The organism is Actinomyces sp. oral taxon 170 str. F0386 (assembly GCF_000195595.1).
Taxonomy (GTDB): domain Bacteria; phylum Actinomycetota; class Actinomycetes; order Actinomycetales; family Actinomycetaceae; genus Actinomyces.
The window spans coordinates 170,458-265,922 of sequence record NZ_GL882511.1 but is presented as its reverse complement, the minus strand read 5'-3'; the positions used below and the strand labels follow the sequence as shown (position 1 = coordinate 265,922).

Genomic DNA, 95,465 nt, shown 5'->3' with positions numbered 1-95,465 from the left:
GTCCGGCCCGCTCCCCATCGGGGGAGCGGGCCGGACGCCCTGGAAGCCGCTCGTCGCAGACGTTCCCGAGGAGATCGGCTAGAACTCGACGTCCTCGCTGCTGGAGAAGCCGGTGCGGAAGTCGTCGGAGAAGTCCGCACGCAGGTCCCCGCCGAAGTGGAAGTCGTCCAGGGCGACGGACTCGCCGAAGACGTTGTCCCCCAGGTCCACCCGGGAGAAGACCTCGGCCTTGACCTCCTCGGTGGGCTCGACCTCGATGTCCGAGTAGCGGGCCAGGCCCGTACCGGCGGGGATGAGCTTACCGAGGATGACGTTCTCCTTAAGGCCCAGCAGCGGGTCGGACTTGCCGTTCATGGCGGCCTCGGTGAGCACGCGCGTGGTCTCCTGGAAGGAGGCGGCACTCAGCCAGGAGTCCGTAGCCAGCGAGGCCTTGGTGATTCCCATGAGCTCGGTACGGCCGGTGGCGGTCTTGCCGCCCTCGGCCATGACCCGGCGGTTCTCGGCGCGGTAGTGCATGACGTCCACCAGGTCTCCCTGGAGGAGGTGGGTGTCCCCGGAGTCCAGCACGGTCACGCGGCGCAGCATCTGGCGCACGATGACCTCGATGTGCTTGGAGTGGATGTCCACGCCCTGGGAGCGGTAGACCTCCTGGACCTCCTCAACCAGGTGGCGCTGGGTGGCGGCCACCGAGCGCAGGCGCAGGACCTTCTTGGGGTCGACCGGCCCCTCGGTGAGGGCCTGGCCGGGCTCGACGTGGTCCCCGTCGGCCACCAGCAGGCGCTGACGGCGCGAGACCGGGACGATGACGTCCTCCTCGCCGTCGTCGCGGGTGATGACCAGGCGCTTGCCATCGGCGTCATCCTCGATCTTGAGGGTGCCGGCGGCCTCGGCCACGGCGGCCTCGCCCTTGGGGGTGCGGGCCTCGAAGAGCTCCTGCACACGGGGCAGACCCTGGGTGATGTCGGCGGCGCCGGCCGCACCACCGGTGTGGAAGGTACGCATGGTCAGCTGCGTGCCGGGCTCACCGATGGACTGGGCGGCGATGATGCCGACGGCCTCACCGATGTCGACACGCTTACCGGTGGCCAGCGAGCGGCCGTAGCAGGCGGCGCAGGTACCGACGTTGGAGTCGCAGGTGAGCACGGAGCGGACCGTGATCTCCTCGATGCCCGCGTCGATGGCGGCCTGGATCTCGGCGTCGCCGAGGTCGGCGCCGGCCTCGATGATGAGGTTGCCCTCGGCGTCGATGGCGTCGCGCGCCAGGGTGGTGCCGAACACGGTGGTGCCCAGGATCTCCGAGGGCTCCTTGATGAGCTCGTCGCCGGCCTCGATCCAGGAGAAGATCCGCTTGGTCAGGCCCTTGCGGGTGCCGCAGTCCTCCTCGCGGACGATGACGTCCTGGGAGACGTCGACCAGACGACGCGTGAGGTAGCCGGAGTCGGCGGTGCGCAGCGCCGTGTCCGCCAGGCCCTTACGGGCGCCGTGGGTGGCGATGAAGTACTCCAGGACGCTCAGGCCCTCGCGGTAGTTCGACTTGATGGGGCGCTCGATGAGGCGCTGCTTGGGGTCGGCCACCAGGCCGCGCATACCGGCGAGCTGGCGGATCTGGTCCCAGTTGCCTCGGGCCCCGGAGACCACCATCTGGTAGACGGTGTTGCGCTGCGGGAAGTTCTCGCGCATCGCCTCGGCGACCTCGGCGGTGGCCTTGGTCCAGATGTCGATGAGCGAGGCGTAGCGGTCGTCCTCGGTGAGGGCACCGAGCTCGAACTGCTCCTCGATCTCGGCGGCCTCGTTCTCGTAGCGCACGAGGATCTCCTGCTTGGCCTCCGGGGAGACGACGTCGGCGAAGGCGACGGTGATACCGGACCAGGTGGACCAGTAGAACCCGTTGGCCTTGAGGGCGTCCAGGGACGCGGCCACCTCCACACGGGAGTAGTTCTCCGCCAGGGCATTGACGATGTTGCCCAGCTGCTTCTTGTCCACGACGTAGTTGACGTAGGGGAAGCTCTCAGGCAGCGAGGTGTTGAACAGGGCCCGGCCCAGCGAGGTGCGCAGGGTGATCGGGTCGCCCTCGCTCCAGTCCTCGGGGGGCTGCCAGCCCTCGGGCGCGGCGATGCCCTCCTCGAAGCGGATGTCGCAGGCGGCGTTGACGTGGAGCTTGCCGAAGTCGTAGGCCATGACGGCCTCCGCGAAGGAGGAGAAGGCCGGGACGATCTCGTTGCCCTCGGCGTCGCGCTCGACCTCGACCGCCGGGTCGGGGTCGGAGGTGAGGTAGTAGGTGCCGATGATCATGTCCTGGCTGGGCATGGTCACGGGGCGCCCGTCGGAGGGCTTGAGGATGTTGTTCGAGGACAGCATGAGGATGCGGGCCTCTGCCTGCGCCTCGGCGCCCAGCGGCAAGTGGACGGCCATCTGGTCGCCGTCGAAGTCGGCGTTGAAGGCGCCGCACACGAGGGGGTGCAGCTGGATGGCCTTGCCCTCGATGAGCTGGGGCTCGAAGGCCTGGATGCCCAGACGGTGCAGGGTGGGGGCGCGGTTGAGCAGCACGGGGTGCTCGCGGATGACCTCGGCCAGGACGTCCCAGACCTTGGGGTTGGCGCGCTCGACCATGCGCTTGGCGGCCTTGACGTTCTGGGCCTCCTTGAGCTCGACGAGCCGCTTCATGACGAAGGGCTTGAACAGCTCCAGGGCCATCTGGCTGGGCAGACCGCACTGGTGGAGCTTGAGCTGGGGGCCGACGACGATGACGCTGCGGCCCGAGTAGTCCACGCGCTTGCCCAGGAGGTTCTGGCGGAAGCGGCCCTGCTTGCCCTTGAGCATGTCGGACAGGGACTTCAGCGGCCGGTTGCCCACGCCGGTGACCGGGCGACCGCGGCGGCCGTTGTCGAACAGGGCGTCGACGGCGTCCTGAAGCATGCGCTTCTCGTTGTTGACGATGATCGTCGGGGCGCCCAGGTCCATGAGCCGCTTGAGACGGTTGTTGCGGTTGATGACCCGGCGGTAGAGGTCGTTGAGGTCACTGGTGGCGAAGCGGCCACCGTCGAGCTGGACCATGGGGCGCAGGTCCGGCGGGATGACCGGGATGTTGTCCAGGACCATGGACTCCGGGGCGGTGCCGGTCATGCGGAAGGCGTTGACGACCTTGAGGCGCTTGATGGCGCGGGTCTTGCGCTGACCAGTGCCGTTCTCGACGATCTCGGCCAGGGCTGCGGCCTCACCCTCCAGGTCGAAGCTGCGCAGGCGGGCCTGGATGGCCTCGGCGCCCATGGCGCCCTTGAAGTAGATGCCGTAGTCGGCGACCATGTCGCGGTAGAGGACCTCGTCACCCTCCAGGTCACCGACCTTGAGGCTCACGAAGCGGTCCCAAACCTTGTCCATGTGCTCCAGGGCGCGCTGGTTGCGACGGCGCATGGCCGTGATCTCGCGCTCGGCGGTCTTGCGGAGCTTGTCGCGCTGGGAGGCCTCGGCGCCCTCGGCCTCGAGCTGGGCGAGGTCCTCCTCGAGGCGCTGCTGACGGGCCTCGACCTCGGCCTGGCCGGACTCCTCGAGGTGCTTCTTCTTGACCTCGAGCTCGTTGCGCAGCGAGGGCAGGTCGTCGTGACGGCCCTCCTCATCGACCTCGGTGACCATGTAGGCCGCGAAGTAGATGACCTTCTCCAGGTCCTTGGGCGCGAGGTTGAGCAGGTAGCCCAGGCGCGAGGGGACGCCCTTGAAGTACCAGATGTGGGTGACCGGAGCGGCGAGCTTGATGTGGGCCATGCGCTCGCGACGCACCTTGGAGCGAGTGACCTCGACCCCGCAGCGCTCGCAGACGATGCCCTTGTAGCGCACGCGCTTGTACTTACCGCAGGCGCACTCCCAGTCCCGGGTGGGGCCGAAGATCTTCTCGCAGAACAGACCGTCCTTCTCGGGCTTGAGGGTGCGGTAGTTGATGGTCTCGGGCTTCTTGACCTCGCCGTGGGACCACGAGCGAATGTCCTCCGCGGTGGCGAGGCCGAGCTGGATCCTGTCGAACACGTTGGCGTCGAGCACAGTTCCTACTTCCGATGGTGAATCTCATCAGGTGGTGGTCTGGGGGCGTTCCGTCGTCGTTGTTCCATGACTCCGACGGCGCCTGCGAGCCTGGTGGGAGGGCGGGCGGCGGACGGGCCGCCCGCCCTCAACCGGGGCTCGGTGAAGTTGTCACGAAGTCGTCACCGGGGTGGCCACTCAGATCTCGTCCACCGTGGAGGCGGTGGCCCCGCCCGGGCGCCGGCCCAGGTCGAAACCGAGCTCCTCGGCGGCGCGCGAGCCGTCGTCGTCGGTGTCGTCCAGGGCGATGGCGCTGCCCTCGGCGTCGAGCGCCTCGACGTTCAGGCACAGCGACTGCATCTCCTTCATGAGCACCTTGAAGGACTCGGGGATGCCGGGCTCGGGGATGTCCTCGCCCTTGACGATCGCCTCGTAGACCTTGACGCGACCGTTGACGTCGTCGGACTTGACGGTGAGAAGCTCCTGGAGGGCGTGGGCGGCGCCGTACGCCTCCATGGCCCACACCTCCATCTCACCGAAGCGCTGACCACCGAACTGGGCCTTACCACCCAGCGGCTGCTGGGTGATCATGGAGTACGGGCCCGTGGAGCGGGCGTGGATCTTGTCGTCCACGAGGTGGTGGAGCTTGAGGATGTACATGTAGCCCACCGAGATGGGGTACGGGAAGGGCTCGCCGGAGCGGCCGTCGAAGAGGCGCGCCTTGCCGTTGGGCTCCACCAGCTGCAGGCCGTCGGAGGTCGGCAGCGTGGAGTCCAGCAGCCCCATGAGCTCGTTGTCGCGTACGCCGTCGAAGACGGGCGTGGCCACGGGCGTGCGGGGCTCGGCCTTGATGCCGTTCTCGGGCAGGTTGGCGGTCCAGGCCTCGCCGGCCTCGTGGGCGGCGGTGGCGTCCCAGCCGCGGGAGGCGACCCAGCCCAGGTGCAGCTCGAGGACCTGCCCGACGTTCATACGGCTGGGCACGCCCAGAGGGTTGAGGATGACATCGACCGGGGTGCCGTCGGCCAGGAAGGGCATGTCCTCCACGGGCAGGATCTTGGAGATGACGCCCTTGTTGCCGTGACGGCCGGAGAGCTTGTCACCCACGGTGATCTTGCGGCGCTGGGCGATGTAGACGCGCACCATGCGGTTGACGCCCGCGGGCAGCTCGGCGTCGTCGGAGGCGGCGTCGATCTCGCGCACGCCGGTGACGATGCCGTACTCGCCGTGAGGCACGCGCAGGGAGGTGTCGCGGACCTCGCGGGCCTTCTCGCCGAAGATGGCGCGCAGAAGGCGCTCCTCGCTGGTCAGCTCGGTCTCGCCCTTGGGGGTCACCTTGCCCACGAGGATGTCGCCGCTGCGGACCTCGGCGCCGATGCGGATGATGCCGCGCTCGTCGAGGTTGGCCAGGGTCTCCTCGCTGACGTTGGGGATGTCCCGGGTGATCTCCTCGGCGCCCAGCTTGGTGTCGCGGGCGTCGACCTCGTGCTCCTCGATGTGGATCGAGGTGAGCATGTCCTCGGCGACCACGCGCTGGGAGACGATGATGGCGTCCTCGTAGTTGAGGCCCTCCCAGGTCATGAAGGCGACCAGGAGGTTCTGGCCCAGGGCCAGGTCGCCCTCGTTGGTGGCGGGACCGTCGGCCAGGACCGAGCCGACCTCGACGCGCTCGCCCTCGGTGGCCACGACCCGCTGGTTGTAGCAGTTGCCTTGGTTGGAGCGGCGGAACTTGGCGACCTTGTAGACATTCTCGGTGCCGTCGTCGTTCGCCACGCGCACGAAGTCCGCGCAGACCTCGGTGACGACTCCGGCCTTGTCGGCCACGAGGACGTCGCCGGCGTCGACGGCTGTGCGCCGCTCCATGCCCGTACCCACCAGCGGGGCGTCGGGGCGGATGAGCGGCACGGCCTGGCGCTGCATGTTGGCGCCCATGAGGGCGCGGTTGGCGTCGTCGTGCTCGAGGAAGGGGATGAGGGAGGTACCCACCGACACCATCTGGCGGGGGGAGACGTCCATGAGGTCCACCTGCGAGGAGGGCACGAGGGCCGGCTCACCGCCGGTGACGCGGCACAGGACGTGGTCCTCGGCGAAGTGGCCGTCCTCGGTGAGGGTGACGTTGGCCTGGGCGATGACGTGGCGGTCCTCGTCGTCGGCCGTCAGGTAGTGGGTCTCGTCGGTGACCTGGCCGTCGACGACGACGCGGTAGGGGGTCTCGACGAAGCCGAAGGGGTTGATGCGCCCGAAGGTGGCCAGCGAGCCGATGAGGCCGATGTTGGGGCCCTCAGGGGACTCGATGGGGCACATGCGCCCGTAGTGCGAGGTGTGGACGTCGCGGACCTCCATGGAGGCGCGCTCACGGGACAGACCGCCGGGGCCCAGGGCGCTCAGACGGCGCTTGTGGGTCAGGCCCGCCAGCGGGTTGTTCTGGTCCATGAACTGGCTCAGCTGGGAGGTGCCGAAGAACTCCTTGATCGCGGCCGTCACGGGCCGGATGTTGATGAGCGTGTTCGGCGTGATGGCCTCGACGTCCTGGGTGGTCATGCGCTCGCGCACCTGACGCTCCATGCGGCTCATACCGGTGCGCACCTGCGCCTGGATGAGCTCGCCGACGGCGCGGATACGACGGTTGCCCAGGTGGTCGATGTCGTCGTACTCGACGGCGATCTCGGTGATCTCGCCGTCGCGCACGCCCTCGACGGTCTCGGCGCCGGCGTGCAGGGCCAGCAGGTAGCGCAGGGCCGCGACGATGTCCTCGATCCGCAGGGTGGACTCGGTCAGGTCCGAGGCCAGGCCCAGCTTCTTGTTGATCTTGTAGCGGCCGACCTTGGCCAGGTCGTAGCGCTTGGGGTTGAAGTAGAAGTTCTCCAGCAGGGTGCGCCCCGCCTCGACGCTCGGCGGCTCGCCGGGGCGGATCTTCTTGTAGATGTCCAGGAGCGCCTCGTCCTGGGTGGTGATCTTGCGGTCCTCGTCCAGGGCGGAGGTCAGGGCCGGGAAGTCGGCGAACTCCTTGCGGATCTCCGACTCGTCCATGCCCAGGGCCAGCAGGAAGACGGTGACGTCCTGCTTGCGCTTGCGGTCGATGCGCACGGCGACGCGGTCGGACTTGTCGATCTCGAACTCGAGCCAGGCGCCGCGCGAGGGGATGAACTTGACGTTGTAGACGTACTTGTCCGTGGCCTTCTCGGTGGTGCGCTCGAAGTACACGCCCGGTGAACGCACGAGCTGGGAGACGACGACGCGCTCGGAGCCGTTGACGATGAAGGTGCCCTTGTCCGTCATGAGCGGGAAGTCGCCCATGAAGACCGTCTGGGACTTGATCTCACCGGTGGAGAAGTTCTCGAAGTCCGCCACCACGTAGAGGGGGGCGGAGTAGGTGAGGTCCTTCTCCTGGCACTCCTCTGCCGTGTACTTCGGCTCCTCGAAGCGGTGGTCGTGGAAGGACAGGGCCATGGTCTCCCCGAAGTCCTCGATCGGGGAGATCTCGTCGAAGATCTCCTCCAGACCGGAGGTCTCGGGCAGGGAGCCCGGGTGCGCCCTGTTGGCGGCGGTCATCCGCTCGCGCCATCTCTCGTTGCCGACGAGCCAGTCGAAGCTCTCGGTCTGAAGGGCGAGCAGATTCGGAGCCTGCATGGGCTCGGCAATCTTGGCAAAGTTGATACGACGCGACGCGGTACGAGCGGCGATGTCAGCAGCAGTAGGTGCGGAGGTGCGCGAGGCAGCCAAAGGGGGATCCTTCCCTCAGATCGGGGATCACACAACGCACACCGCGGGCACCGGGTTGAGTAGAATCTTCGTTGCCGGGCTCACGCCCGCCAGGGTTCCGCCGGACCGGGGCCCGCACGGAGGGCAGATACTCCTCGCGCCAATACACACAATGCACGCAAAGCGCTAGCGTACACGGCCGACGTCAAGGACTCCACGCCGATTCCCACCTCGTCCTTGCGATTCCCACCACAGTCGCGCATACTGCCCCGCCCGCGCCCTCCGCGTGACCTGAATCCCTCGGCATGGTCAGCCCGCTGAGCGGCCGGCGGCCGGCTCGTGCCAGTTCGCCTCCCCTCCGTTCCTCCCAGACGCCCTGGCACGCAACCGGGTCCCGGCCACCTGGCGGTGGACGGGACCCGGTGATGCTGGGCCTCCCCAGCCGTCGGCGACACTCAGGCCGCGTCAGGCAGCGGGGAGAAGCTCACTTGAGGGTGACGGTGGCGCCGGCGCCCTCGAGCTGCTCCTTGGCCTTCTCGGCGGCCTCCTTGTTGGCGCCCTCGAGAACGGGCTTGGGAGCACCGTCGACGAGCTCCTTGGCCTCCTTCAGGCCGAGGGAGGTCAGGGCGCGCACCTCCTTGATGACCTGGATCTTCTTGTCGCCGGCGGCCTCGAGGATGACGTCGAACTCGTCCTTCTCCTCGGCGGCGGCCTCGCCACCGGCAGCGCCGGGGGCAGCGGCAACGGCCACGGCGGCCGGAGCGGCGGCGGTGACGTCGAAGGTCTCCTCGAAGGCCTTGACGAACTCGGACAGCTCGATGAGGGTGAGCTCCTTGAACTGCTCGATGAGCTCTTCGGTGGTCAGCTTCGCCATGATGGGCGTTCCTTCCTTATCAGGTTCCTGCGCGCGCAGGGTTGGTGGATGACGCGTGCGGCCTCAGGCCGCGGTCTCCTGCTTCTCGCGCAGGGCGTCGACGGTGCGCACGGCCTGGGAGGCCGGTGCGGCGAAGAGGTACGCAGCCTTGGACAGGGACGCCTTGACGGCGCCCGCGGTCTTGGCGAGCAGCACCTCGCGGGACTCGAGAGAGGCAAGCTTGTCAACGCCGTCGGCGGACAGCACGGCGCCGTCCATGACACCGCCCTTGATGACGAGCTGCTGGTTTTCCTTGGCGAAGTCACGCAGAGCCTTGGCGGCCTCGACCGGCTCACCGGTGACGAAGGTCAGGGCGGAGGGGCCCGTGAGGTCGTCGGCGAAGCCCTCGAGCCCGACCTGGCGGGCAGCGATCGCAGCAAGCGTGTTCTTCACCACGGTGTACTCGGCGCTACCGGCGAGGGAACGACGTAGCTCCTTGAGCTGGGCGACGCTCAGTCCCCGGTACTCAGTCAGCAGGACCGCGTCAGCCTGGCGGAACTTGTCCGCCAGAGCAGCAACGGCTGCTTCCTTGTCAGGCCGTGCCATGGGCCCTCCTTCCGTGGTATGCCGCAGGGCCCACCCACTGGAAAAGCCCCGCGCCGGTGGGCACGGGGCTCGCTTCCGGGCACGCCCGGAGGGGGTCACGTTCTCACCTGCGCCGGCTCCACCTCGAGTGGACTTGGTCCCGCCGGAGCGGGAGACCTGCGGTCTTTGGCAGAGAGCACCATACCCGGCAGCGGGCCCCACTGCGCAAGGCAGAGCCCCGTGGAACTGATCACTGAGGACGTTCCCCGTCACTGGAACCCGACGCCGGAGCACAGCGGCAGCAGGTCCGACGACGGAGCCCGGCGCGGCCCATCCCCCGGCACCTGCGCGCCGCCTCCTCCTCGGCCTCGAGCCGGTCAGCCCCCGAGAGTCTCGGCCAGCGCGTCTCGCTCTGTGACGTCGAACCAGAGCAGGTCGGCCTCGGCGGCCCGCTCGAAGGCGTCCTCGTCGCCGAGCCGGGCGGCGCGAACGTCGGTCTCCGCCGCCGCCTCGTCCACGAGCAGGGCGGCGACGTCCTCCCAGGGAATCTCCCCGGTCACCTCGACCGTGCCGGGCAGGACGTCCCCCTCAACGGCGAGCTCGCGCACGTACTCGGCATCGACGTCGGCGGCGATGACGATACGTCGGTCAGCCAGTCCCTCGGCCCCGGGCTCGGCCAGCAGGACGAGGGAGGCGTCGGCTGCGCACAGCGAGGCGGAGACCTCCAGCCCCTCCTCGTCCTCCTCCGGCAGGGCGCGGCCAAGGGCCGGGGTGGCGGCATGGGCCACAAGCGGCTCCTGAGAGGAGCCGAGAGCGGCGGCGCGCAGGTGGACGGCGGTGGCGGGAAGGTAGATGCGCATGGTTCTAGTCTGCCCCACCGCCCCACCTGACCGGCCAGGGGCACACCTCGCAACCGCACCCCGCGGCCGGCGAGCGCTCCTGCACCACTCAGGCGCCCGCACCGATCAGTGGCTGGACGTCAGTAACGGTGCCGCCCGGCTCCCGGTGACGCCGGAGGAGGGGCCCCACTCCCTCGACCACCATCTCTGCCAGGAGCTCGACTGACGTCCACGCCTTGCTCCGGTCCCCGAACCACTCCCGGATCCGCCGCTGCGCCCGTTCCCGGCCACGATGCCGTTCCCGGCACGTGCGCCGGACCCGGTGGTGGTGGCGCCGGTGGCGATGGCTGCATCCACGGTTGCCCCACCGGCTGGATCGACGGCGGCAGGGACTGATGCGAGCGCTGCGGGGCGCGGGTGGCGTCGTGAGGTGCCCGGGTGGCCGGCACCCGCTCTCCGGCCCCCTGACCCTCACCTCTGCCCCGACGTCGCGCACCTTTGCTGGATGCGACCTTGCGCCGCTTGCCGCTGGCTTCCTTCACCTTGCCCGTGGAGTCACGTCGTCCGTCCCGCCGACGGCGCCGCAGCAGCGACCGCCGCGACGATCGCGTCTTGCGGGCGGCAGCCGCCTGTGGATCGATCCGGTCGACCAGTGCACTGAGCGCCTTGCCCAACGCGCTGGCGGGCGCCCCCTCCAGGACGCTGCGCCCTTGGAGCAGGCAGGAGTCGGCCGCTGCCGGGTCGTCGGGAAGCAGCACGATGTCCTCCAGTCCGCCGAAACGCGCCAGGGCCTCGCGCAGGGCCTGCTGCGGGGCCGGGCCCGCCGCCGAGGACCGTACCCGGTTGACGACGACCTCGACCCGGCCCGCGGGTGTCACCGAGGATCCCACCTCGTCCAGGAGCTGGAGCAGACGACGCACCCCGACCGGGTCCGCCCCGCCCACGACCATGACGACGTCGGCGTGGGACACCAGGTCGGCGGTCACCGCCCCGCGCCCGGGCTCGAGGGTGAAATCGTCGATGCCGTCGTCGATGACGCCACCGGCGACGTCGACGACGGTCCAGGCAGCGGCCCGACGGCACTGCAGCCAGACCTCGGTCATGGAGGCCGGGGGCAGCTCCCGCCAGCGCCCGGCCCGCCCCAGGCCGCCCAACAGCTTCAGCCCACCGCTCACCGGCGCCAGGACCCGCTGAAAGCTCTCGGCGTCGAGGCGGCCGTGGGTGGCCAGGCGAGCGGCCCCGGCCAAGGCCGAGGAGTCCTCCGGCATTCCGAGGAGCTGGACCAGGCTCGGAGCCTCGACGTCGGCGTCCACGAGGATCGCCCCGCCGGAATCGGCCAGGCCGTGGGCGAGGGAGGCGGCCACGGTCGAGCGCCCGGGAGCGCCGTGGGGCCCCCATACCAGGACGATTCGCCCCTGCCCGGCACCACGCGCCTGGCGCGCACCATCCGGGGGCGGGGTCTCCGCGGTGCCCGAGGCGGCCGGGGCCGGCCCCATCCGCCGACCCCGGTCCGCGAGCGCTCCGGGATCGCCGCCGTGGTTACCCAGCTCGGGAGACCTCCCCTCGGCGTCCGAGTCCGGCGAATGGCGCCACAGCTCTTCGAGCCAGGCGGTCTCCCGGGCGGCGCTGCCCGGGTCCGGCGAGGCGGGCGTGGCGGCGCTGAGCCAGTCACTGCCTGAGGCCGCCGGCGACGCCGTGGGCGTCGGTCCCGCCCCGACGGCGGGCCCGGAGCCGGATGTGCCGGCATCGGCCGCTCCGCGGCGCACGAGGTCCTGCATCGCCGAGCAGATGCGGCTGGGGGCCGCATCGCGCCTGAGAACCGGCCAGCCCGCGCTGCGCCAACGCTCCTCCTCACGGGACTCCACCAGGAGCAGCCCGCTCAGGCCGGCGCGTGCGAGCCGGTCCAGGACGGTGCGGTCGATCTCATCGAAGCCGGTGTCCAGCAGGGCGAAGGACGCCAGTCCGGCCATGCCCGCTGAGAGCAGCTCGGGCAGGTCGGCGCACCTGCGTACGACGCACAGCCCGCTCCCCGCCTGGCTCAGCGCGCGCAGGATATCGGCGTCGTCACCGCTGAGAGCCAGGAGGATTCCGGCTCCCGGGGCGCTCACGAGGCCTTCTCCGCAGGCGCTTCCTGGCCGGTGGGAACCAGGACGAGCGATCCCTCCTGCCCGACGGCGCTGAGAACGTCGGCGAGGGAGGCCTCGGGAACCTTGACCTCCACCCCGGTACTCGGTCCGGAGATCAGCCCCTTGCTGGCCTCGCCGAGCGAGGCGATGACCAGACCTGTGGCCACACGGTGGGCCCCGCCGCCGCCTGCCGGCCCCTGACCGGTCTCATCGGCCTGCCCGGTCGCCGACGTCTGGGCAGCGGGTCTGCCGGCGTCCCCCTCCTTGGGCACAAGCCACAGATCGACGTAGTCGCCGACCTTCGTTGAGGCAGGCAGGTTGGAGGCGACATTGAGGACCACCGGCCGCAGCTCCTGCTCCCGGCCGCTGTCCACGGCCACGGTCGCCAGCAGCTCTCCCTTCCTCATGGATCGGGTGGCCACCGCTCCGTCGGGCAGGTGCCCGACCTCGACATAGGCGTCGGTGCCGAGATGGGCCTCGACCGTCGTGAGAACGCCGTCGGCGGTCAGGTCGGCCCCAGGAGTGACGTCCTGGGAGAGCACGTAGACACGAGTGGTGTCGGCGGCGGCGTCAACGGCCCATGCCCCCATGGCGACGGCCGCGGCAACCAGGACCACTCCCCCGGCCATTCGGGGATCCTTCCAGGCGGGGCGGCGCCATCGGCCACCACGGGGGCGTTCGGGAACTGCTCGGGAGTGCGCACGGCGAGATGACGTCACGGGAATCCTCCTTGATCGCCTGCAATCATCGTCAAGATAAAATGATACCTCAAGGTTATCCACAGGCCTCTTTGAGAATTGTGGAGGGAGACGAGCAGTGGGATCATCGTTCTATGAGCACACGATTCCTGACCATCGCCGACGTCTCTGAGCAGCTCCAGCTGTCAGCCCAGGCCGTGCGCGCCCTCATCCGCACCGGGGACCTTCCGGCCATCCAGGTCGGGGCCCGCAAGCTCTGGCGCATCGAGGACCAGGCCCTCGAGGACTACATCCAGCGCCAGCTCGCGTCGACCCGCGCCATGGTGGCCGCGGGCTGGGGCGAGGACGACGAGGCCTGAACCGCCCTTTCAGCCGCTCCTCCCTGTCCCCCTGTCCGAGCCCACAGCAGGCCCCCACGCATCGGCGGCCGTCAGCGGCTGCGCAGCACCTCGATCGCCGCAGTCATGACGCTGACGACGCCTGCGCCTCCCGTACCGGGCGCACGGCGCGCACGAATCCCGCCCTCAGGGTCGAAGGCGACGTCGACGTGATCCGCCCCCACCCGGATCAGTCTCCCCACCACCTCTCCGGCCCCCAGGACCAGGCGCACCCTCGCACCGCGCCGGGCGATCTCGCGCAGTAGCGCCCTCAGCGTGGGACGACGTCGATCATCCCTCGGAGCCGGACCGGCCAGCGCCGCGATCGTCGCCACCGCGGCCAGCGGGACGATCGCCTGCAGCTCCTCCCCCTCATCGACGAGGACATAGGTGGGCTCGACTCGGGCGATGACACCGTCGACAGGCAGTCCGCCGCGGGTTCGCAGATGAACCGGGCGCCCCACGGAGCCACGGAGCCGATCGACCACCTCGATCGAGGCGTGCTCGGCCTCAGCGAGCTCAGCGCTCTGCGCCACCAGGTCCGCACGGCGTTCGGCGTCGAAGCTGCTCTCCAGGTCGGAGAGCATGAGGTCCCAGTCCATACCCTCACCTCACCACAGTCGGGGCGCCAAGCAAAACTCCCCTCACCTCAGACCACGGCCCATTCACCATCCCCTCATCCACACAAGACAGCATGCTGTGAGACGCCGCATCATCTGACTTGACATCAATACATCGTCAGAGTAAACCTAAAACCATCAAACAACATCACTGGCGATGGAGGATGTCATGGGAGCACGTCTACGACTGGCCCTTCTGACGGGGATGTCCGGTGTTCTCCTGGCGGTGCTGGGGCTCACGGCCCGCCGCGCCGTCGAGAACCTCATGGAGGTTCCTGCGCCAACCTGGGGCATGAGCGAGCTGTCCGACGGCGTCATCGCCGGGACCTGCACCATCGGCGCTCTGGGGGCGCTGTGGCATCTCGTTTCCGCCGTACTCGCCCTCGCTGCGCTCCCCGGTCGCAGCTCCCTCCGGCAGGGCGACGCCTCAGGGCTGGCGGCCAGGATCCTTGACGGCTGGGGCGCCCCTGCGGTCCGGCGTATCGCGGCCTCCGCCCTGCTCGTCTCCCTGTCCTCGGCTCCGGCCCTGGCGGCCGAGGGGACCTCCGGCGAGGATGATCTGGGCTGGAGGCCCACAAGCTCGGCGCCCGCCTCGCCGTCCCCGACGTCGTCGCCTCAGGCCGGCCAGTCCTCGTCGGGCCCCGCTGCCGAGCCGGACGGCACGCACTCTCCCACCGAGAGCACAGCACCACTGCAGGCCCCGTCAGGCGGGTCAGCCGCCTCCACGTCACCGAACACGTCTGAGAACCACTCCTCCACCGCCTCGGACGCCCCGGCGCCGTCGCAGCGCACCTACACCGTGCTACCCGGAGAGAGCCTGTGGTCGGTCACCGCCCGCCTTCTGCCTGCCGGCTCCAGCCCCTCGGAGATCGCTCAGGCCTGGCCCGCCCTGTATCACGCCAACAAGGACGTTATCGGGCCCGACCCCTCGCTGATCCACCCTGGGGAGGAGCTGAGTGTTCCGACCTCACTGACAGCGCCGTCCACGACGACGGGAGGCCAGACACCGCCACGATGAACCGCCTCCCGCACCAGCACCACGGCCAGCTCTCTCCTGCACACCCGACAGTCATGCCCATCCATTCTCGGCCTCGTGCCGATCGGATACCCGTACACCCTCAGGAGCCCTCCATGACCACGACCCCCACCGCTGCCCGAGCCGCTCGTCCCGTGCGGTACAAGACCGGCTCTCAGCACTGCACCCACCCCACGCCGACCCACCCGTCCCCGACTCGCGCCGTCCCGCCGAAACCCTCAAAACCCGTCAACGGCTCAGGGGGCGTCGAGTCCCCCGACTCCCTGAAGCGGCAGCCTGGCACCGGCGCCGACGCCTCACGCACCGCCGCGATCGTCGTGGTGGCGGCCAGCGAGGTGCTCGCCGGACTGCGTCCTGTGGACCATCTGGCCCGGTGGACCAGCCACTCCCTGTTCGAGGCGCTCGGACGCCGAGCGGGTCTGGCCTCCCGGATCCTGGGGCATCAGCCGACGTCGAGGCGGCCACGCATCCGCAGCGTGCGCGCAGAGCTGACGATGTCCGGGGCCTGCGAGGCAACCGTTCTCCTCGAGGAGGGCAACCGGGTCCGGGCCGCAGCGGCCCGCCTGGAGAGACTGCGCGAGCGCTGGATCCTCACCGGCCTGGAGATCGCGTGATCCCGCCGGATTCTGGCGATCAACCAGATTCCGACGGGATCGACTCCAGTGGCTTCGGTTCGTGGCCGCCCCTCAGTGGCGGCGCTTCTTCCTGGAGCGACGGCGCTCGGCCCGGTTGCCGCCCGAGGCCGACGAGCTCGAGCCTGAGGACCGGCGCGACGAGGCGGCGGAACGCTCCTCGTCACCGGACTCACTCGGGCCGGAGTAGGTGACCCGCTGCTCCACGGAGGCCTGGCCCGTGTCCCCCAGGACCGTGCCCCGCCCCTGACCGCCGGCAGCACCCAGGCGGATGCCTGCCGCCGCGGTAGCATTGGCCTTGGCGACCGCCTGGGCGGCCTCCGCGGTGCCGTCCTCGGCGGCGCGCTGAGCGGCGGCGTCGAAGCGGGTGACGTTGGCGAAGATCTGCTCGACGGTCTCCTCGCGGATGCCCTCCATCATCGCCCGGAACATGCGGGCGCCCTCGTTGGCATACTCCACAAGGGGGTCGCGCTGGGCCATGGCCCGCAGCCCGATGCCCTCCTTGAGGTAGTCCATCTCGTAGAGGTGCTCCCTCCAGCGCTTGTCCACCACGGCCAGCAGGATGCGGCGCTCCAGGGTGCGCATGGGCTCCTCACCGAGCTGGGCGTGGGCCAGGGCGTTGGCGTCGATACGTGCCTCGGCGTCCTCGTAGGCGACGGCGACGTCCTCACTGAGCTCGTCGATGAGGCTCTCGGAGGTGAGCGCGTCCTTACCGCCCAGAGCCTCGACGACCTCGTCCTGGGTAAGACCCACCGGGTAGAGGCGTCCGAGCTCTGCCCACAAGGCGTCGAGGTCCCACTCGTCGGGGCGGCCCTCGGCCGTGCCGGCGTTGACGATGGAGCTCACGGCCTGGGCCCTGAAGGCCTCGATCTGCGGCTCGAGGTCCTCACCGTCCAGGACCCGGCGGCGCTCGGAGTACACCTTCTCGCGCTGCTCGGTCATGACGTCGTCGTACTTGAGGACGTTCTTGCGGATCTCGTAGTTACGGGACTCGACCTGGCGCTGGGCACCGGCGATGCCGCGGGTGACCATCTTGGACTCCAGCGGGACGTCGTCGGGGTAGGCGCCCGAGGACATGATGCGCTGGGCGAGCCCGGAGGCGAACATGCGCATGAGGTCGTCCTCCATGGACAGGTAGAAGCGGGACTCGCCCGGGTCCCCCTGACGGCCGGAGCGGCCGCGCAGCTGGTTGTCGATACGGCGCGACTCGTGGCGCTCGGTGCCCAGCACGTAGAGGCCGCCGAGCTCGACGACCTCGTCGTGCTCGGCCCGACAGGCATCCTTGGCGGCGGACAGGGCCTCGGGCCAGGCCTTCTCGTACTCCTCGGCGTTCTCCTCGGGGTCGAGACCGGCCTCCTTGAGAGCGGAGACCGCGATATGCTCGGCGTTGCCACCCAGCATGATGTCAGTACCTCGCCCGGCCATGTTGGTGGCCACGGTGACGGCGCCCTTGCGGCCGGCCATGGCGACGACGGCGGCCTCCCGGGCGTGCTGCTTGGCGTTGAGGACCTCGTGGGGGATGCCGCGCTCGCGCAGCCGCTCGGAGAGGATCTCCGACTTCTCCACGCTCGTGGTGCCCACCAGGACGGGCTGGCCGACCTCGTGGCGCTCGGCGATGTCGTCGACGACGGCGTCGAGCTTGGCCTCGACGGTGGTGTAGACGAGATCGGGCTGGTCCTCACGGATCATGGGCTTGTTGGTGGGGATCGGGACGACGCCGATCTTGTAGGTGCCGGCGAACTCGGCGGCCTCGGTCTCGGCGGTACCGGTCATGCCCGAGCGGGAACCCTCGGGGTAGAGGCGGAAGTAGTTCTGGAGGGTGATGGTGGCCAGCGTCTGGTTCTCGGCCTTGATCTCCACACGCTCCTTGGCCTCGATGGCCTGGTGCATGCCCTCGTTGTAGCGACGGCCGGGCAGGACGCGGCCGGTGTGCTCGTCGACGATGAGGACCTCGCCGTCGCGCACGATGTAGTCCTTGTCCCGGTGGAAGAGCTCCTTGGCCTTGATGGCGTTGTTGAGGAAGCCGATCAGGGGCGTGTTCTCCGACTCGTAGAGGTTGTCGACGCCGAGGTAGTCCTCCACCCGCTCGATGCCGGAGGACAGCACGCCCACGGTGCGCTTCTTCTCGTCGACCTCGTAGTCCTTGCCCTCGCGCAGGCGCTCGGAGATCGTGGCGAACTCCTTGTACCACTTGTTGACGTCCCCGGTGGCGGGTCCGGAGATGATGAGCGGGGTGCGGGCCTCATCGATGAGGATGGAGTCGACCTCGTCGACGATGACGAAGGCGTGCCCGCGCTGGACCAGGTCATCGGGGCGCTGGGCCATGTTGTCTCGCAGGTAGTCGAAGCCGAACTCGTTGTTGGTGCCGTAGGTGATGTCGCAGGCGTACTGCTCACGGCGCTCGGCGGGGGCCTGGCCCACGAGGATGCAGCCGGTGGTCAGTCCCAGGAAGCGGTGGACGCGCCCCATGAGGTCGGACTGGTACTCGGCGAGGTAGTCGTTGACGGTGACGACGTGGACGCCCTTGCCGGTCAGTGCCCGCAGGTAGGAGGGCATCGTGGCCACGAGGGTCTTGCCCTCACCGGTCTTCATCTCGGCGATGTTGCCGCGGTGGAGGGCAGCCCCTCCCATGATCTGGACGTGGTAGGGACGCATGCCCAGCACCCGATCGGCTGCCTCCACGACCGTGGCGAAGGCCTCGGGCAGGAGGCTGTCGAGCGTCTCACCGTCCTGGTAGCGCTCCTTGAGCTCGTCGGTCATGTCGCGCAGCTCGGCGTCGGAGAACTCGCTGAACTCCCCGGCAAGAGACTCGACCTGGTCGGCGATGGCATCAAGCTTCTTCAGGGTGCGGCCCTCGCCAATGCGAAGGATCCGGTCCACGATCGACACGCTGCATTCTCCCTTGGGACGTCTGTTGCGAAGAGCGACGATGAGACCGAGGCCGAACGAGCGGGATCAGCGTGGATGTGCCCGGTATCGGCTATCGGCACAGGTCTCACCGGCTACCTGCTTCCGTACTCTAGTGGACCCCGGTGGGCAACGGTCCTTCCAGTGCCGAGATTCTTCCCACCGAGGACACGGGACGGGCACGGAGCCACAGGCCATGATGACAGCCCCCGGCCCGTCCCGCTGTGGACCGCGGGCATCCTCGAAAGCGGCAGGACCGCAGCAGCCCGCACAGTGAAGGGCATGACGCACCGCGCACCCGCCCCTCAGCCCTCCGCCGCCCGCCGCCTGCTGGACGGACTGTCCACCGGGTTCTCACCGGGACTGTCCCTGGGCCTGCCGGTCAGCTGCGCGGGCTGTGGGCGCTGGGAGACGACGCTGTGCCCACAGTGCCGCGAGCTGCTCGAGAGCGAACCCTTCACCGTCGAGCACGCCGAGGCCGCGGGCGACCTCGCCATCCTGTCTCTGGCGACCTACACCGGGCCGATGCGCACCATGGTCCTGGGGTGGAAGAACGGCTCACGGGAGGACCTGACGGAGGTGATGGCGCATTCCGGTCGGCGTCTGGGGCGCTGGTGGGCGCGGGCGCACCCGCCACAGGAGATCTGGGCCTCTCCCTCCCCCGCCGCCCGGGCCCTGCTCGTGGTCCCCGCCCCCTCCGGTGCCGTACGTCGGCTGCGCGGCCGGCTGGTGGCGGCACACCTGGCCGACGTCGTCGCTCAGGGCATCGCTGAGCAGTGGGCTCCTGGGGGCCGCGCGCCACTCGTGCTGAGCACGGATCTGCTGCGTCGCCGGGGCGGCGGGGCCCATCAGGCAGGTCGCTCGGCACGTCAGCGGCGGGGTAATCGCGCCGTCGCCCCGCGTCTGCTGACTCCGGTCGCCGGGCTGCCGGTCCTGCTGATCGACGACGTCGTCACCACCGGAGCCACCCTGGGCGCCTGCGCCCGGGCGCTGGAGACAGCCGGCGGCCGGGTTCTGGGCGCCCTGACTCTGAGTGCCGCCCCGCCGCCGGCGCACGCGCGCGTCACGGTCCCGGCCAGGCCCGCGGCCGTCGCAATGGCCGCGGCAGCACGTGCCTCGATCATTGATACGGCTCCCTAGGACCTGTCCGCCTGCGGCGATCAGAGGTGTCCTCAGGGCGCGGCGCGCATGAAAGGGACGCGTGAACAGCCCCACATGGTGTACCTTATGTGGCACAACGCACAGGCGATTCCCGACGTCGACAAGGACAGTCGACCGGGTCCCCGCCTCGGTGCTCCAGGGCCCTTCACGAGGTGACAGGAGGTGATGACACCAGTCCCGATCCCGCCGTGAGAAGTGGCGGGTACTTGTCGCACACGGTCCTTCAGGACCGGCCCACGAGCCCAGAAAGAGGTTCCACCATGGATATCACCGTCGTCGGTCGCAATGCCGAGATCAGCTCTCGCCTGCGCGACTACGTCGAGGACAAGGCCGTCAAGGTAGAGCAGTTCGACCCCCGGGTCCAGCGCGTCGAGGTGGAGGTCACCCACGAGCGCAACCCGCGTCAGGCCGACACCGCCGAGAGAGTAGAGATCACCGTCGTCTCCAAGGGCCCCGTCATTCGGGCAGAGGCATCCTCCTCGGACCGCTTCGCCGCCTTTGATATCGCCATGGGAAAACTGACCGAGCGCCTTCGCCGGGCTCGGGACCGCAAGAAGGACCACCACCGCCGTCACGCCGTGGCCGCCCTGAACGAGGGGCTCCAGGCGGCACCCGTCCCGGACGAGCCCGTCGTTCCCGAGACCGGTGACGCGCCGATCGAGGACTCCCCCTCCGCCCCCACCGAGCCCGGTGTGGCGGTTGAGGCCCAGCTCGGCGACTCCCCGGTGATCGTGCGCCAGAAGCTGCACGAGGCCAGGCCGATGACCGTCGACGAGGCCCTCTACCAGATGGAGCTCGTGGGACACCCCTTCTACCTATTCATCGAGAAGTCCTCCAAGCAGCCGTGCGCCGTCTATCACCGCCACGGATGGACCTACGGCGTCATCCGCCTGGACGCACAGGTGCTCTAGCCCTGCATCGCGCCCGGCCCAACCGGCCCTGATTCCGGGTGTTCCACGGTTCCATGCGACTGGGGGCACCCGGAATCACGTGTGCGGGACCACTGCGGGACCGTGGGTCAGGGAAGCGGGAAGGAGGGATCGGTGACCTCCGAGGTGAGCACCCTCCACATCGCCCCACGGCGTTGCCAGGTCTTGCCACCGTCGCCGATGAGGAGGAGGGACTCCTCGGAGCGGTCGGAGATGACGGAATGAGCCTCCTTCACACCCACGAGCGTGTTGACCGCACCGCCGATCTGGACGAGGCGCACCTCGGGCACGCCACTCCCCTCGGCGCTGCTGTCGGCCAGGACGCACACGGCGTTAGGGGCGCACCAGGAGATGCCGCTCGTGCCCGCGCCACCGGCGCGAGGCATCTCCAGAGCGGGCCCCAGCCCCTTGGGGCGGCCGTCCTGCTCCCGGATGATGACGGCAACGGCAACCCGGCCGTCGGATCGCCGCACGGCGATCCGCTCGGACTCCACGGACAGGTCGAAGGCAGCGATGGCGGCCTCCTGCAGCCAGGATGACTCCAGGGAGGCGCGCTGCCCCGAGCCGTTGACGGCGGTGAGCTGCCCCTCGGCCAGCAGCCAGGCCCAGCCGTGCCGGTCTCCCAGCGGCGCGCCCAGTCCCCCGGCGCCCGCGGAGGGGTCCCCCACGGACAGGATGACGCTGGCGGAGTCCTGCCCCTGAGGCAGACGCAGCAGGCTGGAGGCCGACAGCGCGTAGACGGTCCCGTCCGCACCGAGGCTCGGGCTGCGGGCATCGCCGGTCCCCAGGGCCCGATCGGTCGCCAGGGTGACGCGGCTCGAACCCGTACCGCGCACGACGGCGCCCTCCGACATCCCCACGATGCCACCGACCTCCGGGGCCATCGGCGTCAGCTGGGCGGGCGCACCGAGATCGACGGTGCCTGCGAGCACCCGGACCCGGTCGATCCCACTGATCTGGACGAGACTCTGCTCGATCTGAGCCACCATGAGCCGGCGGGAGTCCTCCGAGGCGGGGTCGGAGTCGGCGCTCAGGTGAACGGTGGCGGTACCGGCCTCGACGACGACGCCCCGGCCGGCCGGCTCGGCGTTGCGCGGGATGAGGGTGAAGGCCCCGCCCGACAGCCAGGAGGAGGGCCCGGCCAGCAGCCCGGAGACGAGGGAGTCGGCCTGCGAGCTGCGCAGGTACCACCTCAGCTCGGAGACGAATCTGGTCCGGTCCTGCGACAGGAAGGCCAGGGAGCTGACCGCGAAGTTCTGCATGAGCCGGGAGAAGGGCAGCAGGATCCCGTGAGGCAGCCCGGTGATGCGCCACTGCCCGGTGGAGTTGGTCGCCAGGGAGAACTCACCGACATAGGTGGCCCCCTCCTGGGCGGGGGTGAAGACACCCAGGGAGTCCAGGACCCCCACCTGCCCGGAGGTCACCTTGAAGGAGCCGTCGGCCGCTACGGAGACCTGCGGCTCGGTCGACCCGTTGTAGGCACTCACCGTCTCCAGGGGCTTCCACTGCGCGGCGGTGCGTTCGGTGAGGAACTGCTTGGCAGTGGTGAAGTCGTCGGAGAATCCGGCGATGGCGGCGCGCAGGAATCCGTTGACGACGTCCTCGGCGGAGTCGCCCTCACCCGGCCCGGGAGCAGTCTCGATGAGCGCATTGGTGTCGGAGGCGGCCACCCCGGAGCGGGTGACGCCACTGGAGCTCGGCAGCGCCGTGCACCCGGCCAGCACGCCTGCGGCGGCCGAGAGCACTCCCAGCGCACCACGGCGCGTCAGTGATGGGGTCACAAGGCTCCCCCCGGGGTCCCGGCCCTCTGGGCCCCCGGCGTGCTCGCGGCCCTCGGCGAGCGCGTTGCGATGCATCGGCTGCTTCATCGGCGCCGGCCCTCCTCATCGGCCTCTTCGGGCGTGCGGGTGACCGGCTCCTGACCGGGCAGGACGACGACGACACGGCCGACGTCCTCGGTGACCGCGTCGTGGCTCTCCCCGGCCAGGGGGATGTCGCCCAGGACGACGCTCTGGCGCGCCCGGCGCGTGGCCGGGGCCGGCCCCAGAGGGCCGACCGGGGAGAAGGACGAGTCCTCGTCAACCGGGATACCGGCGCGGGCCACCGCAGGCGCGTCCTCGGGGACGAGCTCGAGGGGGCCGGGGCCACTCAGCCGGCCCGGGCCGCCGTCGGCCCCCTGAGCGCGGGGCAGGACCAGCAGAAAGGAGGCGCCGTCGGCCGGCCATCCCCAGGCCGACAAGCGGCCACCGTGCAGACGGGCGTCCTCCATGGCGATGGACAGGCCCAGACCGGTCCCTCCCAGGCTGCGCTTGCGCGAGGGGTCGGCGCGGTAGAAGCGGTCGAAGACCTTGGCGACGACGTCGGGGCTCATCCCGATGCCGTGGTCGCGCACCCGCACCGCCACCGCGTCGTCGTCCACTGCGACGGTGACGTCCAGCGGCTTGCCCTCACCGTGCTCGAGGGCGTTGACGACGAGGTTGCGGACGATGCGCTCGACACGGGTGACGTCGACCTCGGCGGTGGCCGGCTCCTCGGGAAGGTGGAGGCGCAGCTCGGTCCCGGTGGCGTCGAAGTGGAACTGGGTGGTCTCGATGACGGTGTCGACGACCTGGGCGAGGTCGACCTCCTCCAGACGGAGCTTGACGTTGCCGGAGTCGATGCGGGAGATGTCCAGCAGGTCGGTGAGCATGGTCTCGAACCGGTCCACCGAGCTGGACAGCACCTGGATGCTGCGCAGGGCGAAGGGGTCGGAGATCTCCTCGCGCGCGTCCTGGATCTGCTCGGTGGCCAGGCGGATCGAGGCCAGCGGGGTGCGCAGCTCGTGGGAGACGTCGGAGACGAAGAGGCGCTGCACCTTGGACAGGGACTCCAGGCGCTCGATCTGGTCCTCCAGCGAGGCCGCCATATGGTTGAAGGATCTGGCCAGGGTGGAGATCTCGTCCTCGCCCTCGATGCTCAGGCGCTCGGCCAGCAGCCCGGAGGCCAGGCGCTCGGCGGCCCGGGCGGTGTGCCGCACGGGGCTGAGCACCCAGCGGGTGAAGGCCCACACCACCACGATGAGGATGGCCAGGAAGCCCAGACCGCCGATGGTGATGTTGCGCGAGGCCAGGGAGACGATGCGCTGCTCGCTGGCCAGGCTGTAGACGAGGTAGAGGTCGTACTCCCCGGCCAGCGGCAGACTCACCCGCGTACCGACGATGAGACCCGGGTCCGTGCCGCCCTCGTCATTGGGGACGGCCACCGACTGCCAGTACTGCGAGCGGGCCCCGCCCTCGTCGAGGGCTCGGGACATCTCGTCGGTGATGAGGGAGCGCAGTCGGGTGTCGGTCTCCAGATCGTTGACGACCGTCGTCGAGGTCTCCTCCTTGTTGCGCAGCATGAGGACGCCCACTCCGCCTGAGGAGGAGATCGAGTTCTTGGCACCGTTGACCTGCTGCTCCGCGGTGGCGGAGACCTCGTCGACGGTGACGGCGGTGGTGGAGTCGAACTCGGCCTGGGCGACGCTGGCGCGCAACGCGGCGTCAGCGAGAATGACGTCGCGCTGGTCGGCGAACACCTCCGACCGGATCCGGTCGGTCACGAAGGTCAGCAGCAGCACGATGAGCAGCAGACCGATGACGGTGGCGGTGCACACCATGCGCACCTCAAGGCTGCGGCGCAGCAGCCCCGGCAGGGGCAGACGCCGGACGACCCGTTCCTCCGTGCCCATCGATGGCCCCATCGACGTGCCCCCTGAATTACGCATCGGGTTCATTGTAGGGCGCCCGATGCGCCGTCGCTCACGCGGATTCGCCGACCCTGTAGCCGACACCGCGCACCGTCACCACGATCGAGGGGCGCTCGGGGTCCTTCTCGATCTTGGCCCGCAGGCGCTGGACGTGGACATTGACCAGGCGGGTGTCGGCCGGGTGCTGGTAGCCCCAGACCTGACTGAGCAGCTCCTCGCGGGTGAAGACCTTCCACGGCGAGCGGGCCAGGGTCACCAGCAGCTCGAACTCCAGCGGAGTCAGGGCGATGACCGTCTCCCCGCGCTTGACCTGATGACCGGCGACGTCGATGTCGAGGTCCCCGGCACGCACGTGCTCGGCCGCACCCGGGTTGGTGCGACGCAGACGGGTGGAGACACGAGCCAGCAGCTCCTTGGACTTGAAGGGCTTGGTCACGTAGTCGTCCGCCCCGGCCTCGAGACCGGCGACGACGTCCTGGGTGTCGGTCCGCGCCGTCAGCATGATGATCGGCACGTCGGACTCGGAGCGGATGAGCCGGCAGATCTCGACGCCGTCGAGCCCCGGGAGCATGAGGTCGAGAAGGACGAGATCGGGGCTGACCTCATGGAAGGCGTCCAAGGCCTTGGCCCCGTCATGACAAAGGGTGGGCGTGTAGCTCTCCGACTCCAGCATGATGCCGATCATCTCGGCCAGGGATGCATCGTCGTCGACGACCAGAATGCGCGTGCTCATAGCCCGTATCTTGGCATGAGCCCCGGGACCCGAGGGACATCTGCAATGCCGAGATGACACCCACAGTTCCCTCAGCAATTTAAGAGTTTCCCTTCAGTTACGGGAAAAAATGGCGTCAGCGTGCGCCGGAGCTGGAATTATTGCGGCCAAACCGTGATCTTCACGGCGGCTCCTAAGCCCATCCTGAGCAGGTCTTGACGCCCGAGCGAGACGGGTGCGCAGCCGGGCGTGCGATTTCCTCCTCCAGGGGGAGGGCGCCACGACGTGATGACATGACAGCATGGGGCCATGAGTACCGAGCCCCACTCTGACGACGTCAACCCGAGCGGCGACCCGGACCGCGAGGCCTCCGCCCCCTCCGGTGGTGGTTTCGTCGGAGGCGACCAGGACGGATGGCAGGCCCCAGGCTCCGAGGCGTTCACAGGCGCCTCGTCCTACCCGCCACAGGGGGCGCCCGGCTACGGCAGCTATCAGACACCGCCGGTCGGTCAGCCGGGCTACGGGGCAGACGGCGGACAGGGGTATCAGGGCTACACGGACTCCGCCGGTTACGGCGCCGGCTACGCCTCCTACCCCGGCGCCGCCGGGTACCCGGGGTACGGCGGCAACCCATCGGCCCTGGCGCCCAAGCCGTCGATCATCCCCTTGCGCCCCCTGTCCATCGGGGAGATCCTCGGTGGCGCCTTCGAGTCCCTGCGCGCCAATCCCAAGGCAATGTTCGTGCCCTCGCTGGCCGTGATGACGATCGTCGGTCTCATCTCCGCGGCGGGATCCGTCTACTCCCTCAACCGGCTCGGCACCACCTCGCTCTACTCGTCCTCCGGACAGCCCAGCGACGCCGACGTGCAGAAGCAGCTGTCATCCTTGCTGGAGCTCTACGCCCAGTCCGCCATCAGCAGCATCTTGACCATGCTCGCCTCCTCGATCCTCACCGGCCTGCTCATCGTGACCGTCTCGCGCACCATTCTTGGCCGCAAGGCGTCCTTGGGCGATGTGTGGCAACGGACCAAGCCGCGCGTGTGGGCGCTCATCGGCCAGGCGGTCATCATTCAGCTCATCCTCAGTGCCGTCATGGCAGCGGCCATCGGGATCTGGGTCGCTGTTGTCTTCGCCCTCGGCGTCCCCGGCATGGTCGAGGGCTCCTCCCGCCAAGGGGCCGCGGCCACCGTCCTCCTGGCGTTCCTGGGCCTGTTCATCCTCATAGTGCTTGTCGGCCTAGGGGTGTTCGCCCTGTACTGCAAACTGTGCCTGGCACCGGCGGCCCTCATCCTGGAGAACGTCGGCGTCTTCGAGGGGATCTCCCGGTCGTGGACCCTGACCCGCGGCAACTTCTGGAGGATCGTGGGCATCCAGCTGCTGTCCGTCATCATTATCGTCTTCGCCACCGGTATAGCGACGACTCCCGTGAGCCTCCTGGCAGGAATACTGGCCGCCACAGTGCCGAGCGTCGAGACGCTCACCCTGGCCTTCTCGGTGCTGCTCGGCACTATCGTCACTGCTGCCACACTTCCCTTCGACTCCGCTGTCCGCGCCCTCATCTACACCGACCTGCGGATGCGCTCGGAGGGTCTGGACGTGGAGCTGCGACGCGCCGCCGGGGTGTGACCCGCCCGTGCTGCGCACCGTTCCCTCCGTCAGTCTCGCTCGGAGCCCTGGTTTCCTGCGCTACGGCGCCGCCGGGGCGGTCAGTGCGGTCTACGCCGCCAAGGCCCCGGCGACCCCCGACGCCGACGAGGCCCGGCGGGCCGCGAGCAAGGAGCTCTCCCGTCCGATCTACCATCAGGGACCTGGCCTGTGGCAGCGGATCCGGGACTGGATCCTGGACCACCTCGACACCGGCAGCATGGTCCCCGGGGTTCCCTCCTGGGTGTCGACGGCGATCGTCGTCACCGTCGTCGCCATCGTCGTCGCACTGCTGATCCTCCTTGTCACCAGGGTCTCCTCGGCACGCCGGGTGGCAACGCCGTCGCTGTCGGTGCTCACCGACGACCGCGACGCCGCCACCTTGACCCGGGCGGCCGATGAGGCCGCCGAGCGGTCCGACTTCGCCACCGCCGTCGTCGAACGTTTCCGGGCTATCATCCGATCCCTGGACGAGCGCGGGATCATCGATGAGTACCCAGGCATGACGGCCCTGGAGGCGGCCGCGCTCGCCCACCGGGCACTCGGAACACACCCGGTCGTGACTCCCCTGCATGAGGCCGCGCACCTGTTCGACGCCGTCCTCTATGGTCACGTGGTCTCCACCCGGTCCCAGGACCGGCAGATGCGTGAGCTCGCCGCCCAGGTGGTCACCATCACGCTCCCTGCCGGGCGCCCCCTCGCCGGAGCCACTGCAGCAGGCCCGGGGGCACCCGTATGAGCACACCCACGTCAACGTCATCACAACCCGCGCAGCCGCCCTCCCAGACCGATGTCGACGCCCCTGCCGACCAGGTGACCAATCCTCGCTGGTCCCAGCGTTGGCACCGGTGGCGCCCGATCGTCATCGTCCTGGCTCTCCTGCTCCTACCCGTTCTCATCACTCTGTGGATGACGCGCACCACCTCCAGCACCCTGCTGGCGATCGACAATCCCAAGGGCCCGGGGACGATGGCCGTGGCCGAGCTGCTGCGCCACGAGGGGATCTCCGTGAGCAAGGCCGGCAGCATCTCCGAGGCGCGCGTGGCGAGCAGGCGCGGGGCCACCATCGCCGTGGTCAACGCCCACCGTCTCAGCTCGGAGGACAAGCAGGCCCTGGCCCAGGCGGGTGGAGACATCGTCATCATCGGCGCCAGGGGCGGCAGCGACGCCCTGGCGGGACTGACGGACATGACCAGCAAGGGCACTGCGGCGCCCGCCTCCACCACTCTGGCACCGCAGTGCGCCGACGCCGATGCGCGCGCCGCCCAGGGACTGGCCGGCGCGCACGCCTCGGTGTCGCTGCAGGGCGACGACGACGCCGTCGGCTGCTTCCCAGTGGGTGATGACCGCTACGCCTATGCCACTGACCCCCTTCCCAGCGGAGCCACGCTACGGGTCCTGCCCGACCCCGGGCCGGTCACCAACGCGCACCTGGCTCAGGAGGGTCACGCGGCCATGGCCGTGCGTGCACTCGGTCACCACGACCATGTCCTGTGGCTGGACGGCCAGCACCTGGAGAACCCCACCGTGTGGAACTCCCCGTCCACACCTCCCTGGCTGCCGGTCCTTATCTTCCAGCTCATGGTGATCGCCGGCGTGCTGGCGATCGTCCAGGGCCGTCGCTTCGGCCGCATTGTGAGCGAGGACCTGCCCGCCGTCGTGCGCTCCACCGAGACCACGCTGGCGCGCGGCAGCCTCTACCGTCAGGGCTCTGACCGTCCTCGGGCGGCCGAGGCGCTGCGCTCGGGTACCGCGCTGCGTCTGGGGACAACGCTCGGACTGCCCCTCGGGACACCGCGCCGCGACATGGTGGACGCCGTTGCGCGGGCCTCCGGGATCGATCCCGCCACGGTGGACTCCCTTCTCTACGGTCCGCCGCCCACCAACGACAGGGCCCTGGCCGCCCTGGCCGTTCAGCTTGACCAACTCGAGAGCGAGGTTCACTCCGCATGAGCACGGACAGCACCGACCCCACCCGCGAGCCGAGCGCCGCGGGTGGCACAGGCACCGGCGCCCCCCACCCGTCTTCTCCCCCACCGGACCCGAGCACCCTGGAGACTCCCAGTGCCAAGGGCGGCGGCCAGCCCGATGCCGGCACCGACCCGCGCAGGCGGCTGGTGGCCGTGCGCAGCGAGGTCGGCAAGGCCGTCGTCGGCCAGGAGGCCGCAGTCACCGGACTGGTCATCGCCCTGCTCGCCGGCGGGCATGTTCTGCTCGAGGGAGTTCCCGGCGTGGCCAAGACCCTCCTGGTGCGCTCGCTGGCCACCGCGCTGGACGTGGAGACCAAACGGATCCAGTTCACCCCCGACCTCATGCCCGGTGACGTCACCGGGTCCCTCGTCTACGACTCCCGCAGCGCCCAGTTCTCCTTCAGAGCCGGACCGGTCTTTACCAATCTGCTGCTGGCCGACGAGATCAACCGCACCCCGCCCAAGACGCAGTCAGCGCTGCTGGAGGCCATGGAGGAGCGCCAGGTCTCCATCGACGGCGAGCCCCGGAGCCTGCCGGACCCGTTCATGGTGATCGCCACGCAGAACCCGGTGGAGTACGAGGGGACCTATCCGCTGCCAGAGGCTCAGCTGGACCGGTTCCTGCTCAAGCTGGTGCTGCCTCTTCCCGAACGGGCTCAGGAGATCGAGGTGCTCTCCCGCCACGCCTCGGGCTTCGACCCGCGCAACCTGCCGTCGGCCGGGCTACAGGCGGTGGCCGGCGCTGAGGACCTGGCTCTGGCCCGTGCCCAGGTGAGCACCGTCGGGGTGACCCCGGAGGTGCTGGCCTACGCCGTGGACCTGGTACGCGCCACCCGCTCCATGCCATCGGTGGCGCTGGGGGTCTCGCCCCGCGGAGCCACCGCGCTCCTGGCCGCATCGCGGGCCTGGGCATGGCTCGCCGGTCGGTCCTTCATCACGCCCGATGACGTCAAGGCCCTGGCCCTACCGACCCTGCGTCATCGCATCCAGCTGCGCGCCGAGGCCGAGATGGAGGGTGTCACCCCTCAGTCCGTCATCGAGTCCGTGCTGCGAACCGTGCCGGTGCCGCGCTGAGGCGTCGGCCGAGAGCGCACCGAACCGATCACCTGACCGACTCTCACGACAGGAGTGGCATGTTCCTGACGATGCGCGCCGTGTGGGCGCTCCTCCCGGGGATCGCCCTGGCCGTCATCGCGCCGCGCCCGGCAACCGTGCTGGCCTGGGCGGGCGTCGTGGTGGTGCTCATCGTGATCGACGTCGTCTGCGCGCCCTCGCCCCGCCGGCTGCGGGCCTCGCGCTCAGTGGGCCACGGGGTGCGGCTGGGCGAGTCGATCACCTCAACGCTGACACTCACCAACACCGGACGGCGCACGGTTCGGCTCCTGCTGCGCGACGCCTGGCCGCCCAGCGCGGGGGCCTCCAACGAGCGCGGTCGGATGACCATCCCGGCGGCTCAGCGTCGCCGGCACTCCACGGTGCTCACGCCTCGACGTCGGGGCGACCGCGAGGCGGGACCGCTGACCGTCAGGGTCGCCGGCCCTCTGGGCATCGCGGGACGACAGGCATCCCTGACTGTTCCGGCCACCGTCCGGGTCCTACCGGCCTTCCGGTCGCGTCGCCACCTGCACTCGCGCCTGGCTCGGCTGCGGGAGATGGACGGGCGCAGCGCGGTCATGGTGCGTGGCGAGGGAACCGAGTTCGACTCCCTGCGCGAGTACGTCGTCGGCGACGACGTACGATCCATCGACTGGCGCTCCACCGCCCGCCGCGGAGAGGTCCTGGTGCGCACCTGGCGCCCGGAGCGCGACCGGCGCGTCCTCATCGTCATCGACTCAGGTCGACTGTCCGCAGCCCGCCTGGGGGACGCCCCACGACTCGACGCCCAGATCGAGGCGGCCCTGCTGCTGGCCGCCCTGGCCTCGCGCGCCGGAGACCGAGTCGACGTCCTGGCCATAGACGATGCCGTCCGCACCCAGGTGCGGGGCAGTACCGGGCCGGTTCTCATGACGGAGCTGGCCGAGCACCTCACCGACGTCGAGCCGCGTCTGACCGAGCTCGACTGGACACTCCTGGCCTCCCGCGTGCGCACTGTACTCTCACAGCGGGCCCTGGTCGTCGTCGTCTCCGCCCTGGACGGCAGTGGTGGGGACGCGGCGATGATCCGGACGCTGACGACGCTGGCCCGCGACCACACGGTCGTCCTCGCCTCGGCGCTGGACCCCGAGCTGGAGGAGCTGCGGGCCTCGCGTGACAACGCCGACTCCGTCTACGTGGCGGCGTCGGCCGAGAAGGACCTGGTGGAGCTGGATGCCGTGCGCCGTCGCCTGCGCCGCAGCGGGGTCGAGGTCGTCGAGGCCCCGGACCAGGGCCTCGCCCCGGCGCTGGCCGACTGCTACCTGGATCTCAAGGCGGCGGGGCGGCTGTGAGACAACCCGTTGCGGCGCACCGGTCAGCCGGCCTCGGGCTGGACGTAGCCGGCCTCGCTCTCCTCGAGGTCTCCCGTGACCCCCGCGGCGACGGCGGAGCGCCCCAGGATGAGGGTGTAGGCCCACAGCAGCGCCAGTGCGCCGGCCCCGATGGTGATCTTGACCGGCCAGGGAATGGGGGCCGGTGTCACGAAGGCCTCGATGATGCCGGCGGCGGCCAAGGCCACGGTCAGACCCACGGCCACCGTGATGAGGGAACGGCCCTCCGTTGCCAACGCCGCCGAACGGCTGCGGGGACCGGGGACCAGCATGGTCCAGAACAGTTTGAGGCCGGCAGCGCCCGCGACGAAGATGCAGGTCAGCTCCAGCAGCCCGTGAGGCGAGATGAGCGAAAAGAACACCCCGAGCATGTCATGGTCGGCCATGATCGCCCCGGTCTGCCCCAGGGCGACAGCGTTGGCGTAGAGCATGCAGAGCGGCAGGATCCCGGTGATCCCACTGGCCACGCAGATCGCCGCGATCCGGGCGTTGTTGGTCCACACCTGGGCCGCGAAGTCTGGGGCGGAGTAGTTGGAGTAGTAGGACTCGAAGGCCTCGTGGGCATACTGGTCCAGCTTCTCGGGACTGCCCAGGGCGGCCATGGCCTCCGGGCTGTGCAGGGTCCACACTCCCATCACCAGCGCCAGGGCGATCTCGGCGACCATGATCCCGCAGGTCCACCAGCGGATCCGGTAGAGGGCCGCCGGCACGGCCTGAAGCACGAACCGACGCACCGTGTGGGTCCTCACCTCCCGGGTCCCGGTCAGGCGGCCACGGGCCGTCGCCACCCGGGAGGACAGCTCGGCGATGATCTGCGGATCCGGCGCCGCCGAGCGCACCCGCGACAGGTGGCGGGCACAGGTGCGGTAGAGGGCCACGAGCTCGTCGGTCTCGCCGCCGCTGAGATGGCGGCGCGCCACAAGCACGTCAAGGCGTTCCCACTGATCACGGTGCGCAGCAACAAAGGCATCAAGATCCACGCAAGGAGTCTGTCATGGTGACCGAACCGTCCACATCCTCCGAGCGGATGATCGAGCGCGAGCTCATGGTCACCGGCGAGGCCGTCGCCGTGGAGATCATCCCCGCAACGGTCGTCAATCGCATCGCCTCCGGGCTCATCGACTACACGGTCTACTCCCTGGGCGGCGCCCTGTCCACGCTCGTGGCGCTGGTTCTCCTCGTCGGTGGCGACCTCGAGGCGGCACTGGCCGAGAACGCCGCTTTCATCAGCGCGGTCCTCGCTCTGGTCGCCCTCGCCTGGGGAATCGTCATCCCCCTGCTCATCGAGCTCCTCAGCGGGGGCAGGAGCCTGGGGCGCATGGTGACCGGTACCCGAGTGGTGCGCGATGACGGCGGTACCATCAGGCTGCGCCACTGCCTGGTGCGGACCCTGCTCGCCGTCGTCGAGATCTGGTCGACCTGGGCAGTTCCGGCCGTGTGCACAAGCATCGTCTCCAAGCGGGGAAAACGGCTCGGAGACATGCTGGCCGGCACCTACGTGGTTCGTGACCGGCACCGCTCCTCCGCGGCCCCGCCTCTGCTCATGCCCCCCGAGCTCACCAAGTGGGCAGCGGGTGCGGACCTGCACGCCCTGCCCGGAGGGCTGAGCCTGACGGCCCGGACCTTCCTGCAACGAACCTCCGACCTGGCTCCCGGCTCCCGCCACCGGCTGGGGCTGGAGCTGGCTTCCCAGGTCCAGGCATACGTCTCTCCCCCGCCGCCTGTGGACACCCACCCTGAGCGCTTCCTCGCCGCGGTGCTCACCGAGCGGCGCAACCGTGAGCTGGTGCTGGAGAGTCGCGACCGCCGCCTGGAGGAGGACGTGCTCCGGGACATGGCGCGCCCGCCCTATGAGATCGGCCGAGAGGCCCGACGGCGTTGAGGGACGGCCCCGTCCGACAAGGGGCCTCGGCTCGACGCCGATTCAGTCCTGTGGCTGATGTGCCCGCACCGGGGCACGCAGCGCCTCGTGGACCAGGAGGATCGGGACGCCGTCGCGCACCGGGTAGGCCAGGCCCACGGTCTGGGAGATGAGGGCGGGGCGGCCGGCGTCGTCAACGCCGTCCACGAGCTCGTTGCCACTCAGGGGGCAGCGCAAGATGCTCCTCAGTGCCGGGGAAAGGGCCGGCACCTGCTCGGGTCCCGAGCCGCCGGCCTGCCCGCTCATGCGTCGTCCTTCTGCCCGCGAAGAACCCGCAGATGGCCGCGCCGCAGGATCTCGTCCTCGGCGACCTCGGGCGGGGGCGGCAGCGGGGCGGTCAGGGAGGCCGGCATGATCCCACCGGGACGAGGCCTGTGCTCGGCGGGCGAGGCGACGGGGCGTGGGGCGCGGGAGGCCTCGCGGACGGCGTCGGCCAGGGCCAGGAGATCGTCCTCGCTGGGGGGCGCCGGCTCGAACTCGGTGGCCAGGCGGATGATCTGCCAGCCGCGGGGGGCGGTGAAGGAGGAGACGTGCTTCTCGCACAGGTCGTAGGCCTCGGGTTGGGCCTCGGTGGCCAGCGGCCCCAGCACGATGGTGGAGTCCGCGTAGACGGAAGTCAGGGTGGCCACGGCTGGGCGCTCGCAGCCGGGCTTGCGGCAGTGTCGGACTCTTCTCACGCCCGCAGGTTACCGTGCCGCTGCCCGGCGGTCATCCAGACGGCGCCTAGGCTGGCGGACGTGACCGACCTGTTCCCCTTCTCGCTCGGGCCGATTCCGCCGAGATCCACCGCTGAGGCGGCTCGGCGCCCGGCCAGGCGTCGTGATCGTCACGGTCGGGGACTACGCGGGCCGCTTCTGCCGCCGAACCTACCGGCCTGGCGCACCCGGGCCGAGCGCTTCGACGAGCTCGTCGTGGACTCGGCCCAGGACCTGGCCAGACGCTGGCCGTCGGTGGACCAGATCCAGTTCGCGGTCGAGGAGGTACCTCCCTCAGACCCAGCGCCCTGGGAGCGCTCAGTGGTGCTGGGACGCGGTTTCACCGCGGAACCGCGCGCGGGGCTGCCTGCCCGGGTCGTCATCTACCGGCGCCCGGTTGCCTCCCGGGCCACGGACGAGGCGAATCTGGCCGACCTGGTGCGCCGGGTCGTCGTCGAGCAGGTGGCCCTCATGCTGGGGCGCAGGCCCGAGGAGATCGACCCGGGCTCAAGCCTGTAGAACCGGCTCCCCGAGCCGGGCATTCTTCGCGTAGCCGGGCAGAGTTTCCGTGGGATCACGCGAGAAACACACGGCTCGGTGCCAAGGGCCTCGGCGGAGAGAATGGCCGTCAGTCCAGCAGGATGCGGCGCTGGGCCTGGGCGGCGGCGTCGGGCTGGGCGGGCACCGTGGAGACGAGCGTCCCGGCCAGGTCTCCCCCCGCCTGCGCTGTCACGATCGTGGCGGCGGCCAGGCCGCTGGGGGCCTGAGACGTTCTCGCAGCACCCTCCTGCCCGGCCGTGCTCAGTCGGACGGCGGCGACCTCGGCCGGCACCTCGACGACGACGGCGCTGCCCTTGGCGACGGCGACGTCCTGGGTCCATGAGCCGTCGAGGGAGGACAGGGCGACCGAAGTGGCCGGACCGCTGTTGGCCACGGTGACCGCGGAGGTCAGGGAGGCCGCGCGCGGCACTGCCAGGAGGCCGGAGTCGGCGGCGCCCGGCAGGCCGGCCTGCGCCCAGGCCTGGTCATGGACAAGGGCCTGGGAGCGCTCGGGATACTCACCGGCACTGCGAACCATGCGAACAGCCGCTCCCACAGGGGCGCTGGAGGTGACCTGCACACCGTAGGTGCCTGCGGGTACACCGGCCAGCGAGATGTCGAAGACGGAGCCTGCGTCGACAGTCACCGACTGTGCCCCGGCCAGCGGACGGGCCCCGTCCTTGCCGAGCATGGTCACCGACACGGTCGCCGGGGCCTGCCCGGGGTTGACGACACGCACGGCCGGGGTGTCGGAGGAGTCCGCGCCGGTTGTGGCGTCGGGCACCTCCCCCTGGGAAGCGGGCTCGGCGATCTCGACGCCGGGGACCACGAGGTCGGTGGCCGGGGCGGCCCCCGGGGTGAGGACATCGGTACCGGCGGGGGTCTCTCCGTCGAGGGACTCGGTGACGAGCGCTGGCACCACGGATCCCCCGTCGGCCTCGATGGACACGGCGATGCGCGGGTCCTGGCTGCCTTTCGTCTCCAGGGTCAGTGAGGAGGAGCCGCCCGCGGGCACAGTGACCTCGCCGTTGCTGGGCAGGGGGAGGCGGCCGACGGAGCCGTAGAGGTTCACCTTCGCCGTGGCCGGGGTGGCGCCGGGATTGGTCAGGCGCAGCTCGGCCGACGAGCCCGCGGAGATGGAGCCGCCCACGATCCAGGACATGGCGGCCGGCTGGCCGCAGGGGGCGGCGGTGAGCCCGCGAAGATCGCCACTCTGGGTCAGGGTGGTCACCGATCCGACAGCGTTGGCCACCTGACCGGCAGCGGGGACGAGGGTGAGGATGCCGCCCTCGGCGGCACTCAGGGAGGTGACGGCGTCGGTGGGGACGGCCTGGCCGACGTAGGTGGCGGACTGGATCGTCTGGGCCCCGTCAGCGGGAAGGATGGTGGTGGTGGACTCCATCGCACCGACGTCAGTGCCCCGCAGGGTGTTGGTAGGGGCGTGAGGGCACACGTAGGTGCTGGCGGCTCCAGGCTGTGCCAGGCTCAGTGCCTTCAGCGGCGGGGTCGGCGTGGTCGGGGCGGCATGGCCCCACCAAGTGACTCCTCCAACAGCAGCGGCGAGCGTGACCGAGCTCAGGACGCCGACACCGCGGGCAATCGACCGCCCCACCGTGCGGTGGCGCCGCCTGGGACCCCTTCGAGGCTTCCCGGACGGGGCATCGGGCTCCTCACCGCCCGGAATCTCGGCGTCGGAGTCCGCGGCATCAGCGGCATCCTCAGTATCAGCCGAGTCAGCCGCGTCAACCGGCTCATCGCTGCTGTCCGTCGTGGTCTCAGTGCTCTCGGCGGTTTCAGAGGAGTCCTGCTCGTCGGCGTCACTGTCCCGGCCGTCATCGTGGTCAGCGTGCTGACCACCGTCCTGGACCTCGTCCCGGCTCTCGGCGCTGTCGATGGCGTGCTCGACGGCGTCCTCGTCACCGGGCTGGTACACGACCGGACCCGTCGCCTCGCTCTGCGGTGCCTGCGGCTCGGAACGGTCCTGCCGGCTCCGCCGATTCCTCCGGCTGGTGTCGTCGTCATCGCGGGGCTGAGTCATGAGGCCATTTCCTTTCCGCGTCGCAGAGGCAGCGCCGCCACGAGGGTCAGGGCCCAGACGGCCCAGATCACGTAGGTGGCGGCGGCAGTGGACCTGCGGGTGTGGGTGATGACCAGCTCCCCGCTCTCGGCGCCGACGGCGAAGCCCTGCTTCCAGCTGCCGTCCTGGGCGGGAACCGTGGTGGGTTGGAGAGGACGACCGTCGAGGGTGGCCCTCCAGCCGGCGTCGGCCCGCTCCACCATGACGAGGGTGCGGGTGCCCGAGCCGGCCGGGATACGCGTGCGGGTCCCGGAACCGGCACCGGTGGAGGCGACCGAGGTGACCTCTCCGCCCGCGTCGATGAGGCTGAGTCGGGACGAGTCGGGATGTGCCGAGGAGGTGACGCGCCAGGAGTTGCCCGAGGCGGTCTGGGCGAGCTGCTCCAGGCCGGGCGTGGAGGTCAGGCCCACACGGGCCTCTGCGGTGACGGCGTCTGCCTCCTTGTCGGTGAGCAGGACGACGGCGATGCCGTGGGCCGCCAGGTCATCGGCGACCTGCTTGTCCTGCCCGGCGGTGGCTCGCGTGACGATCTGGGCGAGCTCGGCGTCGGCCGGGTCCTCCAGAACAAGGCTCTGGCCCGTGGGGGCGGTGCGGAACTCCGTCCTGCGTCCGGCAGTGGGCTTGAGGGCGGGGTCGGTCAGGGCGCCTGCGGCACGGCTGCGCGCCTCGGCGTTGACCACACCTGGCAGGACGTCGCTGACCTGGGTACCGGGCCCACGCCAGATCGTGGCCTGAAGCCCCTCGGAGGTGGAGGTGAGCCTGAGAACCCGACCGGCCGTTCCCGAGCTCTGGAACTGCTCGGCGATGAGGGGGACCTGCTGGGTGACGGGGTGCAGCGCCAGGACCTGATGATTGCTGCCGCGGTGGGCCTGGTGGGACCAGATGGCGCCGACCGTCACCGGAGCGAGCAGAATGAGGCAGGCAGCAGCCACGAAGGTCGTCCTCAGCCGCCGCGTGCCACCGCCGGACAGTGCCGGCAGCACGGACAGCGCAGAGGAGACATCGGAAGCCTTGGCGCCCTCTCGGCTCCTGACCGCCGCCGTGCGGCCACCGGTGGGATGCTGTCCGATCATGCTCCAGACGGCCTCACCGGCGGGCAGGGCCGCGGCGAGGAAGCCGCTCAGCGCCAGGGAGGTCCCGGCCCCGGCCCATCCGTCGACGGGAGCCAGTCCGGCCCCGGTGACGTCACCGCCCAGACCGGTGGGCGTGCGCAGCGAGACCCCCGCCAGGATCAGGCCCCCCAGGGCCAGGAGGATACCGGTGCGCGCCACCCGCACGCGCCGGGAGACGAACAGGCCGATGACGCCAAGGACCGGGACGAGCAGGAGCAGTACCCGGACCAGGACGCTCAGGGCCCCGGAGCCGGTCATGGCGTCCATGGCTATCGGCGAGCCGGCGAGCAGGTCGAGGCTGCTCGGTGTCGGCGCGGAGACGGGCAGACCGATGTCAGTCAGCAGCAGTCGGAGGCCCTCGGCCCAGCCGGTCCTCTGCCCCAGCCGCCATGCGCCCCACCAGGCCGGGGCGGCGGTGACCACCATGGGCACGAGGGTGAGGATGAGCTTGAACCCGCGCCGGGTCGTCACGGACAGCAGCAGAATGATGACGGCCAGCACGGCCGCGGTGGCAGGAACGGCCGCGACGACGACACTCAGCAGCAGACCGGCGACAGCGGCCGCCGTAGCCGACCCGTAGCCGTACTTCTCGGCCCGAGGCGGGTCGGCCGCGGTCTCGCCGTCCGCCGAGTCGGAAGCGTCGGAGACATGATCGGGCTCATTGCTCTCGCGGAAGCTCTCCTGGGCTTCATCACCGCCTCCGGGGTCGCGGGCCCCGTCATCGGCATCAGCCGCGTCCTCGGCACTCGCCGCCGCCTGCGCCTCCTCGTCGAGATGGGCGAGGTCGGTGACCTTCTCAGCGGAGAAGCGGTCGAGCTCGGCACGCTCCTCGTCAGTGAGCAGGTGGGCTCCTACGAGTCCAGACAGGACGAGGTCTCGCCGGTCGGCGCCCACGGCACGGGCCAGGGCCAGCAGCCCCCAGGGGAGGACGAGGTGGACCAGCAGCGCACCGAGGCGCCCCTGTCCCAGAGCCAGGAGAACGCTGGGGGCCAGGGCCCACACGAGTGCGGCCCAGGCCCGCAGGGTGACTTTGCGGGTCATGGTTCCAGCGGCGAACCAGGCTCCCAGGGCGGCGAGTGGAACGGCCAGGAGCACCAGAGCGCTGACGAGGGAACCGGCCCCGAGCCCGACGAACCGACCCAGCGCGGTCGGCGCGGCCAGAATGGCCAGCAACGGGGTGATGCCCCCCGGGTAGCCGTCACCGGCGGCGATCCAGGTGCTCCAGGCGGTGTCCCACATCTGTCGCCAACCGCCGCTGAACAGGGGCAGAGCCCCGCCGGTGATCGAGCGGGTGAGCAGCAGCCGGGACAGGCCGTAGGCGCTCAGCGCCAGGACCAGCACGATGACGGCGCTCAGGGCCCGACGTCGGCTGCGGGCCAGGGCAGCCAGCTCACGTAGCTCGAGCTCACTGGGAGCTGCTTCACGTGCACGGCGCTCACGCTCCTGGCGGGTACGGTCACGACGTACCCCCCGGATCTCCGCCGGGGTGGCGTACAGGCGTCCCAGCGCGGAGGCGGGCACCTTGGCGTGCCGGGCGAGCCGGCGTCTGGCCGCCTTGACCCGTCGGCCACGGCCGGCCACGGCCAGGGCCGCACCGAGCTCGTCGCGGGCGAGCGCCGGCGCCTTGGAGGCGAGCCTCCACACGGCGCGCATCGCCCCGAGGATGACGAACCAGGTCAGCAGCAGGCCGATGGGCCGGGACGAGAACGCCGCCCAGTTGGTGAGCTGGGCACTGCGTCGAGCACGGAAGGACCGCTCCGGATCGGGCTCGGGGAGATGAACCTCAATGGCCTCGGCGTCGCTGCGGGCCTCGGGCCGGGAGGAGTGGGAGACGTGGGCAGGCCGGCGCAGCCCCTGGTAGGAGGCCCGGCGGTGACGGATGACGGCGGTGGGCTCGACGATGACCCGGTATCCGGCCAGGCGCGCGGCGCGGGAGAGCTCCAGGCCGTCACCGAAGGGACCGAGCCACGGGGCAATGCCACCGACCTCCTCCCATACGGCGCGGTCGATGAGGGCACCGGCCGTCCCCACGGCCAGAACGTCGCTGCGGTCGTCGTGCTGTCCCTGGTCGACCTCGCCGGGAACGATGTCGTTGGCCCTCCGGGCCGACGCGGTGGCGCGCAGCCCGACCTCCAGGAGCAGCTCGGGGTTGTCCCAGCCCACCTGCTTGGGGCCGACGATCCCCACGGAGCGAGCGTTGGTCGCAGCGGTGAGGAGCTGCTCGAGGCAGTCCCGCTCGGGGGCGGAGTCGTCATGGAGGAGCCAGAACCACACCTGGTGCTCCGGCACCTCCTGGGAGGCTTCAGCCGGGGCCACGAGCTGCTGCTCGTAGGACGTGATCGGCGAGAGCGCACCGGTGGGACCGGTGATGGGACCGGAGCCGGTCAGCAGAAGGTCGCGCACGGAGGTGCGTGAAGCGCTCGAGCCGCCGTCAGTGTCCGAGCCGCCCGCGCCATCGTCCGCCTCTGCGCCACGACGTTTGCGGTTGCCGGCGGCGACGAGCTCGGCGTAGGCGGCCAGCCCTCGGGCGACGGCGTCCCCGAAGCTCTTGGCCTCCTTGACCCGTACGACGCGCACCGCCGTGACGGCACCGAGCCCCGAGCCCTCGACGAGCTCCTCGATCGGGGTCCCGTCCCCCAGTCCGTTGGCTCGCGAGGCGACGTCGACGACGAGGACGACGTCGGGCGGGCAGGTCTGGGAGGAGACGGCGGTCAGTGTCTGCGCCAGAAACGGGCTCGCCCCGGCCGACACGACGACGGCCAGGGCTCCTACCCGACTGGCTCCCTGTGCGGAGCCGGCGCGGGTCATACTGCGCGACGCTTGAGCTTGCGCCGTTCGCGCTCCGACATGCCGCCCCAGATACCGAAGCGTTCGTCGTTGGCGAGGGCGTACTCGAGGCACTCCTCACGAACCTCGCAGGTCGCGCAGACTCGCTTGGCCTCGCGTGTGGAACCACCCTTCTCAGGGAAGAACGCCTCCGGGTCCGTCTGAGCGCACAGCGCGCGCTCCTGCCACGCCAGAGGGCCTTCATCGACGTCGTCACCACCACCGAAGAGGAGCGACAGGACCTCTGCGTCAGGCTCCTCCGGCTGCTTGAGCGGGCCGTCGCCGAGGATGTTCCACATGCCGGCCTCCCTTCGATCCGAGCTTCTTGCCAGTAAGAATTACATGCGTGTGAGACAAGGCCAGTCAAGCCGGCGAGGGAAAGTTCACCCTCTCGTTACCGTCGACACCATTCCTTGATATCTCAAGGAATAACCCCATCTGGTTGCCACCATATGTTGACTTCCTACAAATCTCCTGGGAGGTGCCCGCGGCCTGCCTGACAGCAGGGAGGAGCGTGATTTTCCTGGAAACTTCAGGGCCTCTGACGCACGATTTCACATTGACCCGACCGGCTGGACATTACCAGAAAGATTCCTGAATGTCAGTAGATCTGCTTCAATCTGGAGCCATGCACGACCCCCTGCTAACCCTGTTTCCCGGCCCTCACGACGCCGACAGACCGTGGCTGAATTGTTATGGAACTGATGAGCGAGTCGAGTTGACCGGACACGTTCTGTCCATGTGGTTGGCAAAAATAGCGGGATTGATCACAGTGGAGTCCGACCAGGGTGACGGAGTTCATGTAGGGCTCCCACCGCACTGGCGGACGGTGGCATGGGCCTGCGGGGCGTGGCTGGCGGGACGGACCGTGCTCCTGGGACGTACTGAGGAGATCGATACCGCCGGCTTGAGCCCCGAGCTGAGTGTGGCCTTCACACCTGAGGACCTGTGTGACTCGGCAGAGGTTCAGGTGCTCATCCCGGCTGCCTCCCTGGCGCTGCGCTGGCCGGGTGAGCTACCCGCCCTCGTGCTCGACGGCGCCGCGGACCTCATGTCCTACCCCGACCGATTCACACCGGTCGGCGTCCCCACCGACATGCCCTGCCTCACCGACCTCGCCACTGGCCTCACTGCCGCCGGGGCGCAGGACGGAGCGTCAGACGGCGCAGAGCCCACCACCCTGACACGCTGCGAGCTGGCCACCCGGGTCGAGGCCGCTGCCACCGGCTCTGAGGGCCAGACTGTACGGGCCACCCTGGTCCGACGCTCCAGGACCGCTCAGGCGCTCCAGGAGGTGCTGGTAGCCTGGCGCGCCGGGCGCACGGCGGTGGTCCTCACCCCCGAGGCGGGCGACGACGTCGCCGCGTCCGCGATCCGTCAGGAGGGCATCACCGAGCCGCGGACCGACTGAGCACCGGCGCACCGTCAGGGAACGTCGGCCTGGATGAGAGTCCCCTCCCCCTCAACGGACAGGCCTCGCTCGTCGGCGCCGACGAACACGGCCTCGCCCTGGGCGAGGGTCTGCGAGCCGGCCTGAGTCACCAGGGTCATGGCCCCTTCGACGGCCAGAAGGATACGCGGGCCGCGCCCAGGGACCGGCAGACGTCCGTCGGCGGCCACCACGGTGGTGACCATGAGCTCGAAGTCGTCCACCGGCGCGTAGTAGGCGCGAGTGGCGCGCGAGAGGTACTCGGGCGCCGGCCGCACCGGGGGCGCCGCCACGTAGTCGACGCAGGCCAACATCTCGGGCACGTCGATGTGCTTGGCCGTCAGCCCGGCGCGCAGCACGTTGTCCGAGGAGGCCATGACCTCCACCCCCAGACCCGAGATGTAGGCGTGGATGCTGCCCGCGGGCACGAACATCGCCTCGCCCGGCTGGAGGGTGACGGGGTTGAGCAGGAGCGCGGCGGCGATACCCGGGTCGCCGGGGAAGGTGCCAGCCATCTTCAGGACGTTGGAGTCCACGCGCAGGGAGGGGGAGGTACCAGCCTCGAAGCGGGCCGTGATCTCGGTGACGAGCTCGTCGATCTCCTGCGGGCTCGGGCGGGTGGCGGCCGAGACGACGTCGGAGAAGACCTGCCGGATGCCGTACCGGGTGGGGTTGAGGCGCAGAGTGCGACGCATCCGTCGGGCCAGGGCGCTGTCCAGCCCGGCGAGGACCTCGACGGCGCGGCGCGGGGCCCGGAACCCGGCGACGGCCTGGAAGCGTGTGAGGGCCAGGACCATCTCCGGCTTGTGGTTGGTGTCCTTGTAGTTGCGGGAGGGGTGGTCCAGGGCGATACCAGCCTCGTCCTCCAGGGCGTAGCCCTCGGCCGCCTGTGTCTGGCTGGGGTGGACCTGGAGGGACAGGGGCCGCTCGGGCGCAATGAGCTTGAGGAGGAAGGGTAGCCGGCGCCCGAAGCGCCAGATGATGTCCTCGCCCAGGAGACGCTCGGGCTCGGCGTCGATGAGGGCGGACAGGGCGTCGCCTTCGGCGACCTGAGCCGGCCCGGCCGGGTGGGCGCCGTACCAGGCCTCGGCCCAGGGGGCACCGTCGTCGGCCACGCCCAGGAGCGCGGGTATGGCGGCGGTGGACCCCCAGGCGTACTGCTGACGCGCTGGCTCAAGTCGTCTCATAGCGCCTCACCGTACCTGCACCGGGACCGGCCTGCGTACGCAGCGACGTCAACCGGGGAGGTCTCCCCCGTGAGGCCCGGCGAAGCCTGCCTCTGCGCAGTGGGCCGCCCGTACGCCGAACGACGGCGGCCACGGGCTGGCGGACGGGCGGCCGCTCCAGCCGAGGCAGAGGGCTCGGGCCTGTCTGCGACGATCCAGCGCCACCGGCCAGCGGACGTCCCTCGCCAGATCGCGAGCCTCCCCTGCCGCCCTGACCGGCGTTCGCGTTCAGCCGGGTCACGACAACCAGTACAGCGGCGGTCCAGTAGACGTAGGCACCGGAGGCCAGTACTGCGAGCAGGTTCCACCGGGGCGAGTCGTAGCGCACAAGGTCGTCGGGGAAGTGCGCGGGGGCGATGATCATGACGACGACGCTGCCCGCCGCCGCCAGGCACTCGAGGTCCCACCCGGGGCTGCGCGCACCGGATGCGAGTCCGACGACGACCCTCCACGTGAGAGTCATGATGAGGGGGAGGGCGAAGACCCAGTGGTGCACCCACGCCACCGGCGAGACGACGGGGGCGATGAGGCCCATGACGCTGAAGGCGAGCAGGTCGTCGCCGCGGTGGGTCAGGCGCGCGGTCTGCCCGGCGATGACGATGACGACACCGACGGCCAGTACCAGCCAGACGATCGATGACTGGGAGGCCGGCAGTATCCGGGAGAGCAGTCCGCGCAGCGACTGGTTCTCGGTGTCCCACCAGGTGGAGGCCACCCGGGTGGAGTCCCACATGGCCGAGCCCCAGAAGGTCAGCGACTCCCTGGGGGCGATGAGGAATCCGATACCGGTGCAGGAGGCGGCGCTGGCCAGTGAGACGAGTAGAGCCCGCCAGTCGCGCCGGAGCAGTGGCAGCAGCAGGAAGACCGCGGGGGTGAGCTTGATGGCGATGGCGACGCCGGTCAGCAGACCACGCGGCCAGGGGGTCCGGCGGGGAAGCCAGTCGGCAGTCAGCAGGGCGATGAGGAAGAGCCCGACCTGGCCCCACGTCAGGTGCGAGATCACGGGCATGAGCAGACTCATCGCGTTGGCGGCCGCCAGAGCGGTCCAGATCCCGCCGCCGCAGCGACGCACGACGATCCAGGACAGGAGGAAGAGCGCCACCAGGGAGGCCACGGTGTGGACGGCGGCGGCCAGAGCCGGACTGCCCAGGGCGGAGCCGGAGAGCAGAGCCGCGCCGAAGGGCGGGTAGGTGAAGTACATGAGGAAGCCGGGGACCCCGGTATCGAGGGGGCCGGCGTAGAGCGGCTGACCGGTCAGGAGGTGCTGGGCTCCGACCCGATAGACGAGGAAGTCGATGTGTGGCTCCGGTTGGAGGGCGGCGTCGAGGAGAGCCCACACCACTGTCACCACCGACCACAGGGCGATGAGTACCTGAGCCACCCGGGTCGTGCCCCAGGACGGTGACGCCGTATCCGTATCCATAGTGAGGGGTTCTCTTCCAGCCGTGGGGAAGGCACCGGCCGAGCAGCCGGGCCTGAGTGGGCGTCGGGGAGGGCGCACAGAGGGCCGTCGCACACCGGGCCGAGACCTGAACAAAATCCAGAAGAAGGCTCGAAGAACCCGGGTCCCGGACCGGATGACCGGGAGTATTTCACTTATGAAGGCCACTTATCGACCGGAATATCGCATCAACTTTATGTTGTGATCCTTACATCTATCAAAGTTTTCACTACTGCATGATTTCCCCGAGAATAAAGCAGTTCACCGCGCCCAGGACGCAGGATGTCTGACGATGCGACTCAGGGCAGGGCTGGGTGGAGCCAGACCGGCACCGCCACGAAGGCCGATGGCAGCACGCAACGACGGCGCCGCGAGCCTGGTGGGGCTTGCGGCGCCGTCGGGATCAGCGCTCGGAGGTGTCTCAGACCTGCTTCAGGCCGGGCCCTGGACGGGTCTCGATCAGGATCCGGCCTGTCTCTGGTCTGTTCTAGCTGCCCGCCTCCGGGGACGGGAAGGGAGCGACGTCGGCCAGGCGCGGGTGAGCCTTGTCCTTGTCGGACAGGATCGCCTCGGCCAACGGGATCGGCCAGGAGACGTTCGCCGTCTCGTCGGCCAGATTGAGGAAGGTGTACTGGGCGTCAGGCGACCAGTGGTCGTTGACCAGGTAGGTGTAGGCGGTGTTGGGCTCCAGCGTCTGGTAGGCGTTGCCCACGCCCCGGGGCACGAACACGGCCACCGACGGGTCGATCTCGCAGGTGTACACCGTCCCGAAGGACGGCCCCTCGCGCAGGTCCACCCAGGCGCCGAACACGCGGCCGGTGGCCACCGAGACGAACTTGTCCCAGGGCTCGGCGTGGATGCCGCGGGTCACCCCCACCTCGTTGTTGAAGGAGATGTTGTTCTGCACCGGCCCGAAGTCGGGCAGCCCCAGAGCCAGCATCTTCTCCCGCTGCCAGTTCTCCTTGAACCAGCCGCGGTTGTCCCCGTGAACGGTCAGGTCAATGCGCAGGAAACCCGGAATCGGTGTCGTCTCGATGGCGAGCGGCTTGCCCAGCTCGATCTGCCCCATGGATGGCTCCTTCTGTGTACGTCGTCATCACCGTCGACGCCGCCTCACCGGCGACGCTCCATCGGGGAAGTCTATCGGCGCCGCCGCACCAGCACCTCAGCGACGGGACCGCACGAGCCGAACGTGCCGCGCACCACGGACATGCTCCCCCGAATCAGCCGATCCTGACGTCATTCGGGGCCGGAATGGGCCATGCTTGGAGCATGCGAGGAATCATTCTGGCCGGAGGCTCCGGCACACGACTCAACCCGATCACCCTGGGGACCTCCAAGCAGCTGGTGCCCGTCTACGACAAGCCGATGATCTACTACCCGCTGAGCACCCTCATGCTCGCCGGGATCCAGGACGTCCTCATCATCACCACCCCCCACGACGCCCCCTCCTTCCACCGCCTCCTGGGTGACGGCTCCCAGCTCGGCGTCAACCTGTCCTACACCGTCCAGCAGGAGCCCAACGGCCTGGCGCAGGCCTTCGTCCTGGGCGCCGACTTCATCGGCGACGACAGCGCCGCCCTGGTTCTGGGCGACAACATCTTCTACGGCCCCGGCATGGGCACCCAGCTGCGCCGCCACACCAGCCCCGACGGCGGCGTCGTCTACGCCTACCAGGTCGCCGACCCCACCGCCTACGGCGTCGTCGAGTTCGACGAGAGCTTCAAGGCCATCTCCATCGAGGAGAAGCCGGCCCACCCCCGCTCCACCTACGCCGTGCCCGGCCTGTACTTCTACGACAACGACGTCGTCGAGATCGCGAGGAACCTCAAGCCCTCCGCCCGCGGCGAGTACGAGATCACCGACGTCAACCGCACCTACCTGGAGGCCGGCAGGCTCACTGTTGAGGTCCTCCCCCGCGGCACCGCCTGGCTCGACACCGGCACCTTCGACTCGCTGGCCGACGCCACCAGCTTCATCCGCACCGTCCAGCACCGTCAGGGCCTCAACATCGGCGCCCCCGAGGAGGTCGCCTGGCGCATGGGCTTCATCGACGACGACGGCCTGCGCCAACGCGCCGAGCCGCTGGTCAAGTCCGGCTACGGCGCCTACCTGCTGGGCCTGCTGGAGCACCAGCAGGCCTGAGACGGCGCACCGGGCAGGCGCAGCAGCTCTGATGCCGCGTGGGCGGGTGGCGCGAATCGACGCCACCCGCCCACGTGTGCCACAAGCCCATCTCAACAGTTCAGTTTCCCTGTCCGATCTGTTACCTTCGAACAAGGTAGCAATTTCTGTTTTACTGAACGGATGGTGGAACCGATGGCAGATCCCCAGACACAGTCCCTGTCGCAGTCGCAGTTCGATGTGCTCTACGCCCTCCTGCGGACGGGCGATGCCCTCACCCAGCGCCAGATCCAGGAGTCCACCGGCATGTCCCTGGGGCGGGTCAACGCCGCCGTGCGCGAGTGCGAGGCGGCCGGCTACATTCAGGAGCGCCACCTGACCGAGGCGGGCCGGGCGGCCCTGGAGCCCTACCGGGTGGGCAACGCCGTCATCATGGCGGCCGGCCTGTCCCAGCGCTTCGCGCCGATCTCCTACGAGCGCCCCAAAGGGATGCTGCGCGTGCGCGGGGAGGTCCTGGTCGAGCGACAGATCCGCCAGCTGCACGAGGCCGGCATCACGGACGTGACGATCGTCGTCGGCTACAAGAAGGAGTACTTCTTCTACCTGGCCGAGCAGTTCGGCGTGAAGATCGTCGTCAACGACGACTACGTCTCACGCAACAACAACGGCTCCCTGTGGCTGGTGCGAGACATCCTGGCGAACACCTTCATCTGCTCCTCCGACGACTACTTCACGGACAACCCCTTCGAGTCGCACGTCTACAAGGCCTACTACTCGGCCCAGTACGTCGAGGGCCCCACCGAGGAGTGGTGCATCACCACCGGCCCGGGCGATCGGATCACGGACATCGAGGTCGGGGGCGCCGACGCCTGGATCATGCTGGGCCACGTCTACTTCGACCGGACCTTCTCCGCCGCCTTCCGGCGCATCCTCGAGGCGGTCTACCACCTGCCCGAGACGGCTCCCAAGCTGTGGGAGGCGATCTACATCGAGCACGTCAAGGAGCTCGACATGGTCATGCGCCGCTACCCCGAGGGCATGATCAACGAGTTCGACTCGGTCGACGAGATCCGCTCCTTCGACCCCAAGTTCATCGAGAACGTGGACTCCGAGGTCTTCGACCACATCTCGGAGGCGCTGGGTTGCCGCAAGACGGACATCTCGGGCTTCTACCCGCTCAAGCAGGGGCTGACGAACCTGTCGTGCCACTTCACCGTGGACGGCAAGGAGTACGTCTACCGCCACCCTGGCGTGGGCACCGAGGAGATCGTCGACCGTCACGCCGAGGCCGCCGGGCTGCGCCTGGCCCGCGAGCTCGGCCTGGACACGACCTTCGTGGCCGACGACGACGCCCGGGGCTGGAAGATCGCCCGATTCGTGCCCGAGGCCCGCAACCTGGACATCACCAACGCCGACGAGCTCCGGCAGGCCATGCGCATGGCCCGCAGCCTGCACACCTCCGGCAGGAGGCTTGAGCGGGACTTCGACTACATCCAGGAGGCCCTGCACTACGAGCGGCTGGTCGAGCGTCACCACCCCATCGATCTGCCCGACTACGTCGAACTGCGCACCAAGGTGATGCGTCTCAAGGTGCACACCGACGCCGATGGCTTCGAGCGGGTCCCCAGCCACAACGACTTCTTCCCGCCGAACTTCCTTGTGGCCGCCGACGGACACATCGACCTCATCGACTGGGAGTACGCCGGCATGTCCGACGTCGCCAGCGATTTCGGGACTCTGGTGGTCTGCACGCGGATGAGCGTCGAGCGCGCCGACGAGGCGATCGGCTACTACTTCGATCGCACCCCCACCACCCACGAGCGCCGCCACTTCTGGTCCTACGTGGTCTTCGCAGGCTGGTGCTGGTATGTGTGGGCCCTGGCCAAGGAGGCCGAGGGCGACGACGCCGGCCAGGACGTCTTCACCTACTACCGCCACGTCACCGACTATGTCGACGCCCTGCTGTCCTGGTACGAGGACGGTGAGGATGCGGCGCCGGAGATCTTCACGCAGGGTTAGACTGCTGACCCACCGCACGTGGCGTGTGGTCGGTGACCATCAGTGACCAGGAGACTCATGCTCGACATCATGATCCCGTTCTGGGGCGAGCCCCGGTACCTGTATGAGACGGTTGAGGCCGTCCTGAGCCAGACCGATGCGCGCTGGCACCTGACCGTCGTCGACGACTGCTACCCGGATCCCGGGGTCCCGAAGTACTTCGAGCACCTGGACCACCCCCAGGTGACTTACGTCCGCAACGAGGAGAACCTCGGCATCACTGCGAACTACGAGCGCTGCATCGAGATGGCCTCGGCGGACCTGGTGATGCTCCTGGGTTGCGACGACATCATGCGACCCGACTACGTGGCACGTGTCTTGACCCTTCACGAGAAGTTCCCGCAGGCGGACATCTTCCAGCCCGGGGTCCAGCCCATCGATTCCCAGGGGCACGATGTCAGCACCCTGACTGATTCCATCAAGCGCGTGGTCATGCCGCGCACGCGCCAGCCCCTCCTGCTCAGTGGTGAGGAGCTGGCCACGTCCCTGCTCAGGGCCGACTGGCTCTACTGGCCCTCACTGACCTTCCGCCGTGAGGCACTCGTCTCCACACCCTTCCGCCCTGGCTTCCCCATCATCCAGGACCTGGCCCTGGTCATCGACATCATCGCAGCAGGTGGCTGCCTCCTGCTCGATCCGCACGTGTGCTTCTCCTACCGGCGTCACGAGGAGTCGGCCTCCTCGACGTCGCTGTTCGATGGCCGCCGCTTCGCCGGTGAGCGCACCTACTTCGCCCTGGCCGCCCGCCTCATGCGACGTAACGGCTGGCACCGTGCCGCGCGCGCGGCCAGGCGGCACACGATCTCGCGGGCCCATGCCCTGTCGCTCCTGCCGACGGCGCTACGCCGTCAGGACTCGACGGCGGTGCGCACCCTGACCACTCACGTCCTGGCTCGCTAGCCCCACCACCGCCGAGCCCGACATCCTTCGCGTACCCCAACGGTTTTTCTGTCGGGCTACGCGAGTCATGACCGGCTCGATGACGGAGGACGGGCTCAGCGGGCCTGCTGGCGCAGGTCGCCCCAGGGTCGCCGCCCCCGCGACCAGCGCATGGCGGCACGCTCGATACCCAGCCAGCTGGCGATGGACAGGATGATGGTGACGACGCCGGCGACCAGTAGCAGGAGCGGCAGACCGTGACGGTGCATCCCCAGCAGGATGAGGAGCTGGAGGACCGGGAAATGATAGATGTAGACGCCGTAGGAGATGTCGTGGACCTTGATGATCTCCGGTGAGGGCAGGACCGCTCCGAGCCACAGGACGACGTAGGCGATGAACGGCGAGGCCAGCTGGGCGCCGAAGCCCGGTAGCGCCAGGATGAGTGCCACGGAGCCGGCGGTCGCGATGAGCGCGGTCCATGGCCTCATGGGAAGGCGCTCGCGCAGCTGGTACATGAGCGCTCCGCCCAGGAAGTAGGGCAGCATGAAGATCAGCAGGGCGAACTCACCGTTGTTGTCGACGTAGGGGGCGATCCGGTCGATGCCGGCGTGCATGGCGACACTGACCAGGAACAGCAGCGCCGTGGGCCACACGTGGGAGCGGATGAACCTCCAGGACAGGAAGACGCCGATGATGATGTAGCACCAGAACTCGTAGTAGAGGCTCCACAGGGAACCGTTCCAGGCTCCGGGGTAGGGCACGGTGGCCAGCGTCGTACCGATTTTGTAGGTGGAGATGTGCAGCAGGATGTTGGAGTAGACGTAGCTGCCCGGCGTGGGCGCCGCTCCGAAGAGGCCGTCGAGCGTTCCCTTCTCGATGAGGTGCGCCGCTGGAGCCATGACGAAGGCGACGAAGACGAGGGAGAACAGGAATCCGGGGAAGATGCGGGTGACCCGGTTGATGAGGTAGGGACCGGCGTCGGCACGCATGCGTGAGCCCGTGATGAGGAAGCCGGAGATGGCGAAGAAGCCGACGACGCCCCAGCTGCCCAGGTGCTGCCCGGCCACCTCGTACCCGTTTCCGGTTCCGGCGAGGATGTCCGCGTGGGAGTAGAAGACGAGGAAGGCCAGGAGGAGGCGGAGCAGATTGAGGGCGTTGTCGCGGGACCCGAGGTCGCGGGGAGAGAACAAGCCTGCTGAACGGGTCGATGGCATGCGCGTCAGCCTATCGGAGCCGCCCCACCGTCACCTCTCGGTCACGAGTGTCCTTCGCCGCTATGTGTTGCGACGGCGCGCTGCTGGAACAGGCCGAAGAGGAGAACCAGGACGCCCATTCCGCAGGTATAGGCGATGGAGACGCCCAGGAGGCCTTGTGAGGGGACGAGGAGGACGAACATCAGCGTCATCGCCACGGCCGCGAGGGCGTATCCCACGAAGGCGAGCTTCTGAAGCCGCATCGTGGTCAGGGCGTAGTAGAGGACGACGCTTGCGGCATTCATGGCCCCGCCGAGGACCAGAACCATGAGCTCGGCGCGGAACATGGAGATGTCCGTGCCGTAGACGAGCCCCAGTATCGGAGCACCTGCCAGGAAGGTGACCGCTCCGACGACGACGAACGCCCCGACGGTCACCAGCAGCCCGCGCCGGATGAGCCGGTTGAAACCGGGCAGGTCGGCGCCGACCCACAGACTCGCCATGGAGGTGAGCAGGGGGCGAAAGACCATGATGGAGAGCAGGTTGATCGCCATGGCAGGCATGAACAGGATCGTGAAATATCCCTGTTGGGTGGAGTCGAGATAGTGCTTGATGGAGAATCTCGGCGCACTCGCCAAGTACATGGAGATGAAGGATGCCAGGCACAGGGGCAGGCAGATGATCAGCAGCTCCTTGATCAGCCGAGACTCCCACACGGGCCGCTGCGGGAAGAGACCGCGTGCCCGAGGCACGTAGAGGAGCACCGTGGCGACCAGGGAGACGGCCAGCGTGACGACCGTCGAGCTCAGAAGCTCACCGGTGGCGATGAGCATGCCGGAGAACGCAGCTGCCGTCGTCAACGAGCGCCAGAACCAGGACTGTCCCCCGATGTCGAGACGGCCCACCCGCTGGAACTCGCAGACGTAGACATCCTCGAAAGCGTCGAAGAGGCGGAGGGAGGCGATAAGGATGATGAGCAGCATGTCCCCGGGCCCGTCGCCGAAGAGCACCGCGTAGCCGACGACGCCCAGGATCATGAGCCCCACTGTGACGATCCTGGTGGCCAGGTAGGTGCCGAAGCTGAAGCGATGCTCTAAGTCGGTGACCTGGTACGGCCTGACCTCGTACATGCCCAGGGGCTGGAACTGCTGCCCGGCCTGGTAGGCCAGTCCGAAGACTCCGCCCGCGGCGAGCCCGGCGGAGCGCGTGACGACCACCGTCAGAATAACTGTCGCCAGCGACATCATGACGGAGGCGGCGGTGTTCCAGAAGTAGTCGCGGCCGACCTGGGAGGCCTTGCCCTCCTCTGTTCGAGGCATGCGTGACAGCCCTCAGTCGGCCGCGACATCGTCCGAGGCAGGCTCTGTGCCCGCCTCAGAGGCAGCCTCAGGGGCCGATTCAGCGACGTCGGCGTACGGACCGAAGTCGATCTCGCAGGGCTTGTGGTTGCGGCGCTTCTCCAGGGGCGGCAGCTCCATGTAGTCGCCGTAGGAGCGGCGCATCATGGCGTCGTAGCTACGGGCGACCTTGACGGTGATGTTCTCGAAGGGCAGCTCGAGGGGCGGATAGAGGTCGTCCATGGTGACGGTCCAGTTCTCCGGGTCCCGCATGGAGAAGTCGGCCATCCGCTTGGTGGTGGCGTGCTCATAGGTGCGGGCTGCCTTCTCCCAGCGCCCCTGAAGGGAGCGCGGGGTGGCGCGCATGAGGCGCAGTCCCACATGGATCGCCGAGGTGATCGTGTGGATCGCCATGCGCTTGGCCCCGGTGATGCCGATGAGGTAGGGGGTGGGCGTGCCCTGGAGGTAGAGGAGACGGCCCCACAACCAGGTCTTACGGCTCATCCTGCGGAACGCGCGGGCGTCGTCGGGCACGTTGTCCACCGGCAGGATGTCCAGGGAGATCGGCATCCGGTAGGCCGAGTCCTTGCCGAACTCGGGTACCAGGAGCGTTCCCTTCAGGCCGAGCTTGGTGAACATGAAGGGGTACTCGGGGCGGGTTCGGGTGTTGTCGATCTGATAGCCGTCCGGCAGGGCGGAGGGGGCCTCGGCGAGGAATCGCTCGTAGTCAGCACGTGTCATGAGCACGTCGACGTCGTCGTCCCAGGGGATGAAGCCCTGGTGACGGATCGCCCCGATCATAGTGCCGCCGTAGACGGAGTAGGGGATGTCGAGGCGGCGGCAGGTGTCGTCGAAGTCCTTGAGCATCTTCAGGAGCAGGGCATGAATACGCCTCAGCAGCTCCGGGTCGTCCAACAGCGCTTCAGACACGGTCTGACACTCCTATCGTCTCTCAGCCATGGTTACGTCGGCCATCCGAGGAACCCGCAGGCGATTGTGCCATACAGAGAACACCAATCTAACGCCGATCCTGATTAAGCAGGATCGGTCGAGGAGTCCGCAGGCCGAGTGGTGGACTCGGACTTCAGCGAGTCGATCTCTGCTCGCAGGAAGGCGATCTCCTCGGCGAGACGGCGCCGCTCCTCGTCGGACTGTGACAGGTCAACGCTGAATCGGAGTGAGAGCAGGAGCATGATCACCCCGGCGAGGAAGAAGGCGAGGTTCAACGGGACCTTGACGCCCACGAGGTGGGCCGCCCCTTCCAGGACGCGGGGGAAGATCGAGATGACCGCCACAGCGATCGCGATGACCAGCCACCAGGTGGCGTAACGCTCCTTCATCCCCTGGTTGCGCATCCTGACAAAGATGCCGAACAGGACGATGAAGGCGAAGATGACTCCCAGCCAGTAGGTACTGGTCACCCTTGAACCTCCCTGACCTCTGTCGTCTTGAACTGCGAGCTCGGCCGGCTCAGCGCCACCCCCAGGGCGAGGAAGGCCCTGATGAGGAACCGCGCTGCCTTGAGCGGGCTGTGGGACGGAGTCCCGCCGGCACGCGGACGCATGACGACGGCGGCCTGTCGGATGCGCAGCCCGGAGCGCTTGGCGATGACCAGGGCCTCGATGGTGTCGCCGAGGTACTCGGCCGGGTACTCGTGGGCGAAGAGCTGGATCGTGCGCCGGTTGGCGAGCTTGAAGCCGGAGGTGGTGTCCGTCAGCCGGGTGCCGCAGACTCGCGAGAGGATGACGGAGAGAAGCTTCATGGCCCACTGACGGGGGCCTCGCACCTTGTAGTCGCCCTTGCCCGCGAAGCGGGCACCGATGACCAGGTCCGCGTCCTCGGCCTCGGCCGCGGCGAAGAGGGTGTCGATCTCGGTGGGATCGTGCTGTCCGTCGGCGTCGAGCTGGATGGCACGGCGGTAGCCGTGGCGCTCGGCGTAGAGGTAGCCGGCGCGCATCGCTCCCCCGACCCCGAGGTTCAGGGGCAGGTCGAGAACGGCCGCGCCGGCATCGTGCGCGATCTGGGCGGTGGCGTCCGTGGAGCCGTCGGAGACGACGAGGACGTCGACCTTGTCCCCCGCAACGCGCCGAACCTCCTCGATGACGGGGCCGATGACGGCCGCCTCGTTCCAGGCCGGCATGATCGCCAGGGAATCGTGCTGAACAGTGGCCATGAAACTACTGACACTCCTCACGCCTACGGACTGAGGCAACTATACGCGGCCGGTCCGCCGCCGATTCGCATCCGGTTCCGGCCAGTTGCCTACGCCAGAAGTCTGCTGAGGTAGTCCTCGAGCCGCTCCATGGAGTCGGTGGGAGTGAAGCCTGTGGCCTTGATCTTGGCGAGGTCCAGGACGGAGCTCAACGGCCGCGGCGCGATTCCCTCCTGACCGGCGTAGTACTCCTCGGTGGTGACGGGTGTGACCTCGTCGGGGCTGTGGCCGGCTCGCTCGTAGACGCGCTTGGCGACGTCGGCCCAGGAGACGACCGGCCCCCCGCCGGAGAGGTTGTAGGTGCCGAACTCGGCTCCCGAGGTGAGCAGGTGAATGATGCCAGCGGCCAGGTCGGAGGCGAAGGTGAGTCGGCCGGTCTGGTCGGCCACGACGGTCGGGGCGATGCCGCGCTCGGCCAGGGAGAGCATCGTCTTGACGAAGTTCTTGCCGTCACCCACCACCCAGGAGGTGCGCACCAGGTAGTGGCGCGGGCAGACGCTGACGGCGGCGTCGCCGGCGGCCTTGGACTGACCGTAGACGCCCAGCGGTGAGGGGGTCTCCGCCTCGGAGTGGACCGGTATGGCGCCGTCGAAGGTGTACTCGGTGGACAGGTGCACCAGGGTCAGACCGTGCTGGACGGCGGCCCGCGCCAGGTTGACCGGTCCGACCGTGTTGGCCCGCCAGGACAGGCGACGCCCCTCAGGGGTCTCCGCCCCGTCCACGTTGGTCCAGGCGGCGGCGTTGATGACGACGTCGTAGCTCGACCAGTCCCAGGCGGACATGGCGGCCGCGTCCGAGATGTCCACCTCCGGCAGATCGACGCCAGTGGGCACGAACCCGACCTGCGGCAGCAGGGTCATGAGCGCCCGCCCCAACTGGCCGTTGGCGCCGGTGACGAGAACACGGCCGCGCGGCTGACGGTCTGCGTTCCCAGCTTCCAGAAGGGACGTCTCCTCTTTCTCCCTCAGAGGCGTGGTGTCGTTCACTAGCCGATTCTCCCTTCCCACTTGGCGTCATCTCGCCGAAGTCCCACTGTGCTCCGTCGGTGAAGCCTACACGAGCAGGCCATTGCCAGCCTCAGTTGATGTAGGTGAAGTGAGCGGCGTAGTAGAGGGCACCGAGCGCGAAGACGACGAGGAGCCCCTGAGCCGCTTTCCCAGTGAGCCGACCGCACAGAGGGACCGCGAGCACCGGGATGAGCACCATGACGTAGCGGTTGAGGACCCCGGTGCTGGCACCGAAGGCGATGGCGAAGAGCAGGATCGTCATCGGGCCGACGGCGGTGCAGGACAGCAGTGCTGAGCGCGCGAAGGCCCGCTCGATGACGGTCGCCTTGACGTCGAACATGGCGGTGGCCATGGCGCCGGCTACGAGGATGGCGACGAGCACGTTGGGGAAGATGGACCAGGGAGAGGTCACCCCGGACCACCCGGTGCCGGCGAAGACCAGCTGGTAGGCGTCGTCCAGGGAGGAGAAGACCGTCAGCCCGTCGAGGTTCGCCGGCGGGTCCAGCGGCGGGCGGTCGACGACCGCCGCGACCGTATGAGCGCGGACCACCATCCAGATCGAGGAGCCGGCCAGAGGCAGGACCACCAGGGCGATCCCCTCCCACAGGCGCGGCAGGCGCAGACGGCTCTCGCCGTCGGCCGTCTCATCATCACCAAGACGCTTCAACCGACGCCGTATGAGGACAGTGATCACGTACCAGGCGAGGAACACCAGCGCCGCCACCACGCAGAACACGTTCTGGAACTTCACGAAGGAGAAGACGATCGATATCCCGATGAAGGGCCAGACACTCCACTCCCCCCGCACGTAGAGCACCATGGAGGCAATGATGAGGGTCCCCGCCAGGAGGTTGAGCGCATCAGGGGTGACATAGGCATTCGTCAGACGGAACCCGGGCATGGAAGCGACGGCGATCGGCAGCGCCACCGCCACGCCCCACCGGGCTCCGAGCCGGCGCAGCATCCAGGCCAGGGCCACCATGCCGAGCCACAGCCACACGGCTCCGGTGAGCCGAGCAGCGGTGATGAGCTCCATGTGGAGGAAGCGCTGCAGGGGCCAGGACATCCACCCAGTGAGGAAGAAGTAGGCCGGTGAGTGAATGTCGGCCGAGGTGTAGCCGTAGATGAAGGTGTCGGAGTCTGGGACGTAGGGCGCACAGACCCCCTGGTGTATGACTGTGCTCGGGTTGTCGAACCCCACTCCTCTGCACGCTGCCAGGACCCGGGCGTACTGGTCCGTCTTGTCCCCAGTGAGGACCACGTCCCAGCGCTGAGCCTTGTTAACGGCGTCGATGTACTGGAACTCGTCGACGATGGACAGAGGCAGGTGTCGCACCATGAACCGGTACGTGAGGACCCCTGAGATGAGCGCGAACAGCCCGCTCAGTGCCGCCCACTGCGCCTGAGGAAGAGCCAGAATCCGAGCCGACATCCTCGCACCAAGACTCCGGTCATCAACCGCATTCTTGTCATGGTCGACATCAGAGTGCTTCTGAGCGGTGGACTCCGATGATTCCTCCGCCGGTGTCTGCTCGCCATGCGACGTTTCCATACGTCTCCATCCGATCATGTACGGATCATTGCCTGTCACGCACGGTGTCGACTGGGGAAACGACACCGTCAGCGACGTCGCCGCGACAGCCACCCAGCGACGCCAGGACCGAGTTTACCGATATCGACCGTCAAAACCCTCGAGGACCTCACTGTGCCATAGCGGCGCGGTAGGCCTCGATGTGCGCCTGGGCGGAGGCCTTCCAGGTGAACTCGTCGGCCCGCTCGGCGGCGGCGGCCCCCAGGGCGCGGCGCCGTTCGGGGTCGGCGTCGAGCAGCACGAGGCCCCGGGCGATGGCCTGGGCGTCGGATCCGCAGTAGGCGACGGCGTCCCCCCCGACCTCCGGCAGGCTCAGCTCACGGGTGGTGAGCACAGCGGCCCCGCAGGCCATGGCCTCGAGCACCGGCAGACCGAAGCCCTCACCGATGGAGGGGTAGGCCAGGATCTCGCAGCCCGACAGGAATCCGGACAGGTCCTCCAGGGGCAGGTAGCCGGGCCGCAGGACGGTCAGGTGCGGGGGAACCTCGGCCAGAGCCGGCTCGATGTCGGCGTCCCAGCCGGGCCCACCGGCCAGGACCAGGGCCGGGGCGTCGTCGGAGTCGCGGAAGACGCTGACCCAGGCACGCACCAGGTTGGGGACGTTCTTGCGGGGCTCCAGGGTCCCCAGGAAGCCGATGTAGCGCTTGCCCTCCAGGCCGAGGGAGGCGGCCACACGGGCCCGCTCGGCGTCGTCGACCGGGTGGAAGACGGAGGTGTCCACGCCGTGGTAGGCGACGTGGAAGCGCTCGGGGTCGCCGCCGACATAGGTGATGGTCTCGTCGCGAGTGGCCTGGGAGGGAACGACGAGCGAGTCGGCCCCGCGCACGGCCCGACGGATGGCGCGGGTGAAGAACTTCTGCTTGAGGGGAGAGTGGGCCTGGGGGTGGGAGAAGAAGGTGGCGTCGTGGAGAGTGACGACTACGGGCACCTGGTGCAGGGCCGGGAAGGTGTAGTGGGGCGAGTGCAGGACGTCGGGGCGGATCCGGTGGATGAGGGCCGGCAGCCCGGTCTGCTCCCAGGCCAGGCGGGCACCGCGCGACTCCATGGACTCCGAGACCGGGAAGAGGTGGGCGCGGGGCACCTTGGCGGAGAAGTGCGCCACGTCCCGCTGCTGGACGACCATGGCCAGGTTGACGCCGGAGGCGATGAGCTCGGGCACCAAGTCGTCGACATAACGCCCCACGCCTCCGAGATCTGCCGGGATCGCCGTCGCATCGAGAAGAACCTTCATGGAGGCAGGCTACCGCGCCGCGCGCGGCCACCCCGTACTCTGAGCGCATGAGCGCAGATCACTCCCGCCCGGCGCACTCCCCGGCCCTCTCCCCCGCCTCTCGCACCGCATCGTCGAGCACCAACGACTCCCGCCGCCCCGCCCGGCCCCGAGGACCGCGGGTGGGCATGGTGGTGGAGCAGCTGTGGCAGCCCGTCCCGGGCGGCTCGGGCACCTACATCGTCGAGCTGGCCAAGGCCCTGCGTGCCAGGCAAGTGCCCGTGGCCGGGATCACTGCCCGCCACCAGGCGGCCCCCTCGCCCCGAGAGGTGGGGCTGCCTTCGATGCCGATGCGCTCCTCCCACCTGCCGCGCACCGCCCTGTACGAGTCCTGGAACCGCCTGGGACTGCCGCGCGCCGAGTCCATCCTGCCCGGCGCCCAGCTCATCCACGCCACTACCTGGGCCCTGCCCGCCACCTCGCTTCCTCTGGCCGTCACCGTGCACGACCTGGCCTTCCTGCGCGCGCCGGAGCACTTCACGCCCCGCGGCAACGCCTACTTCAGCCGCTCGCTTGAACGCGTCACCACCGAGGCGAGCGCGATCATCGTCCCCTCCCAGGCCACGGCCGACGACTGCATCGCGGCGGGGATCGACGCCGCCCGCCTCTACGTCATCCCGCACGGGGTCCGCACCCGCGCCGTCACCGACGAGCAGGTCGAGAGCTTCCGAGCCACCCGCGGCCTCGCACGCGACTACGTCCTGTGGACGGGCACGCGTGAACCGCGCAAGAACCTGCTGGGGCTGCTGCGGGCCTTCGTCCTCCTCATCGACGAGCACGACGACGCCGGCGACCTCGACCTGGTCCTGGTCGGTCCGGCCGGGTGGGGCGACGACGCCGTCGAGCGCGAGCTGCTGACACGCCTGGGTGATCGGGTCCACGTCACCGGCAGGCTCGACGACGACGAGCTGGCGGCCGCCTACAGCGGCGCACGCGCCTTCTGCTTCCCCTCCATCTGGGAGGGCTTCGGCCTGCCGGTCCTGGAGGCCATGGCCTACGGCGCCCCGGTGGTCACCAGCGCCGGAACCTGCATGGCCGAGGTGACCGGGGATGCCGGCCTGCTGGCCGACCCCGCCTCGCCGCGCGAGATCGCCGACCGTCTCGCCGAGGCGGTCGGTCCGGCCCACGACGAGCTGGCCCGGGCGGGCCGCGAGCGTTCCCGGACCTTCACCTGGGACGCCTGCGCGGCTGCGCACACGGAGGTCTACCACGCCCTCATCGGGGGTGCGGTGTGACTCGGCCCGCGCGCCGCCCCACCGCTCGCGTCGTCATCGTCAACTGGCGCCGGCCCGAGCTGACGATCCGGGCGGCCCGCTCCATCACGCAGCAGCTGGAGAGCGAGGACGCACTCGTCGTCGTGGACAACGCCTCCGGGGACGACTCGGCCGAGCGCCTGCGCCAGGCCGGCCTGACGGTGGTCCAGTCGAGTGAGAACCTGGGCTTCGGGGCCGGCGTCAACCTCGGGGCACGGGGCATGATCGAGGACGTCCTCGTCCTGCTCAACAACGACGCGGCGGCCGAGCCCGGTTTCCTGGAGGCGATCCTGGCGCCCTTGAGCACCCCACCGACCACACCGATCTCCTCCGCCCAGAGGGACTCTGCACGGGCGACGTCGGACTGCGCTCCGGCGGCGGCGACGGCGCGGATCCTGCTGGCCGGCCGCTGGGCCCCGGCTGCGCCCGGCCAGCAGGCACTGCTCTCGCCGGGCACCGGCAGGTGGGTGAGGGTGAGCGATGAGGCCGCTGCCCGCGGGGAGGGCGAGGTCCTGGTCAACTCCACGGGCAACCTCGTGGACGCCTCCGGCAACGGCTACGACCGCGACTGGCTGGTGCCGGCCGAGCAGGAGCACTCGCCCAGCGAGGTCTTCGGCCTGTGCGGGGGCGCCTGCGCGATTCGGCGTGAGGCGTGGCAGGCCCTGGGCGGTTTCCGCGAGGACCTGTTCATGTACTACGAGGACACGGACCTCTCCTGGCGCCTGCGCGAGCACGGATGGAGGGTCGTCTACGTACGCGAGGCGGTGGTGCGCCATGAGCACGCCTCCTCCTCGGGCACCGGTTCGCCGATGTTCATCCGGGTCAACGCCCGCAACCGGATCCTGGTGGCGGCCGCCCACAGTCCGGCCCGCGTCGTGGTGCAGGCGCTGGCCCGCACACTGGTGCGCGGCCTGCGTGGTCCACGGCGGGGCCCGGTGATGACCGGGCTCGCACAGGCGCTCGCCGGGCTGCCGGGCGAGCTGCGCCGCCGCTCAGGTGGGCCGTCAGGACGCACGAAGCCCTTGAGGCGCCGCTGATCCCGGCGCCCGACTGCGCCGATGGCGCCCTACCCGCTAGAGTTACAGAACTGAGACGTAGCCGGAGGCCCAAGCCCTTCGGCGGCGGTATCAGACACGTCATGTGCCGATGACCGGATCGAGGAGGACCCCAGAAGATGGCTGGACAAGCCGCACGAGCCCCGCGAGTCACGGTAGTGACCCGTACCCGTAACCGTCCCCTGATGCTCAAGCGGGCGGTCCAGTCGGTCGGGGCGCAGTCCTTCCAGGACCTTGAGCTCGTCATCGTCAACGACGCCGGGAGCACCGGGCCGGTGAAGAGCGCTCTGGAGAGCGCCCCCGAGTGGCTGCGGGAACGCACCACGGTGGTCACCAACGAGACCTCCCACGGGCGTGAGGCCGCCCTGGAGGACGGACTGGCAGCCTCCTCCTGCGAGTTCTTCGCCATCCATGACGACGACGACTCCTGGGAGCCCGGCTTCCTGGCCGCTTGCGTGGCCCACCTCGATGAGCACCCGGGCCACGGTGCTGTGGCGACGCGCTGCGACCTGATCTCCGAGACGGTCTCGGAGGAGGGCCTGACCGAGGTCAACCGGGGGATCCTGGCACCGGACAGAGAGAGCTGGACCCTCATCGACACGATGGTGGCCAACTACGTGCCGCCGATCTCCCAGCTCATTCGCCGCGAGGTGGCCGACCGCATCGGCCACTGGGACGGCAACCTGCTGACCCAGGCCGACTGGGACTTCAACCTCCGCCTGCTGGCGACCTCCCCGGTCGGCTTCATCGACGGCGAGCCGCTGGCGCACTGGCACCACCGCGACTCCACCGACGAGTCAGTGGGCAACTCCGTCGTGGTCGACGCCGTCCACCACCGCACCGACAACCTTGCCATCCGGGACCGTTACGCACGCCGGTCCCTTGATGAGACGGGCACCGGCTCCCTCCAGAACGGCCCGGCCGATCCGGAGAACCTAGGTCTCATGCTCGTCTCGGCCGAGTACTACCACCGGCTCGAGGAGCGCCTGCGCCTGCACGAGGAGAAGCTGGACCACCAGAACGCGTACCTGGCCCAGTCCATCGCGCAGCTCCATGAGGCCATGCACTCCCTGCGCTTCACCATTGGCGACCTGCACGGATCGATCCGTCACGTCCTGCTTCAGATCCATGAGACCAAGGCGAAGATCGACCACCTCGAGGCCACGGTCAAGCCCTTCTTCCGCACCGTGGCCCAAGGGGTCAAGAGGATTCGGCGGGGCTGAGCAGCAGCCCGCCCCGCCGGGCCTCAGTCCTCCTTGGTGACTTCAACCATGGGGCGCGGCGGGGTGATGCGCTCGTAGTGGGCGCCCAGGGCCACCAGGCCCCCGGACTCCATGCGCGGCCCCGGGGTGATGTCGAAGGCGGTGGCCTTCTGGTAGGCATCGATGACGCTGGAGAGCTGCCAGGGCTGGATGGACCCGGAGATGAGGTAGGCGCCCGGACGCAGCATCATGGCGGGGATGGAGATGTCCACGCTCCCCTCGCCCGGCTCGATCTGCTCGGGCTGGAAACCGTTGTCAAGGCCGTGCAGTCCCCAGACGAAGATGCCCTCTCGGGTATCGATGGAGCAGCCGAAGACAGGCTTCTCGATTGTCTCCTCGCAGCGGTAGTGCAGGCGGATCGTGGCCTCGTCCCCGGTGCGCATGGAGCTGACCGACCTGCCCGAGCGGTCGAGCAGCTCGATACGGCTGATCTGGGCCTCACCGCTGCCGAAGCGGGTGCCGATACCGTCCTTGACCTTCTTGGCGCCATGGGTGAGGTCGGAATACTTGTCAATGACCTCGGGGGCCGGTCCGACCTCCTTGAGCCGGCCGTGATCGAGCCAGGCGACCTCGTCGCAGAAGGTGCGCATCTGCTCCAGGCCGTGGGAGACGACGACGACGGTGCGGCCGTCCTCGCGGAACTCGGCGAACTTGTCCATGCAGCGTTCCTGGAACTCCATGTCACCGACGGCCAGGACCTCGTCAACCAGGAGGATCTCCGGCTCGACGTGGATGGACACGGAGAAGCCCAGGCGCACGTACATGCCCGAGGAATAGTTCTTCACCGGCTGGTCGATGAACTCCCCGACCCCGGAGAAGTCGACGATGTCGTCGAACTTGGCCTCGATCTCCTTACGACTCATCCCCAGGATGGCGCCGTTGAGGAAGATGTTCTCCCGCCCGGAGAGCTCGGGGTGGAAGCCGGATCCGACCTCCAGCATGGCGGCCATGCGCCCGCGGGCGGTGATGGAGCCGGTGTTGGGGGCCAGGATCTTGGCGATGCACTTGAGCAGGGTGGACTTGCCCGAGCCGTTGTGCCCCATGAGTCCGAAGGTCCTGCCCTCGGGGATGTCGAAGGTGATGTCCTTGAGCGCCCAGAAGTCCTCGTAGACGCCGCGGCTGCGCTGCAGAAGGGCGCCTTTGAGGGACTGGTTGCGGTGGTGGTAGATCCTGAAGCGCTTGGAGACGTCCTCGATGCGCACGGCCGGCGCCGTCGAGGGCGCGGCCGCGGCACCCCGCGCCGCCGAGGCGAGTGATGATGCGGACGATCCGGTTGATGCAGTCATCTTGATTGTCAGAGCTCCTCAACGATGCTCGCCGAGTGCCGGCGGAAGAAGACCAGGCCCAGCGTGAGCATGACGACCGCCCACCCCAGACAGGCCAGTGAGACGGGCAGCGACGGCAGGGCGAAGTCGTACAGGCAGGACCGGAAGGCCTCGAGGTAGGTCTCGGCGGGGTTGAGCCGGGCGATCGTCGTGATGGGGATCGGCGCTCCGTTGATCTGCCAGCCGGCGTCGAAGAGGCGGTTCTGGACGTCGTCGAGCATGGTGAGGGAGAAGACGACGCCGGAGGCGTACATCCAGATCTGGTTGAAGATCTGCCACAGGTGGCCCAGGTCCCGGAAGTAGACGGTGGCGATGGACAGGATGAGGCCCAGCCCGACGGCGAACATGCCCGCCAGCAGGGTGACGACGAGCAGCGCCGGGATCATGAGGAGGACCCCGGGGCCGCCCATGATCATGGCGATGATAATGAGCACGAGCAGCTCGAAGGCGAAGTCCACGGCCAGGGACAGCACCGCGGAGTAGATGAGGACCTGGCGGGGGAAGTAGACCTTCGTGAGCAGCCCCGAGTTGGACACGAGGGCGTTCATGGAGGACATGATGCCGCTGGAGAAGAAGGTCCAGCTGAGCACCCCGATGCCGATCCACAGCGCGAAGGAGTCGATCCCGGAGTTGCGGCCCGGTGCCACACCGCCGCGGAAGACGACACCGAAGATGAGGGCGAAGATGGCGATCGTGGCCAGAGGATTGATGAAGGACCACAGGCGCCCCAGCGTCGTGCCCTTGAACTCCGAGGAGACTGAGCGCTGGGTCAGGCGCAGAGTGAGGTCCAGTGTCTGGCGGGCGTCCTCCGAGCGGAGAAGTCGAGAGAGCTGCATGGGTTCACACCTCCGTCGCGGTGTCGGTGGGCGCGGTCAGAACTGTCTCCTCCTGGGCATCGATCCAGTCGCACAGGCGGTTGATGCCCTCGGTGACGCCGACCAGGGGCTTCCAGCTCAGCGCCTGGCGGGCGCGGGTGGTGTCCGCCCAGGCGGCGCGGACGTCACCGTCGCGGAACTGACCGGTCACGTGCGGGGCAGGGGCCCCGTAGCGCTCGGCGATGGCCTGGGCGATCTGCATGATGGTCGTGCGCTCGCCCAGGCCGATGTCATAGGGGTCGACGGCGGCAGGTGAGTGCAGGGCACCGGCCACGATGGCGGAGGCGACGTCGTCGATGAAGACGAAGTCGCGCACGATCCGGCCGTCCTCGTAGACCGGGATGGACCGGCCGGCCTTGGCCAGGCGGGCGAAGAGGGAGACGATGCCAGTGTAGGGGTTGATGAGGGATTGGCCGGGGCCGTAGACGTTCTGGAGCCGGTAGAGCACCGGGGTGACACCGAAGGAGCCGCACCAGGAGGTCACGAGGTTCTCCTGGCAGTACTTGGTGGCGGCGTAGACGTTGGCCGGGGAGGCCTTGACCGCGGTGGAGGACTGGACCGAGGGGGTCAGGCCCTCGAAGTCCCACTGCCCGGCCTCGAGCATCGCGTGCGTGCGCTGACCGGGGTAGGAGGGGCGGCCCTCGTGATCGACCCACTGCCCCTCGCCGTATACGGCTCGGGAGGAGGCCAGGACGATCTTGTCCGGGCGGATCTCGTGGCGCACGAGGGCGTCGAGCATCTGGGTGGTACCGACGACGTTGACGCTCGCGTGGCGGGAGGCCTCGGTGAGGGACTGACCGGTGCCGGTCTCGGCGGCCAGGTGCACGATGACGTCAGGAGCGACCTCGGCCAGAGCACGGTCCCAGTCCTCCGCCACCGACACGTCCAGTCGGTGCAGCTCCACGCGCTCGTCGAGCTCGGAGGGGCGTCCCTGGGACGGGTGGATCTGCGGGTGCATGTTGTCCAAGGCCACGACGCGGTCGAAGGCGTCCGCCAGGTCGCGCGAGATGGCGCAGCCGATGAATCCGGCACCACCTGTGACAAGGCAGGTACGGGTCACGAGGGTCTCCCTTGGGTAGTCGAGTCGGGCCAACGGGGCGCGCACGGAGCACACCGCGACCTCACTACTATTCTCAGCGCTGCTATGGCGGATCGTGCCGGCAGATGCCGTTGCCTTCGACACGCCGACGGGTTGCACGCCACTCTCAGCGGCCGCCGGCGGCTCTCAGCGCTCAGCCTCGGACACCTCGGGGCGCCAGCTCATGCCTTTGAAGGCCTTGGTGACGAAGGCGACGACAATATCAGCGACCTTCACCAGCGCCACTGACAGGGCGAAGATGATGACGCACTCGGCGGCCAGCAGCATGTAGCGCTGAATGGGGTAGAAGCCGTAGACGTCGACCTTCTGAATGACCAGCAGGATCACCACGTGGTGGACGAGGAAGATCGGGTACGAGTACTTGGCGATGAGGCTGACGAGGGCCCGTACGGGCTGGATCGCCACGTAGCGGCCTACGACCACGAGGATGAGGAAGGCCGAGATGCCCACGATCGTGGTGCCCACGTCCTCGGGGATCTTCTCGGGGAGCATCGCGGAGACGGCCAGGACCGCTGCCGCAGGAATGACGGTGGCCCAGTGCACCCGACGGACGTAGAGGACGAAGTAGCTTCCGAAGGCCAGCTCGGGAAGCCTGGTGGTGAGGACCATGGCCGAGGGGTAGCCCGGGAAGTAGCGCTGCATGATGAGCACCGTGGCGGCGTAGGCGGCCAGGAGCACGACGCCGGTGATGACCGGGAATCGGTCAATGGCCCACAGCAGCAGCGGGAACACGACGTAGTACAGGAGGATGAATCCGAGGAACCACTCACCCAGCAGGTACATCGTGGGCCAGCCGAAGGCCGAGACGAGACCGTCGACTCCCAGCAACGTGAAGATGAAGGACTTCGCCGGGCCGGCATTGGGCGGTCGCCCGTTGAAGATGAGGAAGTAGTAGAGCGTCCCCAGAACCCAGGCGGTCCAGAACATCGGGTAGATGTTGAGGAAGCGTTTCCAGTAGAAGCGCTTGAGGTTGATCGGCCGCCGATAGGTGAGGGTCAGGGCGGCACCGGAGATGATGAGGAACAGGGAGACGCCCAGGGCACCCACGTAGATGCCGAAGGGCTGGAAGGTCAGGACGTATCCGCCTCCGTGGTCCTTGAGATGAAAGTTGAAGTGGGTGAGGACGATGAGCAGGGTGGCCAGGGCCCGAATGAGGTCCAGGTAGAAGATCCTGGTCCTCTTGCGCGCGGGTGCCGCCGGCTGCGCGGCCACCGGTACTGCTGCCTCACTCATCTCACGATCCCTCGAGCCTTGCGGTAGACGGTCTTCAACGGCTCCTTGAGTGGAGCCGGCACCCACGGTCCCACTCGTCTCTTGACCCCCTTGATCTGCTCCTTGGCGCCGTCCTTGACCCGCTGCTGAGTCGTCCGATTGTCCCGGACCATCCCCACCATCTGCATCTCCGAGCCCCTACCGAAGCGGTCACCGACGGCGGAGGTCAGGTCGCGCACGTAGAAGGACAGGTTCGTCAGCTCGATGCGGGCGAAGGAGTCGGAGAAGAGCCAGCCGCAGAAGTAGCCCGATCCCTGGGCGACGTAGCCGTGTGACCGCTCGATGGCGTGCATGAGCGTACCGTCGATGGGGCAGGGCTCGGGTGGGAACTCCTCCCACTGCCAGTCGTGGTCGAACAGCGGCTTGAGGGCCTGGGGACGGAACCAGAACATGGATCCCAGCGGAGCGATGGGCTCCTTGGTCGGGTCAAGAGGAACATCGAGTCCCAGTTCGCGCAGAAGCGCCTTGGTACGGTCGAAGTTGGGGCCCCATCCGTAGGTGAAGACCGGGAAGTAGTCGGCGTGGTTCGGGGGCGTGGGAGCCAGGAAGCCCAGACGCGGCTCGGCGTCGAAGGTGGCGATGACGTTCTTGACGAAGTCTCGCGTGGGAAGCAGGTTCTCGAAGCACTTGTAGGCGAATCCGTCACCCACCGAATACGGGTAGAGCTGAGTGACCTTCTTGTCGTGCGTGTAGCACACGACGTCGTAGTCGTGGACGACGTCCTTCCACGCCACGAGGAAGGGGCCGACGTCGCGCCCCCGGTTCTCCACGAGGCGCACCTCGATGTTGTAGGGCAGCCCCTTGCAGGCAGCCTCGACCTGCTCCACCTTCTCCGGGCTGGAGGTGCTCAAGAAGATGTCGATGCCCTCGGGCATGTTGCGGATGTACTTCAACGTGGGCTCGACCAGATCCATGTAGTACAGATGCGCGATGAGGGCGATCTTCTGCTTCTTGGGCTCGCGGACGACCGCCTGCGTGGGCAGGACGTAGGTGAGCTGGAGATTCTTCACCAGGTCCGCCATGTTCATCGAGCGCAGGGCGTTGTCCCAGATGAGGTTCGTGTCGAAGTCCGTGTGGTCGCGCAGGTAGGCGTAGAGCTCGATACTGGACTCGCCCACGGACTGGTTGAGGACGTCGTCGTAGGGGCGGAAGAAGGAGCGGCGCTTGAAGATCGGGCAGCGCTTGTCCCGGATGACCTCGACCGGGGCGAAGAGGATCGGGCAGAAGGTGTAGCCCTCCATGTCCTCGGTGTTGACGTAGACGTCGGAGGTGAAGCCGAGGCGCTCGAAGCGTTGGGTGAAGGGCACCTCGTGCAGACCCACCGACTGCTCGTAGCCGTTGATCTCCGGCATCTCGTCCCAATAGTCCTGGAAGGCCTTGGAGGTCACCAAGGAGCGACGGTAGGCGTGGAAGTGGGACTGGAGGTGTCGGGGCAAGTAGCCCTCGAGGGCATAGCCGAAGGGGTCGTAAGCGACCTCGTGGAACCAGGTGATGCCCCAGAAATCGATGTTCCGGCCGGCCATCTCGGTGAACATCTCCTCGAAGGGGTAGACCGGCCCCATGATGGTGGCGTTGAACAGGACGACCTCGTCGAACTCGGCGAGCTTCTTCCAGCCGTAGGAGTCCAGGCCCGTCTTGTAGGCCCAGACATCCAGCCCCTTGTTCTCCCGCAGGATGATGTTGTCCGTGAAGACGCTCAACTTGGCGTAGCTCTTGGCCGTCAGCTCGCCGTTGACGACGATGACCAGCTCGGAGAGGTTCTTCACCATATCGGCGAGCAGGGTCTCCACGTAGGAGTCCACGATGCCCTGGGCATCGAAGAAGAAGAAGATGCCGAGTCGCGTCGGGTCCTCGCCAAGCGTTGCCATGTCGTCCCTTCTGGGCAGTGTTTCGGGCCGCTCACCGCGGCAGAAGAAAGAGCAGAGGAATGCGTTTTCTCAGGGCGCGTCAACTCGCGCTTGAGGCGAGGATACGGCGGATCCTCGTCGGATCGCCCCACACGCCGGGCGAGTCGTAGGGACGATCCGGGAAGGCACCGTACTCCAGGGTGATGCCAAGGTCGTTGTCCCGGATGTAGGCCTCGACGCGCTCGGCCAGGGTCATGGGCTCGCCGGTACAGGCGTTGATGATGCCGTCGACCTCGGTCTGGTCAACGATCGCGGCGATCTGCTCACCCAGGCCGTCCACCGAGATGAAGTCGTAGCGGTTCTTGCCGGTGGTGAAGGGGAAGGTGGTGCGTCCCTCCTCCGCTGCGGCCAGGAGCTTGGAGAAGATCGAGTTGCCGAACTTGTCGTCGCCGACGATGTAGTAGGCGCGGATCCACTGGGCGACGGCGTCGTGCGCTCGGGCGGACAGGAAGGTGGCCTCGCGCAGGGCGTTCTTGGCGATGCCGTAGAGGGAGGCGGGATTGCAGGGCGAGTTCTCGTCGATGGCGCCCTCCCAGTAACCGACCTCGTGCATGGTCCCCATGACGGCGAGCTGCTTGAGACCGCCCGCGTAGAGGTTCTCGATGAGGTGGTAGTGCTTGGCCAGGTCGTCCAGGTGGGCGTGGGAGGCGTGCTTGAAGCCGTCGCGCCATGCCATGTGCAGGACGACGTCGGGGCGCCCCATCTGATCGTAGATGTTGGCATCTCCGGAGAAGAGGTTCAGGGAGACCTTCTCCGCTCGGTCATCGACGCCGTCGAGTCGCAGGTCGAGGGCCTTGACAATCAGACCCCGCTCCAGCAGGGCGGTGACGACGTGGCGGCCGATGTAGCCACCGGCTCCGGTGACGAGAACAGTCTTTGCCATGGTTCAAGATCCTAACAGGAGGGGAGTCATGCGAAGCGATGGAGAGGACGTGGATGGGCGGGAGGCTCATCACGAGTCAGAGTCGGGTCGCACGGGGTGCCGGGGACGCAGGCGTCCGCTGAGGGACCTCGCCGCGCCCTTGACACCGTCGGTGACGTTCTTCGCCCCGCCGGTCACGTAGCGGTAGGCGGGTTTAAGCGCATCGGCCGCCTCCGGGTGGTGCACGTCCACGTAGGATCGCACTCGCGGCCCGAGGCCCGCCTCGGGACCGAAACGGGCCCGAAGGAACCTGACCTGCTCGTCGGTGTAGGCCGGCAGATCGGCGGTGACGGCCTGCTGCTTGTAGGCCAGGGAGCCGTAGAGCCGCCCGGCCCAGGTTGGGGTGAGGACCTCACGAGGGTGGTAGCCGTTGGACATGGCCGCGTAGACGGTCAGCAGCTCGAGAACCTCAGCTGCACGGGCCCGCCGCAGGCGCTCCACCGACCGCTCAGTGCTGGGGGCCGCCTGCTCGGTCAGCCGTACGAGCTCTTTGGCGCCTTCACTCAGCGTGCGCAGCGCCTCGGGGCGGGCCAGGAACATGGAGCCGACCGGCGCTACCGGGGCGATCTCATCCAAGGCGGCCGTCAGACCGAGCCGGCGTGAGAGGGCATCGGCGGCGCCGACCAGTCCGTCCCACTGCGGCCCGACGTACGGCTGGCCGATGTGGCAGGCGGCGGGCATGACCACACCGAGGCTGGGGTGGCGCCCGAAGAGGTCGAGGAGTCCGGCCACGTAGCCCGGTGAGGCGAGCAGGCAGTCGAGGACCTGGCGGCGGGCGACGTCGTCCGCACGCTCCGAGGAGCCGGACAGGGGTCCAGCACTGATCGTGAGGACCAGGTCGACTCGGTCGACCTCAGCAGTATCGGTGGTGTCGGTGCCGTCACCGCCGTCAGAGGCGCCGACGTCGCCTGCATGAGCGGGGTCCCACAGGTCGTCGCACTCGGTGAGGAAGGCGATGGTGCCGCGCGGATCGAGGTCGCGAACCTTGCGGAAGGTGGTGCGGCGCCCGGTGACGCGCTCCAGGTCGGCAGCGTTCAGCTCCGAGGGAGAGGTGACGACCACCCGCCAGTGCTCCGGCAGGCTCGCCAGGCGCTCGGCGAGGTCATCCGCCTCGGCACGCTCGATCCCCTCTCTCCCGGCAGGGACGTGGACGACGACGCAGCCCGAGGGAGCCGGCACCTGCGGCTGCGCCCCGGTGGGGGTAGGAGCGGTCTCGGGGATGATCTCGGTGAGTCCGGCGTTGACGATGAGGTCGCGAGCGGCCGCGGTATGGACGACGTCGGACAGGATGAGGTCCTCGCAGTAACCCGCCTGCGCGGCGCTGGCCAACAACTCCCCGCCGACGACGCCCTGACGGTCCTGGTGGAGCGGGTCGTGGAAGAAGGCCCGGCGCTTGAGCAGGGGGCAGCCGTCCGCCAGGAGCGCCGGAGCCTCCTCGATGGCCGGGTTGTCCGAGCGGTAGCGGTCCACGGGGAAGGCGACCTCGTAGGTGTGGCCGAGGTCGGCGAAGTGGCCGGTGAAACGAGACTCGTGCCACTGGATGGAGTCGCGGTAGGAGGAGACCGGCGGCATCTGCTCCCAGTAGGCACGGAAGGCGGGGTCCGTCAGGAGCTTGCGGCGCACGGCGACCCAGTGGGACTGGATGTGGCGGGGCAGCTCGCGCCTGGCCAGGAAGGGGTGGGGGTGCATGACATCATGCTCGGTCATGCCCCAGAAGGAGATGTCGTGCCAGTCCTCGGAGCGGGTGAGAACCTCCTCCCAGGGGCGTACGGGGGCGTAGTAGGTGTGGTTGGTCAGGATGAGCTCGTCGAAGTCGGCGAGCCGGTCCCAACCGAGGTGCTCCAGTCCTGCGCGGTAGGCGCCGACGTCGAGCCCCTCGTTGGGGCGCTGGACGACCTCGTCGCATGAGGCTTCCAGCCGCTCCCGGTCGGCGTCGGCGATGGACGAGTTCGAGACCACCAGGATGTGGTCGGCGTGGGGGCGCAGAGATGCCAGGGCACGGGTGACGTAGTCGCGGACGCGATCGTGAGGATCGAAGTGGAAGTAGATGATTCCGCGGTTTCCTCGGGTCACGTGGATCCTCCCCTGGAAGAGCTGGTCAGAGCGGGCAAGATCAGAACGAGTGAGCACTGACGTAACGGGGAAACGCTGGCGTTATGAGAAACGCTGGTGTTTCGAGTCAACACTGGTCTAGATGCCGATCTGTACGACGGTTGCGGTCAGTGTCTCACGCCAAGCCCCGTACACGCCGAGTCGAACGGGCAGGAAGCGGGGGCGGGCTCCCCATGAGGGAGCCCGCCCCCGTCTGAATCCGCTCAGGGTCCACGCCGTCGGAACGACTCGTTCAGCCGAAGTAGCGATCGATCATGGACGCCAGGTCGTTGCCGTAGCTGCGGGCGGTGGCCCAGCCGGTGCGCTGAGGGTTCTCCTGAATGCCCAGGTGCTCCACATAGACAGCGGATCCCTTGCGCACGTAGGTGAAGCGGGGGTCGACCAGCGAGTGGGAGAGCGCCTGGGGCGTTGCACTCGAGTCGGCGTAGGCCCGTAGGTGCTGGACCTGGGCGCGCAGCCCGATCTGGACACTCGGGAAGGAGGCGCCCGCCGCTCCCCCGCCGGTGGCTCCCAGCCCGCCGAAGTTGAACTGCCCGATCGTGACATCGCCTCCGAACTGGAGCCAGGCGGTCTCCTTCATCACCTGGGCGAAGAGCAGCTCGGGGCTGACGCCCTCGGCCACCGCCTCGTCGTAGAGGGTGGTGAAGAAGCTCTGAGCCGTGGCGGCTCCGCCCCTGGACAGAGCCGCGGACGGATAGGCGTGACCCGAGCTGTTGTAGGTGGAGACCATCGTGGTGATGACCTGATCCCTGCTCGAGGTGGGCGCAGCCATCACCGGATGGAGGCCCTCGTAGCCCTGCCAGGCGCCCCCGGCGGCGAAGGTGGACCAGCGGCCCTCGATCTTGGCGCGACCGGTGACCATGGTTCCACCCTGGGAGGCATCGAGGTAGTACCAGCTGCCGGCATCAGCCACCCACCCCGTCGCCAGGGCTCCGTCCGAGTTCAGGTAGTACCAGGAGCCACCGTCACTGACCCAGCCGGTCGCCATCGCCCCACCCCGGGAGCCGTCGAGGTAGTACCAGCTGCCGGCATCAGCCACCCACCCCGTCGCCAGGGCTCCGTCCGAGTTCAGGTAGTACCAGGAGCCACCGTCACTGACCCAGCCGGTCGCCATCGCCCCACCCCTGCTGCCATCGAGGTAGAACCATCCTCCGGGGCCTCGCACCCAGCCGGTGGCCATGGCGCCGTCGGGCCTCAGGTAGTACCAGCTGCTGCTCTCGCGTAGCCAGCCGGTCGTCATGGCACCGCCCCGGGAGGCATCGAGGTAGTACCAGCTGCCGGCATCAGCCACCCACCCGGTGGCCTTGGCGCCGTCTGGCCTTAGGTAGTACCAGGAGCCCGACTCCGCCTTCCAACCGCCGGAGCCGCTGATCTGCTGCTGGGCGATGGTGCGGATGGTGCCGAGCCTGGAGTAGCCGACATCTCCGGGGCAGGAGGTGTAGCCGACGTCGCGGTGCGCCAGGATACGAGGCATCGAGATGGTGGAGCCGGCCTGGTATCGCTCGGTGGTCCACACGTGCAGGCCTGCCCAGCCGTTGGCGTCCATGATGCCGGCTCGCTTGAGGAACCATCCGGCCATCTTGCCTACCGAGCTCAGCTGGGCGTCCGAGGGGCTGATGCTGCTGTAGTCGCCCATCATGGACAGGCCCATGGTTCCGGTGTTGACGCCACGGGCGTGCGCCCCGACGCTCATCCTGCCGGCGGGCGCAGCCACAGAGCCGGAGCGTCCTTCGAAGACGGTGCCGTACTTGTCGATGAGGAAGTTGTAGCCGATGTCGCCCCAGTCCAGGGTGACCGCGTGATAGTAGTAGATGCCCCGCACGATGGAGGCGGACTGTCCGGCGGAGTAGTTGTTGGTACCGGCGGTGTGGTGGACGACGACGTGGCCGGCGCTCGCGTAGTCGGGGTCCCAGCTCATGTAGGAGGCGTTGGCGCCCCACTCGGCTCTCGTAGTGACCGGCACCGGCAGGCCGTTGGCACTCGTCGCGACCGGCAGAGCGGCTGGCACAGTGCTTGCAGGCCGGGCGGCCGTCTCCGCCGTCGAGAAGCTCGCGGGTGTGATCAACCGCGTCGTCACCGCCGACACCGACTGGCCGGTCAGCTCCGCGGGACTCTCCAACGCCCCGGACCGGCCGGCCTGGGGTTGTGCGACGGCGTCCTCGATGACGGGGGTCGGTGCGGCCTCGGTGGTCTTGAGCTCGTCGGCGTCGAGAACCCGCTTCCCCTGAGGCCGGGAGGGCACGAGGGCCAGCTTGAGCCCGACGGGCAAGGAACCGCCGACGACGGAGGCCTGGATCGCGTCGGCCCCACCGGTGACGAACTCCCCCGTGCCGGAGGTGGTGCGGTCGTCACGACCGGCATCGGCCGCCTCGTTGAGGTACCAGGGCGACCAGGTGCCGTTCTCCCTCACGCGCAGGTAGATGCGCACGCCCTCGGGGAGGTCCGGGCCACCGGTCCAGGTGAAGCCGGCCACGAGGAAGCGGTCGACCTCGAGCGGATCGGTCAGAAGAGTGGCGTCCGCCTGTGGGTCAGTGGCTACTGGCAGGATCAGGGGGCTCCGTACGTGGGCCGTATCCGCCGCCTGAGCGACGGTGTGGCGCACGGAGCCGGTCGCGCCAGTCGCAGACGTCTCAGCCCCCGTCCCACCGCCGGAGTCCGAGCCCGTGGAGGTCCGGGCGTCGTCGAGCCCAGACTGAGCGACCTCGGTGGCCTGCCCGCTGGAGGTGGTCAGGTCGAGGATCTGGACTGGGGTGGGTCCGTCGGTCTGGCCACCGGAGTCGCCGGCGCCAGGCGCGGCAACGGCCGTAGAGGCCAGGCTTGACAGAAGGAGTGGAGTCAGGGCGATGAGTCCGGTGGCCCGATACGCGAGTGCGCGAGCACTGCGACCACCGGCACGACCACTGAGATGACCACTGAGGCGATGGCCGCCGCGAGTGGCGATGCGGCCAAGAGCACGAGGGACGTTCATACGGGTCCTTTGGAGGTGATACCGACTGGCGTCAGTCAGGCCTCACCATCGGAACCGACGACGCCGCTCCCTCGAGAGGCACGAAATTTAATTCCTGAGCGATTTCCGAGAGATTAATGATAGTTTACTGATAGTTTTGGAGCGCACGTGACGGCAACTGACGCATTTCCACCCACGAACCGGCCCGCCGGACACCCACTCGCCACCTTTTCTTGAGGGAACAAGGTTTCGCCACGTCACCCACTCGACCATTGCAATCTGATCTCGCCGCCGCAGACGACATCAGCCCGGGGAACTCGAGCAGCGGGGCGGAGGCGCCCCAGAGGCGCCCGTGGGTTCCCGCGCGCTCCTGTGGCATGATGGCGTCGGCCATGACGGGCGCCCACCACCGCCCACAGTTCCCATCTATCGGAGCGAGTTCTATGCACGTCCTCATCACCGGAGGCGCCGGCTTCATCGGCGCCAACTTCGTCCACCAGACCCTGGTGCGCCACCCCGACGCCAGCGTCACTGTCCTGGACAAGCTCACCTACGCCGGTAACAAGGGCTCACTGGCGGACCTCGACGACCGCGTCAACCTCGTCGTCGGGGACATCGCCGACGCCGACGTCGTCGACCCGCTCGTGGCGCAGTCCGACGTCGTCGTTCACTTCGCGGCCGAGTCCCACAACGATAACTCGCTGCGCGACCCCTCCCCCTTCATCCAGACCAACCTCGTGGGCACCTTCACCCTCCTGGAGGCGGCGCGCCGCCACAAGACGCGCTTCCACCACATCTCCACCGACGAGGTCTACGGAGACCTGGAGCTGGACGACCCGGCCAAGTTCGAGCCGACGACGCCCTACAACCCCTCCTCCCCCTACTCCTCGTCCAAAGCCGGGAGCGACCTGCTCGTGCGTGCCTGGGTGCGCTCCTTCGGCGTGGAGGCCACGATCTCCAACTGCTCGAACAACTACGGGCCCTACCAGCACATCGAGAAGTTCATCCCCCGCCAGATCACCAACCTCATCGACGGCGTGCGCCCCAAGCTCTACGGTGCCGGCGAGAACGTGCGCGACTGGATCCACGTCCTGGACCACAACGACGCCGTGTGGGACATCATCGAGAAGGGCCGCATCGGCGAGACCTACCTCATCGGCGCCAACGGCGAGAAGAACAACAAGGAGGTCGTCGAGCTGATCCTGGAGCTCATGGGCCACGAGCCCGACGACTACGAGCACGTCGCTGACCGCCCCGGCCACGACATGCGCTACGCCATCGACAACTCCAAGCTGGTCGAGGAACTCGGCTGGGCGCCGCGGTTCACCGACTTCCGCTCCGGTCTGCAGGCCACCATCGACTGGTACCGGGGCAACGAGGCCTGGTGGCGTCCGCTCAAGGCCGAGGTCGAGGCCAAGTACGCCGCTCAGGGGCAGTAATACTGCTCAGTAGCTCGTTCTTGTGTGGGGTCCCCGGGTCACGGGGACCCCACAGTCGTCTCACCGATGCCCGTCCGGGCACTCGGGCGGCTCGCCGCTACGGACGTGAGACGGCCGGATAGGCGAGATAGGCCAGGCGAGCGGTGTTGGCCCGCGAGCGACGCAGCCCCGACTGAATGACCCCGAGCATCATCCATAGGAAGCCCATGGTCACCAGGCCGATACTCAGGAAGAGGGTGGGGAAGCGCGGGACGTTTCCGAACTCCAGGAAGTGCCATACGATCGGGATCCCCAGGACGACGGCGACCACCCAGGTGAGGAAGCCGAGGGTGCCGTAGAAGAGGATCGGGCGCTCGTCGCGCACGAGCCTGGCGATGAGGCCCAGGATCTTGAAGCCGTCGGAGAAGGTGTTGAGCTTGGACTCCGTACCGGCGGCGCGCTCCTTGAAGCCGACCGGGACCTCGATCTGGGGCACACGCAGGGTGGCGGCGTGGACCGTCAGCTCGGTCTCGATCTCGAACTCGCGGCTCATAGCGGGGAAGGACTTGACGAACCGGCGGGAGAAGACTCGGTAGCCGGAGAGCATGTCGGTGACGTGGGTGCCGAAGACCCGGGAGGTCAGGCGGTTGAAGGCCTTGTTGCCGGCCTCGTGCCCGGGCCGGTAGGAGCTCTTCTCCTGCACGTCGCGGCGAACGCCCAGCACATGATCGTAAGGGCCCTTCAGGAGGGTCGCGATCATGGAGGGCAGGGCCGCGGCGTCGTAGGTGTCGTCGCCGTCGATCATGACGTAGACGTCGGCCTCGACGTCGGCGAAGGCCCGGCGGACCACGTTGCCCTTGCCCTTGCGCTCCTCGCGACGGACGATGGCGCCGGCGGCGGCCGCGACCTCGGCGGTGCGGTCGGTGGAGAGGTTGTCGTAGACGTAGACGCGCATCGTGGGGACGGCCGTCAGGAGGTCGGTGACGACCTTCCCGATCGCACCCTCCTCGTTGTAGCACGGGACGATCGCTGCGATGTCGAGGCTGGAAAGATCCACCTGGTTCCAATCAGGACGGGAGCCGAGCAGGCGCTATTCTAGCGGCACCCGCTCCCAGGCCGGTGATTGTGCTGGTGACGCGGGTGCTCATGCGCTTGTCATGCGTCCCCGGACTGGAGAACAACGCCCGTGCCCCTGCCTCTGCCGACCTGGCTCTCCCCCTCTCGATCCAACCATTGCGAAGGTTCTGTGGGCCTGCGTCAGGACCCGGTGGGAGGGAGGACTCGTCGTCGGCGGGCGGTGGCGTCAGTACTCTTCGCGATCGCCTTCGCGGCCGTGGACGCCGCCTCGCAGGTGGTGGGCCGGACCCAGCCGGGAACCGGGACCCTCGTTAAGGGGTCCTTCACTCCAGTGCGGCTCCTGGCGGCACTGGTTCTCAGCGGCGCTGTGTGCTGGGGCTTCCTGGCACTGGTCGACCTGGCCGCACGACGTCGGTCTCGCAGGTCCCAGAGCACCGACGAGCGGCCGGGGGACGGGAGGTCGAGCCGTCGTCGTCTGGCGCTGACGGCCTTCCTGGTGCCGCTGGTGTGTTGGACCTTCGTGTACGCGCACCTGTGGCCGATGGCCTCGATGAACGACACGGCCTGGATCCTGCGCAACCCGACCGGTGCCGGGGCACAGCACCCCATCACCTACACCCTGACGATCGGGGGCCTGTTCCGTCTGGGGCGACTGGTCGGGGGCGATCTGGCCGGCGTCGTGCTGCTGTCAGTGGGGCAGATGCTGCTGTGGGCCACGTGCGTAAGTGCCGTCACGATCTTTCTGGACCGCAAGGGCGCCTCACGCCGCATGACCGGGGTCTTCATCGCCTACTGCACGCTCATGCCGCTGGTGGCCGACTACTCCTTCGCCGTGGTCAAGGACGCGGCCTTCTCCCTCTTCGCCACCCTGCTCATCCCGGTGCTGCTGGTGGTGCGTTCCAGTGCCGGGAAGGTGCTGCTGAGCCGACGCGGCACGGCGGTGGTCGTGGCGGTCCTGGCGGGCTTCGCGCTCATGCGCAACAATGCCCTGCCGGTGGTTCTGGTGGTCCTCGCTCTGGTGGTGTGGTGGTCGCGGGTGCACCTGCGCCGGGCGGTGGCGGTGAGCGCCGTCGCCCTGGTGCTCATTGTCATTCCACCGGCTACGACGGCGCAGGCATCGCACGCCGAGGAGGCGCTGGGGATCCCGCTGCAGATGGTCGGTTACACCCTGGTCCACGACGCCGAGTGCCTGCCGCCGGCCAGCCGGCAGGTCTTCGACACCGTCCTGGAGCCCGGGGTCTGGAGGCAGGTCTACCGGCCCAACAGCGTCGACCCGGTCAAGGACGACAAGTCCTTCAACACCGCCTACCTCGATGCACATCGTGGCCAGTTCCTGTCCGCCTGGGGGCGGGCACTGGTGGCCTGCCCCAGACCCTTCGTCACCGGATTCCTGGTACAGACCGCCAACCTGTGGCGCTTCGACGCCGATCCGATCCGCACCGACGGGCAGTCCCGCTTCGTGACTGCGGTCTCGAACTACCCGGCCGATCGGGACCGGCTGATCCGTGCCTACGCCCGGGCAGGCGTCGTCAACCACTCGCTCCTTCCCCGGCTGCTGCGGCCGGTGGGGGGCGCCGCCGCGCGGGGCATGGAGGCCACGCCAGGTCAGGGGACCTGGATGTGGGCGCTGGTGCTGAGCGTGGTGGGGTTCGTCTACGCCGGGCGGCGCGAGTGGGTGGCGATCTACACCCCCATGGTCCTGCTGTGGGCGACGCTCATGATCGCGGCCCCCACGGTCACGCCGTTCCGCTACATGGAGCCCATCATCATGGTGGTGCCGATCGGGCTCGCCGTCCTGCTGGGCACCGACCGCGCCACCTGGGAACCAGTGCCCCCACCCCATGAAGGACAGCTCACATCTTGATATGGAGGCAGCAGAACAGTCCATCAGCTTGAATCAGTATGTCGTACGAAAGCTGGCCACAGCCTCCTGAAGCACCCTCGTGAACCATCCGCTATCACCCCTGTGAGGAGATTCCCGTGATCCGCATCGTCGCCACGTTCCATGTCCGCCCCGACGCCGTCGAGGAGTTCCGCGCACTCGCCGGTGAGCTCGTTGAGGGCTCGCGGGCGGAGGAGGGCAATATCGCCTACGACCTGTGCGTGGCCCGGGACGATGCGGCCTCCTTCGTCGTGCTCGAGGTGTGGCGCGACGACGCCGCGATCGAGTCCCACAACGCCTCGGCGCACTTCACGACCCTGGTGCCCCGGATGGTGGGCCTCGCCGCCGAACCACCGTCAGTGGTCCAGTACATCGAGGCCTGAGTACGGGGGCCTGGGACCGTCAGCCGTATCAGCCGCAGGCCGTGATGCGCCACAGGGAGGCGCTGCCCTCGGAGTCGACGAGCTCGAGCCCCTCGGCGGGGACCTGAGTCAGGGCGGAGTCCCAGCGCAGGGGGGCTGATCCCGTCTCTGAGCCCGACGCCGTGGCGTCCGAGCTGCTGTAGAAGTACCTGACGCCCAGCCGGTTGAGGAGCGTGCAGACCTCAGAGCCCTCCTGTCCCAGGGTGGGCCAGACGGAGGCCAGGGCGTCTTCCGGCGTGTCCTCATCGGCTCCGGCGCGCGTCGGGTAGACCACGTGCACCCCGCCCAGGGACCACCAGTAGGTGGCTCCTCGCGACGGCGCACCCAGGACGACGGCGTCGTCGGGCAACGTGCCACGAGACCGTTGAATCAACCTCATGGCGTCCTCGGTCAGGAGCGTCCCGTACTGGATGCGCTGCGGGTCGTAGACGGAGGCGACGAGATTGCGCTCCAAGGGGACCCGCGCCGCCACCGGCAGGAGCACGAGCGCTACCAGCATGGCGGTAGCCGTCCTCCCCGGCCGCGCCCCGCCGACCCGTGAGGCCGTCCGGCGCAGCGTCGCCCACAGTCGCTGCCCGGGCTGTCCGGCGCCCGCCTGCGCCACGAGGATCAAGGCCGGCAGGATGGCGAGCGGAAGGATCCGGGCCTTCTGCAGGTACCAGGGGGAGCCGAGCTGCCGGCCGGCCCACTGGGGGCCGCCCACCAGAACCAGCAGGAGCAGCACCAGCATCCACATGACGAGCCAGGGACGATGCTCCCGTCGCGCATGTGCCGACCACGCCGCTGCCAGGGTGAGCAGGCCGATCACGATCCCGATGGGCACGGTGGCACCCGGGACCGCCCCGTACATCGGCAGGTCGATGAGCGCCTGCCCCAGGGTTGCCGCGGCGCTGGCCACTCCCCCGGCGGGACGCTGATAGCCCAGGACGGAGGCCAGGGAGCCGCGCATGAGCCAGGCTCCCGTGCCCAGCACCAGCACGACCGCGACCGCTCCAGTCGTAAGGAGGGCCCGGCCGCCCCGGCTGCCTGTGCTGCGGCGCCACAGGGAGGCGGCTGCGTCCACTAGGAAGGGCAGGGGCAGGACGGCGAGGTTGAACAGGCCGGTGCCGTGCGCGGCCACCACGCCACCGGCCGCGGCCAGGGTGAGGAGTATCCGTGCCAGGTGAGGACGCCACGAACCGGTTCCCCGGCGCAGCAGGTCGTAGAGCACGAGAACACCGGGAAGCCCCAGGACGCTCAGGGTGTAGGGCCATACCGTCAGGGACGTCGTGAGCAGCATGGGGAAACCCACGACCCCGGCGCTGAGCGCCAGCACCGCGGCGACCGCGCAGACCCGTTGCCGCCGGCCGGCGCCCTCCGCCTCCGACTCGCAGGCGGCGTCGAGGCCGGTGACCCGGGCGAGCAGGCCCAGGAGACTCAGCGGCCAGACCACCGTGGTCAGACTCAGGGCCCCAGCGGTACTGACTGGGACCGGGCCGCCCGGAGCCAGTGCCAGGGCCCCGTGCCAGACCGTGGGGTAGTAGACGGCGCGACCGGAGTAGAGGGCGGACAAGCCTCCCAGCATGGAGGCGTTGCCCCCCTCCCGGATGGCCGCCACCGCATTGAGGTGGAAGGTCGCGTCGAAGGCCTGCGCGGGGTAGCCGGGGCCGGGCAGGGCGGACAGGATCGCACCGGCCGGCACGACAATGGCCACGGCCAACCCACCGGCCAGGATCATCCGCTCGGCCCGGCTCCACGGCGCTGATCGTCGCTCGCGCTCTGACGCGGGGCCGGCGACCAGGCGCGCCAGAAGCGCTGCGATCGCGGTCAGCGCGGCGATGACCGCCCATCCCCAGGGGCGCCAGGACAGTGCCAGAGCGTGAGCGAGGATCTCCGCGGCCCCAATGAGCGCCGCTCCTATGGCGGGGGCCACTGCCAGTGACAGCAGTGCCCTCAGGCGAGCAGCTCGCCCGACGACCCAGCCGGGCACGAGCAGCAGGCCGGCCACGACGAGCGTGGCGGCCGCCAGGGTCCAGCCGGAGGCACCGGCCAGCTCCGCCGCCGCGCTCGCGCTCACGCCTGCCGCCGGGGTCAGTGCATCTCCCGGATCACTCGCCTCCGCCGATGGTCAGGCGGGGAACTCCCGCCCACCTGGCGGCTTCGGTGGCGCGGCGACCGTCCAGGAGGAGGCGCAGCCCGGGCAGGTCGGCGGGGGTGAGCTCGCGGTACTCGGGGTGGTCTGCCTGGACGATGGCGACGTCGACCGGCTCCCCCAGGTGGTAGGCGGTCCAGCCGAAGCCGGCCAGCTCGTCGTCGGTGTACATGGGGTCGTGGACAAGAGCCTCGGCACCGGCCTCGCGCAGAGCCTTCACGGTGGGGAAGACGCCGGAGAAGGCGGTCTCCTTGACCTTGCCGCGGTAGGAGGCGCCCAGGACGACGACACGCAGACCCTTCAGCGAGCCGAGGACCTCGGTGGCCCGTCCCACCACGTAGGCGGGCATGGTGGCGTTGAAGGTGCGGGCGGTGCGCACCACCGAGGCGTCGGGGTCGGTGGACAGGTACAGGCGCGGGTAGACCGGGATGCAGTGCCCACCCACCGCGATGCCGGGGCGATGGATGTGCGAGTAGGGCTGGGAGTTGCAGGCCTCGATGACGCGCTCGATGTCGAAGCCCGCCTTGTCCGCGTAGACGGCGAACTGGTTGGCCAGGCCGATGTTGACGTCGCGGTAGGTGGTCTCGGCGAGCTTGGCCATCTCGGCCGCCTCGGCGATGCCCATGTCCCACACGCCGTTGGGACGGGGCAGGTCATCGCGTTCGTCGAAGTCGAGAACGGACTCGTAGAAGGCGATGCCGGCTCGGGTGCCGGCCTCGTCCAGACCACCCACGAGCTTGGGGTAACGGCGCAGGTCGGCGAAGACACGACCGGTGAGAACCCGCTCGGGGCTGAAGACGAGGTGGAAGTCGGCGCCCTCCTTCAGCCCGCTGATCTCCTCGATCATGGGCTTGAAGCGGCCCCGCAGAGTGCCCACCGGCAGGGTGGTCTCGTAGGAGATGAGGGTGTTCGGGGTCAGGTGGGCGGCCAGGGAGCGGGTGGCATCATCCATCCAGGCGAAGTCCGGCTCCCAGGTGGCGTCGTCGACGAACAACGGCACGACGAGCACGATCGCGTCGGCGCCCGGGATCGCCTCGGCGTAGTCGGTGGTGGCGCGCAGGGCGCCGTTGCCGGTGGCGGGGCTCAGCGGGGCGAGCTTCTCGGCCAGGTGGGCCTCGCCGGGGAAGGGCTCGGTTCCAGCGTTGACGGCCTCAACGACGGCGGGGTTGACGTCGACCCCGATGACCTCGTGGCCCTTGTCTGCGTACTGGACAGCCAGGGGCAGTCCGATCTTGCCCAGGGCGACGACGGCGATGCGCATGCGGGTTGGTCCTTCCGTGGCTTCTGGCGTGGCGGGTCCACCATACTCGTTCGTTCGCGCCGCCCGGCTGGCGACCGGGCGTCCTGCCTCACTGGCCGCGCTACTGCTCGCCGGAGGGCCAGCACAGGTCGATGCGGTAGACGGCCGCCGTTCCACCCTGGTCGACGAGGGTGAAGCCGTTGGAGACGTCGACGTCGTACAGACCCGGGCGCAGCTTCTGGTTGGCCACGCCGTTGAAGCGCTGCGGCTCGTCGCTGTAGAAGTGGGTGATGCGATGGCGGCGCACGATCTCGCACACCTGTGGATCGAAGTGGATGTCACGGAAGTGGGTGCGCAGGTAGAGGCCGTCGGCGTCACTGTCCGCCTGCCCCGCGAACATCCATACCGGGCTGCGTCCGGCCATGAAGGGGAGCATGGCGGTGCCCGCAACGGGGTCGCCCAGCACGTAGGCGTCCGGGGGGAGCTCCGTACTCAGGCGCTTGATCATGTCCATCTCGGCGGGTGAGGCCACCAGACGGGACTGGCCGTACTTCGGGGAGAAGGCGCCCTTGACGTCCGCCTTGACCGCGCTCATGCTGCTGGCCACCCCCAGGATGAGGACGAGCGCGCCGACCACGACGGGGCTGCTCGTGATGATCCGGCCGGCCGGTGCTCGGCCCGCCGGGGCTCCAGGACGACTCATCCGGGCCTGATCGGGGCTCCTGTCATTGCCGTCGGCCGCGGTGCCGGCCTTCCCGACCCGCCGACGCCGCCACGCCAGGAACCAGCCGGTCAGCGCATCCAGCCCGAGTGTGACGAGGAGGAGCGCGGGGACCACCGTCATGGCCTTGATCCGGTGCGGGTTGTTGTAGAACACGCCGGTCATGGCTGACAGGACCGGAACCGGGGCCAGCGCCGCCAGGATGAGGAGCATGCAGGCGACCCAGGCCACCACGATGCCCCGGTGGTGCCTGCGCCAGTAGGCCAGCACCGCGCCGAGCACACTGAGGCAGGCCATGATGATGTAGGCGGCGCGGATCTCCCAGCCGCCTCCGCCGTAATAGAGCAGGAACGGGATGACCAGCTTGGCGAACAGTGGATCCCAGCTGCGGTCGGGTCGCCTGCCGAAGTGCGCCTGCTGCGGTCCGGGCGCCATGACAAAGACGGCGACCGCGATGACGACAGCGATGGCGATGCTCAGCAGGATGATGCCGCGTCGTCGGGCGGCGCGATCGTGCTGACGCAGTCCCCGGATCCCCGCCAGGACGATCCCCATCCAGGCCACGGCCACCAGGGGCCAGCCGATGATGATCGCGGTCGCCGGATGCGTGACGACTGAGCCCATGACCGCGGCGGCCGGTGCCGCCAGGACGATGAGGGGACGGCGTCGGCGCCCCACGGTGATGAGCCAGGCGGCACGGCGCCAGGCGGCGACCGCCCAGGCGACGGTGGCCGGGCACGCAGCCAGAGCCAGCCCGTAGGGCCACACGGCCGTGTCGGTCAGCAGCCGGATGGGGAAGATCGGTGTGAGTGCGCCGGCCCCCAGGACCAGGTACACCGAGCCACGGATCTCCGGGAGGATGACCCGGGCCAGGTAGGCCATGCCAATGAGCCACACGAGGGGCACCACGAGCAGCAGGGTGTTGGTGGCCGGGACCACCTGGTACCAGCCGACCGAGGCGAGGGTGACGATCTCGTGCCACACCATCGGGTAGAAGGAGTGGTGACCGTCCATCCCGAACATGCCTGCGTTGCCGTCGAGCATCGAGGCGTTGCCGGTGTGCTCAATGAGCCAGGCCTGGTTGTAGTGGTAGAGGGAGTCGGCGGACTGGATCGGGATGGTGGGCGACGATCTGGGCAGGATCGGCAGGATCATGATGATCCAGGTGACCGCGATGGCGGCCCACATCAGTGGCTGGGAGCCGAGAATGGAGCGGGTGTCGGGCATCTCGGGCTCACCCGGCGCTCCCATGGAGCTGGAGTACGGGCTGGGCGCCGGCAACCCGTGCGGGGCCGGTTCGGGGGCGAACCAGGTGCGCAGCGTGAGCACCTGACCCTTGCGCCTGACCCACAGCCATCGCCCCACGACGACGACCGCGGCGCACAGGAGCAGGTAGGTGATGATGGTGGGCAGGTGCCACCACACGCCCAGGCCCCGGAAGAGCACTCCCCCGAGCCCCATGAGCAGGAAGGTGAGGGCCGGGGCGCAGGCGATGCGCGCCAGTCGGAACCGTGCTCCGCCCGCGACGAGGAGCAGCCAGCCGGGAACGAAGGTCGCGGCGATCAGCGCGACCAGCAGCGGCAGGGCAGAGAGCCAGGTCACGATCCAGGTCATGCGCCGCGCACCACCGTGCGTAGATGTCGTGCCACGGCCTCACCGGTGGCTCGCAGGGAGCGGTGGTCCCGCACCCAGGCGTGGAGCCGGCGGGCCCGGGAGGTGTCCTGCGCAGCGATCCGGTCGGTCTCGTCGAGCGCCCGGGTCATGGCCCGGGCGACGTCGTCCTCGGTGTAGTCGGCCACCCATCCCAGGTCGTGGGTGGTGAGATCCTCGACGACGGGGCCCACCCCGGCGTAGACCACCGGGACGCCGCAGGCCAGGGCGGCCAGCACCTTGGTGGGGTAGGCGAAGTCATAGCCCTGCCCCGGACGGATGGACACGAGGCTGGCAACCGCGCCCCGCTGCCAGCGAGCTGCGTCAGAGGCGTCCATGAGGCCATGCATGACGACGGCGGGGGCACCGTCGGGGTCGGGCGGCAGAGTCGAGGCGACCTGGGCAATCTTCTCCCAGTCCGAGCCCTGCCCGATGTAGAGGATCTGAGCGGTGGGGTGAGTGCGCCGCACCTGTGCCAGTGCCGAGGCGAAGATGTCCGCTCCCTGCCACTCCGAGGCCGTACCGGCGTAGATGAGATAGGGGCCGGTGATGCCCAGCTCGGCACGCTCGGCGTCGGAGGGCGGCTCGCCGGTGGGCTCGAAGACGTCGGTGTCGATGCCGTTGGGAACCACCACCACGTTGCGGGCGCCCAGGGCGCGGGCGCGCTCGGCGACCTCCTCGTTGATGGCGATGACGCACCGGGCACCACGCATCGCGTAGGACTCGGCGGCACGCACCGCCCGCACCACCGTATCCGGGGCACCGGTGGAGGCGGCGGCGTCGGACCAGACGTCAGGGGCGTACCAGACGTAGGGCAGACGGCGCAGTGCGCAGATGGTGCGCGCCACCACGCCGGTGGTGGGCGGCGGCTCGACGAGGACGACATCGGGTCGGGAGGCCAGGCCCAGACGCAGGGCGAGGGGCACGTCGAAGGAGAGGTAGGGCAGATAGCCGCGCAGGTAGCCGCTGGCGTCTCGCAGGGCCGGCCAGCGCGAGACGCGTACGCCCCGGGGGTCGTCGACCTGAGGCGCCGGTTTTCCGTCCCGCCCGGGCACGGTCGTGGTCAGGGCCCGCACCGGCACACCGTGGCGAGCCAGGGCGCGTTCGACACCGTCGAGCCGGAAGGAGGCGGCAGCGGCCTCGGGCAGGTGGATACGGGTGGCCAGCAGCGCCCCACCTCGTGGGAACCGGGTCATGGCTTCCTCTCTGTCCCACCCAGGACCTGGGCGACGGTGCGGGCCCGGGCCCTCCAGGTCTGATCGGGCAGGACCTGACGCATGCGGCGGCGCACGGCCTCGATCTCCTCGGGGACCTCCCGCAGACGCCGCAGCAGGCCGCTCAGTGCATCGGTGTCGTAGTCCAGGACCCAGCCGATCCTCATCTCCTCGACGAGGCGGCCGGTCTGGGTCCCACGCACGGCGATGACGGGCAGCTCGTGGGCCAGGTACTCGTAGAGCTTGTAGGGGACTGCGAAGTCCCAGTAGGGGTTGGGCTCGGTGAACAGGACCCCGAGATCGGCTCGCTCGTAGAGCGGTAGGAGATCACTGCCGGAGCGGTGGACGACGTCGGCCCGTCCGGCGGGCAGGAGCGGGGTGTAGTGCTCGCGGGTCTCCTCCCAGGTCTCCTGGCGCACGCACAGTGTCACCCGTGTTCCCGGGGCCCGGCTCACAGCCTGGAGGCAGGCGTCCAGCCGATAGTTGTCCTGAAGCACGCCCACGAAGAGCAGCTCGAGGTCCCCGCCATCGTCACTGCCGTCGCTGCCATTGCCGCACGCGTCACCGGGCTCGACGTCGGGCGCCCCGGGCGGCAGGGCGCTCATGCGTGCCGGGTCCACGTGGGGGACGTGGCGGGCCATGGCCCGGCTGGGCAGGAAGAGGTGGAGGCCCGCCTTGTCGAAGGCCATGAGCTCGCTGCGGTAGGCGACCTGGAGCCCGGCCTCGAGAATCGGGTTGATGCCCTCACGGAATCGGGGGAAGCGCCAGTAGACGTCACGGTAGAAGACGCCAACGGGCACGCCGGAGCGCTGGCAGTGACGGAAGAAGGCGGCGTCGAGCACGGGGTGGACGGGCAGGTGGAGCGGCTCGGTCAGCGCGTTGGGGATGGTCGCGTTCTCGCTGTAGACGAACTCGATTCGCTCCCCTGCCGCGATCGCCGCCCATACCCGGGCCATCGCCCGACGCCGCTGCGCGGCGTAGCCGGTGACCTCCATGATCCGGTAGCCGAGGTCTGCGAAGGCCCGTCGCATCGCCAGGGGACGCAGCATGGAGGCGGCCACCCGATCCGGCTGAAGCGGAAAAGGAGCGTGGAAGACCATGAGCCTGTCTGCGCTCATGACGTCACCTCCGTCTTGTGCATGGGTCCCGGCGGCCCACAGTGGGTAGGACTTCCGACCCACGGGATGCTGAGCGATCATCTCACGCCTCACAAGAACCGATGAGGCGCTTCCCTATTGTCGGGCAACGCTGAAGCCCAGTGGAATCCGCTGGGCGTCTTCCGCGTCACGTGTCACAACTGTGACACACTGAGCGCCGTCAAGCGGCGCAGGCGCACCGCAGCACCGAGCCTACTCGGGCGACTCGACGCCGCGGACCGATCAGAGGATTTCGAAGGATTGAGGGCAACGGTGAACGTTATCGACGTCGAGCTTCGGCTGACGAGTCCGCAGTGGCAGCAGACCGGGCCGTCGGACGGCACCGCCGAGTCCCTGTGGATGCGTTGCGACACATCCTGCCCTGATCCGACCGATCCAGAGGTCCTCGCCTCCCACCCGGGACGCCTGACCGCCATCCGGGTCAACGACGATGAGGTCATCCTGGCTCAGGATCGGCTGCGCTCCTGGCCCCTGTTCTGGGCCCTTGAGAACGGGGCCGACGGCCGGCGGCTCATCATCAGCGACGACGCCACCGCCATGCGCGGGGCCCTGAGCGCCCCCCGGCTGGATCCGCGAGCCCGCCGGGAGTTCCTGGACGCCGGTTTCATCTCCGGCACCGACACGCTGCTGGCCGGGGTCCACCAGACCGAGCAGGGCGCGATCGTGCACATCGACCGCGACACCGGCCGGGCCCGCACGGTCACCCACTCCCTGGCGCGGTTCTCCGAGGAGTCCGCCATGGTCACCGACCCCGAGGAGTTCTCCGGCCTGCTCCTGGCGGCGCTCGACGCCGGCATGGGCCGGGTCCTGGAGGACCTGGCGGCCCGGCCGGGCTCACCGCGGCTCGTGCTGCCCCTGTCGGGAGGACTGGACTCGAGGCTGCTGGTGGCGTGGCTGACACTTCACGGCACCCTGGACAGGGCGGTGGCCTTCACCTACGGACGCCCCGGAACCCGGGAGGTCGAGGTCTCGCGGAAGGTGGCCGAGGCGGTGGGCCTGGAGTGGCACGCCGTTGACTACGTCCCAGCCGAGCTGCGCGAGGCCTGGCAGACGCAGGACGCAGCCGACTTCCTGGAGTACGGCTACGCCCTGGGGGCGCTGCCGCACGTGCAGGACTGGTACGCCCTGCGCAGCCTCCTGGAGCGCGGCGTGGTGCGTCCGGGCGACGTCGTCCTGCCGGGGCACACGATCGTGGGCAACATGCACGACGAGCACCTCCTGGAGGAACCACGCGTCACCCGCGGTCGGGTGGCCAGGGCGATCCTCGTCCACCACCAGGAGCTCCAGGGGGACCAGCGGCGCGCCTATGCCGACCCCTACCGGGCCGCGAAGGTCCGCGACTTCCTGGCGCTGTGGCCCTTCACCGGCAGTCCGCGTGACGTGCAGAGCATCCTGGAGTCCTACAACGTCCGCGAGCGCCAGACCAAGTACATCAACAACTCCATGCGCGCCTACGAGCACCTGGGGCTGGAGTGGGCGCTGCCCATGCTGGACGTGGAGTTCTGGGAGGCCTGGCACCGCGGCGCCGTGGAGCTGACGGCCACACGGGACTTCTACGCGGTCTTCATCGGGCGCCTGTGGGCCCGGGCGACCGCACTGGCCGCCGGGGCCGAGGCGGACGCCGCAGGCCGTGATGCAGAGGCGGACCTGCCCTACTTCGCCGCCACCGAGGTCAGTGAGGAGACGCGCTCGCGGCTCAAGACCGTGCTGTCGCGCCTGCACCTGCTGGGGCTGGCCGAGCGGACCTTCTCGGCGTGGGCGTCGCTGCACTCGACCATGGCCTTCGAGGCCTTCATCACGGACACGCCCCTGCCGGTGGCGGCCGCCGAGCTCATGGGCGGGCGCAAGCTCCTGGGCTTCTGGACGCGTGCCTTCGTGAATGACGCCTGGTGCCGGCGGTGCCGGCTGTTCACCGACCTGCCTGTGGCCTCCCCGGCTGAGCTGGAGGCGGCGGCCTCGGAGGAGTGAACCGTCCTTTCCCTCACAGACGACGCGGCTACGTGTCGCCTGTGAAGAAAAGGTCGATGCGCGATCAGTGTGTGAGAGAACCGCCGGCGACCTCCTCGTGGAGGCGGCGGTAGGCAGCACCCACCTGGGCCGAGGAGAAGCTGTCCCCAATGGTGGCGGCGATGGCGGCCGCGCCGAGGGGGGCGAGGCGCTCCACGGTATCGACGACGGCATCGGCCCACTGCCGGCTGCCGGCCCCCAGGGGCAGGACCGTGCCGTTGGCGTCGGTGACGTACTCGGCCTGGCCTCCGGCGTCGGAGACGACGACGGGCCGCCCGCTCGTGATGGCCTCGGCCGCCGAGACGAAGAAGTTATCCCCGCGGGTGGGGCCGATGAAGACGTCGGCGCGGGCGAGCTCGGCGCGTACGCCCGCGGCGTCGAGGTTGCCGGTCAGGCGGGTGCGCTCGCCCAGGGCGGGGTCGGCGGCCAGGCGCTCCTCGATGTCGGCGCGCAGCGGCCCCTCTCCCACGAAGGTCATCGTGGCCGGGACTCCCCGGGCAGTCAACTCGGTCAGGACGTCGAGGCAGGCCATGGGATCCTTGCGCTCCACGAGTCCGCCGACGGTGACCATGTTGATGCTGCCGGTGTCCTCGCCACCGGATGGCTTGCTCACCGCGCCCTGGGGCTCGACGATGCAGGGGACGACTTTGGTGGGCAGGCCGCGTCGCAGGGCGCGGATCGGGGTGGCCAGGTACTCGCAGACGGCGGTCACCAGGTCGGGGCGGGCCAGGCCGTGGCCGACGACGGGGATGGCGGCGCGCAGGGCGGGGCCGAGTGTGTCCGGGTTGGTCAGGCCGGACCAGTGCTCGGTGTGGACCCAGGGCAGGGTCAGAGCCTGGGCGTGGTCCAGGGCGGTCAGCGGCAGGAGCGTGCTCATCGCCATGGAGTGCAGGACATCGGTGCCCTTGAGCGCGGGACGCAGCCGGTCGGCGGCCCGGGCGACGGACAGCGGGTTGGAGGGCTTCATGGGGATGGACAGGACCCGCATGCCCTCGAGGGTGCGGTGGCGGGCGCCGTCGTCCTGGTGGGGCGGGACCAGGTGGATGATGCGCACGTCCTGTCCGGCGTCGCGGATCGCCGCGCTGTCGCGCAGGACGAAGGAGCCCGAGCTGGGTGCCCGGTCGGTGGGGAGCCAGGTGGTGACGACGGTGACGCGCATGCCCCCATGCTAGGGCCTATCGCTAGGCAGGAGCCTGGCCGTGTGGGGGCCTGACCCGGGGCACGCATTCGAGCAACGTGATGGTCGCTGGAATCCCGTGAGGTCAGGTGGCACGGATCCACCTGGGGTGGACACCCTGGCCGCCGACGGCGCCGGCGGCCGGTCGTGTCGCGCCGGGCTTGATCGGCGCCACCTCAGGTGGCCAGATGTGAGCGCAGGTTGCGCAGCCCATACGGCATACCAGCACCCCACCGTCGGGGCCTCAGGAGGAGGCCGCGCATCGGCACCTGTGCTGCGCATAGGATCGGCCCATGCGCGTTGTCTCCGTCGTCGGGGCCCGGCCCCAGTTCGTCAAGCTCGCCCCGGTCGCCCACGCCATGGCTGCTGCCGGGGTGGAGCACGTCATCATCCACACCGGGCAGCACTACGACCCGATGCTCTCCGACGTCTTCTTCACCGACCTGGGGATTCCGGCGCCCGATGTTCACCTGGGCGTGGGCTCGGGCGGGCACGGCGCCCAGACCGGGGCGATGCTCGCCGCGCTCGATGAGGCCCTGCCGCCCCTGTCTGCGGACTGGGTCCTGGTCTACGGGGACACGAACTCGACGCTGGCTGCGGCCCTGGCGGCCGTCAAGCTGCACATCCCGGTGGCCCACCTGGAGGCGGGGCTGCGCTCCTTCAACCGGGCCATGCCCGAGGAGATCAACCGGGTCCTGACCGACCACGCCGCGGACCTGCTCCTGACGCCCACCGTGGTGGGGGCCGAGCACCTGGCCGCCGAAGGGCTGGCGAGCAGCACCGTCGTCGTCGGCGATGTCATGACCGACGTGCTCCTCCAGGTGCGCGACCGGGTCTCGGGCTCCCCCAGCCCGGTCATGGAGGAGCTCTCGCTGACTGAGGGCTCCTACTCCCTGGCCACGATCCACCGGGCCGAGAACACCGACGACGCCGAGCGCCTGAAGAGCGTCCTGGACTCCCTGGCCCGGGTGGACCATCCCGTCGTCATCCTGGCCCACCCGCGCCTGGTGGCCAAGTGCGCCGAGCACGGCCTGGCCCTGGAGAGCCGGGGATCGCTGCTGATTCATCCTCCGCTGGCCTACCCCGACCTCATCGCCTCGGCGCTTCATGCCCGCGGCGTCATCACCGACTCCGGCGGCCTGCAGAAGGAGGCGTTCCTGCTGCGGGTGCCGTGCACCACGGTGCGTCCTCAGACCGAGTGGGTGGAAACGGTGGAGCTGGGGTGGAACCGGCTGGTCGAGCCCGGGGAGGCGCTGGTGGAGGCGGCATCGCGACCACGGCCGGCCGAGCCGCCCCAGGCCGACGCACACCCCTACGGCGACGGCCACGCCGCCGAGCGCGTCGTCCAGGAACTCACCGCTCACCTGCCCGGCTGACGGCCGGATTCGACGACGCACAGCAGGCACTCTCCCGGAGCGCACTGGGGCCGGGCGGCCGGGCCTGAACTTCTGCGCATCTTGAGAACGGCGATTTGCTGTGGGGACGTACTTTCATCATCGACGACTGCGGTCTGACATCAGTCGTCAACGACAAAGCGCAGTCCTCGCGAGAAAAGTACGTTCTCACTCCTCCTACTTGCCGGCACCAGAGCCAGTCTCCGGCACCGGAGGCGCGGTCACCTTCACCGTCTCAGACAGATAATTCCTTAAATCCACCTCCCCGCCATCACCGCGACTTACGACACACCCCTCAGGCACAACTTGATCGAATACAGCATTCAATTCAGTGGCGACCTGCACGTTTCGATCGACACAGGAATTCACCAAACCCCCACTTTCAAGCATGCACTGATCAATACAGACCAACATCGCATCACGTAAGCCAACCTCATCCCTCAAAAAAGCACAAATTCTCTGAAACGCATTGGCTTTCTTCGGTTGACCATCGTTGTTTGAATCGTCATTTCCTTTTGGTTTACCACCGTCATTTGAATCGCCATTTCCTGCAGAAAGTTTCACAAATAGAGCTAGAAGAAACCGAATAAACCACCAGACAGGCAGGCAAATTACTACAATCCCCCAGCAAGACGATACTGCTCCGATGAATAACATTACATACATCGCCCACCCTAGAAGGGAAAGCATGGAAGCAAATACAAATAGTGCACCGCGCCCAAAATTCGACCCACCCACCGCGATGCTATTAGAATTCGCATAGAGAGCTAACGGAATCAACAACTCAAAAAGTAGAGCCACAAACACCATATAGGCAGCCAACACAACGACACCGCCAATATTTGCGGAACCAAACCTCGCCACAATTACTACAAATGATGCAAGCACCGCAAGACACACACCTGCATTTTTTCCCAATAACGCCCACCGCCCCTTACCATTTTTACACACTAAAGCGCTCACTACCTTTTTAATCCGAGGTAATTCTCCGTCCTTTCCGACCTTAAAAGGATGGGCGTCACCACTTTCATTATGACATCTATATTCTGCTAGATTCGCTAAACGAATAAGACTATACGCATAGCTACTAACCACTCCTGCGCTACTTCTTATAACAAAGGCGGGTAAGATTGAAACAATTAAACTCAAGACAACCAGAACCAGGAAGACCACAAGACTGAATCCCCTCCAGCCTCTACCTCCAGCTAGAAATCCGTAGCAAACCACTATAAACCCATACAGACCACAGAGCATTGCCGTGAGAAAAATGGCTGTGTCTTCCCTTACGGAAGCATCCATCGTTCGTTGCAACCAAGCTCGATACACGTGCGAGTCTTCAGGAAGATCTTGCACCTCCCACACCATTCCACGTAACACTATCGCCAACCCAACCACCGCAGCCAAGAGACTAAACAATGCAGACGAACCGGCATTGGATTCTTCCACAGTAAGGTCTTTGAATAAGTTAAAATACAACCCGAAAACACTGAGTGGATTATCCTCAAAAGAGGCACGAAGGCGTGGCCGTATCAACAAATGCACCAGAACAGCAACGGCACACCACCATGACGTAGCAATGAGACCAAACAACAAACTTCCAATAAATCCGGGCCTGCGAGAAGACTTGAGCGAGCGAAACGGAGCGCTCTGCGTACTAGGCGACACATCGTGATCCATCATGCGTCATTTGTATCACCAGCACAAAGTCCAATCAACCTTGAAATAGAAACACCCTGAGAGCCCTCAGTGGAACTCGCTCGTCGATTCAACTATTGAAGGATTTTATTCGCGGGATTCGCAGTCGGTTCCACCATCCTCCTGTGAAACACGAGCGAACCGGTGTCCACGCAGCGGACATAGCTGAGCCCGCAGCCGACGCGATCGACGAGCATCCTTGAAATTCCGCGGTTCTCACTCGGCTTCCAACGTCCTTGTAACCTTCATGTCCGCAGCATGGACACCTGTCACCGCGGATCCAGCGCCCCTCGCGCCAAGCATCGCGTCAAACCCCGTGAATAGGCCTTAAGGGATCATTCATCCGGCCTGTCGTTGTGACTATCGGTAGGAGCGACGATTTGACGGCGATTAGTGTCCACACAGTGGACATAAGCGCCACAGTCATGTCATAGCACACACGAGAACCGCAGGATTCTAAGGCCTTCTCTGAGACATACTCTGACCGTCGAGTCAGTCATATCCGCTGTGTGGGCACCGAGCCGCTGACACACCGCAGGAGAACGGCAGATCCGACGACGGACCTCATGAATAGCCCGCGAGGCACCTTGAATTCAGCCCTCGAGGGCGATGAGGCCGTCGACGAACTCGCGGTACTGGCGCTGGGCGTCGGACATCTCGGCCCAGGTGGCGTGCGCGTCCCGGCTCATGGCCTCGTACTCCGCGTCGCCGAGGTCCATGACCGACTCGATGGCGTCGGCGATCTGCTCGGCGGTGGTCTCCACCGGGATGAGTCGGCCGTTCTCGCGGTCGTGGACGATCTCGCCGGTCCCCCCGGCGGCCGTGGCCACCACCGGCAGCCCCGCCGCCTGCGCCTCCATGACGGCCACCGGCACGCCCTCGCCGTCGGAGCAGTTGAGGAAGCAGGAGAAGTCCGTCGTCGCGTAGAGCTCGCGGACCTCGGTGTTGGTCAGGTGCCCGGTGAAGGTGACCGGGGTCGAGTCGATCCGCTCCTCGGCCCGGGCCCGCATGGCCGTCAGGCGCTCGTCGTCGAACTCACCGATATGAGTCCAGGTGACCTTCCGGCCGCGCCTCTCCAGCTCAGCGACGGCATCCACGATGAGGTGGACCCGTTTGTAAGGCGCCATGTGCGAGCAGGAGACGAGCTGGAAGGGCTCAGTCCGATGCCGCTCGTGGCGCGGGGCGGCCGGCACGCCCAGGCGGCGCACCTCAATGGTGTCGGCCTTGGGGAAGCGGCGGCGCAGGAAGCCGGCCGCGTACTGCGAGATCGGGTAGACCCGATCCACGGCCCGCATGACGAAGCGGCGCGAGGGGACGTAGCCGCGCGGCGCGTCGGCCTCGTCGACGTCGTAGGCGTGCGCCCGGGAGACGACCTTGACCGGCCGCCCCTTCAGCTCGCGGCGCCGCAGCATCCCGCCCAGAGCCGCCCCGGTGAAGAACCAGTAGGAGTAGATCGTCAGACGATCGGCGCCCTCCAGACCGAGGCCCGGCAGGAGCCGGCGCATCCGGCCGTAGGCGCTCAGGGCGATCGCCGCGAAGCGCACATCCATCCCGAAGCGCCCGAAGCTCTTCCACGGCGGGGTCTCCACCATCCGTTCCCGTCCCAGCAGGATCTGCGGGGCGCGCAGAATCGCGTGAAAGCGCCAGTCGGGCAGCCGAGAGGCCGGCAACAGAGCGCAGCGGGCGTTAGCCGGCAGCGCGCGGGTCTGACGGGCGCCCTCGCTCAGGCGCACCGGGACGACGACGACCTCGTCGTAGGCGGCGCACAGTGTCTCGATCTCCTGCTCGAGGAACTCCTCCCCCACCTCGTAGGGGTAGAAGTCGGTGAGCAGGAGCAGGCTGCGTCGGCCAGACCGCTGCGTGGTCGGGCCCGTGCGGTTGCTCGGGCGCGGTGCGTGCGTCATAGTCCCGTGGTCCTTCCTAGCTCTCCTGGGTCTGGAAGCTGCCCACGCGCTCGCCGGCGTCGAACTGCTTGGCGGCGTGGTCGGCCAGGGCGGTGTTGGCCACCAGCAACGCGGCCATCATGGCGCCCAGGACGTAGCAGGTGGCCAGCAGGTCCAGCGGGGACCAGTACAGCCAGGCCAGGGGCAACGCCGTGTAGAAGACGTTGAACCCCAGCATCCAGTCCTGGTGCTCGGTGACGATGAAGAGATTCGAGATCGGTGAGGTGATGAGCATCATGAACAGCCAGGGGGTCAGTGCGCGGGCGAAGCTCCCGGACTCGGCCCACCGCTCCCCGAACAGCAGCGGGAAGAGCCACGGCGAGAGCACGTAGATGAGCGCGAAGGGGATGATCCCGATGAGCACCGCCCGCCTGATGGT

The 95,465-nt window shown here is 68.7% G+C and carries 72 protein-coding genes (1 of these 72 running past the window's edge); 25 read left to right on the top strand and 47 right to left on the bottom strand.

Annotation, left to right across the window (positions count from 1 at the left end; all coding sequences use genetic code 11):
* Positions 1-78 precede the first annotated feature (78 nt).
* From HMPREF9056_RS01875 to HMPREF9056_RS01845, 7 genes are all read right to left on the bottom strand, one after another.
* On the bottom strand, positions 79-4,032 hold the full coding sequence (locus tag HMPREF9056_RS01875) for a DNA-directed RNA polymerase subunit beta' (protein WP_009402287.1): 3,954 nt from the start codon (positions 4,030-4,032) through the stop codon (positions 79-81).
* A 177-nt stretch (positions 4,033-4,209) separates the two neighbouring features.
* A complete protein-coding gene (gene rpoB, locus HMPREF9056_RS01870; protein WP_034513328.1) occupies positions 4,210-7,731 on the bottom strand; it encodes a DNA-directed RNA polymerase subunit beta in 3,522 nt (1,173 codons plus the stop codon).
* A gap of 463 nt (positions 7,732-8,194) precedes the next feature.
* Complete coding sequence (rplL, locus tag HMPREF9056_RS01865; RefSeq protein WP_003783501.1) at positions 8,195-8,584, bottom strand: 50S ribosomal protein L7/L12; 390 nt, start codon at positions 8,582-8,584, stop codon at positions 8,195-8,197.
* A gap of 63 nt (positions 8,585-8,647) precedes the next feature.
* Entirely contained in the window at positions 8,648-9,169 is a 522-nt protein-coding gene (rplJ, locus tag HMPREF9056_RS01860; protein ID WP_009402285.1) for a 50S ribosomal protein L10, read from the bottom strand.
* 356 nt (positions 9,170-9,525) lie between these two features.
* Complete coding sequence (locus HMPREF9056_RS01855) at positions 9,526-10,008, bottom strand: hypothetical protein (protein ID WP_009402284.1); 483 nt, start codon at positions 10,006-10,008, stop codon at positions 9,526-9,528.
* 119 nt (positions 10,009-10,127) lie between these two features.
* Positions 10,128-12,095 carry a hypothetical protein gene (locus HMPREF9056_RS01850; RefSeq protein WP_009402283.1) on the bottom strand — a complete coding sequence of 656 codons (1,968 nt, stop codon included), beginning with the start codon at positions 12,093-12,095 and terminating at the stop codon, positions 10,128-10,130.
* A complete protein-coding gene (locus HMPREF9056_RS01845; protein ID WP_253269894.1) occupies positions 12,092-12,832 on the bottom strand; it encodes a hypothetical protein in 741 nt (246 codons plus the stop codon). The genes HMPREF9056_RS01850 and HMPREF9056_RS01845 overlap by 4 nt, the downstream gene beginning before the upstream one ends.
* Positions 12,833-12,945: 113 nt before the next feature.
* Between HMPREF9056_RS01845 and HMPREF9056_RS01840 the strand changes: the two genes are divergently transcribed.
* The gene (locus tag HMPREF9056_RS01840; protein WP_009402281.1) at positions 12,946-13,170 is read left to right on the top strand and encodes a helix-turn-helix domain-containing protein; all 225 of its coding nucleotides are present in this window, start codon (positions 12,946-12,948) and stop codon (positions 13,168-13,170) included.
* Between the two features lie 71 nt (positions 13,171-13,241).
* Here the strand turns inward: HMPREF9056_RS01840 and HMPREF9056_RS01835 are convergent, their stop codons facing one another.
* Entirely contained in the window at positions 13,242-13,790 is a 549-nt protein-coding gene (locus HMPREF9056_RS01835; RefSeq protein ID WP_009402280.1) for a hypothetical protein, read from the bottom strand.
* 187 nt (positions 13,791-13,977) lie between these two features.
* Between HMPREF9056_RS01835 and HMPREF9056_RS01830 the strand changes: the two genes are divergently transcribed.
* Positions 13,978-14,826, top strand: coding sequence for a LysM peptidoglycan-binding domain-containing protein (locus HMPREF9056_RS01830; RefSeq protein ID WP_253269893.1), 849 nt, complete (start codon positions 13,978-13,980; stop codon positions 14,824-14,826).
* Between the two features lie 113 nt (positions 14,827-14,939).
* Positions 14,940-15,458: an Rv3235 family protein gene (locus HMPREF9056_RS01825; protein ID WP_009402278.1), complete on the top strand. Its 519-nt coding sequence runs from the start codon at positions 14,940-14,942 to the stop codon at positions 15,456-15,458.
* Positions 15,459-15,530: 72 nt separating this feature from the next.
* Here HMPREF9056_RS01825 and secA read toward each other — a convergent pair whose 3' ends face one another.
* Positions 15,531-18,365 carry a preprotein translocase subunit SecA gene (gene secA, locus HMPREF9056_RS01820; RefSeq protein ID WP_009402277.1) on the bottom strand — a complete coding sequence of 945 codons (2,835 nt, stop codon included), beginning with the start codon at positions 18,363-18,365 and terminating at the stop codon, positions 15,531-15,533.
* Between the two features lie 300 nt (positions 18,366-18,665).
* Here secA and HMPREF9056_RS01815 point away from each other — a divergent pair, with 300 nt between their 5' ends.
* Both HMPREF9056_RS01815 and raiA read left to right on the top strand, forming a co-directional pair.
* The gene (locus HMPREF9056_RS01815) at positions 18,666-19,523 is read left to right on the top strand and encodes a ComF family protein (protein ID WP_009402275.1); all 858 of its coding nucleotides are present in this window, start codon (positions 18,666-18,668) and stop codon (positions 19,521-19,523) included.
* 281 nt (positions 19,524-19,804) lie between these two features.
* Positions 19,805-20,455, top strand: a complete 651-nt coding sequence (gene raiA, locus HMPREF9056_RS01810) for a ribosome-associated translation inhibitor RaiA (RefSeq protein ID WP_009402274.1) — start codon at positions 19,805-19,807, stop codon at positions 20,453-20,455.
* A 107-nt stretch (positions 20,456-20,562) separates the two neighbouring features.
* Here raiA and HMPREF9056_RS01805 read toward each other — a convergent pair whose 3' ends face one another.
* Genes HMPREF9056_RS01805 through mtrA form a run of 3 tightly spaced genes read right to left on the bottom strand, consistent with a single transcriptional unit; the run spans position 20,563 to position 24,933 of the window.
* Positions 20,563-22,341 carry a GerMN domain-containing protein gene (locus tag HMPREF9056_RS01805; protein ID WP_009402273.1) on the bottom strand — a complete coding sequence of 593 codons (1,779 nt, stop codon included), beginning with the start codon at positions 22,339-22,341 and terminating at the stop codon, positions 20,563-20,565.
* Positions 22,338-24,218, bottom strand: coding sequence for an MtrAB system histidine kinase MtrB (mtrB, locus tag HMPREF9056_RS01800; protein WP_034513325.1), 1,881 nt, complete (start codon positions 24,216-24,218; stop codon positions 22,338-22,340). The genes HMPREF9056_RS01805 and mtrB overlap by 4 nt, the downstream gene beginning before the upstream one ends.
* 34 nt (positions 24,219-24,252) lie before the next feature.
* A complete protein-coding gene (gene mtrA, locus HMPREF9056_RS01795) occupies positions 24,253-24,933 on the bottom strand; it encodes an MtrAB system response regulator MtrA (protein WP_009402271.1) in 681 nt (226 codons plus the stop codon).
* Between the two features lie 288 nt (positions 24,934-25,221).
* On the opposite strand from mtrA, the gene HMPREF9056_RS01790 reads away from it, so the two are divergent.
* From HMPREF9056_RS01790 to HMPREF9056_RS01770, 5 genes are read left to right on the top strand one after another with little or no spacing between them, the layout of a single operon-like run.
* Complete coding sequence (locus HMPREF9056_RS01790) at positions 25,222-26,538, top strand: membrane protein (RefSeq protein WP_009402270.1); 1,317 nt, start codon at positions 25,222-25,224, stop codon at positions 26,536-26,538.
* Between the two features lie 7 nt (positions 26,539-26,545).
* Positions 26,546-27,295 (top strand): DUF4129 domain-containing protein, encoded by a 750-nt coding sequence (locus tag HMPREF9056_RS01785; RefSeq protein ID WP_009402269.1) that lies wholly within the window; start codon positions 26,546-26,548, stop codon positions 27,293-27,295.
* A complete protein-coding gene (locus HMPREF9056_RS01780) occupies positions 27,292-28,509 on the top strand; it encodes a DUF4350 domain-containing protein (RefSeq protein WP_009402268.1) in 1,218 nt (405 codons plus the stop codon). Before HMPREF9056_RS01785 ends, HMPREF9056_RS01780 begins: the two co-directional genes overlap by 4 nt.
* Positions 28,506-29,600, top strand: coding sequence for a MoxR family ATPase (locus tag HMPREF9056_RS01775; protein ID WP_009402267.1), 1,095 nt, complete (start codon positions 28,506-28,508; stop codon positions 29,598-29,600). Before HMPREF9056_RS01780 ends, HMPREF9056_RS01775 begins: the two co-directional genes overlap by 4 nt.
* Positions 29,601-29,659: 59 nt before the next feature.
* Positions 29,660-30,952 (top strand): DUF58 domain-containing protein, encoded by a 1,293-nt coding sequence (locus tag HMPREF9056_RS01770; protein WP_009402266.1) that lies wholly within the window; start codon positions 29,660-29,662, stop codon positions 30,950-30,952.
* A 23-nt stretch (positions 30,953-30,975) separates the two neighbouring features.
* Here the strand turns inward: HMPREF9056_RS01770 and HMPREF9056_RS01765 are convergent, their stop codons facing one another.
* On the bottom strand, positions 30,976-31,971 hold the full coding sequence (locus HMPREF9056_RS01765; protein ID WP_034513322.1) for a stage II sporulation protein M: 996 nt from the start codon (positions 31,969-31,971) through the stop codon (positions 30,976-30,978).
* Positions 31,972-31,985: 14 nt separating this feature from the next.
* On the opposite strand from HMPREF9056_RS01765, the gene HMPREF9056_RS01760 reads away from it, so the two are divergent.
* Positions 31,986-32,873 (top strand): RDD family protein, encoded by an 888-nt coding sequence (locus HMPREF9056_RS01760; RefSeq protein ID WP_009402264.1) that lies wholly within the window; start codon positions 31,986-31,988, stop codon positions 32,871-32,873.
* A gap of 42 nt (positions 32,874-32,915) precedes the next feature.
* Here the strand turns inward: HMPREF9056_RS01760 and HMPREF9056_RS01755 are convergent, their stop codons facing one another.
* On the bottom strand, positions 32,916-33,158 hold the full coding sequence (locus HMPREF9056_RS01755; protein ID WP_009402263.1) for a Trm112 family protein: 243 nt from the start codon (positions 33,156-33,158) through the stop codon (positions 32,916-32,918).
* Positions 33,155-33,589, bottom strand: coding sequence for a DUF3499 domain-containing protein (locus HMPREF9056_RS01750; protein WP_034513320.1), 435 nt, complete (start codon positions 33,587-33,589; stop codon positions 33,155-33,157). The genes HMPREF9056_RS01755 and HMPREF9056_RS01750 overlap by 4 nt, the downstream gene beginning before the upstream one ends.
* A 60-nt stretch (positions 33,590-33,649) precedes the next feature.
* Between HMPREF9056_RS01750 and HMPREF9056_RS14015 the strand changes: the two genes are divergently transcribed.
* Positions 33,650-34,126, top strand: a complete 477-nt coding sequence (locus HMPREF9056_RS14015) for a metallopeptidase family protein (protein WP_034513318.1) — start codon at positions 33,650-33,652, stop codon at positions 34,124-34,126.
* A gap of 109 nt (positions 34,127-34,235) precedes the next feature.
* Here the strand turns inward: HMPREF9056_RS14015 and HMPREF9056_RS01740 are convergent, their stop codons facing one another.
* From HMPREF9056_RS01740 to HMPREF9056_RS01730, 3 genes are read right to left on the bottom strand one after another with little or no spacing between them, the layout of a single operon-like run.
* Positions 34,236-36,185: a DUF5719 family protein gene (locus HMPREF9056_RS01740; protein WP_009402260.1), complete on the bottom strand. Its 1,950-nt coding sequence runs from the start codon at positions 36,183-36,185 to the stop codon at positions 34,236-34,238.
* A complete protein-coding gene (locus tag HMPREF9056_RS01735; RefSeq protein WP_009402259.1) occupies positions 36,182-40,144 on the bottom strand; it encodes a glycosyltransferase in 3,963 nt (1,320 codons plus the stop codon). Before HMPREF9056_RS01735 ends, HMPREF9056_RS01740 begins: the two co-directional genes overlap by 4 nt.
* Positions 40,141-40,461 carry a WhiB family transcriptional regulator gene (locus HMPREF9056_RS01730; RefSeq protein ID WP_003779817.1) on the bottom strand — a complete coding sequence of 107 codons (321 nt, stop codon included), beginning with the start codon at positions 40,459-40,461 and terminating at the stop codon, positions 40,141-40,143. The genes HMPREF9056_RS01735 and HMPREF9056_RS01730 overlap by 4 nt, the downstream gene beginning before the upstream one ends.
* 299 nt (positions 40,462-40,760) lie before the next feature.
* On the opposite strand from HMPREF9056_RS01730, the gene HMPREF9056_RS01725 reads away from it, so the two are divergent.
* Positions 40,761-41,573, top strand: a complete 813-nt coding sequence (locus HMPREF9056_RS01725; RefSeq protein ID WP_367379057.1) for a TIGR03089 family protein — start codon at positions 40,761-40,763, stop codon at positions 41,571-41,573.
* A 14-nt stretch (positions 41,574-41,587) separates the two neighbouring features.
* Here HMPREF9056_RS01725 and manA read toward each other — a convergent pair whose 3' ends face one another.
* The 3 genes from manA to HMPREF9056_RS01710 all read right to left on the bottom strand — a co-directional run bounded on the left by manA (position 41,588) and on the right by HMPREF9056_RS01710 (position 45,327).
* A complete protein-coding gene (gene manA, locus HMPREF9056_RS01720; RefSeq protein WP_009402256.1) occupies positions 41,588-42,778 on the bottom strand; it encodes a mannose-6-phosphate isomerase, class I in 1,191 nt (396 codons plus the stop codon).
* The gene (locus HMPREF9056_RS01715; RefSeq protein ID WP_009402255.1) at positions 42,765-44,240 is read right to left on the bottom strand and encodes a glycosyltransferase 87 family protein; all 1,476 of its coding nucleotides are present in this window, start codon (positions 44,238-44,240) and stop codon (positions 42,765-42,767) included. The genes manA and HMPREF9056_RS01715 overlap by 14 nt, the downstream gene beginning before the upstream one ends.
* A gap of 505 nt (positions 44,241-44,745) precedes the next feature.
* On the bottom strand, positions 44,746-45,327 hold the full coding sequence (locus tag HMPREF9056_RS01710; RefSeq protein ID WP_009402254.1) for a dTDP-4-dehydrorhamnose 3,5-epimerase family protein: 582 nt from the start codon (positions 45,325-45,327) through the stop codon (positions 44,746-44,748).
* 203 nt (positions 45,328-45,530) lie between these two features.
* Between HMPREF9056_RS01710 and rfbA the strand changes: the two genes are divergently transcribed.
* From rfbA to HMPREF9056_RS01695, 3 genes are all read left to right on the top strand, one after another.
* Positions 45,531-46,403 carry a glucose-1-phosphate thymidylyltransferase RfbA gene (rfbA, locus tag HMPREF9056_RS01705; RefSeq protein WP_009402253.1) on the top strand — a complete coding sequence of 291 codons (873 nt, stop codon included), beginning with the start codon at positions 45,531-45,533 and terminating at the stop codon, positions 46,401-46,403.
* A 174-nt stretch (positions 46,404-46,577) separates the two neighbouring features.
* Positions 46,578-48,401: a phosphotransferase gene (locus HMPREF9056_RS01700; protein ID WP_034513311.1), complete on the top strand. Its 1,824-nt coding sequence runs from the start codon at positions 46,578-46,580 to the stop codon at positions 48,399-48,401.
* A gap of 57 nt (positions 48,402-48,458) precedes the next feature.
* The gene (locus tag HMPREF9056_RS01695) at positions 48,459-49,340 is read left to right on the top strand and encodes a glycosyltransferase (protein ID WP_009402251.1); all 882 of its coding nucleotides are present in this window, start codon (positions 48,459-48,461) and stop codon (positions 49,338-49,340) included.
* Positions 49,341-49,435: 95 nt separating this feature from the next.
* Here the strand turns inward: HMPREF9056_RS01695 and HMPREF9056_RS01690 are convergent, their stop codons facing one another.
* The 8 genes from HMPREF9056_RS01690 to HMPREF9056_RS01655 form a co-directional block, all read right to left on the bottom strand.
* On the bottom strand, positions 49,436-50,533 hold the full coding sequence (locus HMPREF9056_RS01690; protein WP_050792964.1) for an acyltransferase: 1,098 nt from the start codon (positions 50,531-50,533) through the stop codon (positions 49,436-49,438).
* A gap of 41 nt (positions 50,534-50,574) precedes the next feature.
* Positions 50,575-51,831, bottom strand: a complete 1,257-nt coding sequence (locus tag HMPREF9056_RS01685; protein ID WP_009402249.1) for a lipopolysaccharide biosynthesis protein — start codon at positions 51,829-51,831, stop codon at positions 50,575-50,577.
* Positions 51,832-51,843: 12 nt separating this feature from the next.
* Positions 51,844-52,779 (bottom strand): phosphorylcholine transferase LicD, encoded by a 936-nt coding sequence (locus HMPREF9056_RS01680; protein WP_034513309.1) that lies wholly within the window; start codon positions 52,777-52,779, stop codon positions 51,844-51,846.
* 104 nt (positions 52,780-52,883) lie between these two features.
* On the bottom strand, positions 52,884-53,270 hold the full coding sequence (locus HMPREF9056_RS01675) for a DUF2304 domain-containing protein (protein ID WP_009402247.1): 387 nt from the start codon (positions 53,268-53,270) through the stop codon (positions 52,884-52,886).
* Positions 53,267-54,022 (bottom strand): glycosyltransferase family 2 protein, encoded by a 756-nt coding sequence (locus tag HMPREF9056_RS01670; protein WP_009402246.1) that lies wholly within the window; start codon positions 54,020-54,022, stop codon positions 53,267-53,269. Before HMPREF9056_RS01670 ends, HMPREF9056_RS01675 begins: the two co-directional genes overlap by 4 nt.
* An 89-nt stretch (positions 54,023-54,111) precedes the next feature.
* The gene (locus HMPREF9056_RS01665; RefSeq protein ID WP_009402245.1) at positions 54,112-55,047 is read right to left on the bottom strand and encodes an NAD(P)-dependent oxidoreductase; all 936 of its coding nucleotides are present in this window, start codon (positions 55,045-55,047) and stop codon (positions 54,112-54,114) included.
* 91 nt (positions 55,048-55,138) lie between these two features.
* Entirely contained in the window at positions 55,139-56,500 is a 1,362-nt protein-coding gene (locus HMPREF9056_RS01660; RefSeq protein WP_253269892.1) for a glycosyltransferase family 39 protein, read from the bottom strand.
* A gap of 268 nt (positions 56,501-56,768) precedes the next feature.
* The gene (locus HMPREF9056_RS01655; protein ID WP_009402242.1) at positions 56,769-57,890 is read right to left on the bottom strand and encodes a glycosyltransferase family 1 protein; all 1,122 of its coding nucleotides are present in this window, start codon (positions 57,888-57,890) and stop codon (positions 56,769-56,771) included.
* Between the two features lie 161 nt (positions 57,891-58,051).
* Between HMPREF9056_RS01655 and HMPREF9056_RS01650 the strand changes: the two genes are divergently transcribed.
* The 3 genes from HMPREF9056_RS01650 (at position 58,052) to HMPREF9056_RS01640 (ending at position 61,460) form a co-directional block, all read left to right on the top strand.
* Positions 58,052-59,164, top strand: coding sequence for a glycosyltransferase family 1 protein (locus tag HMPREF9056_RS01650; RefSeq protein WP_034513307.1), 1,113 nt, complete (start codon positions 58,052-58,054; stop codon positions 59,162-59,164).
* Complete coding sequence (locus HMPREF9056_RS01645; RefSeq protein WP_009402240.1) at positions 59,161-60,219, top strand: glycosyltransferase family 2 protein; 1,059 nt, start codon at positions 59,161-59,163, stop codon at positions 60,217-60,219. The genes HMPREF9056_RS01650 and HMPREF9056_RS01645 overlap by 4 nt, the downstream gene beginning before the upstream one ends.
* A gap of 137 nt (positions 60,220-60,356) precedes the next feature.
* A complete protein-coding gene (locus HMPREF9056_RS01640) occupies positions 60,357-61,460 on the top strand; it encodes a glycosyltransferase family A protein (RefSeq protein ID WP_034513305.1) in 1,104 nt (367 codons plus the stop codon).
* A 23-nt stretch (positions 61,461-61,483) separates the two neighbouring features.
* Here the strand turns inward: HMPREF9056_RS01640 and HMPREF9056_RS01635 are convergent, their stop codons facing one another.
* The 8 genes from HMPREF9056_RS01635 to HMPREF9056_RS01600 form a co-directional block, all read right to left on the bottom strand.
* Positions 61,484-62,785: an ABC transporter ATP-binding protein gene (locus tag HMPREF9056_RS01635; protein ID WP_087942155.1), complete on the bottom strand. Its 1,302-nt coding sequence runs from the start codon at positions 62,783-62,785 to the stop codon at positions 61,484-61,486.
* An 8-nt stretch (positions 62,786-62,793) separates the two neighbouring features.
* A complete protein-coding gene (locus tag HMPREF9056_RS01630; protein ID WP_009402237.1) occupies positions 62,794-63,660 on the bottom strand; it encodes an ABC transporter permease in 867 nt (288 codons plus the stop codon).
* 4 nt (positions 63,661-63,664) lie between these two features.
* Positions 63,665-64,759: an NAD(P)-dependent oxidoreductase gene (locus HMPREF9056_RS01625; RefSeq protein WP_034513303.1), complete on the bottom strand. Its 1,095-nt coding sequence runs from the start codon at positions 64,757-64,759 to the stop codon at positions 63,665-63,667.
* Between the two features lie 165 nt (positions 64,760-64,924).
* Positions 64,925-66,031, bottom strand: coding sequence for an acyltransferase (locus tag HMPREF9056_RS01620; RefSeq protein ID WP_009402235.1), 1,107 nt, complete (start codon positions 66,029-66,031; stop codon positions 64,925-64,927).
* Positions 66,028-67,938: a rhamnan synthesis F family protein gene (locus HMPREF9056_RS01615; RefSeq protein ID WP_009402234.1), complete on the bottom strand. Its 1,911-nt coding sequence runs from the start codon at positions 67,936-67,938 to the stop codon at positions 66,028-66,030. The genes HMPREF9056_RS01620 and HMPREF9056_RS01615 overlap by 4 nt, the downstream gene beginning before the upstream one ends.
* Positions 67,939-68,017: 79 nt before the next feature.
* Positions 68,018-68,860, bottom strand: coding sequence for an NAD(P)-dependent oxidoreductase (locus HMPREF9056_RS01610; RefSeq protein WP_009402233.1), 843 nt, complete (start codon positions 68,858-68,860; stop codon positions 68,018-68,020).
* A gap of 69 nt (positions 68,861-68,929) precedes the next feature.
* Complete coding sequence (locus HMPREF9056_RS01605) at positions 68,930-70,972, bottom strand: rhamnan synthesis F family protein (RefSeq protein WP_157184978.1); 2,043 nt, start codon at positions 70,970-70,972, stop codon at positions 68,930-68,932.
* A 271-nt stretch (positions 70,973-71,243) separates the two neighbouring features.
* The gene (locus HMPREF9056_RS01600) at positions 71,244-73,979 is read right to left on the bottom strand and encodes an N-acetylmuramoyl-L-alanine amidase (RefSeq protein ID WP_009402231.1); all 2,736 of its coding nucleotides are present in this window, start codon (positions 73,977-73,979) and stop codon (positions 71,244-71,246) included.
* A gap of 422 nt (positions 73,980-74,401) precedes the next feature.
* Here HMPREF9056_RS01600 and rfbB point away from each other — a divergent pair, with 422 nt between their 5' ends.
* Complete coding sequence (gene rfbB, locus HMPREF9056_RS01595; RefSeq protein ID WP_034513300.1) at positions 74,402-75,397, top strand: dTDP-glucose 4,6-dehydratase; 996 nt, start codon at positions 74,402-74,404, stop codon at positions 75,395-75,397.
* A 97-nt stretch (positions 75,398-75,494) separates the two neighbouring features.
* On the opposite strand, the gene HMPREF9056_RS01590 is transcribed toward rfbB, so the two are convergent.
* The gene (locus HMPREF9056_RS01590; RefSeq protein ID WP_009402229.1) at positions 75,495-76,433 is read right to left on the bottom strand and encodes a glycosyltransferase; all 939 of its coding nucleotides are present in this window, start codon (positions 76,431-76,433) and stop codon (positions 75,495-75,497) included.
* A 189-nt stretch (positions 76,434-76,622) separates the two neighbouring features.
* Between HMPREF9056_RS01590 and HMPREF9056_RS01585 the strand changes: the two genes are divergently transcribed.
* From HMPREF9056_RS01585 to HMPREF9056_RS01580, 3 genes are read left to right on the top strand one after another with little or no spacing between them, the layout of a single operon-like run.
* Positions 76,623-78,317: a DUF6020 family protein gene (locus HMPREF9056_RS01585; RefSeq protein WP_253269891.1), complete on the top strand. Its 1,695-nt coding sequence runs from the start codon at positions 76,623-76,625 to the stop codon at positions 78,315-78,317.
* Positions 78,295-78,387 (top strand): toxin-antitoxin system HicB family antitoxin, encoded by a 93-nt coding sequence (locus HMPREF9056_RS14955; protein ID WP_087942154.1) that lies wholly within the window; start codon positions 78,295-78,297, stop codon positions 78,385-78,387. The genes HMPREF9056_RS01585 and HMPREF9056_RS14955 overlap by 23 nt, the downstream gene beginning before the upstream one ends.
* A gap of 46 nt (positions 78,388-78,433) precedes the next feature.
* Positions 78,434-78,718, top strand: coding sequence for a putative quinol monooxygenase (locus HMPREF9056_RS01580; protein ID WP_009402227.1), 285 nt, complete (start codon positions 78,434-78,436; stop codon positions 78,716-78,718).
* A gap of 28 nt (positions 78,719-78,746) precedes the next feature.
* Here the strand turns inward: HMPREF9056_RS01580 and HMPREF9056_RS01575 are convergent, their stop codons facing one another.
* The 5 genes from HMPREF9056_RS01575 to HMPREF9056_RS01555 all read right to left on the bottom strand — a co-directional run bounded on the left by HMPREF9056_RS01575 (position 78,747) and on the right by HMPREF9056_RS01555 (position 86,831).
* On the bottom strand, positions 78,747-80,813 hold the full coding sequence (locus HMPREF9056_RS01575; protein WP_009402226.1) for a DUF6541 family protein: 2,067 nt from the start codon (positions 80,811-80,813) through the stop codon (positions 78,747-78,749).
* Between the two features lie 31 nt (positions 80,814-80,844).
* On the bottom strand, positions 80,845-82,149 hold the full coding sequence (locus tag HMPREF9056_RS01570; RefSeq protein ID WP_009402225.1) for a nucleotide sugar dehydrogenase: 1,305 nt from the start codon (positions 82,147-82,149) through the stop codon (positions 80,845-80,847).
* A 100-nt stretch (positions 82,150-82,249) separates the two neighbouring features.
* Entirely contained in the window at positions 82,250-84,463 is a 2,214-nt protein-coding gene (locus HMPREF9056_RS01565) for a DUF6541 family protein (RefSeq protein ID WP_009402224.1), read from the bottom strand.
* Positions 84,460-85,695: a glycosyltransferase family 4 protein gene (locus HMPREF9056_RS01560; RefSeq protein ID WP_009402223.1), complete on the bottom strand. Its 1,236-nt coding sequence runs from the start codon at positions 85,693-85,695 to the stop codon at positions 84,460-84,462. The genes HMPREF9056_RS01565 and HMPREF9056_RS01560 overlap by 4 nt, the downstream gene beginning before the upstream one ends.
* Positions 85,692-86,831 carry a glycosyltransferase gene (locus tag HMPREF9056_RS01555; protein ID WP_009402222.1) on the bottom strand — a complete coding sequence of 380 codons (1,140 nt, stop codon included), beginning with the start codon at positions 86,829-86,831 and terminating at the stop codon, positions 85,692-85,694. Before HMPREF9056_RS01555 ends, HMPREF9056_RS01560 begins: the two co-directional genes overlap by 4 nt.
* A 291-nt stretch (positions 86,832-87,122) precedes the next feature.
* Between HMPREF9056_RS01555 and HMPREF9056_RS14845 the strand changes: the two genes are divergently transcribed.
* A complete protein-coding gene (locus HMPREF9056_RS14845) occupies positions 87,123-88,838 on the top strand; it encodes an asparagine synthase-related protein (protein WP_009402216.1) in 1,716 nt (571 codons plus the stop codon).
* Between the two features lie 64 nt (positions 88,839-88,902).
* Here the strand turns inward: HMPREF9056_RS14845 and HMPREF9056_RS01545 are convergent, their stop codons facing one another.
* A complete protein-coding gene (locus HMPREF9056_RS01545) occupies positions 88,903-90,036 on the bottom strand; it encodes a glycosyltransferase (RefSeq protein WP_009402214.1) in 1,134 nt (377 codons plus the stop codon).
* A 311-nt stretch (positions 90,037-90,347) separates the two neighbouring features.
* Here HMPREF9056_RS01545 and wecB point away from each other — a divergent pair, with 311 nt between their 5' ends.
* On the top strand, positions 90,348-91,430 hold the full coding sequence (wecB, locus tag HMPREF9056_RS01540) for a non-hydrolyzing UDP-N-acetylglucosamine 2-epimerase (protein WP_009402209.1): 1,083 nt from the start codon (positions 90,348-90,350) through the stop codon (positions 91,428-91,430).
* Between the two features lie 195 nt (positions 91,431-91,625).
* On the opposite strand, the gene HMPREF9056_RS14010 is transcribed toward wecB, so the two are convergent.
* From HMPREF9056_RS14010 to HMPREF9056_RS01530, 3 genes are all read right to left on the bottom strand, one after another.
* The gene (locus HMPREF9056_RS14010) at positions 91,626-93,128 is read right to left on the bottom strand and encodes a hypothetical protein (protein ID WP_157184976.1); all 1,503 of its coding nucleotides are present in this window, start codon (positions 93,126-93,128) and stop codon (positions 91,626-91,628) included.
* Positions 93,129-93,736: 608 nt separating this feature from the next.
* Positions 93,737-95,047, bottom strand: a complete 1,311-nt coding sequence (locus HMPREF9056_RS01535) for a glycosyltransferase (RefSeq protein ID WP_009402202.1) — start codon at positions 95,045-95,047, stop codon at positions 93,737-93,739.
* A 16-nt stretch (positions 95,048-95,063) separates the two neighbouring features.
* On the bottom strand, positions 95,064-95,465 hold the final stretch of the coding sequence (locus HMPREF9056_RS01530) for a lipopolysaccharide biosynthesis protein (protein WP_009402200.1). It continues 867 nt past the right edge of the window; 402 of the gene's 1,269 nt are visible here — the last part of the coding sequence; the start codon falls outside the window, past its right edge; its stop codon occupies positions 95,064-95,066.

Bases quoted from the DNA above. Each gene is read 5' to 3' on its own strand.
- rplL (WP_003783501.1), bottom strand. From the start codon at position 8,584: ATGGCGAAGCTGACCACCGAAGAGCTCATCGAGCAGTTCAAGGAGCTC.
- rplJ (WP_009402285.1), bottom strand. From the start codon at position 9,169: ATGGCACGGCCTGACAAGGAAGCAGCCGTTGCTGCTCTGGCGGACAAG.
- HMPREF9056_RS01855 (WP_009402284.1), bottom strand. From the start codon at position 10,008: ATGCGCATCTACCTTCCCGCCACCGCCGTCCACCTGCGCGCCGCCGCT.
- HMPREF9056_RS01840 (WP_009402281.1), top strand. From the start codon at position 12,946: ATGAGCACACGATTCCTGACCATCGCCGACGTCTCTGAGCAGCTCCAG.
- HMPREF9056_RS01835 (WP_009402280.1), bottom strand. From the start codon at position 13,790: ATGGACTGGGACCTCATGCTCTCCGACCTGGAGAGCAGCTTCGACGCC.
- HMPREF9056_RS01830 (WP_253269893.1), top strand. From the start codon at position 13,978: ATGGGAGCACGTCTACGACTGGCCCTTCTGACGGGGATGTCCGGTGTT.
- HMPREF9056_RS01825 (WP_009402278.1), top strand. From the start codon at position 14,940: ATGACCACGACCCCCACCGCTGCCCGAGCCGCTCGTCCCGTGCGGTAC.
- HMPREF9056_RS01815 (WP_009402275.1), top strand. From the start codon at position 18,666: ATGACGCACCGCGCACCCGCCCCTCAGCCCTCCGCCGCCCGCCGCCTG.
- raiA (WP_009402274.1), top strand. From the start codon at position 19,805: ATGGATATCACCGTCGTCGGTCGCAATGCCGAGATCAGCTCTCGCCTG.
- HMPREF9056_RS01805 (WP_009402273.1), bottom strand. From the start codon at position 22,341: ATGAAGCAGCCGATGCATCGCAACGCGCTCGCCGAGGGCCGCGAGCAC.
- mtrB (WP_034513325.1), bottom strand. From the start codon at position 24,218: ATGCGTAATTCAGGGGGCACGTCGATGGGGCCATCGATGGGCACGGAG.
- mtrA (WP_009402271.1), bottom strand. From the start codon at position 24,933: ATGAGCACGCGCATTCTGGTCGTCGACGACGATGCATCCCTGGCCGAG.
- HMPREF9056_RS01790 (WP_009402270.1), top strand. From the start codon at position 25,222: ATGAGTACCGAGCCCCACTCTGACGACGTCAACCCGAGCGGCGACCCG.
- HMPREF9056_RS01780 (WP_009402268.1), top strand. From the start codon at position 27,292: ATGAGCACACCCACGTCAACGTCATCACAACCCGCGCAGCCGCCCTCC.
- HMPREF9056_RS01775 (WP_009402267.1), top strand. From the start codon at position 28,506: ATGAGCACGGACAGCACCGACCCCACCCGCGAGCCGAGCGCCGCGGGT.
- HMPREF9056_RS01770 (WP_009402266.1), top strand. From the start codon at position 29,660: ATGTTCCTGACGATGCGCGCCGTGTGGGCGCTCCTCCCGGGGATCGCC.
- HMPREF9056_RS01760 (WP_009402264.1), top strand. From the start codon at position 31,986: ATGGTGACCGAACCGTCCACATCCTCCGAGCGGATGATCGAGCGCGAG.
- HMPREF9056_RS01755 (WP_009402263.1), bottom strand. From the start codon at position 33,158: ATGAGCGGGCAGGCCGGCGGCTCGGGACCCGAGCAGGTGCCGGCCCTT.
- HMPREF9056_RS01740 (WP_009402260.1), bottom strand. From the start codon at position 36,185: ATGACTCAGCCCCGCGATGACGACGACACCAGCCGGAGGAATCGGCGG.
- HMPREF9056_RS01735 (WP_009402259.1), bottom strand. From the start codon at position 40,144: ATGACCCGCGCCGGCTCCGCACAGGGAGCCAGTCGGGTAGGAGCCCTG.
- HMPREF9056_RS01730 (WP_003779817.1), bottom strand. From the start codon at position 40,461: ATGTGGAACATCCTCGGCGACGGCCCGCTCAAGCAGCCGGAGGAGCCT.
- HMPREF9056_RS01725 (WP_367379057.1), top strand. From the start codon at position 40,761: ATGTCAGTAGATCTGCTTCAATCTGGAGCCATGCACGACCCCCTGCTA.
- manA (WP_009402256.1), bottom strand. From the start codon at position 42,778: ATGAGACGACTTGAGCCAGCGCGTCAGCAGTACGCCTGGGGGTCCACC.
- HMPREF9056_RS01715 (WP_009402255.1), bottom strand. From the start codon at position 44,240: ATGGATACGGATACGGCGTCACCGTCCTGGGGCACGACCCGGGTGGCT.
- HMPREF9056_RS01710 (WP_009402254.1), bottom strand. From the start codon at position 45,327: ATGGGGCAGATCGAGCTGGGCAAGCCGCTCGCCATCGAGACGACACCG.
- rfbA (WP_009402253.1), top strand. From the start codon at position 45,531: ATGCGAGGAATCATTCTGGCCGGAGGCTCCGGCACACGACTCAACCCG.
- HMPREF9056_RS01700 (WP_034513311.1), top strand. From the start codon at position 46,578: ATGGCAGATCCCCAGACACAGTCCCTGTCGCAGTCGCAGTTCGATGTG.
- HMPREF9056_RS01695 (WP_009402251.1), top strand. From the start codon at position 48,459: ATGCTCGACATCATGATCCCGTTCTGGGGCGAGCCCCGGTACCTGTAT.
- HMPREF9056_RS01690 (WP_050792964.1), bottom strand. From the start codon at position 50,533: ATGCCATCGACCCGTTCAGCAGGCTTGTTCTCTCCCCGCGACCTCGGG.
- HMPREF9056_RS01685 (WP_009402249.1), bottom strand. From the start codon at position 51,831: ATGCCTCGAACAGAGGAGGGCAAGGCCTCCCAGGTCGGCCGCGACTAC.
- HMPREF9056_RS01670 (WP_009402246.1), bottom strand. From the start codon at position 54,022: ATGGCCACTGTTCAGCACGATTCCCTGGCGATCATGCCGGCCTGGAAC.
- HMPREF9056_RS01660 (WP_253269892.1), bottom strand. From the start codon at position 56,500: ATGTCGGCTCGGATTCTGGCTCTTCCTCAGGCGCAGTGGGCGGCACTG.
- HMPREF9056_RS01655 (WP_009402242.1), bottom strand. From the start codon at position 57,890: ATGAAGGTTCTTCTCGATGCGACGGCGATCCCGGCAGATCTCGGAGGC.
- HMPREF9056_RS01640 (WP_034513305.1), top strand. From the start codon at position 60,357: ATGGCTGGACAAGCCGCACGAGCCCCGCGAGTCACGGTAGTGACCCGT.
- HMPREF9056_RS01635 (WP_087942155.1), bottom strand. From the start codon at position 62,785: ATGACTGCATCAACCGGATCGTCCGCATCATCACTCGCCTCGGCGGCG.
- HMPREF9056_RS01630 (WP_009402237.1), bottom strand. From the start codon at position 63,660: ATGCAGCTCTCTCGACTTCTCCGCTCGGAGGACGCCCGCCAGACACTG.
- HMPREF9056_RS01620 (WP_009402235.1), bottom strand. From the start codon at position 66,031: ATGAGTGAGGCAGCAGTACCGGTGGCCGCGCAGCCGGCGGCACCCGCG.
- HMPREF9056_RS01615 (WP_009402234.1), bottom strand. From the start codon at position 67,938: ATGGCAACGCTTGGCGAGGACCCGACGCGACTCGGCATCTTCTTCTTC.
- HMPREF9056_RS01610 (WP_009402233.1), bottom strand. From the start codon at position 68,860: ATGGCAAAGACTGTTCTCGTCACCGGAGCCGGTGGCTACATCGGCCGC.
- HMPREF9056_RS01600 (WP_009402231.1), bottom strand. From the start codon at position 73,979: ATGAACGTCCCTCGTGCTCTTGGCCGCATCGCCACTCGCGGCGGCCAT.
- rfbB (WP_034513300.1), top strand. From the start codon at position 74,402: ATGCACGTCCTCATCACCGGAGGCGCCGGCTTCATCGGCGCCAACTTC.
- HMPREF9056_RS14955 (WP_087942154.1), top strand. From the start codon at position 78,295: ATGAAGGACAGCTCACATCTTGATATGGAGGCAGCAGAACAGTCCATC.
- HMPREF9056_RS01570 (WP_009402225.1), bottom strand. From the start codon at position 82,149: ATGCGCATCGCCGTCGTCGCCCTGGGCAAGATCGGACTGCCCCTGGCT.
- HMPREF9056_RS01565 (WP_009402224.1), bottom strand. From the start codon at position 84,463: ATGACCTGGATCGTGACCTGGCTCTCTGCCCTGCCGCTGCTGGTCGCG.
- HMPREF9056_RS01560 (WP_009402223.1), bottom strand. From the start codon at position 85,695: ATGACCCGGTTCCCACGAGGTGGGGCGCTGCTGGCCACCCGTATCCAC.
- HMPREF9056_RS01555 (WP_009402222.1), bottom strand. From the start codon at position 86,831: ATGAGCGCAGACAGGCTCATGGTCTTCCACGCTCCTTTTCCGCTTCAG.
- HMPREF9056_RS01545 (WP_009402214.1), bottom strand. From the start codon at position 90,036: ATGCGCGTCACCGTCGTCACCACCTGGCTCCCCACCGACCGGGCACCC.
- wecB (WP_009402209.1), top strand. From the start codon at position 90,348: ATGCGCGTTGTCTCCGTCGTCGGGGCCCGGCCCCAGTTCGTCAAGCTC.
- HMPREF9056_RS14010 (WP_157184976.1), bottom strand. From the start codon at position 93,128: ATGATGGATCACGATGTGTCGCCTAGTACGCAGAGCGCTCCGTTTCGC.
- HMPREF9056_RS01535 (WP_009402202.1), bottom strand. From the start codon at position 95,047: ATGACGCACGCACCGCGCCCGAGCAACCGCACGGGCCCGACCACGCAG.